Genomic DNA, 115,343 nt, shown 5'->3' with positions numbered 1-115,343 from the left:
AGCTCCGTACACAAATAATGATATGAATAATAACGTTAGACTATTAATATTAGCAGCCAGTATTACGCCAAGTGCACCGACTCCACCTGCTATGAATCCAAAAGATAACCCGTAACGTCTACCATATCGTTGAGAGAGCTGTCCTACTACATATGCTGCAAGTGCTGAACCGAGTGTAAACAGCGCTGCAGGTAACCCCGCAACACTTTCTGTCCCTAACATTTCCTTCGCGAGCAACGCTCCTACGGTAATACCCGCTGCAAGCCCTGCCCCACCGAATATTTGAGACAACATGACGATCAGCAACGAACGCTTATATAACTTTTGCTGTGCCTCCGTTGAATGTACATACTGCTCTACTGTATTTTTATTTTTCATAAAACTTCCTTTCTAGCATATTCCTCATACTATCTTTTACATATAATTATAGTTGTTATCTCGAGAAAATTTAATAATTATTTAATTTACTTCTAGAATTAGCTTAAATTGGTTAATCACCAAAAAGTCGTGGATGACATGCTATTACTTGATTGATTGTAATGCAGGCTGGCGACTCCTGCAGGAATGGGAGACAGTCGAGACCACACACGAAGCGAATGCGAAGGAGGAGGCTCGACGCTCGCCCGCGGAAAGCGTCCAGCCGGAACGGAAATCAACCACAAGTTATGGTGATGAGCCCTTAAATTCACTCGAATTATTTTGCAGGAAATATACAAATTTTTCTTACTCATTCGTCTATTAGTATAGGAGGTGAAAAAATGGATTTTGATCAGCTATATGAAGAACATTTCCAACGTGTTTATCAATACATTTACTATATGGTGTCTGACTCTAGTTCAGGCGAAGATTTTACACAAGAGACATTTCTTCGAGTATATAAGGGCCAAAAGCCACGATAGCTACGTACATAAGCCAAATTGCCTGAAACATGGTATACGATTATTTCCGAAAAAAGCAGTGATTAATTGGCTACCATTTCAAAAAAAACACAAGGGTAAAGCTTTACAAAATGTACCATATGATTGGATTCTTCAATTTGAAAATCGCCGTCTACTATATGAAGCTATGCAAGCACTGAAGCCACCCCATCGTGAAGTACTGATTTATCGAAAAATTGAAGAACTATCCCCAGAAGAAACAAGTGTAATTTTAGGATGTTCCGTTACAAAAGTAGCCAACACACAGCGAAGTGCCTTGAAGACACTCGAAAAAATTCTTGGAGGTAACAAGTATGGATTTACACAATCGATTAAAAGAACGGAACAATCTTCCAGAAGATCATGTGTTAAAAGTATGTATTTACGAAGATATTCATCAAAACAAAAAGGCTAACTTAGTGAAGCGGAAAGAGGCTTTTCCTTTTCCTTTCCTCTTCATCTGCTTATTCTTGCGCCACACGATTCTACGCTGATTTTTCTAAAAAACAAATGTAATATCCAGATCTAGATATACTCATCAAATCTCATAAATAACGGACTAAACGCTTTAATTTATACTTTTCCAACTACATACAGACTTGCAATTTTCATTACAAATTCAAAAATCCCAAACTATTTGAGATGAAAAACTTCTCAAATGTTTGGGATTATCGATTGCAGTTTGTTATTTACCTTTGAAATCCTGGACTAAAGAATTTTTAAATCCGGCAAGTTTTTGCAACAATACGCCGTATGCGTCACGCTCTTTGATGGCTTCTTCAATATCCTTTTTATTTTTTTCGCGATATGTATTAAAAGCGTCCAAATCGAGGATTTCAACATAATCAGAATTTAACGTACCGTCTTTTAACTTTTCCTCGTATAACTTCATCATTCGAGAAATGCCCTCCTCAGACACATGAACAGCCCCACTTGTTATGCCTAAAGCCCTGACAAGAAACATTGCCATATCACCTCTTGCCTTCATTTCCTTAATATTGTTTTGGCAATGCTCATTTACGAGTTTAGCATTAACTTCATCAACCAAATCTAAAAAGCTGTTCTGAAAAATTTGGTTGGTGCTTTGATCGTCTGCCTGTCCGCCAAATATGCCTTTTTCTTTGAAGTCATTATATTTCGTCATAAACTCGTCTAATAATTTGCTGTCAGAATTGCGATCGGAACTATTTTGTAAACTTAACTTTAATCGAGCTAAATCATTCGTAAAATCTTTTAATGTATCGTCTGACACGTTCGGTTTTAAAGGTGAACTGCTAAAAATAACTGCGGCGCTATTTTTTGCACTTTCATTTGTGCTAATAGAGCCTTTATTGATTTTGTTAAACATGCCGATATTGTATGTTTGCATTCCGCTAACAACAGATGAACCATTCAAACCCACTTTCATAGTATCGCCCCTTCATTTACTGTGAATAGCTTTTACGCTTTTAATATATATATCGGTTGAATCCCAAAATTATTTATACTTGTTATTTGTTATAAAAATACCCTATTTTTACCTATAGGTATATATATACTCGGCAAATAAGATTTAGAATGATACTCAGATTACATAATCTATGAAGCTGAGATTATTGAAAGTAAGAACGTATACTTTTCATTCTAGTTATCAAACATCAAATATATAGCAATGTTATTTTTATGATAAACGCGTTTAATTCAGCTGAATTTATATTTTTTCAACTTATAACCGGATTTTTACCCACGAAAAAACCAATCCTTTATATGTACGAACTACATATAAAGGATTGGAGATGTTGTTTTATTAAGTTTGAATTGGACGTGTTGAAGCTTCGTTACTTCATCTCATAGTGAGTTCAGCCAGAATTTGACGCATACTTTATTCGATATTTCCCCATAATTTGACTAAAGAAAGAAGCTAGTACTTGTTGAAATAACATACCGAACACGACCGGCATAACGGTCTTCGCTGGAAAATACGTAGTTGCAATAACGACTCCGACCGCAATATTTCGCATTCCCCCTGTAAATACAAACGTCGTAATGATACTTGTATCTTTCCAAATAAAATGTCCAAGCACTAAACATAGAGCATATCCAGATACTGCAAGGGCAAAAACGACAAGAACTACACCAACAAGCTCCCAAGTAATGTTCTTTACATACGGGGCAATCGCGCTACTATTGATCATCACAATACCAAACAGACTCAGCTTCGAAAAAGGAGCCAATTTCTTGCCGACGCTCTCCTCAATACCCCCTTTTGTCCATTCGTTCAATAAAATGCCTGCAATAGACGGTAAGACAATCATCCATAGCAAATCAAGTATTAGTGCAGTCGTATCCATTTCGATTGTTTGCCCAACTACAACATGCAGTAACGCTGGAATAACAAGTGGTGATAACAACGTATCAATTAGAATGATTGCTAAACATAGCGCGAGGTGACCTCTACAAATGCTCACCCAAATAAAGCTCGTAATCCCTGTTGGCAAAGCAACTGCCAAGACGAATCCTATTGTCAGTAAATCATCATGAAAGATGATCGTTGACACCAAATAAGCCCAAATCGGCATTAAAATATGTAAAAATGCAATTGCGATTAAAATAGTTCCTGGATACTTCTTAATGCTTTTTACCCCTTCGAAGTTCATGCTTAAGCTACCTGAAAACGTCATAAAGGCAAAAATCCACGGAACTAAAAATAAAAGCTGGCCTCCAATATCTTCTAGTAATATACCAATTACTAGACTTAGGGGTGTTAAAATAGGCATCAATTTTTGGAGGTGTTTATTCAAACTGTTCAACACGGTTGTTTCCTTCTTTCTATACAATGACTAAGACTTTAAATTCAATAGATTTTACCCACTTCATTATCCGAACTGTTCCTCACGTCTTAGGAAATTCATAGCCACTATACCTACAAAAGGACCGATGGCGAGGATTAAAAATACCCATTGCCACCCTATCACTGTTACAAAAACAGGTATAATATAAATGGAAATCGTCGTTAATAAAAAACCAATCGCCATTTGAAAAGTGAGCGCCGTGCCCACATATTCTGACTCTGCAAATTCTGTTACCGCAGCAGAAAATTGCCCTGAATCCGCAATGACAGACATACCCCAAATGAGCGAGACAATCACGGTTAACCAAAAATATTCAAAAGTAAAACCTATAATTAAACAACATGCAGCACTAATTGCCATAGCTAGCATGGAAAGCCGTACTTTCCCGATTTTCTCGGCGAAAATACCTCCCACGATACAGCCGATTGCCCCTGCAATACCAATAGTTAAAAAGCTTAACAACGTACTCATTTCTTGTAAGGAGGTTCCTTGTAACGTTGAACGAAAGCTAGCTGTTAAAAAATACGGTAACCACGTCCACATCGCATACAACTCCCACATGTGACCAAAGTATCCGCAATTCACTAACATCACTCGGCGATTTCGAATGACTTTCTTTAACGTATCTCGCGAGATAGCCCCAGCCCTTTTTGGTTGTGCTGGTGCCTCTGGTAGTACCCACTGCATAATCCCAGCTGCAAGTAATGCGAGGACTGAGCTAATAATCATTATGATTTTCCAGTTAACATTCGAAGTAAATAGCACAAGAAGATGAGGTAAAGATGAACCTAATGTAAGTGCAGCAACCAATATGCCCGTACCCAATCCTCGCTTATTTGGGAACCACAGCGATAATAATTTTACCGCTGTTGGATACACACCTGCCATTGTTATTCCTGTCAAAAAACGAAATAGTACTCCATATGTTATGCAAGGACTCAAAATAAATAAACCATTAACAAGGGCCCCAATTATACAGGCAAGGGCAAATAACTTTTTTACATTAAAGCGATCAGCTAGACCCAGGAAAGCACTAATAATAGCGCCAACTATAAAACCAATTTGTACGGCTAGTGTAATCCATGAACCTTCTACAGCAGACATACCCCATTCTTTTTCTAATTGAGGAAGAATTGCTGAAGCACTAAACCACATGCTTAAAGCAAATAATTCGGCAATGGCAATCCACCCTAAAGCGAACCATCTATTCATAGGAGCATTTTTAGAAATTGCATCAGCCATGGATATCACACCTTTCCCATTTCTCTTCCGCTCTATTTTCTTTATATCATTCCAAAAATTATGTACCTATCATTCTATTCAGAAAATTTTACCATATAATCCAAAATGCCAGCGAGAAAAGAATTCTTGAAACAGAGGGAATTAATGTTCTTTAGTTAAAATAGAGGATTATTAAGTTCAACTACTATTTTTAAAGAAGGCGTTTCAGATGAATTGGATTTCATAGCGAAGATGGCATACTTTATAGCAGTTGTGTTAATTAGAAGGACAAGATGTTCCTCTTCATCATTTAGGTTTGAATGAAAAATATGTTAAATTCCAAATTGCTACATTAAGATGATAGTTTATCCGCCTCATTTAATATTTGCAGTTTTTAACAATATCTAGCAAACTAGATATAATTACGCCAGGAAAGGATGGATGTTGATGAAACAATTAGTGAGTATTTTATTGCTGACAGTACTTGTTGTGGCAGGCAGCTATAAGGTAGAGGCTGCTGGCTTTAAAGATGTTTCAAAGGATCATTTTGCCTATGAAGCGGTCATGTGGGCGGAGGAATATGGTATTATCGATGGCTACGCTAATGGCACATTCAAGCCAAACGCAACGATTACCGAGCAACAATTTGCTAAGTTACTTGCTAATTTTTATGAGCTAGAGACACCGTATGGCAAGTTAAAAAAACAGACTACTACTGCGAACTGGTCAGATGAATATTACAATCGCCTTGCAAGCTATGGCGTGCCGTTCAATGGTTATTTTGATAATAATCTTCGAGCAAAAGCGGTAAAACGCGGTGTCGTGGCGCAAGCAATTACCCATTTGGCTGAGGGTAAGCGAGGGTTAAATGACTCAATTCAATTTTTACTCGACTACTTCATTTCAACAGGGCAAAATCCCCAGTATGAAGATCGTGACTTGCAAAAGTTTTTCGGTGTATCGAACAATGTGACACGTGCGCAAGTCGTGACAATGCTGCACCGTATGGATTCGATAAATCTTTATTCTATTTCTAATGACGCTGAAGAAATTCATGAAAATGCAAACAATATTTCTTTAAATACGCGTGCCCAAAATGGACTAAACCAACTTGATAAAAAAATGCAACAAACAACAGCTGAAAAAAGTGCGTGGGCTGCTACGTATAGCTTTTACTACAAATGGGGCAAGGGGGCGACTGAGTATAACCGCCGTGATGCCATCATTTCAAACGCAACAAGCAAAAGCTTCGACATCTCTATGACGACGAATGATGGTCTGGAAGCAGGTAGCGTGGAAGGAACGGCTACCATTACTTCTAGCACAAAGGCCGTTATGTACAAGTCATCCAACGGCAACCGCTGCGTGATGGAGTTCGAACGTCTAAATAACGCTCTCAAAGTAACAGAGGTAGACTGCGGCGCAGAACGTAGTCAAGGTACGAATTTTTCTGGGACGTTAAAAAGACAATGAGTGACGTGGCAATAAAGAGAGTATAGAAAAGAAAAGTGTACGAAATGATATGAGTCCTTCATTTCGCACACTTTTCTGAACGCTTTTCACCATTTAAGGAAAAGCTGCAGACAACCGAAGCATACAGCATTTTCTACCGCTCTCATTCGGATACTCCTCAAAAATTGATATTTTGTATTGATAAAGTATCTTGTCCATAGAAATAACATGAATAAATCGTTCTTAAAGATGTAGGTAAAAGCAAAAAACAACGCTATTTCCCGCGGGAGCAGCATTGATATTGCTAAAAAGATGGTGCTTCTAAAATTTCCGCATAAGGCCTGTCGCTTACAACTACCTACTAGCAAAATTAGACTGGCTTATTTCGCAAAGCAAAACAACTTTATTCTACTAAAAATCTAGTTGATTGGAGTGAAAGGCGGCGACTCCTAGGGGATTGGCGAGCAACTTGAGACCCTGCAGGAGCAGTGTTTATTGCGACGAAGCGGCTCAAGGCTCGCCCCCTGGAACGCGTCCGCCTGTAACGGAAATCAACGGGTTCTTTGAACAAACTCTCATAAAGGTCCACAAAAAATTTATTGATTTAATTGTTTTCAACAATGTGAAAGGCTATAGGAGATTTCCTATAGCCTTTCATTCTTTATATAGAGTATGTTCGATTATTTTTGTGCAATTTCTAAACACCAAGTGAATTCTTCCCAAGCCATATTCCAGCCTTGGTAGTAATCATTCGAATCACCCCAGTGAACTAACAGTCTTGATGGACCGTCATTCGCAGTAATTGAAATGAATAAGTCTGCATCAGCTTTTCTAGACTGCGCTATTACGATACCTTTCTCATCTACTAATTTCTCTTGTGGCAGAATAATTTCTTTCAATGGTCGATTTTTTACCGCTTCGAATAATTCTGCATTAACTACCTTGTAATTCACTTTTTCCACTTTATTTCCAACTTCCCTTTTTAAATTAACCGGTATTTTTAATAACCTCTTAAATACACTTATATATTCTATACTACTTTATATCATTTTCCTAAAAAAATGATATTTTTCGGATTCAACTATTTACCCTAGCTACTCTACTCTTTTAAATATCCACAAAGAAAAACAACCTAAAAGCTACTTTGCTTTCAGGTCGTTTCTCGTTATTATACTTCCACCGAAATATGCTTGAATGTTGACACATCAAATAATCCCGTATCTGTTAGCTTCAAAGCTGGAATAACCGGTAAGGCGACGAACGAGAACGTTAACAAGAAATGGTAATCTAAGGTTGGATTTAACTGATGCAGTGCTAAATGTAGGCTCGCTAATTGCTCTTTTGCAATATCAGCTGTTGCATCTGTCATTAACCCACCAATTGTTAACGGCATTTCCGCTAAAATTGCACCATCTGCTACGATGACAAAACCACCCTGTATTTCTTGAATACGTTCAAGTGCTACTAGCATATCTTCATCGTTTGTACCGACAACGAGTGCATTATGCGAATCATGGGCAACGGTCGTCGCAACGGCACCCTTTTGTAAACCGAAGCCTTTGATAATGCCAAGCCCTGTCGTATGCAGATTGTGATGACGCTCAATCACGGCTAGCTTTAATAGATCTTGCTCAACAGATGGCACAAAGACACCATCTTTCACTGGTACATCTAGTACTAAATGATTCGTAATGAGCTGATTGGGCACTATTTCCATAACATTCGCCTTTGTCCCTTTAGTAAATGGAATGGCTAGCATATCCTTTGTGACATTCGGTAAATGAACCGATTTATGAATATGTGCAGGTACTTCCGTTGCTTTACGAGCTGTCAGCATTTCGCCGTTTTCAGCCACCTTGACCCCATTTTTCCACACCGCTTTGGCACGCATTTCTTTTATATCTTCAACTAACACAAAATCCGCCTTATAGCCAGGTGCTAGAACACCTCGGTCGTATAGTCGATAGCACTCTGCAGCGTTAATCGTTGCTAATTGTATAGCTTGAAGTGGCTCCATTCCCTCTTCAATCGCCATAGCTATATCAAAGTTAATGCTTCCCTCATCCATTAGCTCGTCTACATATTTATCATCCGTACAAAAACCAAAACGGCGTGCATTTGTCGCATTAACCGCTGGCAATAAATCACGCAAATTTTTCGCTGCAGAGCCTTCTCGAATAAGGACGTACATCCCCTGCTCTACACGATCTAATGCTTCTGCGGCTGTCACACATTCATGATCAGTATGAATGCCTGCTGCGCGATAGCCTGTTATTTGTGCACTATTTAACCCTGCACAATGGCCATCTATCACTAAGTTTGCCTGTTGTGCCAGCAAGATTTTCTCTAGCATTCCCGCTTCTCCGTTTAACACCGCCGGAAAATCCATAACCTCAGCTAAGCCCCTTACATCCTCATGTGCAAAAAAAGGTGCCAAGTCTTGTGCCGCAAGCGTTGCCCCTGCATTCTCGAAACTTGTGCCCGGTACACTTGAAGGCAGCATCACAAAAATATCCATGTCTGCTTTTTTGGCATCATCAAGCATAAATTGAATGCCCTCTGCCCCTGCAACATTAGAAATTTCATGTGGGTCGGTAATAACTGTTGTGATTCCATGTGGTAGTAGCACGCGGCTAAATTCAGCGGGGGTTAGCATGGACGATTCAATATGTATATGTCCATCAATGAACCCTGGTACCACGTAACTCCCAGCTGCATCTTCTTCATGTTTTGCTGTGAAACGGTGTTGTGTATCAAGAGCTACAATTTGGCCATTTTTCACGACGATATCCGCCTTTTTCCACGTCAATGTAAAAACATCAGCAACCTGTGCATTGCGTAAAATAAAGTCTGCTTCTAACGCCCCTTGAGATGTCAGTATATTTTGTGTGAGCTGTTGTTGTTTTACTGTCATTCTATGCACTCCCTTTTCATCTTTAAGAATTATCATGCATGAATTACCTACTAGATTCAAGTAATGTAAGGCGATTGAATTTGAATTTGAATTTTATCGGACATATTTTTTCATTTATCATCTGAATCAATTTCATAATTCGTATTTTCATCAATAAGTATGAACAGTGCAAAGATAAAAAATATAATTGCTCCCATCGTTACACTACAGGCGGACGCTTTCCGCTCCACTGAAATGTTTGTGATTTTTCCATGTCTATTTTCTCAAAGATTGTTGCTAAACGAAAGCATCGTATATTTAAAAGAGTATGTTATATTTTGGATTATTGGAAAGGTCTTATGTAAATAGTATAGTTCAGTGTAATTTAACTTGTTTCATAAGAGGTGCTTAGTTTGTTTAAAAAGAAAATAGTGATTGGGCGTTCAGAAGATATTGTCTTGCCAATTATCGAACACTTAAAGAAAAGTAACATTCCGTTTGAAATAGGAATCAAAGACATTTTAAAACACTCTTCTGAAAGATTCCGCTCGAAAAAAAACGATGAAATATACGAAGCGTTTTATACAGTTGAAGTTCTAAAAAAATACACGGAACAAGTTGAAGCTATTATTGCGCAGTATGTATCGCCAGAAGATATGAAGCGTTGGTACAAATTGGCGAAAAAGAAAAGTAGAAAATTAGAGTTGAAGGAAACAAAGCTTTTTTCATTTGTTTCTTTTTTAAACTGTATAGCGTTAAAATTCATCAGCATAGGTAAGATAGATGGAGCAGACATCTTTTCGTATATTGCTTGTGCCGTGTTATTGACATCTGGTGTATTTATGATAACGAAATTTTACAAAGAGATGCAAAAAGAATCAGGCATTTTGAGACAAATCAATACGTTATTGTTAATCATAGGTATTTGGGTGATATTTTATGCCGCTTCTTCTTTTTTATATCTTCTTCGATAATATTCTCAGTAACTTTTTAATAGGGAGAAACAATTTTTTACAAAAACAACCTTTGTTAAAAAAGGATTTACTAAAGACCAAAACAATCTATACGAAAACAACCTTTTCCCAAAAAAATATTTGTGAAATTAATCTCTACTTTCATAAAAAAAACGACCACACACTATGGTCGTTTTTACTTAAGCTATTCTGTTGCAAATTCTAATTCTTTTGGGGGCTCTCCTTTTTTATTCATCAGGCGCATACGAATGGGTTCAATTTTCAGCGTTAACATCTCATCCTTGTTGCCAATAAAAATGCCTGTAAAAAATTCAGCGAGCTTATTTTTTATGCCTTCATCTTCAAATGCTGTTACTTTCCCTTCAATCTCGACAAAAGTATCGCCAAATCCTTTATTTTCGTAGCCGTATAAAATATGTGTATACGGATTTTTTTTCAACTCTTCTACTTTTTCTGAGTGTTTGTTTGTAACCGTGTATAACACAAAGTCTTCGTGTTGGAATGTCATATAGCGAGAATATGGTTTTCCGTTCTCTACTGTAGCCATGGTCCCTACTTTTTCTCTATTCAATACCTCTAATATTTCATCACGTACAGAAGTCATTTTATCCACCCTTTCATGATTCACTGTTATTTTACCCTTTCTGCCATATACTAAACGGTCTTTTCTGAAAAATAAGAAATGATAGTTTTCTGCATTCTACAAAATATGTTGCTATAATATTTTTTTGGACAACATGATTTTACAGAATGAAGGTAGTTAGTATGAAGCAAGCATTTTTGATGAGGTGCCTCTTTTTCTTTGTAGGCATTATTATTTTAGCTTTTGGTATTACATTAACGATTAAAGGTCAAATTTTTGGCGTCGGCTCTTGGGATGTTTTACATATCGGACTTGCCAAATCCATTGGCTTAACAATCGGTACTTGGTCAATTCTTATTGGCTTAGCGATTTTAGCAGTTGATATGATTATGAGAAAGAAATTGCCTCTTCCTGGGACATTTTTAGATATGTTTTTAACGGGGATTTTCATCGATATTTTTAATTATTGGCTACCAGACATTGAGGGCTTTTGGATGCAGTTATTTGCTTATATTACTGGGTTAATTTTACTCGGTTGGGGCTGTGGTATGTATATGGTGGCCAATTTAGGCATTGGCCCACGTGATACATTGATGCTGCTTTTCGTTCAAAAGTTTGGTTGGAGTGTTATGCGTTCACGTACAACAATGGAAGTAACCGTAGCAATTCTCGGATTTTTCCTTGGTGGACCAGTTGGCTTAGGAACCGTTCTGATGGCAATCGGACTTGGGCCAATTGTTCAATATGCTCTTACTGTCAATGATCGATTATTTACAAAATGGACTGGCGTAAAAAGTTCAGTCATATAAGAAAAAGACAATGCACTTACCACGCATTGTCTTTTTTTATTCCAACATTTACTATACAGTTGCATTATTCAGTTCAACTGTATATAATCCAACTATACAGTTAAACTGAATAGAAATGAGTGCGAATATGAAAAAACATAAACTACTACCTTTATCTGAAACCATGCATTATATTTTGCTTGCTTTACGAGAACCACTTCACGGGTATGCCATTATGCAAAAAATTGAAGATATGAGTCATGGTGATGTACGCCTTGCCGCCGGCACATTGTACGGGGCGATTGAAAACCTTTTAAAATATGATTGGATTATGCCCGTCGAGTCCGATGATCCACGTAGAAAAGTCTACAAAACAACAGAGGCTGGTCTTGCCATCCTTTTAAGTGAGCAACAACGCTTGCAGCATATTTTATCTTTATATGAGGGAGATGAAGGAAATGAAAAAATTTAACATCTTTTTTGATATTGAAAAAGAAGAGAAATGGCTTAATTCTATGCTTCAAGAAGGATGGGAATGTAACCGTATTAATCCCTTAGGCTTCTATACGTTTAAGAAAAATTCCGACACCGAGAAAATTATTCGCCTTGACTTTCAAAAAAAACTAAATAAAAAAGCACGCGAAAATTATATACTAATGCATGAAGAGTTTGGTTGGCATGCCATCAATCCCACTTCAATCAACGGCACATACTACTGGTTAAAACCAAAAGATGGGCATGATGAATTATTCTCGGATAACCACTCTCACATCGCCAAATATAAACGATTAATGAAATCGATAGGTTTTTCAGCAATGATGTCTCTAGCCTTTTTAATTATTCTTTATACGTCCTATGATTATCCACTATTTTATGATGTGAAGGGTGCTTATCTCACACCTGGTTTATGGGATAAAGAAGGTACCTCATTTGTTTTTGCTTTCTTATTTGAAACACCATTTGCTCTAATGCGATTCTTAATCCCTTGGCTATTTATATTTATGAGTTTATTCTATGGCCTCACATACTTGCGTTATCGCAAAGCTCTCCAACAACTTTCATAATAAATTTAAAAAAGCCGATGCTTTTTTAAGCATCGGCTCCATACTTGTTATTTATTTTTGACGCTCTTTATTGTATTCCACCCAAAAATCCGCATTTTTAATGCCAAGTTTCTCAGGATCAAACACCGGGTCTTTACCTTCCTTACGTTGTGCTTCATAGTCTTTCAATGCTACCATTGCAGGCTTCACCATCAATAACATACCAAGTATGTTGACCCACACCATTAAACCAAGACCGACATCTCCGAGTGCCCATGCTAAATCTGATGTACGTACCGTACCATAGAAAGATGTTCCAATAACTGCCGCTTTAATAAACCAAGTCGCCGTCACTTCTTTCTTCCCTTTAAATAAGTACGCTACGTTTGTTTCTGCAATATAGTAATATGAAAGAATTGTTGTAAAAGCAAAGAAAAATAAGGCTATCGCTACGAATGCTGAACCAAAGCTTTGGAAATTCGGGAACGCACTGTTCACCGCTACTTGTGTAAATTCAGTGTAGGTAATGCCTGCTACATTTTCTTGCACCACTGCACCAGTTGCACTACCTTCTTGTACGTTGTATGTACCCATGAACAATACCATTAATGCCGTTGCTGAACATACTAGTAATGTATCAATATAAACAGAGAATGATTGTACTAGACCTTGTTTAGCTGGATGAGAAACTTCTGCTGCAGCTGCTGGGTGAGCACCGTTTCCTTGCCCTGCTTCGTTTGAGAAGATGGCACGTTTGACCCCCCATGCAATTGCAGAGCCGACCATCCCACCAAATATCGCATCCGCACCAAATGCACTACGGAAAATAAGACCTAAAACTTCTGGTAACTCTGAAATATTCATTGCGATAATGACCACTGCCATTAATAAATAAGCAATTGCCATAAATGGCACAAGGATTGTTGCTGTTTTTGCAAAACGTTTAACGCCACCCACAATGATAAAGCCTAGAGCCACAACTAAAAATAAGCCGGTAATCCATGGCTCAATTCCAAATGCATTGTCTATCGCACTAGAAATAGCATTTGATTGTACACCTGGAATTAAAAAGGCTGTTGCTAAAATCGCCGCAATAGCGAACAGTATACCAAACCAACGCTTACCTGTTCCTTTTTCAATATAAAAGGCTGGACCCCCGCGGTACACACCATTTTTCTTTTCTTTATAAATTTGAGCGAGTGTTGATTCGACAAATGCTGTTGATGCACCAATAAACGCTGTCACCCACATCCAGAACACTGCACCCGGACCACCAAATGCGATCGCTGATGCTGTTCCGATAATATTTCCTGTCCCAACGCGGCCTGATAACGCCATGGACAGCGCTTCAAATGAAGAAACTCCACTTTCTGATTTTTCTCCTTTTATCATTAACATTACACTATCTTTAATAAGACGCACTTGCACAACACGCGTCATAAAAGTGAAAAGTAAGCCAACTCCAAGGATTCCGTACACTAGCCACGGACCCCATAAAATATCATTCAGTATCTCTACAAATTTGTCCACTGTAAAAACCTTCTTTGTTGTATTTTAATTAATGTATATTACTATAGTTTATCCTCCCCATAAAAACAACACACCTTTGGATTTTTAAATGATAAAAGAAAGTAAAACACACAATAACTCAGCATTTATAGAATAAAAACGCTAATAAAAACACTTATTTAACTTACAATCCCTAACACCAAATACTATTATCACTAACTACACATCACTATCGTACTTTCAAAAAACACACTCTATGTTTTTGTAGGATAAATTTGTTTCCCTTCTAAAAACACATCAAAATGTCCTTTTCAGTAGCACACGGGATTTCAATAAAAAATAACCACTCATTTATGTATAAATGAGTGGTTACATAGTGTTGAAAAAAAATTGTCTTCGGATAAAATGTTGAATTTTAGATAAAATCTCTTCATTGAATCAAATGAAGGGGTTTTTTACGTATGTTGCATATTCCAGAAGAGAGATTAATTAATTCATTATTATTTGTTTCGTAATCATCTTTGTATTTCCTTAGCTCTCTAAAATACTATTCAATTATTGATGATTTCTCTTGATCTTCTTTTAATATTTCTGCATCTGTTTGACGAATAATTTTTTGATCTACTAGACTATCCGTTAACCCTTCAGCCTGATGTTTATTTTGTAATTCAAAATATTTATCCAACACTTGACGAGCAATCGTATTATTATAATAAGTACTAGGGTTTAAATTAGTTGAAGCCCATGGAATCACAACAGCATAAGCTACCTCTGGCTTATCAAATGGCGCAAATCCCACATGAACCAAGTTAATAGTATTTGTATGATATCGATTTTCCTGTGGTCCAAAATAAACTACTTCTGCTGTACCTGTTTTACCAGCTGCTGTATATGGTGTATCAGAAAAATTATAACGGGCTGAACCTCTTGCCCCGTAATATACACGACGGAAACCTTCTTTTACCCGATTAATCTCGGCTTGTGTATTATCAATTTGATTGAGTATTTCCGGTTCAATCTCAGAAATTAAAGGACCTAGCGTTACACCATCTTCTGAAGGTTTACGTATTTGTTTTAAGAACCTCGGTTGTACACGGTAACCATTATTTGCAATAGTTGAAACGTATTGTGCTAGTTGCAGCGGCGTATACGTATCAAACTGACCAATTGTAATATCGAGTACTTTACCTGGCGAATCTGGTTTATTTATTACCCCGGTTGTTTCTCCAGGTAAGTCGATCCCTGTTGGCACACCTAACCCCAACTGTGCATAACCGTTACGTAAACGCTGTAAGGTATCATCCTTTAATAATGAAGCTGTCGCCATATTTGGATAGTATGTTAATCCCCCCATGCTCAAAGCAGTTTTAAACATATAAACGTTAGAGGATTGTTCTAAAGCCATTAAATCATCCATCCAAATTCTACTCCCATGATTAAAAATAGACTTTTTTACCAAACCTCTACCTAATACAATTGGTTCATCAATTTGTTTAGTTCCGATTGAAATTGCTCCTTCACGATAACCTGTTAAGACTGTTGCTCCTTTGACTGTAGATCCCATCTCATATGCAGTCGTAAATGTCCCATAAGAATAATCTGCTAGATACATCTTACCTGCTTCATCATATTCTACCTTTTTACCAACCATCGATAAAATCTCACCAGTATTAGGATTCATCATGATATAGAAAGCACGGTCTAATAAGCTCCCATCACCACTAGACTTCATTTTCAATAAAGCATCCTCCACGATACGTTCTGCCTCTTGTTGCAGTTCAATATCAAGTGTTGTTACTAAGTCTTTTCCAGGTTCTCCTTCATCAGTCATCAATGTTTCGACAACAGTACCTGATCTATCAGTAATGTTTTTCATTACAGACTTCTCACCTTGTAAAATATCCTCGTATTGAGCTTCAAAAAAACTTTCTCCCACACGGTCATTTCGCGAATAATCCCGCGCTAAATAATAGTCCAACTTACTTTTGGGTATTCCTTTACTTGGTGTTGTCGTTCTACCTAAAATACTCAAAGGTACATGGCGCACACGCTTCCAGTCTGTTGTAGTATTTACACCAGACAGCTCTGATAATCGTTCAGAAACTAATGCAAACTCTTTATCAGTTACATTTTCACTTTTTATAATTTGTGGCGATAAAAGATAGCCAGACGTCATTTCACGATAAATCGCTAACACTTCTAAATCTTGTGGCGATAATTGGGCCAATTCTTCTTCCGTAATGCGTTTTAGGATTCGACGATTATACTCTTTATCCACTTCTTTTTCTGACATGTTTTCCTTAGTTAATCGGAATTCATCCATCTCTTCAGTTTTAACTTTCTTCATTGCCGCTTTATTATTTTTTAAAACCCAAAAATCTTGCTTATCACGATATGTCACACGATCAATTGGCATATCAATCAACTTGGCTAGCTGTTCTGCAATAGTTAGTATTTCATTATTTTTTATTTTCGGCATTCTCGTATATGTAATGGCATTTTCAGGTTGATTATCAATTAAGACACGCCCATAACGATCATAAATACGTCCCCTAGGAACACTCGTATTCACTTGTATTTCCTCTGTACTTTTTACCTCGCCAACGTAATAATCTCCCTGAACTATTTGTATATAACCAAGACGGAAAATAAGCAAAGCGAATAAAATAAATATTAATAGAAACAGAATATTCATTCGCAAAGGCAATGTCGTTTGTTGCTTCGCTTTTTCTTTTGAATTTCGTTGACTTAATACTCGTTTACTCAAGCGATTCCCTCTTTCTTTATAAATGTTATAAATATCAATGCATTATCATCTGGAACAAAAGCATCCATTATTTACATCTTCTACGTTTTAGAAATGTGTTTTCATCCTTTTTCCCTAAAGGGTTTTCAACAATTCTGTTTCTCGAAAACTATAAATGCCTAAACGAGTGGTGCATATCTTTAATAAATAAATACACAAATCTATAATTCTCATTTTTATACAATTATATCAATATTTTCATTTATAACATTTTAAAGATAATTAATCTACAATGAGCATATTATTATGTTCATCTCTATCAATACGATATTTTTTGAGCGTGTTTTATCTTCATAATAAATATATTGATTCTTACAAGTAAAACTAGTTACAGGTGTATTAATGATTTTCCGTGATTACATCTGATAGAATTTTTTCCGAGTTTATATATGTGTCATACTGGTCAATTTGATTTTTTATTTAAATCATAAATATGTTGTCCATCAAAAGCGACATTTCTTAGTCTTGGTTATGTAATAATAACTTTAATTTCACCTGTTAACCTATCAACCCTACTTAATCTTATCTTTATTGAAAAAGTAAAGGAGGCTGAGACATAACTAATTTATCTACTATAAAAGTCAGATAATTTTTAAATTAATAAAGCAATATAAACAAAAAACCCGAACTATTACAAAACACTAAATTAGAGTTTCGTAAAATAGCTCGGCTTTTTCATTGATTAAAATCCTTTTGTCCCAGTTTCGTTATTGATTGAAAAAAATACAAATCACCGTTATCCATTTTATCCAATCCCGCTAACCCAAAATTTCCCTCACCATATTTAACTACTCATTTTCACTTAAATGAGTGGCTATTTTTTCTTTTTATAATCTTCCCGCCACCTGTAATGTCATGTAAAGCATTTTTGTAAACTGTCCACGATTTATACTTTGTGCAGGTGCGAGTGTTTCACGATAGTCAAGAGCACCTAATGCATAGAGCGTTCTTGTATGCTGGTATAATTCATCGTCGAAATTCTTGATATCATTGTAAGGTAAAGCGACGATTTCTTCATCAGGTTTGAAGTCAACAGCTTCTAACGTACGACCAAGTATCAAAATGGCTTGTTGGCGTGTTAATTGACCATTCGGATCAAACTCATTATATGATTTCCCTTTCATAACCCCCAGTGAGGTTAAAGCTCCAACATAACCGTTATACCATGACTTTTTCGTATCCATATCCTTAAACTGAGTTGTACTTACTTGTTGGAGACTAAAGGCACGCACTACTAAGGCACATACTTGTGCACGTGTTAACTTGCTATTTACACCAAAAAAATCTGGCGTTTGTCCGTTTATAATGCCACGCTCCGCCAATGTTGTAATATACATTCCATATGACGAATTCGATAAATCCTGAAAATTATTTGCTATTGGATAGACGAATTGTAAATCAGCATTGCCATGAATCGTTGCAATGACACGGTCTCCTTCATCACGATACGCCACTGCTTCCATTGTTTTTTTTGTTACCTGCTTTAAGACACCAGTATGACCATTTTTAAAAATCTCTACTTCTAGTGGCTGTCGATTATTAACAACGCTGGCTTTTACACTGAATATTCCATCTTTTTCAGTTGCAGAAATTGTTGCGCCATACTTAGAATACACAATCATATTGTCAGTTTTCATATGTACATAATTTGTTGGTTCTTGATATGCGTGCGTTTGCATTGGAACACTAATAGATGCGCAAAGTAATACAACCATTGCTGCCATTTGAATTGTTTTTTTCATATCTCCTATCCTTTCATTATGTCTATTACTATCATAATAGATTCAATCATATAAAAATATAGTATTTTTAGCGCAGACCTATCTACTCTCTACACATAATATTCGTTTATAATAGATGCAAGGAGATGGTGTCTATGTGGTCCAAAATTTTAGCTTCACTTGCGGTTCTATTAGGATTCATCACAGGCTGTGCTAATTCGGAACAAGCAGATTTAGAAGTGAAAATCTTTAAAATTGGAAAAGCTGATAGCATTTTAGTGACTGTTCATGATAAACATATGCTTATTGATACGGGAGAAGATGAGGATGTTGTAGAGGTTTTATCTTATTTAAAGGACGCTAATATTACATCACTCGATACATTGATCATCACACATTTCGATAAAGATCATGTTGGCGGTGCCGACCATATTCTTAAACAATTGACAGTAAAGCAAGTCCTCATACCAAACTATAATAGTGATAGTAAGCAAACAGTTGAATTTATGGAGGCCCTAGAGGATACAAGCGTGACAGCAACACGTATAAACGAACCGTTCAATTTTGAATTTGGTGAGACACAAGTTTCTATACTACCTCCTCACCAATCTACGTATGACGGTGATAATGATTATTCCCTTGTCACAAGTGTAATTTACGGTGAAACAAGCTTTTTATTTACTGGGGATGCTGAAGCTACGCGTTTAGCTGAATTATTGGATGACGGCGTCTTAGCGCATACGTTTTTAAAAGTACCTCATCACGGTCGTTTCAATGAACAAACTACAGCGTTTTTCACAGCGGTGAAACCCGAAATTGCTGTTATTACGGCTTCAAACAAAAACCCAGCTGATGAACAAACATTAGATGCTTTACAAGCCATTGATGCAGATGTCTATATTACAAAGGATGGCACGATTACTGTTACTAGTGACGGCCGCACACTATCTGTACAGCAATAATCAAAGCTATCCACCATTTCAGTGAATCTATCCGTTTAAACAGAAAACCCTCGCAGAGTATCATATACTCGCGAGGATTTTTTTGTTTTCTAATAGCATATGTAGTTCATTTAGCTTCTTAATTTCATAGTGCGGCTGAATATCACTTGTGTTGTCAATGTCACGAATATTAAACCAGCATGTATCTATACCTGCTCGTAAGCCACCCTTTATATCAGATGTCAGTGAATCCCCGACAATTAGTGTTTTATTTTTATCCAGTCCATCAATACGTGTAAACACATAGTCGAAAAACTCGATCATCGGCTTTTGATACCCCGTTTGCTCCGAAATAAAAATACCTTTAAAATATTTCGCTAAATCCGCATCGATTAAACGTTTATTTTGCGTTGTCGTCTTACCATTCGACACAACGTATAAATCATAATCTTTTGCTAACTGCGCGATTACATCATAGGCACCTTCGACAAAATAATGGGCCTCCTGCAAATATTTTTGGAATCCTGCTTCAAAATGCTCGCCGTCTATATCTATGCCATATTCTTTAAAAAAATTCGAGAATCTTGTGTTATGAAGTACGTTTTTTGTCACTTCCCCACGTTCAAAGGCACGCCACATCGCTTCATTCAATTCTCTATAACGTACAAGCATAGCTGGTGTTACTGTAATATTTTCTTGTTCGAATAATCGAGTTAATGCCGCATTTTCAGCTAGATCAAAATCTAGTAATGTGTCATCCACATCAAATAATAATGTTTTATATTTACCCAAAATATTTTCCTACTTTCTTTCTTACGTATTTGCCGCCTTGCTATCTCTATCATAGCTTGTTTTTCTGTAAATTACAGTCGAAAAGTGCTTGAAGTTTTACACATCTTACTAGGTTATGACTCCGCACTACTTCCGTGCGGAGTTACTATTTATAAATAGGCGTTTTTGCACTTCTTCTTGCACTTCATTTTTTAGCGCTTTCGTGGAATATTGCAACTCCATATCTTCTCCGCGTGTTGCAATCGTATACGCGCAAAAATATTCATCTTGCATCGTTAAATGCAGTACTTTTAATCCTTTTGCTTTTAATTGGCTATTTAGTATTTTACATTCTCGCTGCAATATTTTTATCTGTTGATCGAACCAAAAGGAAAAAGCATCTGCCATTTTCATCGGCTCGACATATTTCCAATCCTTTACTAACGTGCGATGCATTAAATCCGTCACAATATAACGATGCAATAAATAACGTTCATCAGAGGTTATCACTACTTCTCACCACTTTCATTCTACTTCTACTACATCTAGTATCGTATCCACATCAATACACGTTAATCCCCTATCACCATCTAATTGCAAGCTACGTTTAGAGGTATTCAACGCTGTAATAATACCAGTATGCTACACCTTATACCAAACTTCTTTTCAAGCTCTTTGAAATTGACATTGGATAAATCCCCCACTAAAAAATTGCCCATCTCATTTAACTTTTTTCCATCCGCGCCACAAAGCTTTCATCAACACTTTATACATGAATGGATTCTCGTGGGACAAACTGATGAAATAAACGTGTAATGCCATGGACATTCGTAAGTACAGCCATGTAACTTGCATAATATGACCACATGTCAATACACATAATCGAACGCTCCGGCAAATTTTTCATCATCACCAACACCTCATTCACCATTCTCTACCCTTATTATAGAACACTTGTTCCGTTTTTAGAAGCGAAAAATATTGGTAACGCACCTTTTACTTGATTCATCAACGTAACTTAACATTGATGAAAATACATGTAGAAATATAAAAACAATTGCGAGTGCTGAATTTTCACTGTGAACGCTGAATACTTTTATGACAAGAAATGATGAATCCCTTACTCGTGAAAATATATAGAAAATGAGCATATGATTACCTTATAGACGCATAAAAAATGTTCGCCTAGTACAAAATCAGCCCTTCCAAGGGTTTCATATTTAAAAAAAGCGCTGAATATGAGAGAATAGTATGCTAGAAAGGAAGATGTACGAATTATGACGACGTTACAAAAACTTACGCCTGTCTTTGATCCATGGGAAGCGTATTTAGATGTTGAACAACATGGACAAATGACTCTATCGAATATTGAATTTACAACGACTAACCTTTGCAATATGCGCTGCGCTCACTGTGCAGTCGGCTATACATTGCAAAATAAGGATCCTGAGGCACTGCCTATGGACTTAATCACGAAACGTCTTGATGAAATTCCACACTTGAAAACACTCAGCATTACAGGCGGCGAGCCGATGATGAGCAAAAAATCCGTACAAAATTATGTACTACCTTTATTAAAATACGCACATGCACGTGGCGTACGTACACAAATCAATTCCAACTTAACAATGGAGCCAGAACGCTATTTACTCATTGCACCATATTTAGATGTGCTACATATTTCACATAACTGGGGCACAGTCGATGAATTTGTCGAAACAGGTTTTGCCATGATGGACCGTAAACCAACCTATGAACAACGCGCTGCCCTTTTCCAACGCATGATTGATAACTCTCGTATGTTAGCTGAGCACGGTGTCATGGTATCGGCAGAAACGATGCTCAACAAAAAAACATTGCCTTATTTAGAGCATATCCATAACCAAATCATCAACGACATGAAATGTGCGCGACATGAGGTACATCCAATGTACCCATCAGATTTTGCCTCAAGTTTGACTTCTTTAAGTCTAGAAGAAACACGAGAAGCCATTCATCATCTACTTGATGTACGTGACGAAAACACATGGATGCTCTTTGGTACATTGCCATTCTATCCATGCAGTACAAACGAGGAAGATCAAAAGCTGTTAAAACGACTACGTACGGCGAAAAACGTCACACTGCGAAATGATCCAGATGGTCGCTCTCGCCTTAACATTAATATTTTTACAGGTGACGTCATTGTCACGGACTTTGGTGACACACCAGCACTGGGAAATATTAAGAACGACGAACTCCCAGCAGTTTTCGATAAATGGATGGCTACTGATTTAGCGAAATCACTAAATTGCCACTGTCCAGCCGTTAAATGCTTAGGGCCGAATGTTCTTGTGAAAAATATGTACTATAAAGACGCCGCTTTTGTTAGTGGCTCGGCGAAAATATAAACAACAACCCCCAGCATCCCTTTTCGCTGGGGGTTGTTCATACATATATAAACTTGCTATATGCAAGCTTTAAATTCCCTCTATTTCAATTGGTTTTCTAAAATATTTGATCCATGTACGGCTGGTTTGCGATTTTTCCATGGTAAGGCTTGTTCTAATTGCGCCGCTAATTGAAGTAATGTAGCTTCATCAGCGAATCTACCTGTAAACTGCATGCCAATAGGTAAACCAGCACTACTCATCTTCAATGGTAATGAAATTGAAGGCTGACCCGTTGCGTTAAATAAATTCGTAAATGGCGCATACGTGAAAATTTGTTCAGTCCATTCTCGGGCATTAATAGATGAATTATTGGCATTTAACTCGCCAATTTTTGCTGGTAAAGTTGCCAAAGTTGGCGATAATAAGATGTCGTAATCCGTAAAGAATCCTCCGACTTGTCTTGATACCATTGCATTTGTATTAATCGCCTCTAATAACTCCGAAGCTTTTAATTCCTTCCCATATTGATAGCATTGCCAGATTGCCGCTTCAATATTTTTCTCAGAAGGTGTTTTACCAGTTAAGCTCGCTGCACCTTCAATCATTTTATAAATATTCGCCGTCCATATATTTAACGTTGCATTAGCAAATGGCTCTTGCTCGTATTGCGGTGAAGCCTCTACTACAACATGCCCTAAATCCCGGCATAATTGAACAGTTTCATAGAGTGCTTTTACACACTCCTCATCCACTGGTGCACCTGAATTTGGTTTTGCTGTCCATGCTATTTTCAATGGGCGAACAGGAACATCTAGCACATTTTTATAGGCTATTTCAGGATTTGCAGGCGAGCCGTAGCAACCGATGTCTGGACCACTTACAGCATCTAGTAAATGCGCTGTATCTCTCACCGTCTTTGTCACCGCAAATTCAATTGCAATACCATTTAGCGGTTCGCTATTAAACGGTCCAGCCGGAATACGTCCCCTAGTAGGTTTTAGTCCAACAAGCCCACTACAAGCTGCTGGAATACGAATGGATCCCCCACCATCATTTGCGTGTGCAATAGGCACTATCCCTGCCGCAACCGAAGCCGCGGAGCCACCGCTTGATCCACCAGGGCTATGATTTAAATCCCAAGGGTTTCGAGTTGGTCCATATAATACAGCCTCTGTTGCTGCATTATAACCAAATTCAGGTGTTGTTGTCGTACCAAATGTGACAAAACCTGCTTGTCTAAAACGTTTCATCAGTTCACTGTCAACTGGAAATACCGAATTTTCGGCAACTCTACTGCCCATACTATGCGGTACATTTTTTGCATGTAGAACCAATTCTTTAATTAGGAACGGCACACCTTCAAAAGCGCCACTCGGCAACCCCTGTTTAATTTCCTCCAAAGCAACTTCTTCAAACGTTTTTACAACTGCATTTAACTCTGGATTTAATTCCGTGACCGTTTTGATTGAAAGTTCCAGTAATTCTACTGGTAATACATCCTTATTTTTCACAAGTTCAGCTAAACCCAATCCATCGTAATTTGTAAACTCCCCAAGATTCATCACACATCTCCTCCTTGTTCTTCTCAGTATACAAACAAAGAAAATTAATTCGTATTACCCGAAAGGATAATCTTTAAAGAAAGAGAATATATTCATTAACGAGTATATTTCGACAAGGAGGACTGTTTTTTCGTGAATCTAACTATTCAAGAATCTAAAGAATTATTAAATACAGTTCAATCTTTAGCAAAAATACAAATTAATCAAAATCTAGAAACATATCGCTACGATGTGCTAAACATACTGTATGAAAAATTAGGTTTTAAGTCATCATTATTTTGGTTAGTTGACGATCAAAAGAATCTAGTGAATCCTATTTTATTTAATATAGAAGAATCTTTAATCCGAGAGTATTTCCAGTATTTTCAGAAACATGATCCGTTGCATCCAAAAAACATTAAACATACACAAGCCATACAAAGTATCACAAATAATGTGTCAGAGAAAGAGTATTTAAACTCTGATTATCATAATTTATTCATGAGCAAGTATAATGTAAGAGATGAGATGGCTATATATATCCAAGTCGATAACGTATATGCCGGAGTTATTGGACTACTGCGTGAAAACGATGAATTAAATTTTAATCAAAATGATTATACAAAACTAAATTTCCTTATCCAAATGATAGAAAATGGTTTTATTTTCAATCTACAATCTACAGCACTAGCAAGAAGTCCATTAACTACTCTGACCAATAGAGAAGAAGAAATAGTTATTGAAATTGCAAAAGGGAAAAAAAATTATGAAATTGCTAGGCAGCTGTTCATTAGCGAAAATACTGTAAAAAAGCATTTGCAAAATTTATTCCAAAAATTCGAAGCCCGAAATCGAATAGAATTACTATATAAGATAAGCAATATTAAGAGTTCAATAACCTCTAATTTCTAAAAAGAAAAACAAAATCCATCATAAAAATTGGTATTATTTTAGATGTCAAAACTACTGCTTTAGATGAGTTCAATTTTGTTATTTGTCCCTTTCAACTTAGCGGGGTCGATAAATATTAAAATGATTCTTATAACACTATAAACTATAGCAAAAAATCAAAAAAATATTCCGATAACTCTGCAAATCATGTCAATAAAATCCCTTATGTACGACCTAACAGATCTATAGAACCTCAAACAGGAGCCATGTTCAGCAATAATAACATGGCTCCTGTTTTATTTCCCACAGCACTTCTTGTATTTCTCACCACTACCACAGGGACACGGATCGTTACGTCCTACCGTTCACCATACTGACTGGCATAGCTGAAAGTGGTTGACCACCACTCCCCATCTGAGCAAGTTCATGCGGTGTATGACCACGATTTTCCCTAATACGCGTTGTATTCATAATACCAATCACAACGGGCAAATAACGATTTAATTGCTGCGTATCCTTAAAATCTAATCTAGTTGAGAAACTCTCGATGACGTGATTCAAATTGTTTCCTAATGCTTGAATAGTGGAGACGAGTTCATATATTTCCTGCTCTGCCAAGGAAAAATCACCTTTAAAAAAGTCCTTCGCTAACATATCACGTAATTGCTCTTGTTGTGGTGTACGTTCAATAAAAAATCCATCACAGTAATTGAGCAATTCGTCTTGTGCAGGTACATAATAAGGTTTCCCAAAAGCCTCCGCTGATAGACGTTCAAAATCATCGAAAACCTTAACAGTCTCGTGTACAAAATTATGATATTTTGTATAAACATGCCCTTTTTCTAAATATAGTTTGAAATCTGGTGTATCAAGCAGTGCCGATAATTGATTCGTTGTTAAGCTGGCCCCATTTTGCTCATTATAAATCTCTCTAAATTTTGAAAATGACACAATACCGTATAGACTTACACAAGCAATGATATACTCTGAAATTAGGTCCTTATTCATAATCTTTTCTACATCGATAAAGTCCGTGCCTCGATACTTATCTGAAATAATTTTATAACGCTCGTGATGAATATGTGCCCATTCATTCTTCTTGTAACTCATATGTTTGAGCATTTGATTCGTCCAGTCAATATCAAGCGGCTCATACTTTTGGCTCTCCGCCCACTTATGCATTTCTAAATAATCTGGGTGTGTAGGATCATGATAGATATTTAAAAAATGGGCATAGCCTGGTACACCACCTACATCTTCTGGTGGGGCCGTGCCTTCGCCAGCCAGTAGTGTTGGATAGCCGAAATAATAATCTTCCACCGTTTCCTCAAGCTCAATATGAATACGCCAGCTATCACCAAAATCATATTCATAGTCAAATGCGCCGTACTTTTCTATATAAGCATCAATTTTGAGACTTGCTGGTCGTCGAAGTGTTTTTCCCGCAAATTTTTTATCTGTCGATTCCTCATGAATCCCGTCATTATCAGTAATAAAAACATCCTCTAGTTCAATCGCAAATGAATGAATTGCTATATCCGTCCATTCACTTTGAAAGTTCGTTACACGCTGAATCAGCTCATGTAATCGATTAAATGTCGCGCCGGCCGGTAAAATAACACGTCGCCAGACAGTCGACTCCATGTCTTCAAATGTTAGTTTTAGTATATATGCTTTCATAAGTCACCCTCATTTTCATTTAAAAAATAGTTGCTTAACGTAAGCATAACAGAAGTTTTAAGGTCGTATAGCAAATTCAAGCTTGTATTCGTTATGGTAACGGCGGATTTTCTATTGTTGTATCTAATGACAGTATAGACCTAATCCAATATCTTAATAGAAAACATCAGGCGTGTTGATTAACAAATTTTCACCATTGCTATTAAAGTGGGAAGTTGATTTCCGCGAGCAAAAGGGGTCGCTCCCCTACAATCAATACACCTGTTAAAAATAATTATCAACATACTTTATCCACCACAGTATAGTGATACAGTACGTATTATCAGTAAAAAACTACCAAACGCCGAAGCATTGGGTAGCCATTTATCATAGTAATTCCTTCGCCAGTAGCTTGTAACAATTCAAGCGGCTTTCCTGCGAATAAAGATTGCAGTTCAACATGACTTCATCAAAGCCATATTGCACTTGTTCAGCTTGTAAAAACGATGCGACTTCCTTTGCTGTACCAACAAGATGGGCTTTACGATTATTATCAATCGCCAACTTATCCATTTCTGTTAATGGGTAATCTTTTGCTTCTTCAGGTGAAATCGACTGAATAAGTTGCCCCTTCATGAGCTGTAAACGAGTAATATCAATAGGCTTAGCCAAATACTCCGCTTCTTCTAGTGTCTCCGCGACTGTTGCGGCATATGTCACAAGTATTTGTGGCTTTTCCATATAATAAGAAGGCGTAAAATAAGCTCTATACGCATCAAAAATATCCTTCGACATATTGCCTGTGAAAAACTGTGCATAGGAATAACCGACACCTAACTGCCCTGCCTGCATCGCACTTTGACCACTAGAGCCAAGTAACCATGCCTCGGGAAGCTTGATATTCGTTGGAGAGGCAACGACTTGATCGTATACATATTCACCTGTTTTTTGTTCGTTCATCAGCTTCAAAATAATTTCAAGCTTGTCATACTGCTCGGTCATACGTTGGCGACGCCCCTCGGCCAGTGCATAAATGGCAGGATGATCTCCACCAGGGGCACGTCCTACGCCAAAATCAATACGATCTGGTGCAAGCGCACTTAATGTTTTAAAAACTTCTGCTAGCTTATACGGTGAATAATGCATCATCATCACACCGCCTGTCCCAATACGCAGTCGCTTTGTTTTCGCCGCTAAAAAAGCAGCTGTAATTTCTGGCGCTGAACTAGCAAGAGACTGTGTATTATGGTGCTCCGCTAGCCACATACGATGAAAGCCCAGTTCCTCCCCTATCATCGCTAATTGCTCTGTGCGCTGCATCGCTTCCGCTGCAGTTTGTCCTTTAGGTACAGGGATTTGATCTAAAATACTTAATCTCATGTAAAACACCCTTTCTAGATATGTATATCCTCCCTTCTACTGTAATATAAGAAAACTTTTTTCAAAAGTAAAAGCAACTATTGATAAACTAATTGCCTCGCATGCCATGTGTCATAGACATTACCAATAAGTGTCCACTTCTGTTCAACATCCTGTACGACTTCATTAAATTTCATAGCACCCAATGTAAAAACAGTAGACTCTCCCTCAACGATAAACTGTATAACAGCACGTCCTTTTTCCCCTGAATGTGAAATCCCCCCCGATAATTCCACTACATGCTGACCGGTCTTTGCCTTATAGTAACGCCAATAAGGCTCTGTCAGCGCATGATTAAACGCATCCCGAACAGTTACCTCTGAAAATCCAGTTAAGTGACCACCTTTTACCGTGTCAATATACACGTTGTCGGTAACATCCTTTTTCGCTGTATACACATAGCCTACAAGTACCCCCATAAACACAACGCACATAAATACTCTAAAATGATTTCCTAAACTCAATGTCATCACGTCCCCTTTGCGTAAAAAACACCATTTTCTACATAATATCATTAAAATACATGGATTAAACAGAATATTTTACACCCAAACCAGAAAATAAACGCTTTTATATAATTCGTGTTCTTTCGCTATTTTCGATAAAATAAGGAATAAGAAAGAGAGGCGGCCGATGAACTTACAAAACTTTGACAAATATATTTCTAGTACAATAGTAAAACGCGGAAAAAGCTATTTTAAAAACGGTCATGTGATCGCTTTAATACATCGAACAAGTACAGAATGGCAGGCCGAAGTCACTGGTAGTGATTCATATGACGTAGAGGTTCAACTAGCCGATACTGATGAGATTGTCAGCTCTTCTTGCGATTGTCCATATGACGGACCTTATTGCAAACATGAAGTCGCGGTATTTTATGCGTTACAACAGGAGCCTAAAAAGGAAATGTCCTCTTTACCACTAGAAATCGTATTAAACGAGCAATCAAAAGAAGACTTACTCGCCTTTCTACTAGAGCTTGCACAAAAAAATACCAAACTCCAACAGCAATTGATGCAGCGATTTTTAACAACTCCGAAAAAAATCGATCCTTATACGCAAGCACAAGAAACAATCACCTATTCACTCCAAAAGGTACACCGCAAAGGTTATTTAGCTTGGAATGAAGTACCAGATGCCCTTCATTGTATTGAGCAAGCACTCGATACTGCACATGGTTGTATCACAGAAAAACAGTACGGTACGGCGTATAAGATAGCCATATTGTGCTACGAAAAAACAACAGAGCTTCTGGAGATATCTGAGTATCACGACATGTTAGACGAAATACTCGCCGAAAGCTTAGCATGTTTAGAAATTGCCCTTGTGGATGGATTAAACATATGGTCTCTAGATGAGCAGGGACACTATTTCGAGCATCTAGTGGAAATGTCAAAGCTCCCTATTTTTGAGGATGAAACGGATGCTAAGCTTACACTACTTGAGCAAGCCTTACCTTTTTGTCAGGACCCTATCTTCGCACAGCGCTTACAAGACTATTTAGCAACACTTACACTTAGCGACCATTATCAAAATAAAATTGAAAATTTACAGCTTCAAGCGTTGATGCAGTGGGCAGAAGAAGAGGATATGCTCACTCATTTACAGGCACACCCCGATAATCCTGATATGCGAGAAACCGTTATTTTGCATTATATCGAGCAACAAAATCATGAGCAGGTATTATCACTTTGTGCAGAGGGCGTTGAAATCGATTTTAATGATAGATATCTTCGCCAAAAATGGGAGGAATACGCCTATCAAGCACATAAAGCACTAGGCAACAAGCAAGCGATGCGGGCAATTGCTTTTCCACTTGCCGTAGAGGGCAGTATGGAATTTTATGAAGCGCTCAAAACGCTGTATAGTAACGATGAGTGGCCCGAAATACTCCAAGATTTACTCCTGTCCTTCGACGAAATGCCAAGCTATCCTTTCTGGTATGCAATCAAAATGATTGAAGAACAACAATGGGCAGTACTACTGCGTTATTGCAAAAAACATCCTGAGTTTTTAGAAAACTACGCCAGATATTTAATACAGGATTATCGTGAAGACGTAAAAGCTTTGTTTATGCAAAAACTCACAAAGGAGGCAAGTACCGCTTCTAATCGCGGTCATTATCAGGCACTTCGCAAAACATTACAAAATTTTAAAAACCTTGGTTTCACAGAAGAAGTGGCATCAATTATTACACAATTAAAAAAGCAGTACCCAAAAAGACCTGCTTTACACGATGAACTAGCAAATATCCATTAGTAAAAATCTTACGTAGCCTATTTACAGCCTCTCCTCGTTCCGATACTATCAAATTATTACAACGAGAAAAGAGATGACCTGTTTTGCCATTTGATTTAGATTTAAACATTTTACTTATACTCCTTCTTTTTGGCTTTTTAGCGGCTTTTATTGATTCCGTCGTTGGTGGGGGGGGCTTGATTTCACTCCCAGCTCTTATGTTTGTTGGACTTCCCCCTTCAACGGCCGTAGCCACAAATAAACTAGCCGGTACGATGGGGTCACTAACGAGTACCATCACGTTTTACCGCTCGGGCAAACTAGATATTAAATCCGTCTACAAGCTTTTCCCATTTGTATTCATCGGCTCCATGATTGGCGCCTGGATTGTCCATTTACTAGATCCCAGCGTCCTAAAGCCGTTAATGCTGATCATGTTAGCAGCTGTAGCGGTTTATACGATTCTCAAAAAAGACTGGGGTGGCGTTTCTACCTATAAAAAGCTCACACCCAAACGTTATGTACTGTTTATCGTTGCTATTACGTTAATTGGCTTTTATGACGGCTTTTTAGGTCCTGGAACAGGCTCGTTTTTACTCTTCGCCTTTTTAATGGTCGGCTTTGACTTTTTAAAATCCGCAGGCAATGCCAAGTTTTTAAACTTCGGCAGTAATATTGCTGCTCTTTTGATGTTTATGTACTTAGGGCAAATCAATTATGCTTATGGTCTACCCATGGGACTTGCACAAATTGCTGGAGCCATTGTCGGTTCTAAATTCGCCATTAAACGTGGTAGTAGCTATGTCCGTAAGCTATTTATCGTCGTCACAATTTTATTACTTGTGAAAAATACATATGATTATTTTTCGTGAATTCGTAAATCTTACCTGTTAGTTGGGTAAGATTTTTTTATTGGGATAAACTTTTCCACCCCTTTCGTACGTCTAATAATTGTATACAAAAGAAATTGTTAAAAAGGAGCTTCTTTTAGCATGAAAACCAGAAATGCATTTCAACACGAAGAGGTGTTTGTCCAGTTCATACGTGAAAATAAGGAACGTTTTTATTTGCTAGCTTATAGCTATACGAAAAACGAGCAAGATGCACTCGATGTCGTACAGGACAGCATTCAAAAAGCCATGATTGCGCTCAACAACATCGAAAAAGTCGATTATATGAAAAGTTGGTTTTACAAAATCGTCGTGCGTACGGCCATCGATTTTTTACGCAAGCATAAACGTCTACAAGTCACGGATGATGAAACACTTCATCACTTAACCCCCGCACAAGAGGACAAATACGAAAACGTCGACTTAGAACATGCTTTAGCTGAACTGCCGCAAATGTACCGTGAAATCGTCATTTTGCATTATTTCGAGGATTTAAAACTCGCTGATGTGGCGGACATACTTGGCATTAAGCTTAGCACGACCAAATCGCGCCTTTATAAAGCGTTAAAAATACTTAAAATCCAACTGCAAGATACAGAAGGAGAAATGAAACATGAATGATAAGAAATTAAAGGATTTACAAAAACAATATGATAATACGCCAATACCAAAGGAATTAGACTTTATCGTGGAAAATGCGTTAAAGCAAGGAAAGAAAAAGAAACGTCGCTCACCTCAGTGGCTACTCGGGACAGCAGCTGCGGCAATGCTCTTTACAGCTAGTTTAAATATTAGCCCAGCAATGGCGCGAACACTTGCAGACATCCCTGTTGTTGGAAGCGTCGTAAAAGTGTTAACGTGGACAGAATATGAGGTGTCTGAGGAAACATACGATGCGAATATTAAAGTTCCTGCCATTGAAAATCTAGATAATAAAGAGTTAGCAAATACGTTAAATGAACAGTACCGTGCTGAAGGCAAAGCTCTTTACGAAGAATTTATCGCAGACGTCGGTGATTTAAAAGAGAATGGCGGCGGACATTTAGGTGTCGACAGTGGCTATGAAATCAAAACAGATAACGACCAAATCTTATCAATTGGACGCTACGTGGTAGAGACAGTCGGCTCTTCTTCTACAGTCATGCAATACGACACAATTGATAAGAAAAATGAGATTTTATTGAGCCTTCCAATGCTCTTTAAAGACGACGCCTATATTAACGTTATTAGCGAAAATATCAAAGAACAGATGCGTGCAGAAATGATTGAATCAAATCAAGAAAAAACATACTGGGTCAAAGGTGCAGGTATTGCCGACGAAGATTTATTTTTCGATTTCACAGCCATTGATGCTGAACAAAAGTTCTACATTACCGATAAAGGAAAGCTCGTGATTTCCTTCGACAAATACGAAGTTGCCCCAGGCTATATGGGCGTTGTGGAATTTGAAATCCCAACAGAAGTATTACAAGATGTCCTTGTAAGTAACGAATACATTCATTAAAAAAATGGCACTGTCTCAACTTATATGAGACAGTGCCATTTTTGAATCTTATAGGCCATTCGGAGATTTCATGTATGCCCTACATCCCAACCGACCAATTGCCGTTAATTTTTAACAAAATCTATTTCTTGCTTTTCCCCTTCACTTTTACGAAATTGAATATGATGCAATTTCGCAAATAGTCCATTTTGAGCGACAAGTTCATCATATGTGCCGTCCTCTTCAATGCCGTTCGGTGTAACAACAAGTACCCGGTCAGCATTACGTATTGTTGCTAAACGATGCGCAATAACAAGTGTTGTGCGATTTTCAGCAAGCTCCGTTAATGACTGCTGAATAATCATTTCTGTTTCGGTATCGAGTGCAGATGTAGCCTCGTCCAAAATTAGAATCGGTGGATTTTTTAAAAACATGCGTGCAATGGCTAGTCGTTGCTTTTGCCCGCCCGATAATTTCAAACCACGCTCACCAATTTGTGTCTCATAGCCATCAGGTAGCTCTGCAATAAACGCCTCTAAATGCGCTTTTTTCGCCGCTTCGACAATTTCTTCCTCACTAGCATCTAAACGCCCGTAAGCAATATTTTCGCGAATGGTTCCCGTAAATAAGAAGACATCCTGCTGCACGATTCCAATTTGAGCGCGAAGTGACGCTTGTGTCATATCTCGCACATCGATACCGTCAATTGTAATTGCTCCCCCACTCACATCATAAAATCTAGGAATAAGTGAACAAATAGTCGTCTTCCCTGCGCCAGAAGGTCCAACGAATGCGATTGTTTGCCCTGCACGAACATCTAGTGAAACATCTTTTAAGACATGTTTTGTATCATCATAGCTAAAATCAACGTTCCTAAAGACGATATCCCCACATAAATGTGTGACTGATTTTGCCCCTTCACGATCTTGTACTTCTGGTTCCTGCTCAATCAGTTCACGGAAACGCTTAAAGCCAGCCATTCCTTTTGGATATAGCTCAAGTAGGGCACTAATTTTATCGATAGGCTTAATGAGTACATTCGTATACAACACAAAACTTACTAGCTCTCCATATGACAATTTCCCATTAAAGCTTAACCATGCGCCAACTACAAGCACAACTAGTGTTAATAGACGCGTCATCATATAAATACTCGAATGAGTACCTGCCATTATTTTATAGGCATATAATTTTGCTGTACGGAAATAGCCATTTTGCTCACGGAAACGTTCCATTTCAAACGTTTCATTTGTAAAAGATTGAACAACACGTACACCCGAAACGCTATCTTCCACACGACCGTTTACATCAGCAATTTTGCCGTACATTGTTTTCCAAGCCTTGTTCATTTTCACATTACTAAATGTGACAAGCCATGTTAAAAACGGCACTATGATAGCTGCAATAAGTGCCAGCGTTGGATTTACATTGAACATAATGGCAAATGCCCCGACAAACGTCATAATGGCAATAAACAGATCCTCTGGGCCATGATGCGCAAATTCACCAATATCAAATAAATCATTTGTAATACGACTCATAATATGACCCGTTTTCGTATTATCGAAGAAACGGAACGACTGACGTTGTACGTGATTAAACAACTCCTGCCGCATATCCGTTTCAATATTAATCCCAAGCTTATGTCCCAAATAATTGACAATGAAATTCAATACTGTGCTTAATAAATACACAAATAATAAAAGGACACTAACTTTAACAATCATACCCCACTCACCCGAAGGTAGTAGTTCATCGATAAACCACTGAACAGCTAGCGGGAAAGCTAGCTCTAAAATCGCAACGATAATGGCACTTGAAAAATCAATAGCAAATAATCGTTTATGCGGCTTATAATAAGAAAAAAACTTTTTATACATTTGAGACTCCTTTCTAGTTGAGAGAAAATATCATTTACCATCAATAATACCACTAGTTTGATTGATTCGACTAATTATTTTCCCTATATAATAATTACTTTTTATTTACTTTATACTATACGCATGCTATAATCCTAATAAGTAGAACAGAATATCTTTTGACATTTTTGTCAAGGGGGAGTAGCTAGCAGATGCGATCGATGCATCTGGTTTCACATCCGTCATTACATGGCTTATGCCATCGGGTGTGATAGCAAAACCATGTACGCCACAGTGTACATGGTTTCTGTACCGAAAGCGTAGCGACAGGTACAAAATATTTGTCTAGATAACAGATAAATATTTGCTTAGCAAGACCTTTGCCTATTTATTAGGCATGGGTCTTTTTCTTTTGTCTAAAATAGGGGAAATTGTATTAAAGAGGCATGTTCTTTTTCTACCATTTGTTTAAAGGAGGAAAAAATTTGGAAGCAATATTATTAGAATACGCATGGGTACTTGTCGTATTAATCGTTCTTGAAGGCTTACTAGCAGCAGATAATGCTGTTGTAATGGCTGTTATGGTCAAACATTTACCGAAAGAGCAACAACAAAAAGCATTATTATACGGGTTAGTTGGGGCATTCGTTTTCCGCTTCGCTGCTCTATTCTTAATTACAATACTAGTGAACTTCTGGCAAATCCAAGCAATTGGTGCAGCATACTTATTAATCATGTCAGGTAAGCATTTATACGACACCTTTAAGGGGAATAATGAACCTGATGAAATTAAGGAACCTAAGAAAAAATCTGGTTTCTGGATGACGGTTGTAAAAGTTGAATTGGCCGACATCGCGTTTGCGGTCGATTCCATTTTAGCTGCTGTAGCTATTGCAGTAACACTACCGCATTTAGGTAACTTTGATATCGGTGGCATTAATGCCGGTCAATTCAGTGTTATGTTCTTAGGTGGGCTAATCGGCGTTATTATGATGCGTTTTGCAGCACGTTGGTTCGTAAAAGTTCTAGACAAATTCCCATCACTTGAAACAGCTGCCTTTTTAATCGTTGGCTGGGTTGGAGTAAAACTTGCAGTACTTGCGTTAGCGCATGAAAAACTAGGTATCATTCCACACGATTTCCCACACTCAACATTGTGGAAAACGACTTTCTGGATTGTCTTACTTGCAATTGCTCTTGGTGGCTACTTAATCGGAGTAAAAAATCAAAAGAAACACGCTTAAATATGCATAAAAAAAATCGCCATGACGTAAAGTCTTGGCGATTTTTTTATACTACTTCATTACGTAGCCAATTTAAAAGTACATCATTGAATATGCTAGGTTCTTTTAAAGATATCCCATGCCCTATATCCGGCCACACGATTTTATGGCAATTAGCATTAGACATGACTAAATCATGTGCAGAATTTTTCATAACTCCCCTCTCCCTCTCACCAACTGTCACAAGCATTTTACTTTTGACTTTAGGAAAGGCTTCAGGTATTTTGAAATTCATATTTTCTTGCATTACACGAATGAGGCTCTCTGGAGTCACTGCACAACTTTCTTCATAATAACGATTAAATAAATGTGGTGGGATAAATAGTGTTTTTGCCTGCATTTTTGCAAATGTTTTGTACTTGATGAGCGGGTATGTAAGCTTCACTGTGGATTTAAGAATACTCTTAGGCAGAGCAATTGGTCGCGTAAGAGCACTATTAATCATCGCCTTATCAATAAGTGTAGGTTGCAAACTTAGCATTTCTACTACTATTTGAGCACCTAGTGAAAATCCAACAACATTTATTTTTTGTCCGTTCGCTTTTTCTACGATTAAGTCATTTAATCGTTTTGCACTTTCTCTAATCGAAAATTGACTGCCTCCCTTCTGTATGCCGTGCTCTGGCAAAGTGGGCACTAAGCAATGATAATCCTGAAAGAACTTTATCTGTTCCTCCCACATCCAACCGCCTACTCCGCCTCCATGAATAAATACTAAAAGTGGTGCTTCTAACGCCCCATACTCTTCAAAGTATAAAGTCAAACACAACAACTCCCCTTTCGTATGTTAATTACTATACGAAATAATACTTAAAGAGTTTCACTACTCTGTCGTTTATCACAGTAAACTACAATAATCAGCAAGAAAATACAATTAATCTAGAATCTTTTTACACTCTTATTCGTATACATACTAGGAAGATAATTCACAAGAGAAAGGATTATGCAAATGGCACTTACCAGACGCAATCGAAACCTAAATAGGATTTTAAAACATTTTGCCTTCATGTGGGTATTAACTGTGGTCGGTATGTTTATTGCAACACTGTTACCCCCTTCAATTGTTATGCCATTATCAATTGTTTGTCTAGTACTCCTCATCATTACCTGCTTTGTACGAAGTGTAAAGCTTGCCAATTCCATCATGTACACGATTCCATTTTTAATGGGCATTTTATTATTTTGGATCACGCAATTTTTCATTTGGGAACTAGGGAAAGAGTTAGTTTTACTCGTATTTGGAGCAACTGTTGTTACTTTCATTATACTGGCGCTCATTGGAACGTTAATGAGTGCGGACATATCTAATTGGGGAAGCTATTTATTTACAGTGCTAATTGTTGTCATTGTATTCTCACTTATTTTTACGTTCGTACCCGTAAGCAATATGTTTGCACTCATTTTAGCCGCTATTACCGTTCTACTTTTCAGTGTCTACACCGTGTATGACTTTAACCAAATTCGTCATAATTACGTATCAGATGAGCAGGTTGTTAGAATGGCGTTAAATCTTTATTTAGATTTCATTAATCTATTTACCAATCTATTAGAAGTTATTTGGCGGTTGAAAAATGAATTCACTTAACTTCTCTAACTGAGAAACAATATCAACCTTTTTTGCAATATTTCCTATGAAAAACAGATTTTTTTGTACCACTCCCTCTATTCGCTGTATACTAAAAGAGTAAGTATACGGTATTTATTGTAAAGGGAGGAATACTTTTATGTTATCTGAAAAACTACATGCAGCATTAAACGATCAAATGAATTTCGAGTTTTACTCTGCACATGCTTATCTGGCAATGGCAGCGCATTGCACAGCCGAAGCATATGACGGGTTTGCCAACTTCTTTTTAGTACAGGCTGAAGAAGAGCGTTTCCATGCGATGAAATTTTATAATTTTCTAAGCGACATGGGCTATCGTGCAACAGTTCAAGGCTTTGACAACCCAGGAAATGACTTCGATTCTATTTTAAATACTTTCAAAACAGCACTTTCCCATGAAAAAGAAGTGACGCGCCGTATTTATAATTTATCAGACATCGCGTTAGATGAACGTGAACATGCGACAATGGCCTTTTTAAAATGGTTCATCGATGAGCAAGTGGAAGAAGAAGCCACTTTCGATACATTAATTCACAAAATTGAACGCATCGAAAACGATTCCAATGCAATCTTTATGTTAGATGAACAGCTTGCAAGCCGTTCATTCACTCCTGAATCTGGAGCGTAAAAAATATGACAAGGGCTATCTCAGCATTCACGTTTGAGATAGCCCTTGCTTTTTATTTTAGAGGGATATTAATCGTTTGGATTCCATCTAAAAAGTTTTCATAATGTGAAAAATAAATGCGGACAGGATTCTCGACATCATTAAACTTATAACTAGTTGTCTCCTCGATTTCCCACTCTTCCGGCCCATGTGAACTATTAGTCATTTGGGAATAAACCGTTTGGCCATTAGCATCAATCGCTGTTCCCATCATACCAATCATTTTATTTTTATACGCTGTTGGCGATATTACTGTAAGAAACCCATTTTTCAGTTGTACCTTTAAACCAGGTAACAATGGTTGATATAAAACTCTATTTTTCACAAAATCAACTTCAATAAAGTCCTCTCCCTTTGGCAAGGCTTTCACCTCGCCTACCTGTAATGAGAGCTTTTTCGGCTCTCTAAAATAATTACTTTGCATAAAATAAGTAGCTTCACCATCCATCAAATTCCCTGTTGCTGTTAGGCCATTCGTAATCGTGCTCCATTCTTCGCTATTTTCATCAAGTAAGCGTAAATCATCAAAGCCTAAAATACGCATGTCGTTATCAGGATCAATAGCTATCACAATACCTGTGCGCAGTGGCGAAATTGAAATGGATTTAACAGTAATGTTTTGTCCCTCAAAGCTCATTCCTTCATTGATTTCATAGTTTTTGGTCTTCGCAATTGGTTTCTTCAATGTAAATGGAATCGTAAATTCTGTCTTATTTGCATCTGCCAATTGAATGTGAAATTCAAACTGTGCATCCTGATAATCTATAGGATTCTCGCCAGCAGTAATTTCAATTTTCTCTTCAATTAATTTCGTTTCTTTTTCACGATACCAGCTATACCCTATCCCAACCTCTAATGCTTCTCCATTACGGCGCAGATCCACGTTCTTCGTATCTAACTTCTGTAAATTAAACGGTGCAGATAATGTATACGATAAAATCATTCCCGATTCATCAGCAATTACGCCGTGCAATGTAAATGTTAAACCGTTCTTCGATTGCGTCGTCCCGATTTCTTCGTAATAGTCATTATCGATAATATCTGATACCCCTTTATCGTACGTAATCATATGGACAAGTGGAGCAAAGCCGGGAATTTTAGAAACAGCACTTGCGAATGCGGGGGATACACGAATTGATGTCACAAATACGAGCACAAGTAGTGCCGCAACCACCACACTTTTCCAAGCACGCCTACGTATACGTTTTTCTTGTTGATGACGAAGCAAGCTTTCAGTGCGTGTTGCTGCTAGTCGTTCCTGTGGCACATCGATACTGGCTAACTCCCTTACTAAAGCTTCATAATCCTTATCCTCTAACGGCTTCATCTACAGCTCCCCCTTCTCCGTAAAATATAGTTTGAGTTTCTTTAAGGCCGTATGCAATCTCGATTTCACTGTACCTTCAGGAATATTTTGCAGCGAGGCAATATCTTGATTTTTATAATCTTGAAAGTACTTTAGGAAAATGAGTTCTTGCTGCTCCTTTGTTAGCTTTGCAATAGCATCAGTTATTTCAAAGCGAGTATGATTTGGTGCCTCGCCACTAATTTCTATATCTTTCTGCAAGTCAAAGCGACGATTTTTTTCGCGCATATCATGACAAATATTAAGTAAAATCCGGACAAGCCATGTGCCAAAATAGGCTGGTTCCTTTAGGGTATGTATCTTTTTCAAGCTTCTATATGTCGCCTCCTGCACCGCTTCAATTGCATCATGCTCATTTTTCATATAGGCATAGGCCATGCGATACATCGTCTGTTCATATTGCCTAAGTAACTGCATAAACGCTGATTCGTCCCCAGCTATCGCGCGTTTTACAATTGCCTGTTCATCCATCGCCCTCACTCCTCTCTACTCATTAGACAGTGCTACCTATTAAATAGTTCAATCTTTTTTCGTTATCTTGTCGTTTTATTTTCAAATCTCCCTTTTCAAAGTACAATACAAAAGAAGGAGTGTTTTTTATGAATATTCGTGAACAATTATTCGCCCTACAAGATAGTAAATACCAACAATTTTCGTCAGCTTTAATCCCCAACATTGATGCTAAAACAATCATTGGTGTTCGTGTTCCATTGCTACGACAAATAGCAAAAGAAATCGCTAAAACTGAACCACTTACCTACTTACAAACGGCTCAGGGTACATATTTTGAGGAATTATTGCTGCAAGGTATGGTTATTGGCTATATGAAAGTGTCACCACAAGAAAAGCTACCACTGATTGCGCAGTTTATCCCGAAAATCGATAACTGGTCGGTTTGTGATAGCTTTTGCTCAGGGCTTAAATTTACGAAATCCAATCAAGCACTTGTTTGGGATTTCCTTCAGCCTTACTTTAAATCAAAAGAAGCGTACGACATTCGCTTTGCTGTTGTAATGCTACTAAATTATTATGTCGATGAGCGGTATATTCAAGAAACATTACGACTACTCGACGGGGTTTCCCACGAGGACTACTACGTAAAAATGGCTGTTGCCTGGGCCGTGTCCATTTGCTATATTAAAATGCCGAAAGAGACAATGCCCTATTTGCAAAATAACAACCTTGATTTATTTACGTACAATAAAGCACTGCAAAAAATTACTGAATCATTACGCATCGATGCAGACACGAAAAAAATGATTCGAGCAATGCGACGAAAATAAATTGTTTGAACAACTTTTCCAACAGTTACAATATTTTCGCTGAGATTATTTTAAGTGGCTTACATTTATGTCGGTTAAAAATTGTATATTTTTCTTCAAATTACTAATTTGACATACAACTTATTTATAATTAAGTCGTATGTCAAATACATCATTTTCTGTCATTTTACAAAATATGTATTTTATCTTATGTACTACTTCGCGGTCGCTTTCCCTGGGCTGAGCGCTTATCCCACCGGTTTATGTACCTCACCACTATTCTTTAACTTTTATCAATTCATCTAATCGCGCTAAAATTTCTTCATTTTGTTTTTTTAACTCGTTATTCTGATTCCTTATTACATGCCCATCAAACAACAAAACAATTGCGACTAGCATTAAAAATATTCCCACCTATACTCCACCTCGTTTTCTATTCATTTGTTTGATGCTAAAATATTCGTATCCAGCTTGACACATTCAATCTCCTTTTATCAATATAAAGCGGGTTATTTCAACATTTCCTCTTTTATATTAAGGCTGTTTTCTCAATGATTGTTGCTCTTACTGTCTTGTGAAAAAACAGCTTCGATTTTACATTTTACGGAATAAATACTGCTTTAATTTGAGTATTTCGTGAATCGAATATTCAACAAAAGCGTTTGTTAGTTTAACAAGAATATCTACAAAAACAGCGTTTTTTTTGGATTAATGCAATTTCAAATAAAATAACCCTTTAATTTTAATCAAATAAGGTTTCCTTTTCTGGGGTCCGCAAAAATTCAAAAAGAGTATTAATTTGTGACTTGGTATTTCTATTAGTAGAAAGCTGTGGTAAATTGTGTTCCGAAAAAAATTGAATGTTATTCGTTTCAATACCTATAGTAGCTTCCCCTCCAATAATCTCACACAAAATAAATATCTTATAGTAATGATATGGTTCTGGAGGATGTGTGTGTTTATTTTTATCCAATAAAGCAATTAATCTGATTGGGATTACATCATAACCAGATTCCTCTTTAATTTCCTTTACTACATTCTCTGAAGGGGATAATCCAATATCACAAAACCCACCCGGTAAAGCCCATTTATCATCACTATTTTCTTTTACCATTAAAATTTGTTGGTTTTTAAAAACTACGCCACGAACATCGACTTTAGGAGTTTGGTAACCAGTCTCATTTGTAAATAAGTCCTTAATTTTGTTCATTTCAAGTTCTGTGTACTCCGACATAATCTCCACACTAATCTTACGTAATTCCTCGTAACGCTCGATATCATAGATATCTTTAGAAAAGGTTAATCCTGCCTGAGATATTGATTGAATTCTTTTTGCCCACTCCAACCATTGATTACTCATAAGCCTCCCCCTTTACAGAAACTTTTAAATTCCATTACACTTTTTATGATTGAATCAGGTTGTTCCATAAATGCAGATGTTTGATATTCGGGTAACCATTGTACGCCAATTGTAAAGACATTAGCTTTTACACCGGCAACTATATCAGCATCACTATCTCCAACATAAATCACCTCAGAATTTTCTACATCTAAAAGAGATATTGCTTTTAATAAGCCCTCAGGATCAGGTTTAGGTTTTATAACATCATCACCAGTTATTATGACATCAAACAATCCTTCCATATCTAATGCTTTTAGAGAGATATCTAAGCTTCTTTTTGCCTTTCCCGTAAAAATCCCTATTTTTATTTCTGCTTCTTTCAAGGACATTAATAATTCAAAAATGTCAGGATTGACTTCTACCAAACTTTTATGTGATTCTGAATATTTAGTATAGAAATATTCAATTGCATCTTCCTTATTAGGATTTGAAAGGTTATTTATAATAATACCTGTTTCAGAAGGACCAAACATTTCTTTAATTTCATTTGAAGTAAGATCCTTTTTATCAAATTCTTTAAATACATTTTGAAAAGCATAAAAACAAATCGGTAAAGTATTTGCCAATGTTCCATCAAAATCAAACACTATAGCTTTCATAATTAGCTCCCTTTAGTTAGTATAAAGACCTTAATCTTCACGCTTACATTAATAATCAAAATAATTACCTTCTCCGTTTCTTAAACAATTCTACATTTTTCTATTTAACCCTTCTTCTTCAACTATCCTGCTCCGTTAGCTCAATAAGAAAAGCTGCCATTGATTTCGGCAGCCGGGTCTTAAACTCTTGCCCCTGTTTGTATTATAAGTTCAGCCAGAGAAATCTGGTTGACTATTTTTTATTCAATTTATAGATTGTTAGTAGCCTGGGTAGAACGGATCTGCGTCTGGGACTCGAACCCGTCAACTAATATGTACACCATCTACTTGTTAACATATGATTAGGCTGGTTAGTTGAATAGCAATAATCTTTTAGAAAATAGCCTATATAAAAGAGGTTATCTCATCATTCGTTGAGACAACCTCTTCAGTATTATTTATTATTCGCTTCCGTATTGAACAACAAGTTTTTTCGGAATTTCTGGAATATCATTAGATTTAATATCTAGTTCTGTTAACGCTAGTGCATGTAGCGGATATTTTTCTTCAAAATCAAATGGAATCGCCTTACTTTCTATTTGATTTTTCATATGGCTACGTGCCAACAGACCGTTGTATGATAAATCAATTGCACAAATACTATTGATTGTTTCTTTTAACATCACACGGTCTTTATCGCGTAATGGCAAGTTTTCATCCATTAAAAACGGTTCAATTGCATCGTTTAAATAGCCCTGTGCTTCGATTAAACAAGTAAATTCATTCAGTTTTGAAGCATACGATTTTAATTGAAGCTTTTCTTTAGCTCGTTGATCATTTAGCTCTTGTACTTTTTGTTCCACTTGAGATAAACGATTTTTCGTTAAATTCATTAAATAATTTTGTGTTTCAGAAATGTTTTCCAATAGTACCATCTCATCTACACGTACTTTTTCAAATAATGCAACACAATTCTCTTGCTGATCATTCAGCTTATCAACGCGCTCTTTGAAAAATTCATTTTGTGTGTGATGACCGAAAATGGCTTTAATAAGTCCTTTTCCATGAATTTTTTTATGTTGTACGTCAAGTCGATCATATTCACGAATATATTCACTATGCATGCTTCGATATTCTCGTAGCATTTGCTGATAGGAAATTGCTTTTTCAGAAAAGGCATTAACAATAGGATCCTGTAAAAAATCATATTGTTCAATTGTTTGTAAAAGCTGATAAAGCGTATGCACATTCGTAAAAATTTCTGTTACTTGCTTATACTCATGCTCATACTCCCCAACAATGGCTAAATCTCGTTGATAACGAGAAAACTCATATTGCGAATCACCCGTATATTTTTCAATATTTTCTACAGCAGATTTAAATGGATCACGCTGTGGAATAACTGTTAATTCAAAGCGGAACCGCTCTAACCATTGTAAAAAGCGGATTAAAATTGCAGATGTCTTCTTATCACTTTTCGTTGCTACACGGTTAATTTGTTCGATGAGCTCAGAATATTGACTTTGCTGCCAAAGTGCCTCATTTTCCGTATATTGGGCTTCCAATGCATTTTTCGCAGAAACCGTTACGAAATCACTCACTAAGTGACCAATTCGTCCCTTTTCGGTTGCGATAAAAGCTTCTGGTTCCGTATTTTTCATATCGATAGCATTGACAACACAAAGTGGCTCTTTCCCGTTATTTTTCAACACTTCCATTAACTTAATTTCTGCATCAATCGCCATTGAGCCACTACGTAACACCCAAAAAATTTCGTCGACACGATTAATAAGTGATTCAGAGAAATATGCCTTATCCCCATTACCTGCTTCTAGAGAAACAGAGTCAATAATCGTCACTGATTTTAGTAAATCATGTTTCACATATACTTCTAAATAATCTAAATGTTCACGTAAAATTTGAGAAGCAAATGTATCACCAGTTGTTAGTAACTCAAGCTTACTAATATCAAAAACAGCGATTACGCCGTCTAAAAAATAGGCTTTAATTTTCTCCCGCTCACCATATCGCAAAAAAGTATTAACACCTGTTGGATTACTGTCATTTACAGACAAAAGCGTACGACCTAACAAACCATTTACAAGCGTCGTCTTCCCCACTCGTTCCTTTCCAATAATTAACACCATTGTCTGGTTGTTGGCATCTTGAATAATCCGATCTAAATGCTTAGACGTATCTTTTACATATGTATTTTGTATTATAATGCCGTGCAATTTACGCAAATTGTCGACTAGCTGTGGCAGCACATTATTAGTAGTAGCTACACTTCCAACCAGCTTCTCTTCTAAATTCGTCATACCCAATCCCCCCTCGTATAACTATACTTCTATTATAGATGAGATTCCCCTTTTCCTTACATATAGTATTTACAATATACAACAAAAAAGGACAATTTGCTTATTCGAGATTGTCACAATTAGGATATCTTTCATAATAATTTATTCCGTTTTGTATTTTTATACTAAACACCCGACAATAATGTAATTTTTACCATAAAAATCATAAAAACCTCTCCTTCAATTGAAAGAGAGGTTCATCTATTACCAAATTACTTTTTAATTAGTTCAAGCTCTACTGGAATGCTTGCATCTACAGCTTCATCTTTTAAATATTGGATAGCTGTTTCAATCGCTTTTGAACCGATTTCTTCTGGCTTTTGTGCAACTGTTGCTGCCATAGTACCAGCTTTTACTGCTGCTTGTGCATCATCCGTTGCATCGAAGCCTATCACTTTAATATCTTTACCAGTTGCTGCGATTGCTTCTAATGCACCTAAAGCCATTTCATCGTTATGTGCAAATACACCAACAACATTAGGATTTGCTTGTAAAATATTCTCCATAACTGTTAAGCCTTCTGCTCGGTTGAAGTTTGCTGTTTGTTTTGCGACAACTTTTAATTGCCCTTCGATCGCTTTGTTAAAACCTTCACCACGATCACGCGCAGCAGATGAACCTGGGACACCTTCAAGTTCTACTATTTTTGCGCCTTTACCCACAAGTTCAGTTAAATATTCACCAGCTAATACGCCACCTGCAACATTATTAGATGCAATGTGAGACACAACTTCTCCACCTTCAGAAGTACGATCCACCGTAATAACAGGAATACCAGCTGCATTTGCCGCTTCAACTGCTGATGCTACTGCCGCTGAATCAACTGGGTTGATTAACAGTAAATCTACACCTTGTTGAATTAAATCTTCTACGTCACTAGCTTGTTTCGATGCGTTATCTTGTGCATCTGCTACTGATAACTTTGCACCAAGCTCATCTGCTTTTGTTTGTGCACCTTCGCTTAATGTGACGAAGAACGGGTTATTTAATGTTGAAATTGATAAACCAATTGTAAGGCTATCTTTTGATTTAGCTTTGTCGCCATCTTTTGACGAGCTTCCATTTTCTAATGAACAAGCTGCTAACACAAAAACAAGCGCGAACGCAGCGAATAATAAGTGTAACTTCTTCATGTGTTTACCTCTTTCTTAAACTGTTTTTTTACGGTCGATTAATACCGCAATTAATATTACAGCACCCTTCACAACTTGTTGGAAGAATGAAGATACCCCGATTAAATTCAGTCCATTATTTAGGACACCAATAATGAGCGCACCCACTAACGTACCGAAAATCCAACCGCGCCCACCTGTGAGGCTTGTCCCACCAAGTACGACAGCTGCAATGGCATCAAGTTCATAAGATGTCCCAGCTGTTGGCTGAGCAGAATTTAAGCGTGAAGTTAAAATTAATGCGGATAGTGCCGCTAATGTTCCTGTTAATGAATACACAGCAATTTTTACACGATCTACACTAATACCCGATAAACGAGACGCATCCTCATTGCCACCAACTGCATACACACGACGACCAAATGTTGTTTTGTGTAAGATGAAATATAAAACACCAAAGGCAAGTGCTGTTGTCACAACAGGCACTGGAATGCCAAAGAAATAACCCTTCCCAAGCATTTGGAACGAAATTGAATCACCTAAACCAGAAATAGGGCGTCCTTCTGTATAGACAAGAGTTAGCCCACGATAAATAGTCATTGTTGCTAATGTTGCAATAAACGGTGCCACTTTCCCTTTGGCGATAATGATCCCGTTAATTGCACCTAGAATTGTTCCTAGGATCAACGCAACAAACATTGTTAAAATTGGGTCCATGCCGCTTGCAAGCATACTTGCTGCAACTGCCCCTGTTAGTGCTAATGTTGAGCCGACCGATAAATCAATACCACCCGTTAAAATAATAAATGTCATACCAAAAGCAATAAGTGCACTAATGGATACTTGACGTAGTACGTTCAAAATATTGGAAGCTGTCGCAAAGCTCGGGTTTAAAATCGTTACAATAATAACAATTAGTAACAGTCCTAATAGTGGACCAAGCTTGGATAGCAACGCTTTGGAATTAGATTTGAACACCTTTTTCCCCTCCTGTTGCATAATGCATGATAGTTTCTTGTGTTAGTTCATCTTGTTGTAAAATAGCTGTTTGTTTACCTTCATGCATAACGAGTACGCGGTCTGCCATTCCAATTACTTCTGGTAATTCAGATGAAATCATAATAACGGCTACACCTTGTTCAGCAAGCTCATTAATGATTGTATAAATCTCCTTTTTCGCACCGATATCCACGCCGCGAGTCGGTTCATCTAAAATAAGTATTTCAGGCTCTGTACCTAACCATTTGGCGATAACAACCTTTTGCTGATTCCCACCGCTCAGTGATTTTACAGCTAGATTGGCACTTGAAGTACGTATACGTAATTGCTCAATATAGCCTTGGCAAATATCTTCTTCACGCACTTTATTCACAATGCCTGTTTTTGAGATCTTTTCTAAGTTTGTCAGCATCATATTTTCTTTAATAGAAAAATCCAATACTAAGCCTTCTGATTTTCGATCTTCCGTAACAAATGCAATTTTGTGGTTCATCGCTTGAATCGGATTGGCTATCGACACTTTTTGACCATCTATGACAATTTCACCTGCAGTTTTTTTACGATAACCGAAAATTGCTTGTGCCACTTCAGTACGGCCAGCACCCATCAAACCTGCAATCCCCAGCACTTCACCCTTACGCACTGAGAAATCAATGTTTTGACATACATGGTCGCAGCTTAAATTTTTCACTTCTAGTTTGACTTCACCAATTTTTACATTACGTTCTGGGAAACGCTCGCCAAGCTCACGTCCTACCATCATTTGCACAATCTCATCGAATGTCGTGTCTTTAATAGTACGTACGCCAACGTATTGCCCATCACGTAAAATTGTAATACGGTCACAAATCGCAAAAATCTCTTCCATTCTGTGAGAAATGTAGACGAATGAAATGCCTTTTGCCTTTAGCTCATGAATCGTAGAAAATAACGTTTCGATTTCACGATCTGTAAGTGCCGCAGTCGGTTCATCCATGATGATGTATTTCGCATCACTCGCAATTGCTTTGGCAATTTCAATAATTTGCTGTTTGCCGACAGATAATTCCCCAGCAAGTTGGCGAACATCTAATTCAAGACCGAGTTTTGCTAAAATTCGTGTTGCTTCTTTATTCATTTCTCGTGTTTTTAAAATACCTGTAGGGCCATATGTTTTTTCATTTCCTAAAAACAAATTTTCTGCCACTGTTAAAGCAGGCAAGATATTTAATTCTTGGTGAATCACTGCAATCCCAAGTGCTTCTGCCTCTTTGGGTGAATGGAAAACAACCGGTTGTCCATCTACTTTTACTTCTCCTGTATCACGCGCATAAATACCTGTTAATATCTTCATTAACGTTGATTTACCAGCGCCATTTTCACCCATCAGTGCGTGAATTTCACCGTCTGCAATTGAAAACTGTACATCTTGCAGTACAACATTTCCACTAAATGCTTTCGATATACCAGACATTTCAATCATGACTACGTACCTTCTTCCTAAAAAATGACACCACTTTGTAAAATCACATTTGCGTAAGGCGTTGTTTCACCTGTACGAATGATGACTTTTGCTATTTTTGTTTGTTGTTTAAATTGTTCGTGCGTAATGTAAGCAATTTGTGGTAAGTTCTCCTGTACTGCTTCATTTACAAGTGGGTTACCATCTTTTATTTCTTCTGCTAAATAGGCTTGCTCAACTTTCAAATCATCCAGTACCGTATTTAAAATCGTTAAAAAGCTTGGCTCGCCTAGTTTATAGGCTAGATCGATGCATGTAACACCATCGGGAATTGGTAACCCGCAGTCAGCAATGACAATTTGATCTGTATGACCTAATTTTGCAAAAATACCTGCTAGCTCACGGTTTAATATCCCTTGTTTTTTCATTCCTCAAAGCCCCCTAAACGGGCATATACCGCATTCAATGTTGGCATACCACCTTGAGCACCAAACTTTTCAACAGATAACGAACCAGCTATATTTGCAAAATACACAGCCTCGTCTAGTGATTGTCCTTCAGCTAATGCATGTGCTAACGCCCCGTTAAATGTATCACCTGCTCCTGTTGTATCGACTGCTTTTGTCATATACCCTGGCACATGAATATGATGCTCTCCGTCAAAGAAACGTGCACCATCACTACCTAGCGTTACAATCAATTTATTAGGATACTGTTCTAATACTTGCTCAAAATCTTCGCCAAATAGTAAAGCACATTCTGTTTCATTTGGCGTAATATACGTGATATCGTCCATCCACTTACTATTAAAGTTCGCTGCTGGTGCTGGATTAAAGAGCACCGGCACATTTGCTTCTTTACACATCTTAAGTGCATATTCAGTCGTTTCAATAGGAATTTCTAGCTGCATAATGACCATTTGGCTGTTACTAATAACATCCTTCACTGCGTCGATATGCGCTGGGCTCATCTCGTAATTTGCACCCGGAACGACAATGATACGATTATCATTTTCATGCACTAAAATATTGGCAATGCCCGTCGGAGCACTTGTCGTTTTAACTGCATCCACGTTAATATTTTCATTGTCCAAAATCGTACGCATCGTTTCTCCGAAGCCATCCTCGCCGACACAGCCTACCATTGTAACCTGACTGCCTAAACGAGCTGCTGCAACCGCTTGATTTGCACCTTTGCCCCCAGGAATTGTCTTGAATAATTCACCATGAACCGTTTCTCCCTGCTGTGGGAAAACATTCATTTGCACTGCTAAGTCCATATTTATACTACCAATGACTGTAATCATAATTTTAGTCCTTTCTCGTCGTGCCACGCACGATCAACTCAGCAGATACTGTGACATTTTTCTCTGTTAAAGAAGTGTCTTCAATCATCTTTATGAGCATTCTCGTTGCATAGGCACCCATCTTATAAATATCTTGTGCAACTGTCGTTAAGCCTGGTGACACCATCTTTCCAAGTTGCACACCATCAAAACCGACAATTTGTAAATCATTTGGTACATGTCTGCCCATCGCCTGTGCCACTTTTAGCGCAGCAATGGCTGACGTATCGCTACTCGCAAAAATACCATCAATATCAGGGTAATCTATTAAAATCTTTTCTGCTATTTTTTCAGAGGCTTCAAAAGAAAACGGGCATTCAACAATATGTGTTTGCACATCTTTATCTGCTGTTGCCTCTATAAATCCTTTGACACGATCATCTGCCAGACCTAAGCCAACAGGACCTCGCATACAAACGATGTTTTTCGCTCCGCATGCTAGTAAGTGTGCCGTACCAATCCTCGCTCCTTCTACGTTATCTGTTGTAACAGTAGGAATCGAAAGATTGATTGTACGGTCAAGCGCTACAATAGGCACTGAAACATCCTCATAATGTGGCGCCTTTAGCAAGTTAGTCGTAACAATAAAGCCTGCGACATATTTTTGCGTCAACATATTTATATATAATTCTTCTTTTTCTGCTTTTTCATCTGAATTACAAAGTACAATCGTATAGCCATAAGAAAGCGCAATATCCTCTACTGCTCTTGCTAGCTCTGGAAAGAATGGGTTCGTTATATCAGGTACAATGAGACCAATTAAATTGGTTCGTTTAGTACTAAGGGAACGGGCCACTTGATTTGGACGATAATTAAGTGACGCAATCGCCGCTTCAATACTTTCCTTAGCAGCCTCACTGACATAGCCTTTTTTATTTAAAAATCGTGAAACCGTTGCCACAGACACACTCGCATGCTTTGCAACATCTTTAATATTCGCCATCGCCATCATCCTTTAGGAGGTATAATACGTTGTGTAATCGGTTACACATTCATACATTTAACATTTCTATATGTATTGAGTATAACGTAAATACCAAATAAGTATAACCTAAATGTGTAATCAGTTACACAAATATAAAATAGTCATCCTAATTTGTCAACAGAAAATGATACACAATAGTACTTTTTTGTCCTGTTTTATAACAAAGAACCAAATTCACTAGTAATTACTCCCACTATTACTAAAATCATTAGTGTTAATACAGAAAACAGCTGATTAGAAAGAACTTCCTAATCAGCTGTTATTATCTAAATTAATAAGCTACACGTTGCGCTTCGTATGCAGCGATTTGCTCTTCATATTTAATCGTCAAGGCGATTTCATCCCAACCATTTAATAACGTTTCTTTGTAATAAGGATCGATGCTAAAGTTATATACTATGCCGTCTTCCCCTGTTACTGTTTGATTTCCAAGGTTTACTTCTACACTGTACGGTGCTTTTAAACCTTTTGCCAAAATTTCATCACACTCTGCTTCAGTTAGTTTAATTGGTAAAATCCCATTTTTATAGCAGTTATTGTGGAAGATATCCGCAAATGATGGTGCAATGACAACGTTAAAGCCGTAGTCTAGAATTGCCCAAGGAGCATGCTCACGTGATGAGCCACAACCGAAGTTATCCTGTGCAACTAAAATTTTCGAGTCTTTAAATTCTGGTTTATTTAACACGAAGTCTTTTACTTCATTGCCATCTGCATCAAATCGCCAGTGATAAAATAAAAACTCTCCGAACCCCGTGCGTTCAATACGTTTTAAAAACTCTTTTGAAATAATTTGGTCTGTATCTACATTTTTACGATCCAGTGGCGTAATGATACTGTTTACGATATTAATTGGTTCCATATTCTTTTCATCCTCCCAATGCGAAGAAATTTCTTACACAGTTTCTTTTACGAATTCACGTACATCAACGAAATGTCCTGCAATAGCTGCAGCTGCTGCCATCGGAGGTGATACTAAGTGTGTACGCGCTCCCGTTCCTTGACGACCTTCAAAGTTACGATTTGATGTCGATGCACAGCGTTCGCCTGCAGGTACAACATCGTCGTTCATCGCTAAACACATAGAACAGCCAGTCTCACGCCACTCAAAGCCAGCATCTGTAAAGATTTTGTCTAAACCTTCTTCTTCCGCTAGTTTTTTCGTTGTGTGAGAACCCGGTACTACGATTGCTGTTACGTTGTCATGGACTTTACGTCCTTGAATAACACTTGCAGCTGCACGTAAATCACTTAAACGCGAGTTTGTACAAGAACCAATAAATACATGTTGAATATCGATTGTAGTCAGTGCTTGCCCTTCTTCTAAGCCCATGTAAGATAGTGCTTTTTGAAGTGCCGATTTGTCTGACTCGTCCTCGTAGTCAGCTTGTGTTGGTACGTTTTTTGATATGCCCGAGCCCATCGATGGGTTTGTGCCCCATGTTACAATTGGTTCGATTTCTTCGGCTTGGATGATACGAACTTCATCGTAAGTAGCATCTTCATCAGAAGCGAGACTTAACCAGTACGCAGTAGCTTCTTCAAACTTCTCGCCTTGCGGTGCATAACGACGGCCACGGATATAATCAACTGTGATTTGGTCAGGTGATACTAAGCCTGCTTTTGCTCCGCCTTCAATAGACATATTACAAATTGTCATTCGTTCTTCCATCGAAAGCTTGTGGATTGCCTCTCCAGTGAATTCCACAATATGCCCTGTTCCAACGCCGATACCGAATTTTGAAATAATCGCTAAAATTATATCTTTCGCAGCAACACCAACAGGAAGTTCACCTTCTACACGAATTTCCATTGTTTTAGGTTTGTTTTGCCATAATGTTTGTGTGGACATAACATGTTCTACTTCTGAAGTACCTATTCCGAATGCAATTGCACCAAATGCACCATGTGTAGATGTATGTGAGTCACCACAAACAATTGTTTTACCTGGCTGAGTTAAACCTAGCTCAGGTCCAATAACGTGCACGATCCCTTGATCCGGGTGTCCCATTCCAGCAAGCTCAACACCGAATTCGACAGCATTTTTGGCTAATGTATCGATTTGATTTTTTGCAATAGGATCATTAATTGTCGGTAGGTTTTTTGTTGGTACGTTATGATCCATCGTTGCAAAACTTAAATCTGGTCGACGTAATTTTCTTCCGTTGATACGTAGACCCTCGAAAGCCTGAGGAGATGTTACTTCATGAATTAAATGAAGATCAATATATAACAGGTCCGGTTTGCCCTCTTCCTGATAAACAACGTGTTTATCCCAAATCTTTTCAATTATATTTTTTCCCATTCTCTTCACCTATTTCTTAAATGTATGTTGTCATAATGCTTTCTGATACAAAGCTTGTATCAATTTCATTAATTACTTTGTCTGTCCATTCATTCGTAGTCATCGTACGTGCACCATCACGAGTAAGGTCAGCAGTAAAGTAGCCATCTTCGAATACAGAATTTACGGCACGTTCAATTTCTGCTGCTTCCTCTTTTAAACCAAATGAATATTGTAGCATCATCGCTACAGAAAGAATTGTTGCAGCTGGATTTGCTACGCCTTGACCTGCTAATTCTGGTGCAGAACCATGGACTGGCTCATAAAGGCCAAAATTATCGCCACGAATTGATGCTGATGGTAATACGCCAAGTGATCCTGTAATAACAGATGCTTCATCACTTAGAATATCGCCGAACATATTTTCCGTTACTACAACATCATAGTGCGATGGATTTGTAATTAATTTCATTGCAACCGAGTCAACTAAATTGTGCTCAACTTGCACATCTGGGTAATCTTTTTTCTTCGCTTCTACAACTTCACGCCATAAGCGACTTGTTTCAAGAACGTTTGCTTTATCTACAGAGCATAATTTGCCTCCACGTAAACGTGCTAATTCAAAAGCATTTTCAACGATACGTTCAATTTCTGCAGTTGAGTAAACTGTTGTATCAATTGCGCCGTTTTCAGTACGCATACGTGGTTCCCCGAAGTATACGCCGCCTGTTAATTCACGCACGATCATTAAATCGACGTTTTCGGCTACTTCACGTTTTAATGGTGAAGCATCTAGTAAACTCGGGAACGCCTTTACTGGACGTAAGTTTGCAAATAAATCAAAGTGCTTACGAATACGTAGTAATCCTTTTTCCGGACGTAATTCAGGTGGGTTATTGTCCCATTTCGGACCACCAACAGCACCTAACAGAATGGCGTCACCGCTAGCACACAATTCAATTGTTTCATCAGGGAGTGGATTGTTGTGCTGATCAATAGCAGCACCTCCGATTGTTGCATAACTTAGATGGAATGTATGGTTGAATCGCTTACCAATTACTTGTAATACACGTACAGCAGATGCGACAACTTCCGGCCCAATTCCATCACCAGGAAGTACTGTGATTTTTTTCTCCATTGTAAAACACCTTTCTTTGTATAGCGCATGCGCCTTTTTTCTTATGAATGAACGTGCGCAAAATACGCGCTGTACTTTTATTCAATTACGCCTCAGCGTAATTGCGCCCAGATTTTAATCGAGCTTGCTCGATTAATTCCTCTAAAAATCTGCCGCTGACGCTTTGCTTTCGCGCAAAAAACATCTGTGGCATCCGCCGGAGGCTTTAACCTAATTCATAGGTTAAAATCTCTCACCTGTAACTAGACAGGTGAGAGCAATCAAATCATGTTACATCGTTAATTGTTGTGCACGAAGGCTTGCTTGAATTAAATGACGGTTGATGGCATTTAAATACGCTTTTGCAGAAGCTTCTAACACATCTTGTGACGAGTTACGACCAGTTGTCGAAACACCATCATAGCTAATATTAATAACAGCTTCACCCAGCGCATCACGGCCTTTGCCAACCGATTTCACACGATAGTCAACGACATTAATGTCCCCTGGCACGAGCTGTTCAAGTGTATTAAATATTGCTTCCACAGAACCTGAGCCCGTTGCTACAACATTCTTCACATGACCCTCTGGTGTTACTACTGTAGCTGTCGCTGTAGGAATATTTTCTGTACCGTATTGAACCTGTACCATTTTCAGTTCAAATAACGGAACATCTTCAATTTGTACTTGTTGCTCTGTAAGAAGCGTCATTAAATCTTCTTCAGTAATTTCTTTTTTGCGGTCTGCAAGCATTTTAAATTCAGCAAATGCTTTATTTAGCTTTTCGTCTGATAAATTAAAGCCCATTGTTTCAGCACGATCACGGAATGCAGCACGCCCAGAGTGCTTACCAAGAACTAAAGGCACAACACCTTCACCAATAAGCGCTGGTGAAATAATTTCATACGTTTCAGGATTTTTCAGCACGCCATCTTGATGAATACCAGATTCATGGGCAAATGCATTTTTCCCAACGATTGCTTTATTCGGTTGAATTACAACATTCGTTAATTTACTTACTAATTGAGACGTACGTTTAATTTCATGTAAGTGAATGCCTGTTTCTACTGGATAAATATCTTTACGAATATGTAGTGCAACAGCTATTTCTTCTAGCGCAACGTTACCCGCACGCTCACCTATACCGTTAATTGTTCCTTCTACTTGCGTAGCACCATTTTCGATTGCAGCGATTGTGTTGGCCGTGGCCATTCCTAAATCATCGTGACAGTGTGCAGAGAATTTAACGTTTTCGGCACCTTTCACATTTTCAAGAAGGAATTTGAATAATGCACCGTATTCCTGTGGTGATGCATAACCAACTGTGTCAGGCACGTTGATCGTTGTTGCACCAGCAGCTACAACTTCATTCATAATACGCACTAAAAATTCACGATCAGAACGGAAGGCATCTTCTGCTGACCATTGCACAAGTGGAAAGAATTTTTTTGCATATTTTACCGCTTCAACCGCTTGCTCAACGACTTGCTCAGGCGATTTTTTCAGCTTATATTCCATATGAATTGGAGAAGTCGCTAAGAAAATATGGATATGTGGTTGTTCCGCTACTTTAATAGCTTCCCATGTTGTATCAATGTCTTTTTGCACACAGCGTGCAAGTCCTGTAACGATTGAATTTTTGACAGTACCAGCAATACGGTTGACTGCTTCAAAATCACCAGGTGAAGAAGCAGGAAATCCTGCTTCAATTATTGCAACACCTAGGCGTTCAAGTTGCTTAGCGATTTCAATCTTTTCAGCTGTATTTAAATTAATACCCGCTGATTGTTCGCCGTCGCGTAATGTTGTATCAAAAATATCAATTTTTCGCACTAACGCTCACTTCTCTCACGACTTTTTCTTTACCATCGTTGATGAATGGCATCATCGCACGTAATTTAGCACCAACTTCTTCGATTTGGTGGTTTGCACCAGCTTCTTTGAATTTCGTGTATTCTGGGCGACCATTTTCGTTTTCAGCGATCCAACGACGAGCAAATGTACCGTCTTGAATGTCTGTTAATACCTCTTTCATACGACCTTTAACTGATGCGTCGATGATACGTGGACCTGCAACATAGTCACCCCACTCAGCTGTATCTGATACTGAATAACGCATTGTAGCCATACCGCCTTCAAACATTAAGTCAACGATTAATTTAAGTTCATGTAATGTTTCGAAGTAAGCAAGTTCTGGTTGGTACCCAGCTTCTACTAATGTTTCGAAACCAATTTTCACTAATTCAGTAGCACCACCGCAAAGTACTGCTTGCTCACCGAATAGGTCAGTTTCAGTTTCTTCTTTAAATGTAGTTTCTAGTAAACCACCGCGAGCTGCACCAATACCTTTACCGTAAGCAAGCGCGATGTCTTTTGCTTGACCAGAAGCATCTTGGTGAATTGCGAATAGTCCTGGAACACCAGCACCTTGTTGGAATTGACGACGAACTAAATGCCCTGGGCCTTTAGGTGCTACTAGGAATACATCGACATCAGCTGGTGGTGTGATTTGACCGAAGTGAATATTGAAACCATGAGCAAACATAAGTACTTTACCTGCTTCTAAATAAGGTGCGATTTCTGCTTCATATACTGCTTTTTGACGCTCATCTGGAAGTAAGATTTGGATTACATCTGCTTCTTTCGCTGCTTCTGCAACTGTTTTTACGTCAAGACCGTCAGCTTTAGCTGCATCGAAAGATCCGCCTGGGCGAACGCCTACTACTACGTCGAAACCTGATTCTTTAAGATTTAGTGCGTGAGCGTGACCTTGTGATCCGTAACCGATAATTGCGATTTTCTTTCCTTTTAGTACGTCCTCATTGATGTTTTGTTCATAATACATTGTAGCCATTGTTAATTTCCTCCTAGTATGTGTGGGTTTATTTTTTGTTCAGCTCCAGACGCTTGCATTCTTACTTTAGAACCTGCGCATGAAACCTTTAATTTTATATGCAAACTATTTTAAAATAGAGAGCTGCGTATTTGCGATTTTTTGCGTTTCACGAACAGAAGCTGTAGCACCCGTACGTGTTAGTTCTTTAATGCCATATGGACGAATTAATTCGATAAAGGCATCAATTTTTTCAGGATTACCAACCACTTGATAAGTCACAACATTTTTCGCTGTGTCGATAATTTGTGGGCGGAACGGTTCAACAATTGAATTCATTTCAAGACGAACATTAGGTGGTGAAATGACCTTTACAAGCGCTAACTCACGAAGCACGATTGATTTATCTGTAATATCATTGACTTTTAATACGTCAATTTGCTTCGATAATTGCTTCACTAGTTGTTCAATTTTGCTTTCATCTTCTACGTTAACGACAAATGTCATTTTCGAGGAGTTCGGCTGCTCTGTAAGACCTACTGTGATGGATTCAATATTGAATTGACGCTTCATAAGTAAGCCCGTTACACGATTTAAGACGCCGCTTTGGTTAATCACTGTTACTGTAATTACTCGTTTCAAATCTTTTTCACCCCAATCATTTCGTGTAAGCCTTTGCCTGGTGCAACCATTGGATATACACATTCTAGTTGTTTAACGCGGCAATCAATTAAAACTGGCTCATCTGAAAGAAGTGCCTCACGGAAAATACTTTCCGCTTCATCAATTGTATTAATACGGTAACCTTTGATACCATATGCATCCGCTAATTTCACAAAATCAGGCTGGATCGGCATTAGTGATGACGAATAACGCTCTTCATAGAATGTTTGTTGCCACTGGCGTACCATTCCAAGACAGCTATTATTTAAAATCACGATTTTTACTGGCAAGTTGAATTCTTTTAGTAGTGAAAGTTCTTGTGCAGTCATTTGGAAGCCTGCGTCACCTACTATTGAAACAACTTTTTTGTCTGGCTTCGCAAATTGGGCCCCAATAGCAGCTGGGAAGCCGAAGCCCATCGTACCAAGTCCACCAGACGTTACCCATCCGTGATCGTTATTTAAGCGGTAGTATTGTGCAGCCCACATTTGGTGCTGACCAACGTCAGTTGTAACAATCGCTTCACCTTCAGTAATTCTATGCACAAGTTCCAATGCCTCTTGCGGTAATACTTCTGTATCGCCTGCTTTTTTTGAATACCATAATGGATATTCTTTTGCATGATCTTGTAGATAAGAAAGCCACTCTTCTGTTTGTGGACCTTCAAAATCTTTTTTCAGTAAAGATTTAAGTGCTTCTTTCGCATCCGCTACGATTGGAATATCTGTCGGTACATTTTTTCCAATTTCCGCTGGATCGATATCAATGTGGATTATAGTCGCATTTGGTGCAAAAGTTGCTAAGTTACCCGTTAAACGGTCATCGAAGCGAGCACCGATATTTAATAATAAATCCGCTTTAGTAATGGCCATGTTTGCAGTTACTGTGCCGTGCATACCTGCCATACCTAGGAATAATTCATGTTCACCATGAATTGAACCAAGACCTAATAACGTGTTTATTACTGGAATACGGTATTTTTCAGCAAAAGTTGTTAACTCCTCACGAGCATCTGCAAATAGTACACCTGCCCCAGCAAGGATTACTGGGTTTTTCGCTAACGAAATTGCTTGGATTGCTTTTTGAATTTGTAAATAGTTCGGTTTGTATGTCGGTTGATAGCCCGGTAAGTAAATTTCTTCTGGTGCTTGTGGCGGGTTCTCAGTATCGAAAAGCATCATTGAAACGTTTTTCGGGAAGTCAACAACAACCGGACCTTTACGACCTGTATTCGCAATATGGAATGCCTCTTGAACGATACGCGGGATGTCATTTACATCTTGCACTTGATAGTTGTGCTTGGTAATTGGTGTTGTAATTCCCATGATATCCGCTTCTTGGAAGGCGTCTGTACCGATTACTGAAGTCGCTACTTGACCAGTGAAAATAACAAGTGGAATTGAGTCAATCATTGCATCAGCTATACCTGTTACTAAGTTCGTCGCCCCAGGACCACTTGTTGCAATTACGACACCCGTTTTATTGGATACACGTGCATACCCTTCTGCAGCGTGAATCGCCCCTTGTTCATGTCTTGTTAAAATATGACGAATTGGATTTTTGTACATCGCATCATAAATTTGAAGTACTGCACCACCCGGGTAACCAAAAATAATATCGACACCTTGATCATGCAGCGCCTGTACTAAAACGTCTGCACCATCTTTAGGTTTATAGGTTTGTTCAGCTTGTGCTACAACTAATTCTTCTTTTTCATTTACCGAAATATTCGCACTCATCAAAATACGCCTCCCTCTTGTTAGTTCAAACAGTAAAATACTATTTTAATATCGTGAAAATAATAAAAAGCCTTTTTCTCCGCACGCAAAGAACAACCTTACGTAGGGATGAAAAAGACTTTTCATGGTACCACCCTTGTTTATAGCAAAAAATTGCTACCTCGCGAATAAATGGAAACATTTATGAACCAATACAATGGTGTATCTAATATGGTGTCATAAATCATTTATTCATTAATAACGAGCACTTCGATTATGCCCGGAGCTATCTAATAGCGATTACGCGTTTAATAGCTCACTCCGAGGGGATGTCGGATCTAGTTGTATCGCCGGCTTCCAGCACGACCGGCTCTCTGGTAGATACAAGGCTCTAGAACCTTTAACCTCATCAACGTTTTATAGTATTCTCTTTTTTTGTTAAATCTTCATTACGCCACCAGTAGAGGCGCTTGTTACTAATTTTGAATATCTTGCTAACCAACCACGTTTGATTTTCGGTTCAAATACTGGTAGGTTCGCACGACGTTCAGCTAAAATTTCATCTGAAACTTCTAAGTTAATCGTACGGTTTGGTAGATCAATAGTAATGATGTCACCATTTTCGACCAAAGCGATTGGACCACCTTCCGCAGCTTCTGGTGATATATGACCAATAGAAATACCGCGAGATGCACCTGAGAAACGTCCGTCAGTAATTAACGCAACTTTTGTTCCTAACCCTCTACCTTGGATAGCAGATGTTGGTGCAAGCATTTCAGGCATCCCCGGGCCACCTTTAGGTCCTTCGTAGCGAATGACGACTACATGGCCCTCTTTAACAATACCGTTATCAATATTTTCTTGCGCAGCTTCTTGTGATTCAAAGACGATTGCTTCTCCTTTAAACACCTTAATAGAAGGATCTACTGCACCTACTTTAATAACAGAGCCGTCTGGGGCGATATTACCGAATAATACCGATAAACCACCGACTGGGCTATATGGGTTTTCTTTTGTACGAATTACTTGATCATTTGTAATATGGTAATCCTTCACAAGTTCAGCCATTGTCAAACCTGTAACAGTCGGACGGTCTGCGTGAATTGCGCCAGGAATTTGTGCTAATTCATTAATGATGGCACTTACGCCACCTGCTTTATTAATATCATCCATTGAATAATCAGAAGCTGGCATGATTTTTGCTAAGTATGGCACGCGTTCTGCTACTTTATTAATCTCTTCCATTTTGTAATCAATTTCTGCTTCATGTGCAATAGCTAATGTATGTAATACCGTATTTGTAGATCCACCCATCGCCATATCTAATGCAAATGCATCGTCAATAGCTTCTTTTGTAATGATATCGCGAGGTTTAACGTCTTCTTCTATCATACGGATTAATTGTTTTGCTGCTTCCTTAATGAGCTGATGACGCTCGTCAGAAGTTGCTAAGATTGTACCGTTACCAGGAAGTGCTACCCCTAACATTTCCATTAGGCAGTTCATCGAATTCGCTGTAAACATCCCTGAACATGAACCACATGTTGGACATGCATTGTTTTCAATATCTAATAATTCTTCAGCAGACATATTTCCTGATTTATGAGCACCGACACCCTCAAAAACAGAAGTTAAAGAAAGTTGTTTCCCCGATGCAGAAGTACCTGCCTCCATCGGACCACCAGATACGAAAATTGATGGTACGTTAGTACGAACTGCAGCCATTAACATCCCTGGTGTGATTTTGTCACAGTTTGGAATGTAGAACACACCGTCAAACCAATGTGCATTAATAACTGTTTCTGCGGAATCAGCGATAATTTCACGGCTTGGTAATGAATAACGCATTCCTATATGCCCCATTGCAATACCGTCATCTACACCGATTGTATTGAATTCGAATGGTATCCCACCCGCTTCGATGATTGCTTCTTTGACAATATCTGCAAATGTACGTAAATGAACGTGACCTGGAATAATGTCGATATAAGAGTTACAAACCCCAATAAACGGTTTGCCTAAATCTTTTGCTTTTACTTTGCCAGTTGCATATAAAAGACTTCGATGTGGCGCACGATCTACGCCTACTTTAATCATGTCACTTCTCATTTTTAAACGCCCCTCATTTATTGCTATCAATTGCTATGTTCGTTTCTATATACAAAATGTTCTGTCTTTTTAGATTTTGTGTATAACCTTGTGCACTTTCATGCAATCGGCTGTTGCAACGAACGTACTAAATTGTTGTTATCATAGTACGAAAAACAGGGTCTCGTCAACTGTATTTTTTGAATTGTTTAAACAATTCAAAAACTCAGTATACTTTGAAATCGTTTTCATGCTGAATAAGCATGGGTTTTATCTCGTTTTGTTTAATATTTTTACATTTCAGTTAAATTTAAATTTTTAAAAAATAAACAACACTCCAATAGTGATATATCCATTTATTAGGATTTCAACATAAAAACAGTCTCTTTAAATAGTTTGTCAGAAACACATTATCTGGGTCATATTGTGTGCGTACAGCTAAAAATTCCGCTACATTTGGATATAACTCATGCACGTACTCAGCTGTTAAATGATGTTGTTTTCCCCAATGCGGACGTCCGTTATATTTCTTCATCAAAGTATGTACCCACTTGAAATACGGCTCCTCCGGCATACCTTTATACATATGAAAAGCAATAAACGCTGATTCAGCCCCTTGCGATGGACTTAAATAACCAGCTTCGCCCGCAGTAGTGCGACACTCTAGAGGAAAATGCACATTGAACGCACCGCTAATAAACGTGGCATGTATTTCTTCCATACATGCTTCAAACTGAGCTAATGGAATTGCATACTCACTTTCTTGGAATTTTACACTACGAGGCGACGGATATATTTCATAACTTATGCCGATTTTTTCACCTTCTACGACACTAGCTGCGGATAGCTTACTTATAGCACCACTTAACGAAGGCTTCCATTTACAAAGTTCTGAAACTGCAAAAAAACCACCATTTTCTACTATTTGCAACTTCAGCGTTTCAACCCTCTTACTCCACTCACTTTGATAAACAGGTGCTACAGCATTCATCCGCTTCACTTGAATGAGCTCACTCCCAGGGAAATAAAACCATTCAACATGCCGATGACGACGAATATCTTCTGCAAAAGTTGTCAGTCCTTCCGATAATGCTTCTCGGGTCCCTACATAATGTAAGCTATAAAGTGGTATTACCTTAACTGTCACCTGTACAAGTACGCCCAACATTCCAAGTGATACATGGAGCGCTTCAGATAGCGCATCCTCCCCCCTTGAATGCTCTCTATATTCCCCTGTACCATCCACAAAACCCCAACGCATCACTGTTGAAGATAAAGACCCAAGTGTTACCCCTGTGCCATGCGTCCCTGTCGAAATGGCACCAGCAATTGTTTGCTCTTGAATATCACCCATATTGATGAGTGCAAAGCCGTGATTCGCAAGCAGTGGTCCAATTTCATATAAATAGGTTCCTGCCGATAATGTTGCCTCCTGTTTTTCTTTGTCAATATGAATGAGGCCTCGCATTTCATGTAAAGACAATGCGATATGCTCTGGCATAGCTACCGCACTAAATGAATGCGCGGCACCGGTCACACGGATTGTTTTTTTCTTTTCACGTGCTTGCTTCACAATCGCAGCAACTTCTTCTATAGAACGCGGCAAAGACATCTCACCTGGAAACGAAATCATATTACCAGCCCAATTCGTCCACTTACCGCCATTTTTCCACTTATCTACAGAAAACATTGTCCATTCCCCCTGTATGTTGTGTAAGGTCCTACGTACTTGTCACCTCTAACCGCATGCAATACTTGAAATCTCTCACAAAGTTCACCAGCCTTCGCATGACGGAAGTATAGTGTGTCACCGATACCTACTGCTTTTCCTTTCAATAGTACCGGTGTTTGTACTTCTCCCGCTCCCTCTAAACCAAGAAATGAAAAATGTGAAGGGTCATAAAATACCGGAAGCCTGTCAACTCCTATTGCACCAGAAGCCGTATAGCCTCCACCATGGCAAACGACAACGTTCTCCTCAGGATTTCTTGTCACACGTAGAGCAAATCCGGCCGCCTTGGCTAATTGCAAATGGTTGAACTGATCAAAAAGTGCTGGTGCATAAAATGCTGAACCAACCGTAATTTCAGTCACTTCCTTTTGCTGTGCCGTATACGTCATACTGCCTGAACCACCGCCATTTACAAAACCTAGCTGTGGGAAATACGCTTTTATATGTGCAATAGCAAGTCTTCGAAACTGGGTAACTTGCTTTTTCGCTTGCGTTTGCATCGCTTCAATTATTTTTCCCTTCACAGCATTTACTGGTTTATTCCCTACACCTGCAATTTGTGCTTCGTAGCCCATTGCCCCAACCACTTCAACAAATAACTCTGTTTTCACATATTCTAAAAACGGTGTAAGTTGCTCTAGTGAATGAAGTGAAGAACGTTTCGTCCCAAAATACAACACCTTAAAGTCCGTTGACATATTAACGTCAATACAAATGGGTACTTTCACATTCATCTCTGCCCCAAGCTTCGCTAAAAATGCTACATGTTCTAGCTTATCCACCATAAACGTTACAATTTTACCTTCTTTAATAAATTTGAATAAATGTCGAACAGCCGCCTCTTCCATCACCGGGTATCCAATCAAAACATCATCAAAATGTTGTTCAAGTAAAAATACTGTTTCTGCAGCTGTATATGTCATCCATCCTTGCGTATTTTCAAGGTGTTGTTGTAAGTAGCGTAAAACTTCCACTGAGCGCACTGATTTTGTAGCAATACGTATCTTCTTTTGCTCACAAGCTTGCTGTACAGTCGCAATATTTTTATCGAGTGCATCGAGATCCAACCATGCAAATGGGCGCTCAAGAGTCGCAAACGCGCGTTCAAATCTTTTCGTCATTTTAAAAATCACCCTTTTTCACTGATGCTGTATGTATTTGACATATTATCTGAAAATCCTTTTATATGAATATAAAAAAAGCAACCGTGAGTGACTATGAAACTGTCTTTACGGTTGCTTTTGTATAAGATTAACATTGTACTCACCTTTCTAGTTATTTTTCACGAGATTACGATACAAATAAAAATTCTATAGCTAAGTTCACCATAACTAGCATATGTAGTGCGGCAATGATAAAACCTTGACGATCTAAACGTTTCATAACAGACATATTCATAATTATCACCTCACCTTTTACACATTATACCAGTGGAAAAGTTAATTTGCAAAATAATCTGAATATTACAATAAGTTTATTTTTCTGACAAATCAATCCAGTTATGGCATGATAAAAGTGTATAAATACCTAAAGGAGTGTGGAGCTCATGAAAAAAGCTTTACTTGTAATCGATTATACACATGATTTTGTAGCAACTGACGGAAAATTAACATGTGGAGAACCCGGTCAAGCATTGGATTCACATATCGCAAGGCTTATTGAGCAATTTATTGCTGAAAATGAATTAGTCGTATTCGCCAATGATTTACATGAAGAAAATGATACTTATCACCCTGAAGCAAAACTTTTCCCTCCGCATAATATTCGAGGAACTACTGGACGAGATTTGTATGGTGAAGTAGGCGAAACCTATGCCGTATATAAAGAGAAAGTACTTTGGCTCGATAAAACTCGTTACAGTGCATTTGCCGGGACAAATTTGGGCATCTTATTAAAGGAACGTAACATCGAAGAAATTCATTTGGTTGGTGTTTGTACAGATATATGTATTTTGCACACGGCGGTTGATGCTTACAATCAAGGGATCCCAACAGTTATTCACAAGAACTGTGTTGCAAGTTTTGATGCTGCGGGACATGACTGGGCACTAAGACACTTTGAGCATACATTAGGTGCAAAGGTTATATAAAATAATTATTTCCAAATGAACGTTAATTATTATAATAAAATTTGAAATAACAATTTTAGGTTTAACATCCGCTTCTTAAGGGCATAATTAAGTAATCGTCATTATATCTTACGATTTAAAGGAGATGGATGTTATGTTTAGTTTCATTTGGTATTTAATTATTGGAGGCATTTTAGGTTGGCTTGCGGGTGTTATCCTAGGGAAGGACATCCCGGGTGGCATTATTGGAAACATTATCGCAGGGATTATCGGTTCTTGGATTGGTAGTGCATTTCTTGGTAACTGGGGCTGGCAAGTAAGTGATTTTTACGTATTCCCAGCATTAATTGGTGCGGTTGTGTTAATCTTCATCGTAAGTCTTGTTTTAAAAGCTATGCACAAAACAACTGAATCATGAATAGAAGAGCTATCCGCATGGGTAGCTCTTTATTTTTACATCTATGTATTCTTTACAATCTCTGGTGCAAATTGCATTTTTCTTATTTATCAGCTAACACCGCTTTTTTGAGCTCTGTATTATAATCATTATATAAATTATAAAAATACAGAACATCTTCTACGTACTTATCACTGTGATTATAGTTGAAAACTGCGCGTTTTAAATCGCCACTTGCTGCACCGTATTTGGATAAATAATTCGCTGCACTGTACACAGCATCCTCAATATCATATGGATCCGCTATGCCATCGTCGTTTGCATCAACGCCATAACCACCATATTTTCGTATCGTTGCAGGACTTTTTAATTCAGACGCTGATATTTCCCCTTTACCAAGACCTGAGCAAGTCGGGTGATCCCAACCAACAAATGTACATGGCATAAACTGCATATGTCCTTCTGCTCCGGCTGGTGACACGAGGGATTTCATTGTAGAAAAACGTGTTTCAATGCGATGATGGGCCGCAAGCAATGTCCATGGTACGCCGTATCTTTCCTCTGCAGCTACATATACCTTAATATATTCTTCTGGAATTTCAATATCAAAGTTTTGTTGAATTTCAGCAAATGCTTTCTGTTGTTCTAGCTTTTCAAAAATCGATAATGTTTGAAGCTCTTTCCAAGCAAAAAAAGCGAGCACATACACTGTAATGGATACAGGTATAAGTAAAATTATCATGCCTAGTTTTGTCGCAGGTGAAAGGAGTGGTTTTTTCTGTGTCTTTTTCTTCATATGTCACACCTATATTTTAGTATTTACATTAAATATTAACAAACTTTGAGGTTCTGTGCGGGAATTTTTTAATAACAATGATTCTCCTATGAATATAGTTGAAAAATAGTAAAAAAACATTTAGAATAGAGCGTTGATTGTATACTATTGGATAAATATAGGAGGTTATTTTTTGTGTGGAAGGATTTTAAAGCGTTTGCGATGAAAGGCAATATTGTTGATTTAGCAGTAGCGGTTGTAATCGGTGGCGCATTCGGTAAAATAGTTACATCCTTGGTAGAAAATATTATTATGCCATTTATCGGAGTATTAACAGGTGGCATTAATTTAACAGAAAGTTTTGTTTACGGTTCAGGAGAAGCACAAATTCAATTAGGCGTATTTTTGCAATCCATTATTGATTTTTTAATTATTGCCTTTGCCATTTTCTTGGCATTACGACTCATGACAAAACTTTCTCGTAAAAAAGAAGAAGCAGTTGTAGAAGAACCTGTACCAGCACTTGATGCGAAGGAAGAATTACTCAAAGAAATCCGTGACCTATTAAAAAAAGAACAAGCTTAAAAGAAAAAGCAATTGTACAGTGTGCAATTGCTTTTTCCTTTAAGCTTTTACAATCTATTTAATTTTCAGAAATCATCTTGTTCTTCTTGTACTAACATGGTAAATTGATAACAATTATAGAGAATACTATATATTATGAAGATTGCATAATCTACTTACCCTATAAGAAATCGGCCCAATAATGATACGTGGGTCCGTTCTATATTTTGATGAAGAAAAGAGTGACGAAATGACAAACAACCGAAGTATTGAAACAAAGCTAGTACAACTAGGAAATTTAAGTGACCCATCAACAGGAGCTGTCAATCCACCAATTTATTTATCGACAGCTTATAAACACACTGGTATCGGTGAATCTACTGGTTTCGACTATACTCGTACAAAAAATCCAACACGTGCGATATTAGAGGCTGGAATAGCGGATTTAGAGGGTGGCGACGCGGGCTTTGCCTGTAGTTCAGGCATGGCTGCTATACAGCTTGTGCTGTCACTTTTCAAACCTGGCGAAGAATTAATTGTTCCTGATGATTTATATGGTGGTACATACCGTCTCTTTAATTTCTTTAAAGAAACGTACAACATCAAACCTGTCTACTCAAAATTTGAGTCAGTAGAACAAGTAGAATCATTAATCAATGAAAATACGCGTGCCATTTTCATTGAAACGCCAACAAATCCATTAATGCAAGAATTTGATTTAGCTACATACGCTGAACTTGCACATAAGCATAACGCTTGGCTAATCGTCGATAATACGTTCTATACACCGTACTTCCAACGCCCAATTGAAATAGGTGCGGATATTGTCCTTCACTCTGCTACGAAATATATAGGTGGCCATAATGACGTATTGGCTGGATTAGTGGTTTCAAAAGGCGCCGAACTATCAGAACGTATTGGGTTTATCCATAACGGTAGTGGTATGGTACTTGGCGCAATGGATTCTTGGCTACTCATTCGCGGATTAAAAACGATGCATCTTCGCTTAAAGCAACATGATGCCAATGCCAAAGCAATTGCTGCATACTTAGAACAAGAAGAACTCGTAACAGATGTACTCTATACTGGTCAAGGTGGTATGCTATCATTCCGCTTACAAAAAGCTGAATGGGTGGATGCATTCCTACGCAATATGAAGCTTATTACATTTGCTGAGAGTCTTGGTGGTGTAGAGAGCTTTATCACCTACCCTGCAACGCAAACACATGCGGATATGCCGTATGAAGAACGCGTAGAGCGTGGTGTTTGTGACCGCTTATTACGTTTCTCTGTTGGGATTGAAGAAGCTGAAGATTTAATTGCAGATTTGCAGCAAGTATTTGATACGCTTAGAAAAGAGGCTTAAAAGTTATGACACAACATATTGAAACTGCATTAATTCACGCAGGTGTACGCGATGGCTTTGCCAATAAAAAAGGTGCAGTAAATGTACCTATGTATCTATCATCAACCTTCCACCAAGAAAGCATTGATGAGTTCGGTGAATATGACTATGCACGTTCTGGCAATCCAACACGCGATGCATTAGAAAAAGCAATAGCAGAGCTTGAAGGTGGCGTTCGTGGCCACGCTTTCGCTTCTGGTATTGCCGCAGTAACAGCAACATTAATGCTGTTATCACAAGGTGATCACATTGTCATTACAGAAGACGTTTACGGTGGTACCTATCGCTTCGTAACGAAAGTACTACCACGCTTTGGCATTACTCATACATTTGTTGATTTTACAGATTTAGCAGCAATTGAGGCAGCCATTACTCCTGCAACAAAGCTATTGTTTTTAGAAACACCTTCGAATCCAACGTTAGGTATTACGGATATTCGTGGTGTTGTTGCTCTTGCGAAGCAATATAATTGCCTCACATTTTTAGATAATACGTTTATGACCCCTTTACATCAGCGACCACTTGAACTTGGCGTGGACGTGGTCATTCATAGTGCGACAAAGTTCTTATCAGGCCATTCTGATATAATCGCAGGTCTTACGGTAACAGCTGACGAGCAGCTTGGAAATGACTTATACTTCATCCAAAATTCATTTGGTAACATTTTAGGTGTGCAGGATTCGTTTACATTACTACAAAATATGAAGACGACGGATGTGCGTTTTAGTCGCTCAAGTGAATCAGCACAAAAAATTGCAGAGTTTTTAGATGCCGATCCTTTAGTCGAGCAGGTCTACTATCCAGGTCTTGCATCACATCCTGGCTACGACATTCATCATAGTCAGTGTACAAGTTCAGGTGCGGTATTATCGTTCCGTCTACCAACCTATGAAAAAGCGAAGGCGCTTGTAGAAGCAATGAAAATTCCTGTATTTGCAGTATCTCTTGGCGGTGTAGAATCGATTCTTTCATATCCAGCAAAAATGAGTCACGCCTCAATGGAGCCAGAAGAACGTGCAAAACGCGGGATTACAGAAGGCCTACTACGATTCTCGGTAGGACTAGAGCATGTTGATGATTTAATCGCTGACTTTGCACAGGCACTAGTAATTGCTGCAAAAGCATAAGCACAACATCTACTTATTGCACAAAAAAGGTGCCTCAGATTTCGTTCTGAGACACCTTTTCTTTTGTTCGTTGCTTTACGTCTTGTACTAACTGATAGCCTAAAATACAATAGAATACTAACAAAATACTAAAAAAGCTTGTTGTACTATATGCACCTATTCCCTTTAGCTGTAAATAGAGCAAAATCGTACTCAGTATTCCTGCAAGAATTTTCTGCGCAAATTTCACATGCCATTTGAATCGTTTAAAAATAAGACCTACAATAAATAAGCTGAAAATCATAATTAACATGCTCACATTTATAAATAGTATCTCTTTATATGCTGAGTTATTTTGCTGTGCAAACTGATCCCGCAAAGTTGCCTTAATATATTGTTGTAGTCTTTCTTGCTCGCTACTACTAAGCGTTAGGTTACTAGAATGGATAAGCTGTACGTCTTCCAAGAAAAGAGTCAATGGTTCTGTTTGCATTGCTCGACGTACACCTGTTAAAGGTGTCTCTGCCTCAATTGTATGATAGTGACCAACCTCGGTCTCAACATAATTGCCATGTTGGTCAAACATATCTACTAACACAAAGCGTGTGCTGTTGACCTCGCCACGCACCTCTTTTTCTGTTGTATAAGCGTTGACCTTATGAAAACCGATTACTTGTCCTTTTTCTTTTACTTCTTCCACATAAGCCTCTGTCTTTTCCTGCTCTTCACTACATGCACCCAGTACTAAACTCAGCATACATACTACTAGAACGAATACTTGTTGACTTCGAATACACGCGACCATCAACTAGCTACTTTTCACCTTTGACAATACGCGGTACAAATAATCCCCATGCCCCTTAGCAAGCAATACTTCCCGCGTATCATTTATCCAATAGAGTGAAAATTGTAAGCCACTCTCATTCATACCAGTAGGATCATGTTGCCATGAATCTCGCTGCTCTTGTGTCGTTAAATGGTAAAAATAGCGCTTATGCAGTGCCCCTGAATAATGCTCGAAATAATCCTGAGCGATTAAATCGTGAACAACCAAATCCGTTAGGCCTGTCTCTTCAAACATCTCTCTGGCAATTGCCTCTACTGGCGTCTCGCCTTCTTCAATCGTACCTTTAGGTATTTGAATGCCCGACCCTTCCGTATTTTGCTCAAAAACTAGTACTTGTATTTGTCCCTCATGCCCTCTCGTAATATAGCCATATGCCTTTTCTACAACTTTCATGACATCCTCCCCTTTTGCATTCTATTATGTTACGATAACTAAAAATTCAGAATTGAAGGTGAATATTGTTGACATTAATTATACGTCACATGACGCAAGATGACATCCCTTTCGTGCAAGAAATTTCCAGAACGAGCTGGCATGCTACCTATGAAGGGATTATTCCAAGACCAATTCAAGATAAGTTTTTACAAACTGCCTATAGTAGAAATCGATTAATGCACCGCTTCCAAGATAGTCCATTTTTTGTAGCTGAACATAATGGAACTCTAGTCGGCTTTGCTAATTTTTCGAATGTAAAAGACGAGCTAGCAGAGCTTTTTGCAATTTATTTAATACCCAAGATACAAGGACAAGGTATTGGGACAGCACTTTTGCAACACGGTATGCAAGCTCTACAAGGGGCTAAATCACTCACTGTTTGTGTGGAAAAAGACAATATAACAGGTGTTCATTTTTACAATGCAAAAGGTTTTCAAATTTCGGATGAGTTTGACGATCAATTTGATGGTCATATTTTAAAGACAGTTAGGATGGTGCTTGAATTGCCCCCTGCAGAATAATAATGGAAAACGTGCTACAAATACCAAAAGGCAACTGTAACACGATTCTAACTCTATAAATACTTTCATTAATTTGAAAAGGCATAGTCATTCTTAGCACCTTCATACACTTTGCACTGATTTCTACCACTTTCTTTTGCGACATATAGTGCTTTGTCGGCTTCATCAAGCAACTCCTCGAAAGTTGATAAACGCCCATATTCAGCAATCCCAATACTTACTGTAATATGAATTAGCTTGTCTTTCATTTCATATGGATTTGTTTCAATTTCTCTTCTTATTCTTTCTGCTATTTTCACCGCGCTCTCCAGTGTTGTACTTGGAGCCAGTATAACGAATTCTTCCCCACCATATCTTGTAACAATATCTGTATCTCGTACTGATTTCATCATTATTTCGGCAACATGTTTCAGCACCTCATCACCAATAAGATGGCCATATGTATCATTAACCTTTTTGAAAAAATCGATATCGAGCGCTATACAAGAACAAGGCACACCATTTTTTGTACTTTCATTGAACACTGTCTCACCATACTCTAGAAGGTAGCGGCGATTATAAAGCTTCGTCAATTGGCACGTAATCGACAGCTCCTTCAGTAAAATAGTATCCGCTTTCACTTTAGCACTCATTTGATTGAAGGCTGAACAAAGCTCTTGGAATTCTTTTGCATATGGTGCCATTTGCTCTTCATTAATTTTATAAGCATAATGCCCTTGTTCAATACTTCCCACTCCTTCTAAAAGCTGTTGTACAGGCTCCTCTATTTTCCGAGTAATAGTAAGCATAATTTTAATCGTGAAAAATGATCCTAGCAGTATACAAACAGCTAGCAGTGCAAATCTCTTAACAAAGGGCATATAAGCTTCCCATATATTTATTTCTGAAATGATAAACCATTTTCCTTGGTTAATTAGCTGACTCTTCGCTAAAACCCAATCGCCATTTGCATTCTTATAGCTTACTGGTGATTGTGTTATTCCATCCTTTGCTAACGCTAAAACACGTTCATCAATACTATATTTTTGTGATAAAACATCTTTTTTTTCAGCACCCACTACATTTTGTTTTGTCGAATTGAACTCTGTTAGCAATGTTCCATCCTGATTCACGACATATGCGCGCCCTAAAAAACCAACCCTTGACTCATGAAGTAGATCATCAATCGTATTCAAATTGATTGTTCCCATAACGACACCGTTAAACTGTTTCTTCTCATCAAAAATAGGCGACGCAAAAGCAATAATAGGTTGCTTCGTTACTTTACTAATAAGAATATCCGTGATATGCGGCTCTTTCGTTATTTTGGCTGCTTGGAAATACTCCCTGTCATTGACATCAACGCCAATACCATTTTTACTATATTCAGTGACCGTATCAAATTGCACGATTCCCTCTTTATTGACAAATATTAAATCCGTAAACTCAGTGTTCTCTTTAAACTCTTTAAAGTATGTGATAGACTCTTCATAATTGTAATCTTTGACAACATCCAAACTAGCAATCATATGTATATCCATTGAACGCTCAGTTACCCAACTGTCAAAAAAATAGGCTTGCGCGTCTAAATAATTCGTCATTTCTTCATCTTGATGCTTAATCGTTTGACGATATTCAATATAAAAAGTTGGAATAAAAATAAATAAACTTATAATAACCGTAATAACAATCAGCCATTTACGTAGTTGGCTTTTTATCGTATTTTCGAAATCCCTATTTTTAAAGATTTTCAAAAAATCCCCCCGTAAAAGCAATACTTATATTTTCATACTGGGCTATAATTCCAATAAACACTATCTTTTATTGTACTCTACTTTAGGATCGATATTAGTTGCCCTATTATTACAATTTTGTTAACAAACACACTGAATTTCCATCTCAATTCATTTATGCCTCCCTTCAAAATATCATAACCAACATATAGCCAATATAATAAATGTTTATATTTCTATGTACATATAAGTAATTCCTAATTTAATATTAGAAGGCACTAGTTATTGTGCTACTAGTGCCTTTTTTACTTAGATACTATCTCTAGTGAGGAATTTTTGGAATTGTTTTAAATCATTTGTTAAAAAATCATTGGATAATGCTGTATTGGCTGTTTTGATATTTTCTATAAAGTTAGAAAGGGAGGTTTTATCTAGATTACTAAAATGGTTTGGAATTGTCGTATTTTCAATCATTTTTTTCCACTCACCATAATCGCTGATTTTATCTTGTACTAGATGGTTCTGATTTGTAAAGACATGTTTAACCAAATTATCGTATTCCTTAAAAGCAGCTATAAGGGCGTCATAATCTTTACTTTCAATCGCAGCAAGTCTTTTTGCTCTATTGGCTTCCCATTCATCAGGATATGCTTCTTTTATGATATCACCCATATTAACATTATCATCTGGCGCACTGTTAAGCGGACCTTTCTCAATGGCATAAGTAACTTTCCCACTCTCGTCTTTCACACCATTCACCCCAAATTTTGCAATGGTCGTCATGGCGTCCATATAATCTTTTGCTTGTTGACCCTCCAGATAATTATCCGCAATATAACGTGCTTTTTCTAAGCCAAGTGAAATCATAGCCTGACGTTGTTCTTCAGTCATATCTCCAACATCCCGAAGTAAAAAGTTTTTAGAAATTGTAGTAAAGGTTGCATCACGAACTTGTTGACTTGCTCCTTCTAAACTATCTTGTAATTTACTATTAGTTTGGATATGTGGAATAATTAGTGTACCAACATTGTGATGGATAGCTTCATCGAATTCCGCCTGCTTCTTTGCACGAATGGCAAGTTCCTCCTCACTTTCAACATAGTGAAGTTTGCCTCCATTCTCAAATGTTGATGCTATTTTTTGAGCGATTTCCTCTGGGACTTCTTTAAGTTGAAGTTGCTCGTCAAATAAGTCACGCGCTTCTTGCCCAATTGTTACCGCATCTTTATTTTCCGTAATTGACGATCCATTAATCCCCTTTTCTTGCGACGCTACATTCATTGATTGATTAAGAGTTACTGAGTTAGTTTGTAATGTGACTCTCATAGCATTCAAATCCCCCTTGGATATATGTACTATATATAACATCGGAAGTTTTAACCATTTATTGAACAAAAATGTTTATTTTATACAGAAAAATAGGTACATCATCAAAATTTAGGATTGATAAAAATTTCGAATAAAATCCTGTAAATGTTTTGCCTATCTCCTGTGGTAGAAAGGCTTTAAATCATCAATAAATACTGATAATATCTTGAAAAACCTAAGAAATGAAAAGATTTCTTTACTATGAAAACCGAGCATTCCTTCGCCAAACAGGTTACTATCAATTCTCACCAAATTACTCTTACACAAACTAATAATGCCCATTTAATATATTATCTAAAAAAACAGTTGTTACTAGACACATGTAGATTAAGCTAATTGGATAACAAATGTTTCAATACACAAAAATCCAAATTCTATTTGTTAGAATTTGGATTTCATTTACCTAAATATTCACTTAATTCGTCCCGTTTGTAAATGACAATAAAGTTATTTAATATTGAAAGCTCAAACAAGCATAACCCCGTTCTAATTTAGGACGGCGTTAAAAATATAGTTGTTTAATTTTTGATTTTAGATATTTCACTATCCTAAAAAATATAACAATAAAGTCGTTTGAAAATCTAAGTTTTATTGAACAATCGCGCCCAATTCTTGAAGCCCTATTAGTTTTTAATTGTTTTTAACCTTTTTTTATTCTTTTGGAGATGTAGGGGTTCCAACTTTTCCACGTTGCTCTTCAGCATCTTGTGGAATACCAATATTTTCTGTATCTACTCCACCATTTATCCTTCCAAATTCAGAAGGGTCATAAACGTTGTAAAATGCTGTTATTATAATAAAAACTACTATTGAAGCAAAAAGAAGTCCTATAGTAATAAATAGAGCTAACTTTTTGCCATTCTTCTTTTCATTTACCATATTAAACCTCCAATAAATACATCTTCATACAAAGAACCGAATACATAACAAAAGCCTTTATGTAGTGAGCCATGATCTTTTGGATTTTTTATCGATAATCGTACTATCTCGTTGACTTCATAATATATCTGCTTTGAGTTAAATATCCTCTTCGAATGAGCAAATTATTCGTACACCTGCTATATCACTAATTTTTTCTTTAATTTCTTATATATACCATTATAATTACTTATGTTCAATCTTTTTCGTAATACTTTTAGGAGATTTTATACGAGTTGCAACGTGCTCTATCGGGCTAGATTAATGTATTATATGTTTTTTCTAAAAGAGTCCAATTTTAGTATTACATGCTACATTAACTCCACAATCTGTCAATTTGTAAATTGTTTCTACAACGCATTCCATACACCTTTCCTATACCGAATATTAAGAAATTAAGTTATACTCCTTGTGCCCCGTTAGTGGAAGTAGTATTTTTAAACAACTATATTATTTTTTGAATGACTTTATTGTAAATTAAACAACTTTATTATCTCTGCACACCATTTACACTTTTCAATACGCGCTTTATTTTTTAAAACGATTGCCCATATTGGCATATACTAGGGCTAATATGTGTTAATCAACACGCCTGATATAATTTCATATTTCGGATTGAAAAACTACTAAAACTTCCTACCTTCCGTTTATTGTTCATCCCTTATAAATGCACATATGGCCGGCAGTAGCTCTTCATGCAAAGGAAGTGTTGGATCCGCATATGTCGCTAAGTTTCTTGCGTGGTCTGTTGGCGCAACCTTTAAAATATGATTCATGCCTTCTAGATAAAGTAGTGTCGCATCAGTTTTACCCTTCTTTAAAGCCTCCGCATCTGTAGCTTTAACTTGTAAATCATTTGTTCCTTGAACAATCAATGTACGATTCTCGAGTTTTTGAATAATGCTCACAGGGTTATATTTCAGCCACGAAATCATATATGGTTGTACGGAAGGTCTAAACAGCCCTTGTAACTCAGGTGATACCTTCTCGACAAGTTCCCCTTTTTTTAGTGAAGCTAGCGCGTTCTTTGCTTCAGTTGCTAGCGCTGGTGTTAACTGACCGGCTAACTGTTCAAGTAATAGTTCATCAACCGCTCTACCCGCGCCTGCAAGAGATACAAAGGAATCCACATCTGTTTTTTGCGCTGCTAACATACCAATTAAAGAACCTTCACTATGACCAATGACATGTACGCTTGTAAATGAGTCGTTTGATTGGAGATACTGAATAATTTGAACAGCGTCTTCTACAAACAGTTCAAATGATACGTCCTCTTCCTTCGTGAATAAACCTGTATTATCACCTACTCCACGTTTGTCATAACGAATTGTCGCAATGCCTTCTTTTGCTAACCCTTCTGCTAACATTTTGTAACCGTCATTTTTCCCAGCTATAACTGAGTTGCCATCCTTATCTGTTGGTCCAGAACCTGCAATAATGAGTGCAACTGGCGAAGGTTTTTCCTCAGTAGGCTTTTCTAACGCTACTTTTAGATTCCCATTTTCAACGGGTATGCTAATTGTTTCATAAGTTACAGGCTGTTCCTCATATCTAGTCAAAGTAATTGGGAATGTGCCACCATTTTGTGTGAATGTCGCCTTAATTTGTTCATCCTTTAACTCGCCAGTAATTTTAATAGCAACGGCTTGTATGTCGATTGAAATGTTTACTTTATCGCCATCATACGTAATGCTTTGAAAAGGAAGATTTTTCAAACCTTGTGCTGGCACCGATAGAGTTCCAGCGTCTTTTGTTAACTCCACAATAATTGGCAGTGGTGTATTCGGAATTTCAATATTCCCAGACCACTTCCCTACAAATTCTGTATTCATTTCACTCATTACACTCTTCTCCTCCTTCTTTGTACAAGCAGTTAATAACAACGCAACTATACATAAAAGTAAAAATTTTTTCATAAGTCTCCGTCCTTTACATAAAAATCACTAAAGCTATAGAGAATGCAGTAAGCCATTTATCAAGAAATTTCTTTCATTCATGCTGTATGAATTCGATTGGATGTATGTTAACAATACAATTATTACATTCTAGATAAGAACATCTCCTCCAAACTGAAGTTTTTTGAAACTACAAAAAATCTGTTATATAAATAGTATTACAGATGTTTTATTAAAGTCAAATTTTTCTAGTAATATATAAAATAGCTTTCTCTAAACATTTCCGTTTAAATAAAGTCGTCTCATTCGGATTGTACAATTTGTTAAATAGATACCACTTACACTTCCATTGCCTTTAGATGAAGATTATCGAAACTAGAACCCCTAGCTTTTTTCGAATTTACAACATCTTCGAAGGAGTGTACAATCATATGAAAATATATAGAAAAGTGGTTTTGATTGTATATGATGAAACTTACTAACCTTTTACAAAAAGCGATTAGAAGACATTATTTCTTATCAAAACAAATTTCATGTTATATCGAGATACTTATTCTTTCGGAATAGGTATATTCCTAATAGACAGAGATTGACCATGAGAAGAGAATCTTTCTTGTGGTTTTTTTATTGGCTCACTGCACGTGACACCTACTTACAGGAAGTTAATACTTTCTAAGTAATTTCTTTAAAATACTAATAACATAATGGAGGATTTATTATGAGTGACTATCAATTAATCAGCGACTACAAGGACGTGGCAAAATATAAAGAAAGCTTCAATGAGCTTGCGAAGTATGTATTTGAATTGGATTTTAAGGAGTGGTATGACAAGGGCTATTGGAATGATGACTATATTTGTTATTCATATATAGATGGTGATCAAATCATTGCGAATGCTTCTGTCAATAAGATGATCGTGATCGCTAACGGTAAGGAATATCAGGCAATACAAATAGGAACCGTAATGACGCATCCTGATTACCGTCAACAAGGATTGGCAGCTAAGCTGATGGATCATATCATTGAGAAATATGAAAAGGATTATGACTTTATTTACTTATTTGCCAATGATACTGTGTTGGATTTTTATCCTAAGTTTGGCTTTGAACAGGTTCAAGAAAGTAGTTTCAGATTGAAGGCTTCAGATGTGAAGAAGCAATTAACTAAAAAATCAGCTTTACGCAAATTAGACGTAAACAATCAAGCTGACTTCGAACTGTTGAAGGAGTTCGCGGCAAAAAGAATTCCTGTATCTTCAATATTGGGGGTTAAAAACAATGAACATCTATTAATGTTTTACTTTATCCTCGTATTCAATGATGCGATTTATTATATCGAAGAGGAAGATGTAATAGTTATAATGGAGCAAGAGGAAAATCAACTTCATATTTTCGATATAATCAGCAAGAAAAGTGTTGATATAGATTTCATTTTAAATTACTTTATTTCTGCTAATACAGAAATGATTCATTTCTATTTCACACCTGATTATGATTGCAAAAACCTTCTAACTGAGTTTATAACCGAGAGTGAAGATACATTATTTGTCAGACCGTCATCAAAATTTGGAACAGATCATTTTTTATTTCCATTAACTTCGCATGCATAATATGTAACTAATACGATTCATTCACCTAAGGCGATTAAAAATGAATCAATCCCTACTCTACTATAAAATAAGTAGGGATTGTTTTTCGAAATGTATTTGACTTTTACTTAAAACACTATATTTAAGTATGTGGTACTAGCCCTATCATCCCCACACTTCTTTTAATGTGTTTCTAAACAAATCATCAAGTTTGTTCGTAGGGTCATCAATTTCAACTGTGAGCGTTTTAATATACGCTTCAAGGCGTATCATTTCGCTCTCTACGTACTCATTGATCACTTTAATTCTCGGTTCAATATCTAATTCATCACCTATTATCTTCCGTTCTAAAAGTCTATCGATTTCAGTTCTTAACTCGCCTTCTGGAACCATGATTTGCAATAATTCATGAAAATCGATTGGTGGAACCGTTTTACGCTCTTCAATCCATTTACAGGCCAATACCGGACGAAGAACATAAAAATATTTCTTGATTTTCACTTCTGGACCTCGCAGGTATTCGCGATAATTATTTTTCGCCATATTCAAATAATGATACAAGCTAGCGTTTGGATAGAATACTTCAGACTCTAACGATCTCAAATTATCGATAAATGAATACTGCTGAAAATAAAGTATATTGCTCCTCATCCACTCTAATAGAGGAGGATTGCTTTTTCTAAAGAGTCGCAATGCTTTTGTTATTTCCCAACCGCTTATATCCAACAAATCATTAATTGGCATCTCAATTACATCTCTCTTCGCGCCAATCCCTTGTGGATCAATAGATAGATACCATTGTGGTTGATGAATATAAATAAATCGAACATCATAATCACTGTCTTTTGAAGGAAAGCCCCAAGCCCGACTTCCAGATTCTACAGCGTATAGAATCTTTATTTGATACGCTTCTTCAATTTCTATTAATTTATCTTGAATGATTTCATTCATACAATACACTACCCTTATCCTTTAAATTCTGAATCCCCGTATATCCCTAGAATTAATATTAGAAGAACTCCTATATTACTATACCTTATTTTCTTGAGAGCTTTTAACGATTTCTATCAAAATCAATTAATTCTCCATCTGCATCCCCTAGTGAATTGGCTATCCCCCAGCTTGTTGTCCCAATTGCTTTGAAGCCTGCCTTCTCGAGGGTTAACGCAGAAAATAGATCCCAAGCATTCCCTATAAATTATATTTCCTGTGATGCAAATAGCTGATTGAATTCCTGAACTTTTGTCAGATTAATTCCTCCCTAATGTTCGTTAGTCATCATATTAACTAGGGAAACTGCTTTTAGTCTATTTTAAAAAACAACATATCAGCAAATTAAGACAGGTGAAAAAAGTGCAATACTTTTTTCACCTGTCTTTGATTGTTATTTTTCTTTAACAAAGTTACCCCAGCCTGTTTTTAGAAACACATGATAATGTCCTCGATTTCCAAATTAATTAGGACTAAAGTATATCTATTTTTTATAGTGTTCAACAATTTATTGGTAAATTATTTGGTAACTACTATCCAAAAATATTACAAGGATATTACATCAGAAAAACAAAATTCGTAAATATTCTATATAAAGAATGAATTTTCTACTTAATGATATAAATTTAGTTAATCGTTTCCTCGTTAATAAGTAACAGAAATGAAAAATTACAAGCCCTCATTCTATGATATTCTTACTATAGTCAAAAAAGTACTAGATTTTCAAAAGGAGTTTTTTTTCAATGAAAAAGAGATGGTTACTTCCGATTTTTGCATCTTTCGTAATTTTCACAGGTGTAGGTGTAAATAATGCAGAAGCAGCAACAAGTACAGAATTAACAAATACTGCAAAAGAATATATCGGAACTCCCTATAAATATGGTGGCACAGATATCAATACAGGTATTGATTGCTCAGCCTTTACACAATATATATTTTCAAAGTTTGGAATTTCATTAGATCGCACATCAACAGCTCAATATCAACAAGGTACTTCTGTATCGAAAGATAATTTAAAAGAAGGTGACTTAGTATTTTTTAATACTTCAGGCTCCGGTATTTCTCATGTTGGAATTTACATAGAGAATGGTGAATTTATATCCGCAACAACAAGTTCAGGTGTTAAAATCGCTAAAATAAACGATCCATATTATTGGGGATCTCGTTATGTAGGTGCGAAACGTGTCGCAAACTTCACGGCAGATGAAAAGGAAGAAGTTAAGGATGCAGCAATCGATTTTAGTATTTACGCATCACGTGGAGAAGTAGCTCTTCAACTTGCTGAAGCCTTAGGATTAGATACAAGTAACACGAATTCAAGTTTCCCAGATGTTAAATCTACTTCTAAATATGCTGGTGCTGTAGTAGCCCTAAATAAACTTAATGTTTTTAATGGCGATTCGAATGGGAAATTCAACCCAGGTTCTCCAATAACTCGTGCTCAACTTGCAAAAGTTTTAGTTGAAGCATTTGATTTAAGCCTACAAGGCAATGCAGCAAAATTCACAGATGTTTCTAGCTCTCATTGGGCAAATAATTATGTAGCCATTCTTTCCTCAAATAAAATTACGACAGGAAAAGCAGATGGTACATTTGGTATAAACGACAAAGTAACATTAAAACATTTAAATGTCTTCTTAGATCGTTTGAATAAATAGTTTCATATGAAAAGGGACACCTCTATCACTTAGAAGATGTCCCTTTTTTCTTGTTCTAGTCAAATACTGGGCGTAGTAACGTTACATAGACTTACCCAAATGACCCCTGATTTTTCATACTTCAAATTTAATAATTTTTTGCTCGAAGTTGATTGAAACGTATGAAGCCACATGCATTTCGTTTAATCACTTTTGTTTAGTTACTAATCCCTCGTCCAAAAGCCGCCGTAATAAAAAAACTATTCAGAATTTACACTCACTTACTTTTAATATTCAGGAGTTTATTCCAATAGAACCAGGAGAAAGAAAAAATTCTCTTGAACAACAAGGGAAATGGTTATAACGAATGGCTATGTTCGTAAAGATTATTGTTCAAGCTCATAATAATAGAACACCTCGTAGTTGAAGCACTACTACCATAAATAATTGATACGTTGCACTTCTATATGTCCAAACTATTATAAAGTCCTGTTGCTTTTTTTGTAAAAAAGCAGGGATTATTTTTCGTTATGGATTTGTCTTTATACTCAAAGTACTTCATTAAACCTGAATTATTTCATTTATACATACACTACTTTCCAAAAAAATAAAGTCAATTTATTGAAAGATCATAAACATTAAAAGAGCCCAGAATAAATTCTGAGCTCAATGACACTTATTGCTTCTAGCTGACTAAAACTGTCGGGCTTTCGCTTCGCTTCTCAAGAGTCGGTTATGCAGAGTAATCTCCGTTTCACCATTCACTTGAGATTTTGAATGCTTAATCCTTGTCCAGTTACGGTGGATTTTTCGAGATTTTGGGTCTAAATTCTCAGGCCTACTCATGCTCCATCCTCCTCATCAAATTAGACTTCATAAGTGAAATCTTAATTATTATGACCATACGATACGATTTTATTCGTTCAATATTAAATTGTTAATATAAGTTATTTCGATAACCCTGGAAAATGAATTTTCTTTCTTGTATTTTTACCATGTTAGCGTGAACAAAAGAATGCGATCTCTTTATTTATTTTCACTTAACCAATTAAGTGCATATTGTACATATAATTCTGCTCCGATGCGTAAACCATCTTCATCGATATTAAAGTGACCATTATGATGTGCCCAACGTGTATCTTTTTCCGTATTACCTGATCCGACAAGTGCGAAACAGCCTGGTGCTTCATCTAGATAGAAGCTGAAATCTTCTCCACCCATTGTAGGATCATCAATATGATAAGCATCAGGCCCAAAATGATCTACAGTAAGACGCTCAACAAGTGAGGCACTTTCAATATCATTATTCACCGCTTGTGTACCGTATTCATATACGACCTCTGCAGTACCACCATACATAAGAGCAACTTGATTGGCATAATGACGAATTTGCTCTTCGATATGTAAACGAACCTCTTTATCAAAGCAACGCACTGTTCCTTCTAGGATAGCATCTTCCGCAATAACGTTGAAACGTGTACCGACTTCCATTTTACCAATAGTTAATACAGCTGGACGAAGCGGATTCACTGTACGTGATACGACAGTTTGTACATTTAGGGCAAATGTTGAAGCAATCATGACCGCATCAATTGCATCATGTGGCATGGCAGCATGACCACCGCGCCCTTTAAATGTAACTTTGAAAATATCCGCAGATGCAAATGCGGGTCCTTTATTGCACTGGACTTTTCCTGTATCAATTTGAGACCAAATGTGGATACCAAATACGTTGTCCACATCTCTCATCACTCCTTGTTCTACCATTGCTTTCGCGCCTGAAGCCACTTCTTCTGCAGGTTGGAAAATGAAGCGTACAGTTCCCTCTATGTCGTCTTTGACTTCACTTAATGTTTTTGCCGCAATTAACAGCATGGCAGTATGTGCATCATGACCACAGGCATGCATTTTTCCTTCTGTTTTAGAACGATACGGAATATCTTCACGGATTTCGTATACCGATAATGCATCCATATCTGCACGTAGAGCAACCATTTTACCTGGCTTACCACCTTCTAGTTCGGCAATAATACCTGTTGGCACTGTACGTCTATATGGAATACCAAGTTCGTCTAAATACGTTGCTACATAATTTGTCGTTTCATATTCTTCCCAAGAAAGCTCAGGTTCACTATGTAGCTTTTGACGAATTGCAACTAGCTCATTATTTAAATTAGAAATCATTTCTTTTATGTTTTTCATGTTGAATCTCTCCTTAGTAGTAAATTGCTAGATTATAACCAGTTAACGAAAACGCCTGCTATAATGACCGAAGTGATGGTAACACTAATAAAGCCCCCTACAAGCATCGGTGGTAACATATGGCTTAACAGCATTTCTCGCTCTTTTTCATCTGTTGTCGATGAATTAACAACTTCATTCGTTAAAATATAATCGGCTGGGAAACCATAAAGTGCCGTTAATGATATAGCAAATGCTAAATTTGGACTTACTTTTAAAATTTTGCCTGCAATGAACGAGAATATATACATCCCAATAACCGCTAACAAAATGGACACCACTAATGGCACAATAATGCGCACTAGCATATCTGGTGTAGCACGTTTTAAACCGTCGAATATAAACAGCATCAAGCCCATAATAGCAAAACCGAAGCCATTTGCTTTTTGTAAAGGTTGCTTTTCCAAAAAGCCAACAGTTGATGCGATTACACCAAACACTAAACAAAGTACTAAAGCATTCACTGTCACGATTGGTTCTAATGCAACTGACGTACTGTACGCTAATAAACCAACAAACGCAATACGGAAAAATTTAAAATAATCGGTATTGTACTTTTCTGGCATTCTCGCAAATAATTTTGGCTGCTCAGAAGCTTTCTCAGCTGATTCCTGCTCCTGAACAATGGTATGTAAATTCCCACTTTTATGCTCCTTAAGTAAACGTTTTGCCTCACGCTTCAACATAATTGAGGTAATCGGATAACCGGCAAAGCCTTGAATAACATAAATAACTATAGCGAAAACAGCTAAATCATCTAAGCCAGCTGCTGTAGCACCATCAGACATTACTATTGCAGCAACAACTCCTCCAACTAGTGGCGGAATGGCAACAATCATTGTTTGCAAATCAAAAATCATGGCACCAATAGTAAATAAAATTACGACAATACCTACAATTCCCGAAATGCTAATGACAATACTCTTCCATTGATTTTTTAGTTCTTTCAATGAAAGCAATGTCCCCATATTTGTAATTAAAAAATACATGAACATAGTTGCAACAACAGGATTTATCCCTGCGATACTGACGATATCTTCTGGAAAGAACGTCCAATATCCGATTAAAAATAATATCGCACAAACGAATACAGATGGAATCCAAGCCTTCGTTCTAGTTGCAACAATATCTCCGGTGTAAAGAATGGCAAGTAAAATCGTCAGTGCTAACATTTGAGACATAAAAACACTTCTCCTAACTTATTATTTATTTAATGTCCTTTATCATAATACTTATTATTCTAAAAATTCTATTTTAACAAAATAAAAGAAAAATTCCGTATTTTTAAGTAGATTTGCAACATAACTTTTTTCACAATATAATAAAATTACTTCAAATTAGAAAAATATGTAATAGAAAAACGTTGAAGATAGTTCCTTAAACTCATTTGAGGTTGAACTATTTATTTGTTATGAGACTAAACTTGAATACCCATATTGAAAATTCACCGTATCACGAACGACAAAAAAGCCCAGAATAAATTCTGGGCTCGATGACACTTATTGCTTCTAGCTGACTAAAACTGTCGGGCTTTCGCTTCGCTTCTCAAGAGTCGGTTATGCAGAGTAATCTCCGTTTCACCATTCACTTGAGATTTTGAATGCTTAATCCTTGTCCAGTTACGGTGGATTTTTCGAGATTTTGGGTCTAAATTCTCAGGCCTACTCATGCTCCATCCTCCTCATCAAATTAGACTTCATAAGTGAAATCTTTAATATTATGGCTGCTTCTCGCAATTGTATACATGCTATTTGAAAATCGTTATGATATTTTAGCTGCTTGTCTAAGTTTCTTTTTATCCAGTTTGCCTAAAGATGTATAGGGCATACTAGCAACAAAGACAATATCTTTTGGCATTTGGAACCTCGCCACTCTAGGGTGCAACCATTCTATTAGCGCTTCTTTTGTAAGATGCGCATTTACTGGCTGCACAAACACCTGCAACCTTTGGCCAAATTGTTCATCATGAATACCGATCACTGCGACAGCGTCTACTAAAGGATGATGTATTAGAAGTTGCTCGATTTCAATTGGATAAACGTTTTCACCTGCTGAAACGACCATATCATCGGTTCGACCACGCAAAAAATAATACCCATTTTTATCGATATAACCTAAATCGCCTGTTTCTATCCAGTCATTCTTACTATTTCGCATTGACCACCTGTTCTTTATACAAAATTGACCTACCATTCCATCTTCAACAGGCTCCTTATCTTGATCCAATATCTTCAATTGAACACCCTCAATTTTTCTACCGATAGTACTGGTCGAATATTGCAAGTCCTGAGGTGTGGCAATCATATTCAAACCCGCCTCGGAAGTTCCATAAAGATTGTATATCACCGCTCCTAATTTATGAAAAACCTCTTCGACAAGCTTCGTATTTAACTCTGAACCACCTGATGCAATACATCTCAGTGATGTTAAATCTGAAGCATTTGTTTCTAACATTTTATGTATCATTAACGGCACTACTGTAACGACTTCAATATTGTGTTCACGAATAAGCTGACATGCATCTTTTACATGAAAGTCCTTACGGATAATTACTTTTTTTCCTAATGCAATACATGATACTAAAATAGCTATCCCATATCCATGAAAAATAGGCGTAGCAATATAGGCCGTATGATAATTGAAAAGCTTTAATCTCGTCAGTAACGTTAAGAATGGATTTAAAAAATTAAATAGAGAGGGCTTATGTGCTACTTCTTTCGCTTTTCCAGTAGTACCACTTGTCAGCAGCATTATTTTACCGCTTGAAGATTGCTGTAGTTTGGACTTTTTATCAATAGTACCATGCAGTAAATGGTTAATTGCTGGCAGGTCTTTATGGGTACTCAAAAGCTGCCCTTTCGAATAGCCCGAATCCTCAAGAAGATCACTTAGTTCAAAATCAATTATCAAAAAATCAAAATCATGCTGATTCACTAATTGCTTCAACTGCATTTTGCTCATTTCGGTATTGAGCAAGTATATATCTGGTCCTAATCGAGACGTTGCAAAAATTGCTTTCACCATTGAAGCATGATTTTTGCATAAAAAACCTACCTTCTGTCCTGCTTTTAACTGAAATTTTTCTTTGAAAATAATGGCGAGCTTTTCGCTCTGTGACAGCAATTGCTTATAGCTTACGGTTTCATCTTCATCTACTAACGCAACTTTATCACCATATACTGCGCCAGTAATTTTTAACAAAGTCATCAAATTTATTCCGTTTCTATATATTGAAGCTACGAGTCTATATAACCCTACTGGCGAAAGCAATTTGATATGATATAAAACTTTTATTAGTCTAATTATCATCATTGCCCTTCCCCCTTTTTCTTAAAACCATAGGCATTACTGATTCCCAGATACCTCTAAAGAGCAGTGATGCCCACTGCCCGAAAATCAACCACCATGGCCTATAAATCTTCCTTTTTGTATACATAGATTTACAAATAATTTGAGCCACATGGTTTGGGCACATAGCTGGTATTTTCTCATAGGCGACTGTTGGTGCAATCATTGGCGTTCTCACTAATGGAAGATAAAGAGTCGTTGTTTCTATGCCCATACCATTTAGCTCTGGAGCTGCCGAACGAAGCCAGGTGTCAAACGCCGTCTTTGAAGCCTGATATGCAGCCCAGTGAGGAATTGGTAGTAACAAAGTATTGACTGTCGATATATTGATAATTTGACCTTTATTTTTTTCTAGTAGAGGAATGACGGACAGCAACAATTGAACCGGTGCAAAATAATTGATCGCCATTGTTCTCGTAAAATCATGATAACGATGTAATGAATGCTGGATGGAGCGATTGATCGATATCCCTGCATTACTAACTACGATATCTACGCCTTTTGGTAGTTGTTGAATAAATGTCAGTAACCTCTCTATGTCCTCCGCATTTCTTAAGTCAGCCCTGAGAATACTAACTTTAGCTACTTTCTTTTCGATCTCATTTTTAATAGTTTCAAGCTTTCCCTCTCTTCTAGCCACCAAAATCAAATGCACATTCATTTCAGCCAATAGGTACGCTACTTGCTCTCCTATCCCAGAACTTGCACCCGTTATCAGAATTGTCTTTCCTTCGATTGTGCGTCCGAGCTTCTCTTTATTCAAATTAGTAGGGAAAAATAGTAATCTTTCAAGAAGGTTATATTCATGCATAAATACCAACCCCAATTCCACCATTTATTCTCAAAATATCTTCCTATTATTGTACATGAGGTAGTAAATACCGTATAGGTTCAAATATATCGATCAAACTTATTGTGCGGGGGAATTTTATTGATACACTGAAATTCAACATAAAAAAAGACCCAGAATAATTCTGGGTCCGTGGACACTTATTGGCTACAATTGACTATAACTGGTTCGCTTCAGCTTCAGACCTCAAGCAATAGCTGTACAAAGTAAACTCTGTTTGACCATTACATGTGAGATTTTTTTGAAGCTTACTCCTTATTCAGTTGTGGCGGACTTTCCTGAGATTCTTGGTCTACCGGCTTCGAACTACTCATGATGCATCCTCCTCATCAAATTAGATTAATAAGTGATACCTCTATCATTATGAGCTGTTTACAATAAATCTATACATGTAATGTGAATTTTTATATAGTAAATAAAATATTTTGTTTGCTCATTATATAGCTCAACGTTAATTGAAAATAATGTGTATAAAAAATAATAATTGACCTATACTATTAAAGATTTCACTTCAAATCCATTGTGACTAGGAGGGTTAACCCGATGAGTAAGATTGACCGATAGCTCTGAAGGACCATCAATACTGAATAAAGCTAAAGTACGGTTGTCTTAGGAAATTCTTAAGATCCAATGCGGAAGCGAGGCAGTGTGTCATGGAGGAATTAATGTAAGTGCTAATCAAACCCGGAATATTAATTCCGGGTTTTTTACTTTGGTATTACTCTACATAAACAGGGAATTCAAACAAAAAATAAGTTGAATATTTTTCTCCTAAAGGGAAAAGTTAAAGGATTGAAGTTTATAACTTTTTGCGGTCACTTTTTATATTAAATCACCACTGGTCGAATTACTCCCCCATTAAATTATCTTCCTAATAGAACAACTAGCTATTCGAAAAAAACCTCAAATTTTAACGAAATGCTTTGCTTATTTATGCTTCATTCACAATTCACTATTCTTACACTGTTAGTTCTTTTTCTTGAAACACTTGTTGTGCAATTGTTAATGCATTTTGCACACGTGGGAAGCCTATGTATGGCACTAATTGCAGTAACGCTTCCACAATTTCTTTAGGTGTTAAGCCTACATGCAATCCTCGTGTAATATGTGTTTTTGTTTGTGGTGCTGCGCCTTGTGTGACAACGGCTGTAATAACAACAAGTGCACGACTTTTGTTATCTAGTCCTGGTCGTGAATACACATCACCATAGGCAAATTCCACAATCATTTTGCGTAAATCAGGTGCAATATCGGCTAAAACATCATGCTCCACCATACGCGTTGCCTCTTCTTCTGTCACGTACTGCTTAATCGTCTCAAACCCCTTTGTAAAACGTTCGTTCATAATAAATACCTCCCACTAAATGGTAGCATATTTTCACGTATACAAAAACCCCAATTCCACGTCTCCAGAATTGGGGATTGTCCTTCACATATGTAAGGTGCTCTTTTTCGTTTCACCCTCTGGCTCAACTGAAAAAGGAAAATTGGGTTTCATAGTGCCTCACCGGACAACTTTAATGAATTATCTATGCAAAAGTCACAAGGACATGCACGCAAATTTTAAGCGAGGCAAGCTTTTGCCTTCTCAATTTGGATTTTTACTTGATCAAAGCCAGTGCCACCTAATGAGTGGCGGCGACGAACTGCCGCTTCTGGTGCTAAAACGTCGTAAATATCCGCTTCTAAAAGTTCGCTTTCTTTTTTCATATCTTCAATCGGTAAATCCAGTAAGAAGATTCCTTTTTGAATACAAGTGAAGACAAGTTTACCAGTTACTTCATGTGCCTCACGGAATGGCATACCTTTTGTTGCTAGGTAATCTGCAAGTTCTGTTGCATTTGAGAAATCAGAGTGTACAGCCTGGTGCAGACGCTCTGTGTTGACTGTCATCGTACGTACCATACCTTCAAAGATTTTTAGAGATCCAAGAATTGTATGGACTGTATCGAACATACCCTCTTTGTCTTCTTGCATATCTTTGTTGTATGTTAACGGCGTACCTTTTAAAACGGTTAATAACCCCATTAAGTTACCGTATACGCGACCCGTTTTTCCGCGAATTAATTCTGCCATATCCGGATTTTTCTTTTGTGGCATGATTGACGAACCTGTAGAGAATGCATCATCTAGCTCGATGAATTTAAACTCATCTGTTGACCAAAGAATAATCTCTTCGGCAAAACGAGATAAATGCGCCATCATTAATGATGAATTGCTTAAAAATTCTACGATGAAGTCACGATCACTTACTGCATCCATAGAGTTTGCGTAAACCTCGCTAAAGCCTAATAACTCTGCCGATTTAAGACGATCGATTGGGAAAGTTGTCCCAGCCATCGCACCCGCACCTAAAGGCAAAATATCAATGCGTTTCACAGATTCTGTAAAGCGTTGTTTATCACGCTCAAGCATCCAGAAATACGCCATTAAATGATGCGCAAAAGAAATTGGCTGTGCACGTTGTAAATGCGTATAGCCCGGAGCAATTGTTTCCACATGCTCTTCCGCTTTTTCAAGTAACGTTTTTTGGAACGCCTCGATTAAACCAATTGCTTCTTTAACACGTTTTTTCAAGAAAATATGCATATCCGTCGCCACTTGGTCGTTACGGCTACGACCTGTGTGTAATTTCCCACCAACAGGACCGATCAAATCAATTAGCATTTTTTCTAAGTTTAAGTGAATATCTTCATTCGCTACCGAGAATTCAAGCTCCCCTGCGAATGCTTTTTCTTGTAATTGTGCAAGACCGCCAAGAATCGCTTCGACGTCAGCTGCTGGTAATATACCTGTTGCACCAAGCATTGTAACGTGTGCTACGCTACCTTCTAGGTCTTCCATTACTAGTTGTTGATCGAAGCCGATTGATGCACCGAACTCATCAACCCAAGCTTCTGCTGATTTTTGGAAACGTCCGCCCCAAAGTTTTGTCATCACAGCTCACCTTTTCCTTCATATCTTATGGAAAAGGTGTAGCACAGCGCGAATGCTACACTACACCTTTGTAAATTCAATGTTATTGTTATTTTTTGTTTACAGAAGAGTTTACCACTGTTGGTAAGCCCCATAATTCGATGAAGCCAACTGCTGAAGCATGGTTGAATTGGTCTTCCTTCGAGTAAGTTGCAAGTTTTTCATTATATAGAGAGTTTGGTGATTTACGTCCTTCAACGATCGCATGACCTTTGTAAAGTTTCACACGTACTGTCCCGTTTACGTATTGCTGTGACTCAGCAAGGAATGCTTGTAATGCATCACGTAAAGGTGAGAACCATAAACCATCATAGATTAATTCAGATAATTTTTTCTCAATAACTGGTTTGAAGTGAGCCAGCTCTTTTACAAGTGTTAAGTCTTCCAGCTCTTTGTGAGCTGTTAAAAGAACTTTTGCACCTGGAATTTCGTATACTTCACGAGATTTAATACCAACTAAACGGTTTTCCACGTGGTCGATACGTCCTACACCGTGTGCGCCAGCTACTGCATTTAATTCTTGAATTAAATCAGCAAGTTTCATTTCTTTACCATTTAAAGAAACTGGTTTACCCGCAACGAATTCGATTTCTACATAGTCCGCTTCGTTAGGTGCATTTTCCACTGAAACAGTTAATCCATAAGCTTCTTCTGGTGGAGATACCCAAGGATCTTCCATGATGCCCGCTTCGTTTGCACGGCCCCATAAGTTTTGGTCGATTGAGAATGGTGAATCAAGTGTCGCAGGAATCGGCACATTGTGTTTCATTGCATATTCGATTTCCTCGTCACGGCTCCAGCCCCACTCACGTACAGGTGCTAATACTTCTAAATCTGGGTTCAGTGCTTTAATAGAAACTTCGAAACGAACTTGGTCGTTCCCTTTACCTGTACAACCATGTGCTACAGCATCTGCATTCACTTGGTTTGCAATTTCTACTAATTTTTTTGAAATAAGTGGACGAGAAAGAGCTGATACTAATGGATATTTTTGTTCGTACCAAGTGTGTGCTTGTAATGAGATAAGCGCATAGTTTTCAGCGAATTCATCTTTCGCATCTACCATATATGATTCAACAGCACCTACTTGAAGTGCTTTGTTTTTAATGAAATCAAGGTCTTTCCCTTCACCTACGTCAAGACATACTGCGATTACGTCCCAACCTTGTTCTTTTAACCATGGAATTGCTACTGATGTATCAAGACCACCTGAATATGCTAATACTACTTTTTTATTTGCCATGAAAAACGCGCCTCCAATTGCTCTATTCTATGTATTTTTATACATTGCATTAAAAGTTTATACACGAATAGTATCATGTTATAAAAATAAATACAAGTGCATTTTTATAAAAAGATAGACTTTTGTGATTTATATAAAAAGTCAGACACAACAATGTTTAAAGGCTCAATTAGAATAGTGATTCTTTTCACTCGAGAAAACAATTTCTTCCTAAATCAGGCGATGTATATGATATTAGTAGACTTCAAATTGTACCTGTCGCTTCGCCTTAGTACAAACCCACATTTATCTCACTATTTTATAGAAATGGTGTTTTGTACTGAATGAAAATAAAAAATAGCTGTCCCAAAAGTCATTTGGACAGCTATTTTTTCTATTTCTTATTAAAAAGAGGCTTGCCTAGAAATTCAATCATGGCAGGAGCTATCGCATAAAGCTTACTTGTTAGTCCCATAATTCGCGGCAAATTCACTTCACGCACTGGTCGCGCAATCGTCTTCACAGTTTCTTGCGCTACGTGCTCAGGCGTTAGTAAAAAGCGCCCTAGCGATTCACGGTAGCCACTTTCATCATTCGCCTTATCTAGAAATGGCGTATCAATCGGTCCTGGGTGAATGGCAGTTACTTTGACGTTATAAGGTGCTAGTTCCATGCGTAAGCCGTTTGTAAATCCAACAATAGCATGCTTCGTTGCTGCATAGACACTCGCTTTCGGTGTCGCAACCTTCCCTGCCTGTGAGCCGATAAAAATAAGTTGTCCGTGACCACGCTCCATCATTTGTGCAGCGAAACGTTTTGCCAAATACATCGGTACCGTCACATTTAAATCGACCATTTGTGCAATCGCTTCATCCGAAAGCTCTGGTGCAATACCAAACTTTCCAACGCCAGCAGATAAAATCGCAACATCAAGATCAGGTAACTGTGCACAAACCTGATCAATGGCGTCCAGTGACGTTAAATCAGCTTGTATGACATTTGCCCCAAGTCGTTCTAAAGTCTTAAGTGCCACTCCATTACGTCCGGTTGCATAAACCTGATGCCCCTCGGCGACTAATAATTCGGTAATTTTTAAGCCAACTCCACTCGTCGCACCTGTGACAAATATTGTTTTTTTATTCAACTCCATGTATAAACCTACTTTCGCTTAAACAAATAGACGCCTGCTTCATTTTTCGCCGATGTCACGAAGCCTTTTGCCTCTAAAAAATCTAAATGTCCAAGTGTTTTTGACATCGTCAAACCAAGCTGACGTTGGTAAATTGCTGGGTATAAGCGTCCTGTCAGTTGTACAGCCGTTAATTCTTCATCACCCATTAACTCAAGCACCTTCATTGATTGCTGATGCTGGCGTTCTAAACGCTTCACAATGATTTCATGGATATTTTCTAAGTCTGCACCATGCCCTGTATACATTTTTTTCACCGGCAATTGTTTTAAAATTTCAAGTGATTCATTATATTGCAGCAATGATTTTGTTCTTCCAAGCGTTCGATCTAGTGGTGGCTCAATCAATGGATTTGGTGTGATTTTATCTAATAATAAATCCCCACCAATAACATTATTAGTTTTCTCACTCCAAAAAATGAAGTGACTTTGTGCATGTCCTAGTGTCTCGATGGCCTTTAATCCTGGATGTCCTGGCACCTCATCACCGTCGTATATTATTTGCGTTAGCGGTCTTTCACCGACAAGTTCCAATTCACGACGAACATGTACACTCGTCTGAATAAATTCACGTGGTACACCATGCTCATATAAACGCTCGCTATAAAACTGTTCATGATAACGAAGAAACTCCTCATCGTGACGCAGCCATTTATCATTATATTCATGCCCAATAATTTCTGCATGCGGGAACGCATCCACCCAGCCGGCATGATCAGGGTGATGATGGGTTAACACAACTTGCTCTATATCTTGTAATTGATAGCCCGCTGCACGGATTCCCCACTTTAGCGCATCATAGGCCTCCGTTGTTTTTGGTCCAACATCAAAAATTGTTAGTGCATCCCCTTTTACAATAAATGCATTAACATCTCCTACTGCATAGGGTGTTGGTATTTCGATTTTGTGTACCGACAAAGCTGTATCCCCCTCTTTGCAATTAATGAATATTCATTCATACTATTCTACAGGTTTTTTTCTATTCCGTCACGCTAGTGTTGACAGTCCACAAGTTTATCCCTATAATTTTGAATAATCTAAAATAAAAAAGCTATGACGAAACCAAGTACGTATGTGGTGATGGTGTTTAAAGAGAGTGTTACATTTGCTGCAAGTGACACCACCCACTCCCACTGCCGAACCTACTACTGAGCTGTTATGACAACATAACCTTTTCCCCTTGCGATAAAAGGGTCTTTAAGTTGTGCCAAATGGCAAACAAAGGTGGTACCGCGGAATGCTATAGCGTTTTCGTCCTTAATTTTAAGGGCGGGAGCGCTTTTTTATTTTGAACTGGAGGTTTTTACTTTGAAGAAAATACTATTTATCGGTGCAGGCTCGATGGCCGAGGCACTTATACAGGGCTGGATTAAACAGGAAGTCTTTAAGCCTCAAGAAATATACATCACGAATCGTTCAGACAACGAACGCTTACAATGTTTACACGACACATATGGTGTGTCTATCCTTCAAAACGATGCGACTTTCGCTCAATTAGATGCAATTATTTTAGCGATGAAGCCAAAAGATGCCGTAACAGCTATGCAACTAGTATGTACGAAATTAGCGGATCATACGGCTGTCCTATCTATCTTAGCAGGCATACCAATTGATACAATTACCGAAAACCTTGGTGACCGCCCCGTAGCGCGCGTCATGCCAAATACGTCAGCCACAATTGGTATGTCAGCAAGTGCTATTGCCTTTAATAACGTGGTATCAGTTGAGCAACGCAATACTTTCCTTCAATTATTAGAAGCTGTCGGTTCAGTAATTGAAGTACAAGAAGATCAACTCCACGCAGTCACTGCCCTTTCTGGTAGCGGCCCAGCTTATATTTATTATTTAATGGAAGCATTTGAAAAAGTAGGCACAGAAGTAGGTCTAGATAAAGATACAGTGCGGCTATTAATGACGCAGACTTTAGCAGGTACTGCAGAAATGCTCAAGCAATCGCCTGAAGAGCCAAATGAACTGCGTAAAAAAGTAACGAGTCCTGGTGGCACAACAGAGGCTGGCATTAAGGCGCTCGAACATCATCATTTCAATGATGCCATTAAAGCATGCATTAAAGATGCCGAAGCGCGGTCTCGTGAACTTGCTAAAAGCTAGTGATATGGGCAAGATAGAGTATATCGATATGAATTAGGAGGCAACCCTTTGAGTAAATTATTTGAACCTTATCAACTACAAACAATATCACTAAAAAATCGTATTGCTATGGCGCCCATGTGCATGTATTCTGCAGAAGATGATGGAATGGTGACACCGTTTCACGTTGTACACTACGCGACACGTGCAGCTGGTCAAGTTGGACTTATCATATTAGAAGCAACTGGTGTTTTACCAGAAGGACGAATTTCAAACAAAGACCTTGGCATATGGGATGATGTGCATATCGAGGGCTTAAAACAAGTCGTTGATGGTATGAAAGCATATGGAGCAAAAACAGCTATTCAATTAGCTCACGCCGGTCGAAAAGCAACGGTGGAAGGTGAAATATATGCACCGTCAGCAATTGCTTTTAACGATGCATATAAAACACCGACAGAAATGACGTTAAACGATATTGAAAAAGTCATTGAAGCTTTTAAACAAGCCGCCATTCGTGCTGAAAAAGCAGGATTTGATGCGCTTGAAATTCACGGGGCTCATGGTTATTTAATCAGTGAATTTTTATCGCCAGCAACGAATAAGCGTACAGATGCTTACGGAGGCTCACAAGAAAATCGCTATCGTCTACTTCGCCAAGTAATCGATGCAGTCCGTAGTGTTTGGGACGGCCCATTACTTGTGCGTGTTTCTGCTGAAGATTATGCAGAGAACGGCACAACAATGGATGATTTTATCGTCTTTAGCCGCTGGATGAAGTCTCAGGGTGTCGATTTAATCGATGTTTCTACAGGTGGCGTCGTGCAAGCAAACATTAACGTTTTCCCAGGCTATCAGGTACCACATGCAGAAGCTATAAAACATGGAGCTGGCATTCCAACAAGTGCAGTTGGTCTGATTACAACAGCTATTCAAGCTGAAGAAATTTTGCAGAATAACCGTGCTGATTTGATATTCTTAGGGCGTGTGTTGTTACGCGAGCCCTACTGGCCACTGCATGCAGCGAAAGAATTAGGAGAAGAAGTCACACCACCGACACCTTATGTACGCGGTTGGTAGATTATAGAAATCTCCTTATTCAGGTATTCTATCGGTGATTCCACCGGAAATCGATTAAAAATCATTTCCATATCGTTTTCTTATTTAAAAACAGCTTTTGGCTATTAACCAAAAGCTGTTTTTTTGAATTGTGTGTATTTCCGGCACTTTTAAAAATCATATTCCTCGTCTTTTTTTGCTCGGATAGCTGCAAAAGCATCTACCATTACGACTGTGTCTTCAGCTAATCGTTCTAAGCGGAACAGGACGTCATCATTGATAATTTCTTTGCGTAAAAAGTCTTTTTCTTCTATAAATACATACGTTGGCACGATATGAGCCTTCATATAAGCAAGGATTGGTTTCAATTGCTGTTCGACCATTAAATAGTGCTTTGATGTACCAGCTGTTACAACCGTACTCACAACTTTGTCTCGGAAAGCATTCACAGGTAATAAGTCGAAAATGTTTTTTAATGTCGCTGGAATCGATGCTTGGAACGTAGGTGTACCAATAACAATTGCATCAGCAGCCATAATCGTTTCAGTCACATATTTTGTATCGCCTTCGTATTCAAAGTAATTACGTCCATCACTAAACTCCAATTTATATTCAGCTAAGTCCAGTAATGTCACTTCGTGCTCAGGGTATTTTTGTTGAAGCATTTCAACGACTTTCACCATCGCTGTTTTTGTTTTAGAGCCGACAATTGAGCCAGCTAATGCTACAATTTTCATGTTGTTCGCTCCTTATTTCGCTGTATATTTTTTAATCGCTGGAAGAATGTCATTCCCAATAATTTCTATATTTTTCATAATTTTATCGAATGGTACGCCACCAAAATCAAGTTGGGCCATAAAGCGTTGCATACCGTAAAGTTCAAATTGATAGAGCATTTTTTCAATGATTTGCTCTTTGCTACCAACCATTAGTGCGTCACGTGTATCTGGTGCTTGCGCAAATTGTTGTTTTGGATACCCGCCACCACGAATTGCCTGGAAGCCACCATTAATATGTGGGTACATTCCTTGTAATGCCTCTTGTGCCGTATCTGCTACATAGAAAAGACTTGTTGTCGCGATTGGTAATGTGCTTGGATCAAAGCCACTGCGATCTGCTGCTTCACGATATGCATCCACAGAAGGCTTGAAGTTCACAGCCGGACCCCCTAATGTTGTTAACATCATTGGCATACCCATATAGCCTGCTTTAATAGCACTAGCAGGTGGTCCACCTACTGCTCGCCAAATCGGCAGTGAGCCATTTTTTGGTTGTGGCAAGATTTGCGCATTTTCGAGTGGTGCACGGAATTGCCCTTTCCAAGTCACAAGTTCCTCGTCATTTATCTTTTTCAGTAGCTCTAATTTTTCTTCAAAAATTTCTTCATAATCTTGTAACTCGACGCCAAGTAAGTGATATGCGCCAACACGAGAACCACGACCTGCGACGATTTCAGCTCGACCATTAGAGATTAAATCAATTGTCGCGAAATCCTCATATACACGAACAGGGTCAGATACACTTAGAACCGTTGCAGAACTTGCTATTTTTATTTTCTCAGTTGCTTGTGCAATAGCACCTAATACAACCGTATGCGCCTGCGTTGTAAAGTACGTTTGGTGACTTTCACCAACACCAAATACATCAATGCCAGCTTGTTCAGCTAATTTACTTGCTTCGATTAGCTCATTAATACGTTGTTGTGCGGAAATACGTTCACCTGTTAGTGGGTTTGGGATATGATCCCCTAATGAATAAAGTCCAAATTCAATACCTTTTGATTGATCAATACGATAGTTTTCCATGTTGTTTCGCTCCTTTAATCTAATGGTTCTAAAATTGCTTCAATTTCTGCTCGTCTACCTTCTAAAAATGGTGGTAAATCAAGCCCTTTACCTAAGTCTTCAATCTTTGAATCTACTGTAAAGCCTGGTCCATCTGTCGCCATTTCAAATAAAATGCCGTTACGGTCTCTAAAGTACAGACTTTGGAAATAGTAACGATCGACAACGCCTGAGCTGACTAAACCGCGCTCTTTAATTAATGCGTCCCATTTGTGTAATTCTTCAACAGTATCTACACGCAATGCAAGGTGATGAATACTCCCGCGACCAGGCTTCTCACTTGGTCCTTCCTGCTCTTTCACCACAATCTCACCTAGTGTTTCACCTTCAATTGATTGAAGAATTGCTTCTTTGTCATCTTCAGTAACAACTGTATAATTAAACAGCTCCTTCAATAAATCCACAGTACGGCTTAAATAACGTACTGTTATTTCTACTGTCCCCATACCTAAAATGCGATGCTCTGTCAGAACCTTAGAATCCTCCCATGCCTTCCATCCCGTTGGTGTCTCTTGCCCATTGTGATTTAGTAGCACCATACGTAAGCCTTCATGATCCTCAAAAAACAGTGCCTCTTTGCCTGCATACGTTGTTATCTCGCTATGCTCGACATCTAGTAGTTCAAAACGTTTTTTCCAGTACTCTAAGCTTTCATAGCTAGGTACAAGTAATCCGATGCGTGTAATGGCATTCGTTCCTCGTACTGTACGTCCTGCAACTGGCATTTCAAAAAAAGATAATTCTGTGCCGGCAGCCCCTGTCAAATCTCCATAGAATAAATGATACATAGACGGTGAATCTTGATTAACTGTTTTTTTAACGCGACGTAAGCCAAGGACCTTTGTATAAAAGTCACTATTTCGTTTCCCGTTTTTCGTTAGCATTGATATATGATGATGTCCGCTTAATTTGTTCATTTTAGTTTCCTCCAGATTTTCACTTGACTACGCAAGTGAGAGTGTAAAAAAAATTACGTTGTCGGCAATTTTTTTTCTCGGCTATTTTTTTCTAACTTCGACATTAGTGTATATAGTGTTTTCATTTCTTCTTCAGTTAGAACATCTACAAAAAATGAGGATTGAAAGTGGAGCTGATATGGTGTCGCTGTATCGATCATTTGCTCACCCTTAGCCGTTAGCGAGATCGTTTTTGTTTTCCAATCTTGCTTACGCTCAATCAGTTCTTCTTTTTCAAGACGCGCGAGCATTCGTGACATACCACCCTGTGTGACAGTAACTTTTTCAGCTAGCTCTGATTGTGTTAATGGTGCATATGTCTTAATCTGCATTAGCACATCAAATTGCGCCGTTGTTAAGTCAAAACGCTTTAGAAATTCATTGGATAGCTGATTACTTTGATTGGTAAAGCGCATCATACGCAACCAAGTAAGTGAACCCAGTGTATGTTTTCGCATCGCTTCGTCTCCCTCTCTGTGTTCTGTATTATCACTTTACCACGCAAGTGATAAATACACAAGCATAATATCTCGAATTCGAAATAAATAAATGAAGCGATCCCTAAACCACATACAGTCGACTTTTAGGATCGCCTCAATCGCATGTCACTACTATAGTAGTGACAGTTGGATATTAAAATTCATACTGATACACAATTTTATACAATTCCATTAGTTCTTCTTGCGTTGGCACTTTCGGATTATTCCCTGGACTTCCGCTAGCAATTGCATCAACTGCCATTTTCGGAATTGCTGCATAAAAGGAATTTTTTTCAATACCCCATTGCTGTAAATTTCCGATGTTCATCTTTTTGCACAGTTCCTTTATCGAAGCGATGGCTAAATCAGCAAGCTCCTCTTGCGACAAAGACTCTTCTTCTTTATTAAAGAATTTACCAAGGTCAGCTAATCGATCCACACACGCATCTTTTGAGTATTCTAATACAGCAGGTAAAAGCATCGCATTCGAAATACCATGTGGTACATGGAATAGTGCTCCGATAGGACGAGACATGCCATGTACTAAAGCAACTGAAGCATTAGAAAATGATAGCCCAGCTTGTATGGCGCCAAGTGACATGGCCTCTCGTGCATCAATATCATCACCCTGTTCATAAACCTTCAATATATTATTGACGATTAAATCCATTGCAGATAACGCAAGAAAGTTAGAATAAGGATGTGCTAAACGCGATAAATAACTTTCAATGGCATGACTTAACGCGTCAATACCAGTTGCAGCTGTTATGGATGGTGGTGATGAGATCGTCAATATTGGATCGACAATCGCTACATTGGGCATGAATGCTGGTTGTTTTATCATCATTTTGACATCACTCATCGTACTTGTTATCACGGTTGCATCCGTCGCCTCCGAGCCTGTACCAGCAGTTGTTGGTATCGCAATGTGAGGGATAGCTGTTTGATCTGCCACCTTTTGCATCTTCATATAGTCCCCTATATATCCGCCATTTGTTGCCATCACTGCAATGGCTTTCGCTGTATCGATGCAACTACCGCCACCTAAAGAAATAATAACATTACATTGTTCCGACTGTAGTATGTGCAGCCCTTCCGTCACATACGTATCCACCGGCTCTGACGTTACCCCTATATATGAAACCGCTTCTACCCCTTGCTCTTTGAGAAAAGATATACATTGTTGAACAAAGCCCAAGTTGTCCATAATAGGATCGCTTATAATAAGTGCTTTTGTTCCTAACTTTTGCGCATATACCCCTACTTCTTCAAACGAATTCCGACCATAAATAATGGTCCCAGGCGAGTTTACCGTAAAGACTGTTTTTGTCTGAATCATGTCCCATCCGCTCCTTTTTTTATAAAGAATACAGCTCTATATGATCTGTTAATCGTTATTACTTGGGAATGCAAACGTTGATGTTGTTGACGTACTAGTTGTCATCCAACGTTCAGAAACCGTTTTCGTTTTCGTAAAGAAACGCGCCTGATCTGGTCCAAACATATGCCCTTCACCAAAACGAGAACCCTTAAATCCAGCAAAATTGTGATAACCAACTGGAATCGGAATTGGCACATTTACACCAACCATCCCAACATCGATCTCTGTCGTGAACTTACGAGCTGCAAAACCGTCATTTGTAAAAATAGTTACCCCATTGCCAAGCTCATGGTCATTAATAAGCTGAATCGCTTCATCTAAAGAAGCAACACGGACAACATTACGAACTGGACCGAATACTTCTTGTTCATAAATTTCCATGCCCGGTTTTACATGATCTAATAATGATGGACCTACGAAGAAACCTTTCGATTCTTTTACGATATCTAGTTCACGCCCATCACAAACTACTATTGCACCCTCTGATTCGCCGCGATCAACTGCCGCTAAAATTGCTTCTTTCGATTGTTGAGAAATAACAGGACCAAAATCGGTATCTGCCTCTGTATAAGCACCTACTTTTAACGCTGCAATTTTCACTTTTAAGATGTCGACAAGGCGATCTGCGGTTTCTTGTCCAACTGGCATCAATGTAGAAATCGCCATACAACGTTGCGATGCGGCACCATACGCAGCTCCGATAAATGAATTTGCGACTTGCTCAAGGTCTGCGTCTGGCATCACGACCATGTTATTTTTGCCGCCACCTAGCGCTGTGACACGTTTTCCATACTTTGCACCTGTTTCATAAATGTATTTCGCGACTGGTGTCGATCCTACAAATGAAACGGCTTGTACTTTTGGATTTTCTAAAATCTCATTTACAGCGTCTTTATCACCGTTGACAACTGTCCAAATGCCGTTTGGTAAACCAGCCTTTTTCCATAACTCACTTACATACAAAGCCGTCATTGGCACACGTTCAGATGCTTTTAACACAACAGCATTCCCGACAGTAACAGCCATACTCGTTTGAGCCAATGGCACCATAATCGGGAAATTGAATGGTGAAATAGCCGCTACAACGCCAAGCGGGTATTTCGCAGAATAGGCGTTAATGTCGCCACCTACGTTGACAGAGTATTCCCCCTTCACTAAATGAGGTGCACCAATCGCTAAGTCAACGGATTCAATCCCTCGTGTAATCTCACCTCTTGCATCCTCAACGGTTTTACCACTTTCTGTACAAATAATTTGTATTAGTTCATCCATATTTGCGGTAAGCAGATTGCGGAATTTTATTGCCACTTCCGCACGTTTTGCTACGGATGTATCCCGCCATTTTGGAAATGCAGCATGTGCCTTATCAATTGCCTTGCGTGTCTCCTCTACTGATGCTAACGGTACTTTTGCAATAACCTCTCCTGTTGTTGGGTTGTATACCGAGCCGTAGCGACCGCTTGTCCCTTCGACCATTTCCCCGCCGATGAAATGCGTTAATGTTTGTACTCCATGTGCCGTTGTCATGTGTGTTCCTCCTTGAAATTTCAAATTATTATTTACTTCAATAAGCAGATGACCAATCATTTTCTGTCAAAATCTGCTTCAGGATTAAAGTTAAAGCGGATTAATCCTACCTTCTCATTCAATCCGTTATTTATAGAACATTCGGAAAATAAAAACGAGTGATGCACTAGTCAACTGTATGTTTTTGTCGTAGCATTAATAACGAAATATATTCATTAACCGAAGTCATTGACTACGGTCAATTAAAGCATAATGGAATCCAATATATCTCGTCAATGCATAAATTTTCTTAATAATACGAAAAAAATTACTAAAATTTCTATAGAATACTAAAATTCCGGAGGTCGAATATATGAATTCTTTAACTTCTCGTCAGAAAAAGGCATTAGAAACAAGAGAGAAATTACTAAAAAAATCCTTAGATTTATTTAACGAATACGGATTTGAACATATATCAGTTGAACAAATCACAAAAGCTTGTAATGTGTCAAAAGGAACTTTCTATACGTACTTTCCATCCAAGTACGATGTTATTTTAGAAAAATTTAAAGAGCTGGATAGTTTCTATAGCACTGTGGAAAAAAATATTGACCCCGCTTTACCAGCAAGTGAAAAAATTCTCACACTATACAAGGAGCAAATGCTGTATTTAACAAATGTAGTTGGGAAAGATTTAATGCGTACAGTCTATACTGCCGCGATGACTAACCAAGTTGAACAAGTTCATTATTTAATTAGTCCACAGCGGAAGATATTCCAAATACTTAATACATATATCGAGGAAGGGGTTCGCGACGGGGAGTTTCGAGCGAATTTAGAGTTGACACAAATACAGGCTACTATTCAGCGTTGCATGCGTGCAAATGTGTATGACTGGTTAATTCATCATGAAGAATTTGATTTAGTAGTTGAGATGGATCGATTTACAGTAGTTATGTTAAATGGGATGAAGATGACATCAAGACCATAATATCGAATGTTATTAACACCTAGCAGGCTCTTAACCATTTGTATGAAATCTCCATAATAAAGTCGCAGAAAAACAAGAGATTTTCCTACGACCTTATTTAAAATTATTTTGTTTTATATGCAAGGGTAAGGACTCTTTATTTTCTTGTTTTATAATTTATATTGCAAATTTACTACCATACATCCAAAACCTAATAAGATTATTTCACGTAACTTATTGTGTTTGCACTAGCTGGGATTGAAGATGTATCCTTTACTATTCCTTCATCTGATTTTATAGTTTTATTGATATATAGGATTGCAGGTATTGCAAATAGGATATTAACTAAAATTCCAACTGACGCGGCAATATGGATGCTTGCAAATGAAACTATGACACCATACACAGCTGTTGAAATCGCGATGCCAAATGAAAATCCGAGTGAGCTCGACATTTTATAGATTCCAGATGCTACACCTACCTTATCATCTGCAATATTAACAACGGCTGTATCTGTTGAAGGTGTTGCGTACATTCCGATACCAAGTCCAGCAATTAAGAACCCAATAAATACAACAAGAATATATGCAAGGTCTGGCAAGAATGTCATTGCCGTCATACTAATACCGATTGTTGAAACGAACACGGAAATCAGCATAGGTTTACGGGCGCCCATATTCTGTAACATTTTTTCGCCTACTCGGATCATAACAAGAACGGCAATAACATTCCCAATAGTTAATAATCCTGTTTGAAACGATGTAAAGCCACGAGCTAACTGGACGTAAGTATTGGCAACGACAACTGTTGCTGCAATTCCATTTTGCAAAAAGTTTGAAACAACTGCCCCTGAATATGCCTGTGTTTTAAACAAAGAAAAATCAATAAATTGATTTGTTTTACGACGTTCTACCAAGAAGAATGTAATCATCAATACAAAAGCAATTGCAATTAAACCAACAGTTAATGGGCTTGTCCAACCGAAATCTTGTCCGCGCGTCACAATCATATTAATAGCAAGCATCGTCAGTACGAACAACAAAAATCCTGTGAAGTCGAATTTTTGTTGTGACACTTCTTCTGCTTTACTCTCTGAAATATCCTTTAATAAGTACATTGAGAGAAGTGCAATCGCGATTGAAAAGACAAAAATCCATCTCCATCCGGCATAAGTAGCAATTGCACCACCAACAAGTGCCGTACAGCCACCACCACCCCAAGAACCAAATGACCAATAGCTAAGTGCGCGTTGACGATCTTCACCTTCAAATGAAGATTTAACCAACGCTATGGTTGACGGCATAATACATGCAGCAGAAAGCCCTTGCACAATACGTCCCAAAATAAGAATCGATGCATTTTGAGAAATAATAATAAGCACACAGCCTACGATACTAAAAACCAACCCAAAATAAGTTAATTTTTTCCTTCCTATTTTATCTGAAATTCCTCCAGCCGCAACGATAAAAAGTCCTGAAAATAGTGATGTTAAACTTATTGCAATATTCAATGTTCCTAATGAAACATTTAGATCTTTTTGGACTGCTGGAATAATATTTACCATGGATTGTGCAAATAGCCAAAATGTTAATACAGCTAAAATGATTCCGATAATCATACGATTCGTACCAGTTTTTTTAGCTTGCATCGTTTTTCCCCCTTTTAAAATACCGCGAATAACAGAATTTTCAGACTTTATATAATGAATAAAATTCTTTATTTCGAATCACGTTCTTTTAAAATAAAGCTAATAAAATCAAGCATTATACGAGCACCAACTTGACTTGTAATTCCTGATAAATCATAGGGAGGTGAAACCTCAACTAAGTCAAAGCCAATTACATTTCCACGTTTCGCAATAGCATCAATCATGTCATATACTTCATCGTATAAGAGCCCGCCTGGTGATGGGGTACCAGTTCCAGGTGCAATAGATGGATCCAAACCATCGATATCGATAGTAACATAATAGTTATCTCCTTCTGGAATTGAAGCTATTACTTCCTCGATCCCCATTTTACGAATTTGTCTCGGAGATAGAATTACACTTCCATATTCTTTCGCAGCATCAGCATCTTCTTTTTTACTACTACTAATCCCACGAATACCAAATTGGAACATTTTGTCAACATGATCCATTTCTGATAATCGACGAAGAGAACTACCATGACCAAATCGTTGACCTGAACGATGATCTGCCCAATCCAAATGCGCATCTATTTGAATAACATGGAACTTACCGATGTTATCCAACGCGCGCCCCACTGGAATTGTAATAGAATGGTCGCCACCCATAACAACTGGTATTGCACCTTTTTCAACGATTTTCCGAATTGCTGCTTCTACATTATCAAAGCTTTGTTCCAAATCACCATGCACCATATCTACATCGCCACAGTCATATACTTTATAATTAGGACTTAAATACGTAATACCTTTTTCAATATCATAAGCTCCCTCTAATCCGAAGCTATATAAAGTAGAACCCTCACGGATACCACGTGGTCCCATTCGTGTGCCACCCTTCCATTGTGCCCCCATATCATATGGAACTCCAATTACAGCTACGTCCGCATCTAATTGTTCTAAGTTTGTACAGATTGGATATTTTCCGAATGAACAAATTCCCGTGTAAGGTAGGTTTAAAAATTGTTTTTCATCTGGATTTCTCATTTTGCATACACCCTTTTGTAAATTATTTAAGCACACAAATTGCTTATTAATATTTTTATAGCAATTTGTGTGCCAACTTTAGGGAATATACGGATTTTAATTTTTGATAAGCATTATACTCCTCTAAACAGGCGTAATTCTAAGCATTCAAGTAGAATAATTTTTTCTACAGGTTCTTTACTTTTCAACCTCAATACAAATATTGACTCTAAAACGAATTAAATATAGTCAGCTTTGACTAACCCTCTTCAACTATCTATATAAAACACTGAAAATATACTAAGTAATGATAGGTTTCAAGAGAGTGCAGAAGGACCCCCAATAAGAAGATACTGTATTCACGGAGGTGTAAGAAGGATGGAGTATATTACTCCCTTCTACTCGTTTACGTATTGATTTATTTTTCGATTCGCGGTGGATTGACTTATTCCTAATTTTTTCGCAAGTTTTATACTACTAGGGTATTTTTTATACATCATCTTAATATAATCACCTTCAACTTTTTCTAATAAATCACCAAGTTTGGGTTCCTCATTTGAAGTTACTATATTCTCATCAACTTCTATATCTACAAGATCCTTATTGGAAGTTATTAAGATTCTCTCGATATAATTACGTAGTTCACGAATATTTCCTGGCCACTCTTGCAAATACATCCATGAGATTAAATTGGTCGATAACACTTTTTTCAGATGATGTTTGTTATTCAATTCCTCTGTTATTGCATTGACTAACACTGGTATTTCCTCGCGTCTTTCACGTAAAGGAGGAACTTTAATTTTAATAACGTTAATACGATAATATAAATCTTCACGGAATTTTTTCTCTAAGACGAGTTGGTGCAAATCTTTATTAGTTGCATAAATAATTCTGCATTTTATGTCAATTTGTCCGTTACTACCAACACGTTGAATCGCTCGATTTTGCAGAACTGATAACAATTTCACTTGAAGATTATGTGGTAGTTCGGCAATTTCGTCCAATAGAATCGTACCCTTCCCTGCAGCTTCAAAATACCCAAGTTTCCCTCCTTTTTTTGCACCAGTGAATGCGCCTTCCACGTATCCAAACAGCTCAGATTCAATCAATGCCTCTGGAATTGCACCACAGTTTACTTCAATAAATGGCTCTCTATTTCGATTAGAGAGCATATGAATTTTTCTTGCTATGTAGTTTTTCCCAACACCTGAATCACCTTCCAACAATACTGATACATCTAAATCGCAAACCTTTTCTACTACTGCAAAAACATCACGCATTTTGCCTGATATACTCGATTCAGTTACACTTTGTTCCTTTTTCAGTGCCTCTATTTCTTGTTCATATAATCGAATTTGCGCAGCGACATTTTCATTTGTTCTCTTTAAATAATCCAGCTCTGTAATATCTCTTGAAAAGCTTATTACCCCAACCATTGCACTAAATTCTACAATCGGAAAACCTGTAACAACAAGCTTTCGGCCCATTATGGAGTTTTGAATTACCATTTCTACTTTGCCAGTTTTCAACACTTTACATATAACTGAAGGCGATAAAATCCCTTTCGCTTCAAGGTCAAAAGCATTTTGATGGACAATTTCTTCAGATTTCATTCCAAAAAAGTCTTTCGAATTTTCACTTGCATACAAGATCCTTCCTTCCGTATCAGCGATAAAAATTTCGTCAAATGAATACTTTAACAAATGTTGTAAAAAGACATTACTTCGATGTATCAACTCCAAAGAAATCCCCCCTAGTCAATAATGGGTATAGCATACCCGTTATTGACTGACAATTCAATTAATTTAAAATAAAAATTTACAATTCTAGTTTCAAAGTTCATGAAACCATTATGAACACTAATATTTTTGTAGAAACAAAAGAAGGGAAAAAGATTGAGAGATAACGCTCCGCATGGTTTTGAAATCCCAATTCAAATACTGAAGAGATTAAATTTTGCTCATGTAAAGAAATATAAAAATCATTATATAACATGTTTACAAGAAAACATTCAAGATAAAGTATTTATTGTTATGACTTCGCACCACAATGTAAAACTTAAGAAAGAAGAATTACTTTGGTTAGAGTTACTCATTATATATGTAAATAGCTTTATTGGAAATGCTAAGGTAATTGAAGAGTTATCTAATTAATACAAAATTTCAATAAGTATTGATTCGTCGTTGCAGAAGGAAAGAATAATTTCTAGAAATGGTATTGAAATGTGGGGGATATTTGAAGAACAATGGATTCCTTTAGAAGAATTATATTTTAATTTTTTTTCAATACGTTTGAAACTAGCGATTTACATATTCAGTAATCTTTTAGATTATAGTAAAGCTGTGCTTTAGAGTTTGCAGCCCTGATATTTAGCTTAAGGTTGATATAAAATACAAAAACAGCTCTCAGTGTCACAATGAAAGCTGCTTATCCAAGCATCTCAACGCTCACACTCTTCATGCCACCTTCCGATTGCGAAAACCTGTAGTAGTTATTTTGAGAATGGCTATTACAGGCTACGCGCTTGTGTTCTTCCTGAATATTTCGCACAACATCCACCAGCTATCTCTTACAATAAAAGTAAAAAATCTTTAATGAATCACATGGAACTTATTATTGATAGACACATGCAAGGCGAGCCGTTTCATCATTAACATAACAAACCACCATTCCAAGTTAGATAGATGGTTACTGTATTTCTAAGAGTGAAATTAACCAATTTCAGTACCATTGTTTACTAATTTCAAAGGCAGAAAAGCATATTCTCCCTTTTTAATAATCTCACATTTACGAACAAGAATAGGTTGTTTGAAAATGGGTCCATTAATTACCGAAGTATGGAACTCCCCACCTTCTCCACATGGGTCAATACCACGAGCTTCAAGCTCCTTCACAAATTCATGGGTTAATGTTCGTCCTAAATCGTCTTCCCGCATTCCTAATGATAAATTAACAGTTACTACGATTGTTTTAAATCCTAGATTTATGAACTCCTCGACAGCTTCACGATGGTTCATTTCCCATAATGGAATTCCCAGTTTTAATCCTACATTCTTCGTAACCATTTCATGCCAACAGTCCTGAGCAGGCAAATCTATGTCTCCTGTGACTAATACTTCTGCACCTTGATCTTTAGCTTTTTCTAATAAAGATGTAAATACTTTTTCATAATCTGTCCAACCTGAAACTCCAGTATATACAGGCAAACCAATCGATTTAGCTTGGGCATGTAGGAGTTCTGGAGGCATTCCATGGGATCTAGAACATCCCCCTTCTTCCTCCAGCATTACAATCAAACCCACCGCTTCTCCAACCTTCAATGCTTTATATAAAGCTAAGGCACTATCCTTTCCTCCACTAAAAGAAGCTACAAATCTACGCCCGTAAGCACCATTTTTCCAATCCATTAATTCTGACATTCATTTCTTACCCCTTTATTTCAAAATATCTGCTATTAGCTATTCCATATTTCATTGATTTTATCATGATTGGGCATTACAGATAGGATATTATTGCACATCGGTACAAAAATATTTGAAATCACTTCTACAATAAAAAAATGGATTCTCACTAAAATCTGTACGTGACAGCTCATTCCACTACAGGCGGACGCTTTGCAGGGGGCGAGCCTTGAGCCGCTTCGTCACAAAACACACTGGTCCTGCAGGGTCTCAAGCTGCTCACTAATCCCCTAGGAGTCGCCACCTTTCGTTCCATGTGCTTATTTATAGTAGTGTTTACTCTAAATCAAGCACATATTTTGTGGATGTTCAAAAAAAATAATCAAACATTATTTCAATACGATAACGAAAAACACCCGCAACTGCTAAATGTAAGCTAGCAATTGCGGGTGTTCTATTAAAATATGTTCGCATTAGCAATGTTTCACATATGACCAGCACGAATTTTCTTCACAATACTGTATGTAGTCAACATTGACATCGGAGCAAGAGCAGCAATTGAAATAAGCCAAATTTTCAAGTTTTCTGCAGCCTTTAACCCTTCATAATTTGTTAAAACAAAAATAACAAGTCCACCTAAAAGTAAATAGCTCAGCACGTTTGGAAAAATGACAAGTAAACGCAAAACCGCTGGCGGCAATTTCTGTTGATTCATACAACCACTCCCCTTCTCTCAATTATACGTAAATCAGCTATCAAACGCACTACCTTTCTCAAAAACCTCTAAAACTAATACTAGCCTCCCTAATAGGAGGCTAGTATTCTTATACTTTATATTTGCCAGCAGATTGTTGCAGATTATTAGCTGTTGAATTTAACCTATCAATTACAGCTGTCATTTCATTCATGCTAGTCGCTTGATCTTGCGCTTTTTGCGCTACTGCATCTACGCTTGTAGCCGTCTGTTTCGCAAGTAATGAAACATCTTCCATCGTAGCTGTTACTTCTTCTGTGCTTGCTGCGATTTCTTCTGTTGAACTTGATACTTGGTCAACTTGTTCAGCTAACACTTGAATCCCATTATTAATTCCTTCAAATGCTCGCTGAGCCTCATTGGCAATTGTACGGCCAGCATGTAATACGTTGGCTGTTGAATTGATTGCTTCTACAATTTCAGTAGTTTCCATTTGTACACTGCCAACAACTTGTGAAATGCGCACGGCTGCCATTTTTGATTCTTCCGCTAGTTTTCGTACTTCCTCTGCTACAACAGCAAATCCCTTACCTGCTTCACCAGCACGCGCCGCTTCAATTGAAGCATTCAATGCAAGCAAGTTCGTTTGATCGGAAATGGCTGTAATTACATTCGTAAATTCTCCGATCATTCCTGATAGTTTCACTAACTCTTGTGTACGTACAACAGATATATCTGTTTTTTCATACACATCTATTAATTGTTTATGTAAACGATTCATGATTTTCAAACCGTTGTTAGCATTTTCTTCAGTATCGCGAGAAATAGAAGAGATTTCAGCAATAGACTCAGAAATATGCTGAATACTACGTGCTAATTCTTCCATCGAATGTGCGCTGTCCTCTGTATTTTTCAGTTGCCCAAAAGTTGCCTGCGCAACCTGCTTTGACTCTTCTTGAATAAGATGAGAGGACGCAAGGGTATCATGAGAATTGCTATGAATGATACTCGTGGCATCTTTAATTTGATGCGCTTCCTGTTTCAAATCACGCATAATATGTTGGAAGTTTTCCATCATTGCGTTAAAGGACGTTACGAGCTGACCAATCTCATCTTGAGACGTCACTTCAATACGCTTCGTTAAGTCCGCTTCGCCTTGGCTAATGTCCTCAAGTGAATTTCGCACACTTAAAATACGTGTTACCTGACGTGATATTGAAAAACCTGTTGTAAAGAAAATAATACACACGACCAATAAAGAAGCAATAATCGTACCTGTTAATATATTTGTCAGAACATTATTCGAAACAACCACAGCTAAATACGAACCATCTGATAGCGGTTTCACATATTGCGTAACACGTGTACCCTCATAGCGTCCTGAAAAATCTGCAGCATCCTTTGCCGTAAATTGGTCTTTTGTAAAACCAATCTCCTCTAAATTCTTCTCTGATGTAGCAACAATGGCTTCCCCAGCATCATTAACAACGGCTGCAAATAACACTGTAGATGATAAATGATTTTTTAATTCGTTTATGTAATATTCACTACCAATACTCGTTTCTAAATCAAGTAGCTGTTGACCGTGGCGTGCGACTTGTATGATTTGAGGAGTTGCTGGGTCCCAACTACTAACACCCACAAATTTATAAAATTCACCGTCAACATCACGAGTTTGTGCTTTCTGAACAATTTCCTTTGTACTACCTTCCAAAAGCTGCATATATTCAGCGGCTTGCCCGTTTGGATCAGAGCCAAAATTAAAATCTACCGTTGGTGCAACAGAAGTCACGGCTGTATTCCCTTTATCATCTGTACTCCAAATTTCATCCATACCACCGCGTTCTGCAATTGCTTTTAAATCTTCATATGTAGCGCCTTCATTAATAATATATGAAGCCATCACGGACTCTGCAATCATTTCCTGTTCCATGATTTCTTCAGTTTTCGCCCTAGATTGAATAGCCCCTTCCATTCCCATAGAGATTGAATCAACAAGAGCCTCACCATTACTTTTCACGCTTTTATAGGTTGCTTGAAAGATATACACTGAAAATGCGCCGATAATTAACACAACAATTATCATAATCTCGAGCATCATCTTCCACTTCATTGACTTCACCATAAACCTGTCCCCCTGATGATGTTACATAATTTCAATTTCATCATACAATAACCGTTCAATATATTTAATTATTTTTTCCCAAAAATTAGCTTATTAAATTTATTTTAGATAGGAAAATGTCATTATTTCGTAATAAAATTTCAGAATTTTCTAAAGTAGATAGAAATATATTAATAAATCATGCGATATTACAAGATATTTATTATTTCCACCTGAATTATTCTATATATTTCTTCATTCCTATACGGTTTGTTTGGCCTATTTAGACAAAAAAATAAGCATCTTTTTTAGTGTACATTCACAAAAAAAGATACTTATCTTTATATTTATATAATTAACAGGTTAACTTACCATTATGCCAACTAAATAAAGCATAATCTGATGTTAAATAAGTTTGAGCAAAAATCCCCTGTGCTTCTGCTAAAAACTGCGGGAAGTCACTTGGTAAAAATCGTGCACTTAAATGATTTAAAAGTAAATAACGTGCCTGGGCTCGGCTTGCAACAGTCGCCGCTTCCATATTTGTTGAATGTCCATAATTTGCTGCTAATTCAATTGTAGAACCGTCAAATGTAGCTTCATGTACAACAATATCTGCATCTTTTGCTAAGGCAATCGCTTCTTCACAGTATTTTGTATCTCCTAAAATCGTTAAAGTAAACCCTTTTTGAGGTGGTGCCAATACATCTGTAGCTCGCACTATTACACCGTTATCTAGTTTAATGTCTCGACCGCTTTTTAACTGGCCCAAAAGAGGACCCTTTGGCACACCGAGTGCCTGAGTTTTTTCAAACAGTAACTCTCCTGGCAAATCCTTCTGCTCAATCCGGTAGCCGAAACAAGGTACAACATGACGTAATTCACCTGCTCGTACGACAAACTGTGCATCTTCGTAAATAATGCCCTCACTTACCTCTACAAATTTTAGCGGATACGTCAAATGTGTTTTGGATAAAGCGAGCGTCATCTCAATCCATTGTTGTAATCCAATTGGGCCATAAATCGTTAGCTCCTCATCCCCACCTTGAAAAGAACGTGAGCTAAGGAATCCCGGCAACCCGAAAATATGATCACCATGTAAATGTGTCACAAAAATCTTTGTCACTTTACGAGGCTTTAAAGATGTACGCAATATTTGATGTTGAGTCGCCTCACCACAATCAAACAGCCACATTTCGCCGATTTCATCAAGTAACTTCACCATTAATGCACTTGTGTTTCGTTCCTTAGATGGCATCCCTGCGCCTGTCCCTAAAAAATGTAACTGCATATACTTCACCTCAATTTACTCTGTTTCTTATTTTATAAACCAATTATGATTTAATCAATTTAATAATTCGTATTTCCATCAATAAATATGAACATTGCAAAGATAAAAAATATGATTGTTCACATCGTTACGCTACAGGCGGACGCTTTCCGCGGGCAAGCACCGAGCCGCTTCCCTCGCTACGCTCAGTCCAGGGTCTCGGTTCGCTTGCTTTTCCCGCTGGAGTCGCCGCCTTCCGCTCTACTGAGATGTTCGTAATTTTCCCTAGAAAAACTATTTATGAAATTAACTCGATTAGTAATAAATAGAGTTATTATATCATGACGAATCACTACCAACTACTCATTCGTCTCCTGCATCAAATCTGAAAGTCTCTTTCAAATAAAATAGCTGTATTCCTTTAGGAGGAATACAGCTGTTTTTTTACTAATCATCTAATTAATTGTGTGCTTAGCACTATTTTGGCTCCCAAGAAACAAGGGCTGCATGGAAGTCGTGGCGATAGTAATATCGACCATCTACTTCTTCAATAAAGGGTGCAAGTGCCTCCTCTACATGCGCACGTTGGTAACCTTCAGTTAAGATTTTTTTACTTTGCGTCGTAATGAGTTGCTCATAGGAATTATATTCATATGTACGTTTAAGTTTCACAATATCACACTCCGCATAAATATCCATTTCATAGAGCAAATTTAAAAATTCAATATAGTCTCTACGTGGAAACTTGATATCGTAGCCATACTTTGCATGTAGGACCTCATAGTGTGGTTGAATCGGACCTGTCGTCATCCCTATGATGGCACGCTTTTTCGCAAGTCGGTTCATATGGCGAAGTGCCTCTTTAATATGAATCATACGATAAAAGCAATTTACCCCGATTACAACGTCATGCGCGCCGATAGTATCCTCGCCCAGTTCTTCCCACTTCGCATGGACATAACTCACATGCTCTTGATCACTTAAACAGCTTTCTAAGTATGCAAGCACACTCTCAGAACTATCAACACATGTTAACTTCTTTGCATAATCGGCCAGTGGAAACGTGTAGTTACCCCAGCCTGGTCCAATCTCCAAAACAGATTGTTGCGGTTCAATCTTTTCGCGTATTGCTTCAAAAATACGTGCTGCATATGGATCGGTTTGTCCAATTTTCTTACGTGCGATCGACTGTGCCCAAAACTGCTCTTCTAATGTATCATCTACCATACGCTCCGGCATTTTCCC

104 protein-coding genes and 2 pseudogenes (2 of these 106 cut by a window edge) are annotated in these 115,343 nt (G+C 37.7%); 31 read left to right on the top strand and 75 right to left on the bottom strand.

All coding sequences use genetic code 11. From position 1 onward, the window contains the following. Nucleotides 1-378: the start of an MFS transporter gene (locus AEA09_RS06955; RefSeq protein ID WP_053583147.1), read on the bottom strand. Its footprint begins 897 nt before the window's first position; the window shows 378 of its 1,275 coding nt (coding positions 1-378); the start codon lies at nt 376-378; its stop codon lies beyond the left edge, outside the window. 380 nt (nt 379-758) lie between these two features. Here AEA09_RS06955 and AEA09_RS20050 point away from each other — a divergent pair, with 380 nt between their 5' ends. The 3 genes and pseudogenes from AEA09_RS20050 to AEA09_RS20250 all read left to right on the top strand — a co-directional run bounded on the left by AEA09_RS20050 (nt 759) and on the right by AEA09_RS20250 (nt 1,411). Then, nucleotides 759-899, top strand: a complete 141-nt coding sequence (locus tag AEA09_RS20050; protein WP_162212720.1) for an RNA polymerase sigma factor — start codon at nt 759-761, stop codon at nt 897-899. 166 nt (nt 900-1,065) lie between these two features. Beyond that, nucleotides 1,066-1,143 (top strand): annotated as a pseudogene (locus AEA09_RS20600) (RNA polymerase sigma factor); the annotation flags it as partial. An 88-nt stretch (nt 1,144-1,231) separates the two neighbouring features. Next, a complete protein-coding gene (locus AEA09_RS20250) occupies nt 1,232-1,411 on the top strand; it encodes a hypothetical protein (protein WP_245622804.1) in 180 nt (59 codons plus the stop codon). Between the two features lie 191 nt (nt 1,412-1,602). Here the strand turns inward: AEA09_RS20250 and AEA09_RS06945 are convergent, their stop codons facing one another. From AEA09_RS06945 to AEA09_RS06935, 3 genes are all read right to left on the bottom strand, one after another. Next, a complete protein-coding gene (locus tag AEA09_RS06945; protein WP_053583145.1) occupies nt 1,603-2,325 on the bottom strand; it encodes a hypothetical protein in 723 nt (240 codons plus the stop codon). 430 nt (nt 2,326-2,755) lie between these two features. Next, nucleotides 2,756-3,709: a bile acid:sodium symporter family protein gene (locus AEA09_RS06940; protein WP_053583144.1), complete on the bottom strand. Its 954-nt coding sequence runs from the start codon at nt 3,707-3,709 to the stop codon at nt 2,756-2,758. Nucleotides 3,710-3,772: 63 nt separating this feature from the next. Beyond that, nucleotides 3,773-4,990, bottom strand: a complete 1,218-nt coding sequence (locus tag AEA09_RS06935) for an MFS transporter (protein WP_245622803.1) — start codon at nt 4,988-4,990, stop codon at nt 3,773-3,775. 426 nt (nt 4,991-5,416) lie between these two features. Here AEA09_RS06935 and AEA09_RS06930 point away from each other — a divergent pair, with 426 nt between their 5' ends. Then, nucleotides 5,417-6,442, top strand: coding sequence for an S-layer homology domain-containing protein (locus AEA09_RS06930; protein WP_053583143.1), 1,026 nt, complete (start codon nt 5,417-5,419; stop codon nt 6,440-6,442). A gap of 659 nt (nt 6,443-7,101) precedes the next feature. On the opposite strand, the gene AEA09_RS06925 is transcribed toward AEA09_RS06930, so the two are convergent. Both AEA09_RS06925 and ade read right to left on the bottom strand, forming a co-directional pair. Beyond that, complete coding sequence (locus tag AEA09_RS06925; RefSeq protein WP_053583142.1) at nt 7,102-7,383, bottom strand: hypothetical protein; 282 nt, start codon at nt 7,381-7,383, stop codon at nt 7,102-7,104. 206 nt (nt 7,384-7,589) lie between these two features. Beyond that, nucleotides 7,590-9,335: an adenine deaminase gene (gene ade / locus AEA09_RS06920; RefSeq protein ID WP_053583141.1), complete on the bottom strand. Its 1,746-nt coding sequence runs from the start codon at nt 9,333-9,335 to the stop codon at nt 7,590-7,592. 392 nt (nt 9,336-9,727) lie between these two features. Between ade and AEA09_RS06915 the strand changes: the two genes are divergently transcribed. Beyond that, entirely contained in the window at nt 9,728-10,288 is a 561-nt protein-coding gene (locus AEA09_RS06915) for a hypothetical protein (RefSeq protein WP_053583140.1), read from the top strand. Between the two features lie 184 nt (nt 10,289-10,472). Here AEA09_RS06915 and AEA09_RS06910 read toward each other — a convergent pair whose 3' ends face one another. Then, on the bottom strand, nt 10,473-10,892 hold the full coding sequence (locus tag AEA09_RS06910; protein WP_053583139.1) for a pyridoxamine 5'-phosphate oxidase family protein: 420 nt from the start codon (nt 10,890-10,892) through the stop codon (nt 10,473-10,475). A 161-nt stretch (nt 10,893-11,053) separates the two neighbouring features. Here AEA09_RS06910 and AEA09_RS06905 point away from each other — a divergent pair, with 161 nt between their 5' ends. The 3 genes from AEA09_RS06905 to AEA09_RS06895 all read left to right on the top strand — a co-directional run bounded on the left by AEA09_RS06905 (nt 11,054) and on the right by AEA09_RS06895 (nt 12,723). Further along, nucleotides 11,054-11,680, top strand: a complete 627-nt coding sequence (locus tag AEA09_RS06905; protein WP_053583138.1) for a YczE/YyaS/YitT family protein — start codon at nt 11,054-11,056, stop codon at nt 11,678-11,680. 127 nt (nt 11,681-11,807) lie between these two features. Then, nucleotides 11,808-12,131, top strand: coding sequence for a PadR family transcriptional regulator (locus tag AEA09_RS06900; RefSeq protein ID WP_053583137.1), 324 nt, complete (start codon nt 11,808-11,810; stop codon nt 12,129-12,131). Then, nucleotides 12,118-12,723, top strand: coding sequence for a DUF2812 domain-containing protein (locus AEA09_RS06895; protein ID WP_053583136.1), 606 nt, complete (start codon nt 12,118-12,120; stop codon nt 12,721-12,723). The genes AEA09_RS06900 and AEA09_RS06895 overlap by 14 nt, the downstream gene beginning before the upstream one ends. Nucleotides 12,724-12,774: 51 nt before the next feature. Here the strand turns inward: AEA09_RS06895 and AEA09_RS06890 are convergent, their stop codons facing one another. The 3 genes from AEA09_RS06890 to AEA09_RS06880 form a co-directional block, all read right to left on the bottom strand. Then, nucleotides 12,775-14,232: an alanine/glycine:cation symporter family protein gene (locus AEA09_RS06890; protein ID WP_053583135.1), complete on the bottom strand. Its 1,458-nt coding sequence runs from the start codon at nt 14,230-14,232 to the stop codon at nt 12,775-12,777. A gap of 526 nt (nt 14,233-14,758) precedes the next feature. Continuing rightward, complete coding sequence (locus AEA09_RS06885; protein WP_053583134.1) at nt 14,759-16,978, bottom strand: peptidoglycan D,D-transpeptidase FtsI family protein; 2,220 nt, start codon at nt 16,976-16,978, stop codon at nt 14,759-14,761. Nucleotides 16,979-17,844: 866 nt separating this feature from the next. Further along, nucleotides 17,845-18,759: an S-layer homology domain-containing protein gene (locus tag AEA09_RS06880; RefSeq protein WP_053583133.1), complete on the bottom strand. Its 915-nt coding sequence runs from the start codon at nt 18,757-18,759 to the stop codon at nt 17,845-17,847. 134 nt (nt 18,760-18,893) lie between these two features. On the opposite strand from AEA09_RS06880, the gene AEA09_RS06875 reads away from it, so the two are divergent. Then, complete coding sequence (locus AEA09_RS06875; protein WP_053583132.1) at nt 18,894-19,700, top strand: ComEC/Rec2 family competence protein; 807 nt, start codon at nt 18,894-18,896, stop codon at nt 19,698-19,700. A gap of 60 nt (nt 19,701-19,760) precedes the next feature. Here AEA09_RS06875 and AEA09_RS06870 read toward each other — a convergent pair whose 3' ends face one another. The 3 genes from AEA09_RS06870 to AEA09_RS19860 all read right to left on the bottom strand — a co-directional run bounded on the left by AEA09_RS06870 (nt 19,761) and on the right by AEA09_RS19860 (nt 21,360). After that, a complete protein-coding gene (locus AEA09_RS06870; protein WP_053583131.1) occupies nt 19,761-20,471 on the bottom strand; it encodes a YjjG family noncanonical pyrimidine nucleotidase in 711 nt (236 codons plus the stop codon). A 126-nt stretch (nt 20,472-20,597) separates the two neighbouring features. Beyond that, nucleotides 20,598-20,960 carry a YhjD family protein gene (locus AEA09_RS06865; RefSeq protein WP_053583130.1) on the bottom strand — a complete coding sequence of 121 codons (363 nt, stop codon included), beginning with the start codon at nt 20,958-20,960 and terminating at the stop codon, nt 20,598-20,600. A gap of 256 nt (nt 20,961-21,216) precedes the next feature. Beyond that, nucleotides 21,217-21,360: a hypothetical protein gene (locus AEA09_RS19860; RefSeq protein WP_156312071.1), complete on the bottom strand. Its 144-nt coding sequence runs from the start codon at nt 21,358-21,360 to the stop codon at nt 21,217-21,219. 367 nt (nt 21,361-21,727) lie between these two features. Between AEA09_RS19860 and yfkAB the strand changes: the two genes are divergently transcribed. Beyond that, on the top strand, nt 21,728-22,840 hold the full coding sequence (gene yfkAB / locus AEA09_RS06860) for a radical SAM/CxCxxxxC motif protein YfkAB (RefSeq protein WP_053583129.1): 1,113 nt from the start codon (nt 21,728-21,730) through the stop codon (nt 22,838-22,840). An 80-nt stretch (nt 22,841-22,920) separates the two neighbouring features. On the opposite strand, the gene AEA09_RS06855 is transcribed toward yfkAB, so the two are convergent. Beyond that, nucleotides 22,921-24,384, bottom strand: coding sequence for an amidase (locus AEA09_RS06855; RefSeq protein WP_053583128.1), 1,464 nt, complete (start codon nt 24,382-24,384; stop codon nt 22,921-22,923). Nucleotides 24,385-24,516: 132 nt separating this feature from the next. Here AEA09_RS06855 and AEA09_RS20440 point away from each other — a divergent pair, with 132 nt between their 5' ends. Then, nucleotides 24,517-25,275 carry a response regulator transcription factor gene (locus tag AEA09_RS20440; protein WP_053583127.1) on the top strand — a complete coding sequence of 253 codons (759 nt, stop codon included), beginning with the start codon at nt 24,517-24,519 and terminating at the stop codon, nt 25,273-25,275. A gap of 330 nt (nt 25,276-25,605) precedes the next feature. Here AEA09_RS20440 and AEA09_RS06845 read toward each other — a convergent pair whose 3' ends face one another. The 3 genes from AEA09_RS06845 to AEA09_RS06835 all read right to left on the bottom strand — a co-directional run bounded on the left by AEA09_RS06845 (nt 25,606) and on the right by AEA09_RS06835 (nt 28,802). Beyond that, entirely contained in the window at nt 25,606-26,934 is a 1,329-nt protein-coding gene (locus tag AEA09_RS06845) for a plasmid pRiA4b ORF-3 family protein (RefSeq protein WP_053583126.1), read from the bottom strand. Nucleotides 26,935-27,300: 366 nt separating this feature from the next. Next, nucleotides 27,301-28,293: an LLM class flavin-dependent oxidoreductase gene (locus AEA09_RS06840; protein ID WP_053583125.1), complete on the bottom strand. Its 993-nt coding sequence runs from the start codon at nt 28,291-28,293 to the stop codon at nt 27,301-27,303. Between the two features lie 77 nt (nt 28,294-28,370). Beyond that, entirely contained in the window at nt 28,371-28,802 is a 432-nt protein-coding gene (locus AEA09_RS06835; protein ID WP_245622802.1) for a hypothetical protein, read from the bottom strand. 163 nt (nt 28,803-28,965) lie between these two features. On the opposite strand from AEA09_RS06835, the gene AEA09_RS06830 reads away from it, so the two are divergent. From AEA09_RS06830 to rsiV, 4 genes are all read left to right on the top strand, one after another. Beyond that, the gene (locus tag AEA09_RS06830) at nt 28,966-30,591 is read left to right on the top strand and encodes an SWIM zinc finger family protein (protein ID WP_053583124.1); all 1,626 of its coding nucleotides are present in this window, start codon (nt 28,966-28,968) and stop codon (nt 30,589-30,591) included. An 83-nt stretch (nt 30,592-30,674) separates the two neighbouring features. Then, nucleotides 30,675-31,442, top strand: coding sequence for a TSUP family transporter (locus tag AEA09_RS06825; protein ID WP_053583123.1), 768 nt, complete (start codon nt 30,675-30,677; stop codon nt 31,440-31,442). A gap of 120 nt (nt 31,443-31,562) precedes the next feature. Next, the gene (locus AEA09_RS06820) at nt 31,563-32,081 is read left to right on the top strand and encodes an RNA polymerase sigma factor SigV (RefSeq protein WP_053583122.1); all 519 of its coding nucleotides are present in this window, start codon (nt 31,563-31,565) and stop codon (nt 32,079-32,081) included. Further along, nucleotides 32,074-32,964, top strand: coding sequence for an anti-sigma-V factor RsiV (gene rsiV / locus AEA09_RS06815; protein WP_053583121.1), 891 nt, complete (start codon nt 32,074-32,076; stop codon nt 32,962-32,964). The genes AEA09_RS06820 and rsiV overlap by 8 nt, the downstream gene beginning before the upstream one ends. Before the next feature lie 104 nt (nt 32,965-33,068). Here the strand turns inward: rsiV and AEA09_RS06810 are convergent, their stop codons facing one another. Continuing rightward, nucleotides 33,069-34,823 carry an ABC transporter ATP-binding protein gene (locus AEA09_RS06810; protein WP_053583120.1) on the bottom strand — a complete coding sequence of 585 codons (1,755 nt, stop codon included), beginning with the start codon at nt 34,821-34,823 and terminating at the stop codon, nt 33,069-33,071. 464 nt (nt 34,824-35,287) lie between these two features. Between AEA09_RS06810 and AEA09_RS06805 the strand changes: the two genes are divergently transcribed. Further along, nucleotides 35,288-36,046: a TerC family protein gene (locus tag AEA09_RS06805; protein ID WP_053583119.1), complete on the top strand. Its 759-nt coding sequence runs from the start codon at nt 35,288-35,290 to the stop codon at nt 36,044-36,046. A gap of 46 nt (nt 36,047-36,092) precedes the next feature. On the opposite strand, the gene AEA09_RS06800 is transcribed toward AEA09_RS06805, so the two are convergent. Further along, nucleotides 36,093-36,848, bottom strand: coding sequence for an alpha/beta fold hydrolase (locus AEA09_RS06800; protein WP_053583118.1), 756 nt, complete (start codon nt 36,846-36,848; stop codon nt 36,093-36,095). Between the two features lie 180 nt (nt 36,849-37,028). Here AEA09_RS06800 and AEA09_RS06795 point away from each other — a divergent pair, with 180 nt between their 5' ends. Both AEA09_RS06795 and AEA09_RS06790 read left to right on the top strand, forming a co-directional pair. Next, a complete protein-coding gene (locus AEA09_RS06795) occupies nt 37,029-37,670 on the top strand; it encodes a Bax inhibitor-1/YccA family protein (protein WP_053583117.1) in 642 nt (213 codons plus the stop codon). A gap of 139 nt (nt 37,671-37,809) precedes the next feature. After that, a complete protein-coding gene (locus AEA09_RS06790; RefSeq protein WP_053583116.1) occupies nt 37,810-38,319 on the top strand; it encodes a ferritin in 510 nt (169 codons plus the stop codon). A 52-nt stretch (nt 38,320-38,371) separates the two neighbouring features. On the opposite strand, the gene AEA09_RS06785 is transcribed toward AEA09_RS06790, so the two are convergent. Both AEA09_RS06785 and AEA09_RS06780 read right to left on the bottom strand, forming a co-directional pair. Next, entirely contained in the window at nt 38,372-39,685 is a 1,314-nt protein-coding gene (locus AEA09_RS06785; protein ID WP_053583115.1) for a DUF4179 domain-containing protein, read from the bottom strand. After that, a complete protein-coding gene (locus AEA09_RS06780; protein WP_053583114.1) occupies nt 39,686-40,195 on the bottom strand; it encodes a sigma-70 family RNA polymerase sigma factor in 510 nt (169 codons plus the stop codon). 128 nt (nt 40,196-40,323) lie between these two features. On the opposite strand from AEA09_RS06780, the gene AEA09_RS06775 reads away from it, so the two are divergent. Further along, on the top strand, nt 40,324-41,007 hold the full coding sequence (locus AEA09_RS06775; RefSeq protein WP_053583113.1) for a DNA alkylation repair protein: 684 nt from the start codon (nt 40,324-40,326) through the stop codon (nt 41,005-41,007). A 255-nt stretch (nt 41,008-41,262) separates the two neighbouring features. Here AEA09_RS06775 and AEA09_RS19850 read toward each other — a convergent pair whose 3' ends face one another. From AEA09_RS19850 to AEA09_RS06680, 20 genes are all read right to left on the bottom strand, one after another. Beyond that, entirely contained in the window at nt 41,263-41,400 is a 138-nt protein-coding gene (locus AEA09_RS19850) for a hypothetical protein (RefSeq protein WP_156312069.1), read from the bottom strand. A gap of 328 nt (nt 41,401-41,728) precedes the next feature. Beyond that, complete coding sequence (locus AEA09_RS06770) at nt 41,729-42,346, bottom strand: NUDIX hydrolase (RefSeq protein WP_053583112.1); 618 nt, start codon at nt 42,344-42,346, stop codon at nt 41,729-41,731. Continuing rightward, on the bottom strand, nt 42,343-42,990 hold the full coding sequence (locus AEA09_RS06765) for an HAD family hydrolase (RefSeq protein WP_053583111.1): 648 nt from the start codon (nt 42,988-42,990) through the stop codon (nt 42,343-42,345). The genes AEA09_RS06770 and AEA09_RS06765 overlap by 4 nt, the downstream gene beginning before the upstream one ends. Nucleotides 42,991-43,427: 437 nt before the next feature. Further along, entirely contained in the window at nt 43,428-45,284 is a 1,857-nt protein-coding gene (locus AEA09_RS06760; protein WP_053583110.1) for a dynamin family protein, read from the bottom strand. Between the two features lie 251 nt (nt 45,285-45,535). Then, nucleotides 45,536-46,456, bottom strand: a complete 921-nt coding sequence (gene rbsB / locus AEA09_RS06755) for a ribose ABC transporter substrate-binding protein RbsB (RefSeq protein WP_053583109.1) — start codon at nt 46,454-46,456, stop codon at nt 45,536-45,538. 15 nt (nt 46,457-46,471) lie between these two features. Next, nucleotides 46,472-47,413, bottom strand: a complete 942-nt coding sequence (rbsC, locus tag AEA09_RS06750) for a ribose ABC transporter permease (protein WP_053583108.1) — start codon at nt 47,411-47,413, stop codon at nt 46,472-46,474. Then, on the bottom strand, nt 47,400-48,896 hold the full coding sequence (locus AEA09_RS06745; protein WP_053583107.1) for a sugar ABC transporter ATP-binding protein: 1,497 nt from the start codon (nt 48,894-48,896) through the stop codon (nt 47,400-47,402). Before AEA09_RS06745 ends, rbsC begins: the two co-directional genes overlap by 14 nt. A 17-nt stretch (nt 48,897-48,913) precedes the next feature. Continuing rightward, nucleotides 48,914-49,303 carry a D-ribose pyranase gene (rbsD, locus tag AEA09_RS06740; protein ID WP_053583106.1) on the bottom strand — a complete coding sequence of 130 codons (390 nt, stop codon included), beginning with the start codon at nt 49,301-49,303 and terminating at the stop codon, nt 48,914-48,916. Continuing rightward, complete coding sequence (rbsK, locus tag AEA09_RS06735) at nt 49,300-50,181, bottom strand: ribokinase (RefSeq protein WP_053583105.1); 882 nt, start codon at nt 50,179-50,181, stop codon at nt 49,300-49,302. The genes rbsD and rbsK overlap by 4 nt, the downstream gene beginning before the upstream one ends. Before the next feature lie 4 nt (nt 50,182-50,185). Further along, on the bottom strand, nt 50,186-51,163 hold the full coding sequence (locus AEA09_RS06730) for a LacI family DNA-binding transcriptional regulator (protein WP_053583104.1): 978 nt from the start codon (nt 51,161-51,163) through the stop codon (nt 50,186-50,188). A 313-nt stretch (nt 51,164-51,476) separates the two neighbouring features. Beyond that, the gene (gene leuD, locus AEA09_RS06725; protein WP_053583103.1) at nt 51,477-52,067 is read right to left on the bottom strand and encodes a 3-isopropylmalate dehydratase small subunit; all 591 of its coding nucleotides are present in this window, start codon (nt 52,065-52,067) and stop codon (nt 51,477-51,479) included. A 33-nt stretch (nt 52,068-52,100) separates the two neighbouring features. Continuing rightward, complete coding sequence (gene leuC / locus AEA09_RS06720; RefSeq protein WP_053583102.1) at nt 52,101-53,510, bottom strand: 3-isopropylmalate dehydratase large subunit; 1,410 nt, start codon at nt 53,508-53,510, stop codon at nt 52,101-52,103. Between the two features lie 16 nt (nt 53,511-53,526). Continuing rightward, entirely contained in the window at nt 53,527-54,627 is a 1,101-nt protein-coding gene (leuB, locus tag AEA09_RS06715) for a 3-isopropylmalate dehydrogenase (RefSeq protein ID WP_053583101.1), read from the bottom strand. 270 nt (nt 54,628-54,897) lie between these two features. After that, a complete protein-coding gene (locus AEA09_RS06710; RefSeq protein ID WP_053583100.1) occupies nt 54,898-56,439 on the bottom strand; it encodes a 2-isopropylmalate synthase in 1,542 nt (513 codons plus the stop codon). Beyond that, on the bottom strand, nt 56,426-57,460 hold the full coding sequence (gene ilvC, locus AEA09_RS06705; RefSeq protein WP_053583099.1) for a ketol-acid reductoisomerase: 1,035 nt from the start codon (nt 57,458-57,460) through the stop codon (nt 56,426-56,428). Before ilvC ends, AEA09_RS06710 begins: the two co-directional genes overlap by 14 nt. Before the next feature lie 105 nt (nt 57,461-57,565). Continuing rightward, nucleotides 57,566-58,081 carry an acetolactate synthase small subunit gene (gene ilvN / locus AEA09_RS06700; RefSeq protein ID WP_053583098.1) on the bottom strand — a complete coding sequence of 172 codons (516 nt, stop codon included), beginning with the start codon at nt 58,079-58,081 and terminating at the stop codon, nt 57,566-57,568. Then, nucleotides 58,078-59,841 (bottom strand): biosynthetic-type acetolactate synthase large subunit, encoded by a 1,764-nt coding sequence (ilvB, locus tag AEA09_RS06695; RefSeq protein WP_053583097.1) that lies wholly within the window; start codon nt 59,839-59,841, stop codon nt 58,078-58,080. The genes ilvN and ilvB overlap by 4 nt, the downstream gene beginning before the upstream one ends. 417 nt (nt 59,842-60,258) lie before the next feature. After that, complete coding sequence (gene ilvD, locus AEA09_RS06690; protein WP_053583096.1) at nt 60,259-61,929, bottom strand: dihydroxy-acid dehydratase; 1,671 nt, start codon at nt 61,927-61,929, stop codon at nt 60,259-60,261. Nucleotides 61,930-62,275: 346 nt separating this feature from the next. Continuing rightward, a complete protein-coding gene (locus AEA09_RS06685; RefSeq protein ID WP_053583095.1) occupies nt 62,276-63,598 on the bottom strand; it encodes a D-arabinono-1,4-lactone oxidase in 1,323 nt (440 codons plus the stop codon). Next, nucleotides 63,586-64,761 (bottom strand): amino acid deaminase/aldolase, encoded by a 1,176-nt coding sequence (locus AEA09_RS06680; RefSeq protein ID WP_053583094.1) that lies wholly within the window; start codon nt 64,759-64,761, stop codon nt 63,586-63,588. Before AEA09_RS06680 ends, AEA09_RS06685 begins: the two co-directional genes overlap by 13 nt. A 425-nt stretch (nt 64,762-65,186) precedes the next feature. On the opposite strand from AEA09_RS06680, the gene AEA09_RS06675 reads away from it, so the two are divergent. Then, nucleotides 65,187-65,729 carry a cysteine hydrolase family protein gene (locus AEA09_RS06675; RefSeq protein WP_053583093.1) on the top strand — a complete coding sequence of 181 codons (543 nt, stop codon included), beginning with the start codon at nt 65,187-65,189 and terminating at the stop codon, nt 65,727-65,729. Between the two features lie 133 nt (nt 65,730-65,862). After that, nucleotides 65,863-66,126 carry a GlsB/YeaQ/YmgE family stress response membrane protein gene (locus AEA09_RS06670; RefSeq protein WP_053583092.1) on the top strand — a complete coding sequence of 88 codons (264 nt, stop codon included), beginning with the start codon at nt 65,863-65,865 and terminating at the stop codon, nt 66,124-66,126. Between the two features lie 82 nt (nt 66,127-66,208). On the opposite strand, the gene AEA09_RS06665 is transcribed toward AEA09_RS06670, so the two are convergent. After that, complete coding sequence (locus AEA09_RS06665; protein ID WP_053583091.1) at nt 66,209-66,901, bottom strand: lytic transglycosylase domain-containing protein; 693 nt, start codon at nt 66,899-66,901, stop codon at nt 66,209-66,211. Nucleotides 66,902-67,075: 174 nt separating this feature from the next. On the opposite strand from AEA09_RS06665, the gene mscL reads away from it, so the two are divergent. The 3 genes from mscL (at nt 67,076) to AEA09_RS06650 (ending at nt 69,976) form a co-directional block, all read left to right on the top strand. Next, nucleotides 67,076-67,465 (top strand): large conductance mechanosensitive channel protein MscL, encoded by a 390-nt coding sequence (mscL, locus tag AEA09_RS06660; RefSeq protein WP_053583090.1) that lies wholly within the window; start codon nt 67,076-67,078, stop codon nt 67,463-67,465. 229 nt (nt 67,466-67,694) lie between these two features. Beyond that, nucleotides 67,695-68,810, top strand: coding sequence for a methionine biosynthesis PLP-dependent protein (locus tag AEA09_RS06655; RefSeq protein WP_053583089.1), 1,116 nt, complete (start codon nt 67,695-67,697; stop codon nt 68,808-68,810). A 5-nt stretch (nt 68,811-68,815) separates the two neighbouring features. Continuing rightward, nucleotides 68,816-69,976: an aminotransferase class I/II-fold pyridoxal phosphate-dependent enzyme gene (locus AEA09_RS06650; protein WP_053583088.1), complete on the top strand. Its 1,161-nt coding sequence runs from the start codon at nt 68,816-68,818 to the stop codon at nt 69,974-69,976. A 34-nt stretch (nt 69,977-70,010) separates the two neighbouring features. On the opposite strand, the gene AEA09_RS06645 is transcribed toward AEA09_RS06650, so the two are convergent. Together AEA09_RS06645 and AEA09_RS06640 are read right to left on the bottom strand one after the other, a co-directional pair. Then, nucleotides 70,011-70,763 (bottom strand): hypothetical protein, encoded by a 753-nt coding sequence (locus tag AEA09_RS06645; RefSeq protein ID WP_053583087.1) that lies wholly within the window; start codon nt 70,761-70,763, stop codon nt 70,011-70,013. Continuing rightward, nucleotides 70,764-71,195 (bottom strand): NUDIX hydrolase, encoded by a 432-nt coding sequence (locus AEA09_RS06640; protein WP_053583086.1) that lies wholly within the window; start codon nt 71,193-71,195, stop codon nt 70,764-70,766. Nucleotides 71,196-71,263: 68 nt separating this feature from the next. Here AEA09_RS06640 and AEA09_RS06635 point away from each other — a divergent pair, with 68 nt between their 5' ends. Next, entirely contained in the window at nt 71,264-71,758 is a 495-nt protein-coding gene (locus AEA09_RS06635; RefSeq protein ID WP_245622801.1) for a GNAT family N-acetyltransferase, read from the top strand. Between the two features lie 68 nt (nt 71,759-71,826). Here the strand turns inward: AEA09_RS06635 and AEA09_RS06630 are convergent, their stop codons facing one another. The 4 genes from AEA09_RS06630 to AEA09_RS06615 form a co-directional block, all read right to left on the bottom strand. Continuing rightward, entirely contained in the window at nt 71,827-73,491 is a 1,665-nt protein-coding gene (locus tag AEA09_RS06630) for a sensor domain-containing diguanylate cyclase (protein WP_053583085.1), read from the bottom strand. 288 nt (nt 73,492-73,779) lie between these two features. Further along, complete coding sequence (locus AEA09_RS06625) at nt 73,780-74,796, bottom strand: hypothetical protein (RefSeq protein WP_053583084.1); 1,017 nt, start codon at nt 74,794-74,796, stop codon at nt 73,780-73,782. Nucleotides 74,797-75,489: 693 nt separating this feature from the next. After that, complete coding sequence (locus AEA09_RS06620; protein WP_053583083.1) at nt 75,490-75,717, bottom strand: hypothetical protein; 228 nt, start codon at nt 75,715-75,717, stop codon at nt 75,490-75,492. Between the two features lie 686 nt (nt 75,718-76,403). Next, nucleotides 76,404-77,597: an alpha/beta hydrolase gene (locus AEA09_RS06615; RefSeq protein ID WP_245622800.1), complete on the bottom strand. Its 1,194-nt coding sequence runs from the start codon at nt 77,595-77,597 to the stop codon at nt 76,404-76,406. Nucleotides 77,598-78,369: 772 nt separating this feature from the next. Here AEA09_RS06615 and AEA09_RS06610 point away from each other — a divergent pair. Next, on the top strand, nt 78,370-79,260 hold the full coding sequence (locus AEA09_RS06610) for a GNAT family N-acetyltransferase (RefSeq protein WP_053583082.1): 891 nt from the start codon (nt 78,370-78,372) through the stop codon (nt 79,258-79,260). Nucleotides 79,261-79,404: 144 nt separating this feature from the next. Here AEA09_RS06610 and AEA09_RS06605 read toward each other — a convergent pair whose 3' ends face one another. Both AEA09_RS06605 and AEA09_RS19505 read right to left on the bottom strand, forming a co-directional pair. Next, nucleotides 79,405-80,190 (bottom strand): nucleotidyltransferase domain-containing protein, encoded by a 786-nt coding sequence (locus AEA09_RS06605; RefSeq protein ID WP_053583081.1) that lies wholly within the window; start codon nt 80,188-80,190, stop codon nt 79,405-79,407. Nucleotides 80,191-80,299: 109 nt separating this feature from the next. After that, nucleotides 80,300-80,434: pseudogene (locus AEA09_RS19505) on the bottom strand (isocitrate lyase/phosphoenolpyruvate mutase family protein); the annotation flags it as partial. Between the two features lie 538 nt (nt 80,435-80,972). On the opposite strand from AEA09_RS19505, the gene AEA09_RS06600 reads away from it, so the two are divergent. Then, nucleotides 80,973-81,887, top strand: coding sequence for a C40 family peptidase (locus AEA09_RS06600; RefSeq protein WP_053583080.1), 915 nt, complete (start codon nt 80,973-80,975; stop codon nt 81,885-81,887). A gap of 672 nt (nt 81,888-82,559) precedes the next feature. On the opposite strand, the gene AEA09_RS19500 is transcribed toward AEA09_RS06600, so the two are convergent. From AEA09_RS19500 to AEA09_RS06555, 11 genes are all read right to left on the bottom strand, one after another. Beyond that, nucleotides 82,560-82,712: a YpzG family protein gene (locus tag AEA09_RS19500; protein WP_082332577.1), complete on the bottom strand. Its 153-nt coding sequence runs from the start codon at nt 82,710-82,712 to the stop codon at nt 82,560-82,562. Between the two features lie 180 nt (nt 82,713-82,892). Beyond that, entirely contained in the window at nt 82,893-84,068 is a 1,176-nt protein-coding gene (locus AEA09_RS06595; RefSeq protein ID WP_053583079.1) for an amidohydrolase, read from the bottom strand. A gap of 32 nt (nt 84,069-84,100) precedes the next feature. Beyond that, a complete protein-coding gene (locus tag AEA09_RS06590; RefSeq protein WP_053583078.1) occupies nt 84,101-85,288 on the bottom strand; it encodes a hypothetical protein in 1,188 nt (395 codons plus the stop codon). A 335-nt stretch (nt 85,289-85,623) separates the two neighbouring features. After that, nucleotides 85,624-85,776: a YpzG family protein gene (locus AEA09_RS19495; RefSeq protein WP_082332577.1), complete on the bottom strand. Its 153-nt coding sequence runs from the start codon at nt 85,774-85,776 to the stop codon at nt 85,624-85,626. Nucleotides 85,777-85,868: 92 nt separating this feature from the next. Next, nucleotides 85,869-87,419 carry an AMP-binding protein gene (locus tag AEA09_RS06585; RefSeq protein WP_211263233.1) on the bottom strand — a complete coding sequence of 517 codons (1,551 nt, stop codon included), beginning with the start codon at nt 87,417-87,419 and terminating at the stop codon, nt 85,869-85,871. Next, on the bottom strand, nt 87,406-88,266 hold the full coding sequence (locus tag AEA09_RS06580; RefSeq protein ID WP_053583077.1) for an SDR family NAD(P)-dependent oxidoreductase: 861 nt from the start codon (nt 88,264-88,266) through the stop codon (nt 87,406-87,408). The genes AEA09_RS06585 and AEA09_RS06580 overlap by 14 nt, the downstream gene beginning before the upstream one ends. Before the next feature lie 997 nt (nt 88,267-89,263). Next, nucleotides 89,264-89,650, bottom strand: a complete 387-nt coding sequence (locus AEA09_RS06575) for a carboxymuconolactone decarboxylase family protein (RefSeq protein WP_053583076.1) — start codon at nt 89,648-89,650, stop codon at nt 89,264-89,266. 218 nt (nt 89,651-89,868) lie between these two features. Then, nucleotides 89,869-91,242, bottom strand: a complete 1,374-nt coding sequence (gene argH, locus AEA09_RS06570; protein ID WP_053583075.1) for an argininosuccinate lyase — start codon at nt 91,240-91,242, stop codon at nt 89,869-89,871. Nucleotides 91,243-91,330: 88 nt separating this feature from the next. After that, complete coding sequence (locus AEA09_RS06565; RefSeq protein ID WP_053583074.1) at nt 91,331-92,524, bottom strand: argininosuccinate synthase; 1,194 nt, start codon at nt 92,522-92,524, stop codon at nt 91,331-91,333. A 373-nt stretch (nt 92,525-92,897) separates the two neighbouring features. Then, the gene (locus AEA09_RS06560) at nt 92,898-93,653 is read right to left on the bottom strand and encodes an SDR family NAD(P)-dependent oxidoreductase (RefSeq protein WP_053583073.1); all 756 of its coding nucleotides are present in this window, start codon (nt 93,651-93,653) and stop codon (nt 92,898-92,900) included. A gap of 8 nt (nt 93,654-93,661) precedes the next feature. Further along, the gene (locus AEA09_RS06555; protein WP_053583072.1) at nt 93,662-94,609 is read right to left on the bottom strand and encodes an MBL fold metallo-hydrolase; all 948 of its coding nucleotides are present in this window, start codon (nt 94,607-94,609) and stop codon (nt 93,662-93,664) included. A 390-nt stretch (nt 94,610-94,999) separates the two neighbouring features. Here AEA09_RS06555 and proC point away from each other — a divergent pair, with 390 nt between their 5' ends. Further along, on the top strand, nt 95,000-95,803 hold the full coding sequence (gene proC / locus AEA09_RS06550) for a pyrroline-5-carboxylate reductase (RefSeq protein WP_053583071.1): 804 nt from the start codon (nt 95,000-95,002) through the stop codon (nt 95,801-95,803). A 48-nt stretch (nt 95,804-95,851) separates the two neighbouring features. Then, nucleotides 95,852-96,862 (top strand): NADPH dehydrogenase NamA, encoded by a 1,011-nt coding sequence (gene namA / locus AEA09_RS06545; RefSeq protein WP_053583070.1) that lies wholly within the window; start codon nt 95,852-95,854, stop codon nt 96,860-96,862. 149 nt (nt 96,863-97,011) lie between these two features. Here the strand turns inward: namA and AEA09_RS06540 are convergent, their stop codons facing one another. The 6 genes from AEA09_RS06540 to AEA09_RS06515 form a co-directional block, all read right to left on the bottom strand. Continuing rightward, nucleotides 97,012-97,578, bottom strand: coding sequence for an NADPH-dependent FMN reductase (locus AEA09_RS06540; protein WP_053583069.1), 567 nt, complete (start codon nt 97,576-97,578; stop codon nt 97,012-97,014). Between the two features lie 12 nt (nt 97,579-97,590). Next, nucleotides 97,591-98,646, bottom strand: coding sequence for an LLM class flavin-dependent oxidoreductase (locus tag AEA09_RS06535; RefSeq protein ID WP_053583068.1), 1,056 nt, complete (start codon nt 98,644-98,646; stop codon nt 97,591-97,593). Between the two features lie 14 nt (nt 98,647-98,660). Further along, nucleotides 98,661-99,602: a ring-cleaving dioxygenase gene (locus AEA09_RS06530; protein WP_053583067.1), complete on the bottom strand. Its 942-nt coding sequence runs from the start codon at nt 99,600-99,602 to the stop codon at nt 98,661-98,663. Nucleotides 99,603-99,655: 53 nt separating this feature from the next. Beyond that, on the bottom strand, nt 99,656-100,099 hold the full coding sequence (locus AEA09_RS06525; protein WP_053583066.1) for a MarR family winged helix-turn-helix transcriptional regulator: 444 nt from the start codon (nt 100,097-100,099) through the stop codon (nt 99,656-99,658). A gap of 175 nt (nt 100,100-100,274) precedes the next feature. Then, nucleotides 100,275-101,459 (bottom strand): iron-containing alcohol dehydrogenase, encoded by a 1,185-nt coding sequence (locus AEA09_RS06520; RefSeq protein ID WP_082332576.1) that lies wholly within the window; start codon nt 101,457-101,459, stop codon nt 100,275-100,277. A gap of 48 nt (nt 101,460-101,507) precedes the next feature. Then, nucleotides 101,508-103,028: a CoA-acylating methylmalonate-semialdehyde dehydrogenase gene (locus AEA09_RS06515; protein WP_053583065.1), complete on the bottom strand. Its 1,521-nt coding sequence runs from the start codon at nt 103,026-103,028 to the stop codon at nt 101,508-101,510. Nucleotides 103,029-103,380: 352 nt separating this feature from the next. Here AEA09_RS06515 and AEA09_RS06510 point away from each other — a divergent pair, with 352 nt between their 5' ends. Next, nucleotides 103,381-103,998, top strand: a complete 618-nt coding sequence (locus AEA09_RS06510; protein ID WP_053583064.1) for a TetR/AcrR family transcriptional regulator — start codon at nt 103,381-103,383, stop codon at nt 103,996-103,998. Nucleotides 103,999-104,197: 199 nt separating this feature from the next. Here AEA09_RS06510 and AEA09_RS06505 read toward each other — a convergent pair whose 3' ends face one another. The 3 genes from AEA09_RS06505 to AEA09_RS06495 form a co-directional block, all read right to left on the bottom strand. Further along, on the bottom strand, nt 104,198-105,625 hold the full coding sequence (locus tag AEA09_RS06505; protein WP_053583063.1) for an MFS transporter: 1,428 nt from the start codon (nt 105,623-105,625) through the stop codon (nt 104,198-104,200). 68 nt (nt 105,626-105,693) lie between these two features. Beyond that, complete coding sequence (gene speB, locus AEA09_RS06500) at nt 105,694-106,650, bottom strand: agmatinase (protein ID WP_053583062.1); 957 nt, start codon at nt 106,648-106,650, stop codon at nt 105,694-105,696. A 377-nt stretch (nt 106,651-107,027) separates the two neighbouring features. After that, the gene (locus AEA09_RS06495) at nt 107,028-108,371 is read right to left on the bottom strand and encodes a sigma-54 interaction domain-containing protein (RefSeq protein ID WP_245622799.1); all 1,344 of its coding nucleotides are present in this window, start codon (nt 108,369-108,371) and stop codon (nt 107,028-107,030) included. A 153-nt stretch (nt 108,372-108,524) separates the two neighbouring features. Here AEA09_RS06495 and AEA09_RS06490 point away from each other — a divergent pair, with 153 nt between their 5' ends. Beyond that, a complete protein-coding gene (locus AEA09_RS06490; RefSeq protein ID WP_053583061.1) occupies nt 108,525-108,782 on the top strand; it encodes a hypothetical protein in 258 nt (85 codons plus the stop codon). Between the two features lie 558 nt (nt 108,783-109,340). Here AEA09_RS06490 and AEA09_RS06485 read toward each other — a convergent pair. From AEA09_RS06485 to AEA09_RS06465, 5 genes are all read right to left on the bottom strand, one after another. Beyond that, complete coding sequence (locus AEA09_RS06485) at nt 109,341-110,048, bottom strand: Dph6-related ATP pyrophosphatase (protein WP_053583060.1); 708 nt, start codon at nt 110,046-110,048, stop codon at nt 109,341-109,343. Nucleotides 110,049-110,514: 466 nt separating this feature from the next. Further along, nucleotides 110,515-110,745, bottom strand: coding sequence for a hypothetical protein (locus tag AEA09_RS06480; RefSeq protein WP_053583059.1), 231 nt, complete (start codon nt 110,743-110,745; stop codon nt 110,515-110,517). A gap of 109 nt (nt 110,746-110,854) precedes the next feature. Beyond that, entirely contained in the window at nt 110,855-112,849 is a 1,995-nt protein-coding gene (locus AEA09_RS06475; protein WP_053583058.1) for a methyl-accepting chemotaxis protein, read from the bottom strand. 334 nt (nt 112,850-113,183) lie between these two features. Continuing rightward, nucleotides 113,184-114,119: a ribonuclease Z gene (gene rnz, locus AEA09_RS06470; RefSeq protein WP_053583057.1), complete on the bottom strand. Its 936-nt coding sequence runs from the start codon at nt 114,117-114,119 to the stop codon at nt 113,184-113,186. A gap of 456 nt (nt 114,120-114,575) precedes the next feature. Then, nucleotides 114,576-115,343 carry the 3' portion of a class I SAM-dependent methyltransferase gene (locus AEA09_RS06465; protein ID WP_053583056.1) on the bottom strand. The gene runs 69 nt beyond the window's last position, so only the last 768 of its 837 coding nucleotides appear in the window; its start codon lies off the right edge, out of view — the gene reads right to left on this strand; it ends in the stop codon at nt 114,576-114,578.

The sequence above is a fragment of the Lysinibacillus contaminans genome, from assembly GCF_001278945.1.
Taxonomy (GTDB): Bacteria; Bacillota; Bacilli; order Bacillales_A; family Planococcaceae; genus Lysinibacillus; species Lysinibacillus contaminans.
The sequence above is the reverse complement of the archived record's forward strand: the minus strand, read 5'-3'. Positions and strand labels throughout refer to the sequence as shown.

Coding starts and splice junctions, on each gene's coding strand:
- AEA09_RS06875 (WP_053583132.1), top strand. CDS start 18,894: ATGTGGTCCAAAATTTTAGCTTCACTTGCGGTTCTATTAGGATTCATC.
- yfkAB (WP_053583129.1), top strand. CDS start 21,728: ATGACGACGTTACAAAAACTTACGCCTGTCTTTGATCCATGGGAAGCG.
- AEA09_RS06565 (WP_053583074.1), bottom strand. CDS start 92,524: ATGGCAAATAAAAAAGTAGTATTAGCATATTCAGGTGGTCTTGATACA.
- AEA09_RS06900 (WP_053583137.1), top strand. CDS start 11,808: ATGAAAAAACATAAACTACTACCTTTATCTGAAACCATGCATTATATT.
- AEA09_RS06675 (WP_053583093.1), top strand. CDS start 65,187: ATGAAAAAAGCTTTACTTGTAATCGATTATACACATGATTTTGTAGCA.
- AEA09_RS06730 (WP_053583104.1), bottom strand. CDS start 51,163: ATGGCGAATATTAAAGATGTTGCAAAGCATGCGAGTGTGTCTGTGGCA.
- AEA09_RS06880 (WP_053583133.1), bottom strand. CDS start 18,759: ATGAAAAAAACAATTCAAATGGCAGCAATGGTTGTATTACTTTGCGCA.
- AEA09_RS06785 (WP_053583115.1), bottom strand. CDS start 39,685: ATGAAGCCGTTAGAGGATAAGGATTATGAAGCTTTAGTAAGGGAGTTA.
- AEA09_RS06590 (WP_053583078.1), bottom strand. CDS start 85,288: ATGTCTCAAATGTTAGCACTGACGATTTTACTTGCCATTCTTTACACC.
- AEA09_RS06680 (WP_053583094.1), bottom strand. CDS start 64,761: ATGACGAAAAGATTTGAACGCGCGTTTGCGACTCTTGAGCGCCCATTT.
- AEA09_RS06625 (WP_053583084.1), bottom strand. CDS start 74,796: ATGAGAGTCACATTACAAACTAACTCAGTAACTCTTAATCAATCAATG.
- AEA09_RS20250 (WP_245622804.1), top strand. CDS start 1,232: ATGGATTTACACAATCGATTAAAAGAACGGAACAATCTTCCAGAAGAT.
- AEA09_RS06505 (WP_053583063.1), bottom strand. CDS start 105,625: ATGCAAGCTAAAAAAACTGGTACGAATCGTATGATTATCGGAATCATT.
- AEA09_RS06515 (WP_053583065.1), bottom strand. CDS start 103,028: ATGACAACGGCACATGGAGTACAAACATTAACGCATTTCATCGGCGGG.
- AEA09_RS06855 (WP_053583128.1), bottom strand. CDS start 24,384: ATGAATCTTGGGGAGTTTACAAATTACGATGGATTGGGTTTAGCTGAA.
- AEA09_RS06795 (WP_053583117.1), top strand. CDS start 37,029: ATGCAAATGGCACTTACCAGACGCAATCGAAACCTAAATAGGATTTTA.
- leuB (WP_053583101.1), bottom strand. CDS start 54,627: ATGGAGAAAAAAATCACAGTACTTCCTGGTGATGGAATTGGGCCGGAA.
- AEA09_RS19495 (WP_082332577.1), bottom strand. CDS start 85,776: ATGAGTAGGCCTGAGAATTTAGACCCAAAATCTCGAAAAATCCACCGT.
- ade (WP_053583141.1), bottom strand. CDS start 9,335: ATGACAGTAAAACAACAACAGCTCACACAAAATATACTGACATCTCAA.
- AEA09_RS06585 (WP_211263233.1), bottom strand. CDS start 87,419: ATGATGATAATTAGACTAATAAAAGTTTTATATCATATCAAATTGCTT.
- AEA09_RS06760 (WP_053583110.1), bottom strand. CDS start 45,284: ATGACGAATTTAGAAGAGAAGCTGGTTGGAAGTGTAGCTACTACTAAT.
- rsiV (WP_053583121.1), top strand. CDS start 32,074: ATGAATGATAAGAAATTAAAGGATTTACAAAAACAATATGATAATACG.
- AEA09_RS06620 (WP_053583083.1), bottom strand. CDS start 75,717: ATGGTAAATGAAAAGAAGAATGGCAAAAAGTTAGCTCTATTTATTACT.
- AEA09_RS06910 (WP_053583139.1), bottom strand. CDS start 10,892: ATGACTTCTGTACGTGATGAAATATTAGAGGTATTGAATAGAGAAAAA.
- AEA09_RS06820 (WP_053583122.1), top strand. CDS start 31,563: ATGAAAACCAGAAATGCATTTCAACACGAAGAGGTGTTTGTCCAGTTC.
- AEA09_RS06595 (WP_053583079.1), bottom strand. CDS start 84,068: ATGAAAAACATAAAAGAAATGATTTCTAATTTAAATAATGAGCTAGTT.
- AEA09_RS06480 (WP_053583059.1), bottom strand. CDS start 110,745: ATGAATCAACAGAAATTGCCGCCAGCGGTTTTGCGTTTACTTGTCATT.
- AEA09_RS06685 (WP_053583095.1), bottom strand. CDS start 63,598: ATGTTTTCTGTAGATAAGTGGAAAAATGGCGGTAAGTGGACGAATTGG.
- rbsK (WP_053583105.1), bottom strand. CDS start 50,181: ATGATTACAGTCATTGGTAGTATAAATATGGACTTAGCAGTGCAAATG.
- AEA09_RS06930 (WP_053583143.1), top strand. CDS start 5,417: ATGAAACAATTAGTGAGTATTTTATTGCTGACAGTACTTGTTGTGGCA.
- AEA09_RS06665 (WP_053583091.1), bottom strand. CDS start 66,901: ATGAAGAAAAAGACACAGAAAAAACCACTCCTTTCACCTGCGACAAAA.
- AEA09_RS06600 (WP_053583080.1), top strand. CDS start 80,973: ATGAAAAAGAGATGGTTACTTCCGATTTTTGCATCTTTCGTAATTTTC.
- AEA09_RS06835 (WP_245622802.1), bottom strand. CDS start 28,802: ATGACATTGAGTTTAGGAAATCATTTTAGAGTATTTATGTGCGTTGTG.
- AEA09_RS19500 (WP_082332577.1), bottom strand. CDS start 82,712: ATGAGTAGGCCTGAGAATTTAGACCCAAAATCTCGAAAAATCCACCGT.
- AEA09_RS06520 (WP_082332576.1), bottom strand. CDS start 101,459: ATGATTCAGACAAAAACAGTCTTTACGGTAAACTCGCCTGGGACCATT.
- AEA09_RS06535 (WP_053583068.1), bottom strand. CDS start 98,646: ATGGAAAACTATCGTATTGATCAATCAAAAGGTATTGAATTTGGACTT.
- AEA09_RS06540 (WP_053583069.1), bottom strand. CDS start 97,578: ATGAAAATTGTAGCATTAGCTGGCTCAATTGTCGGCTCTAAAACAAAA.
- rbsB (WP_053583109.1), bottom strand. CDS start 46,456: ATGAAGAAGTTACACTTATTATTCGCTGCGTTCGCGCTTGTTTTTGTG.
- AEA09_RS06475 (WP_053583058.1), bottom strand. CDS start 112,849: ATGGTGAAGTCAATGAAGTGGAAGATGATGCTCGAGATTATGATAATT.
- AEA09_RS06830 (WP_053583124.1), top strand. CDS start 28,966: ATGAACTTACAAAACTTTGACAAATATATTTCTAGTACAATAGTAAAA.
- AEA09_RS06650 (WP_053583088.1), top strand. CDS start 68,816: ATGACACAACATATTGAAACTGCATTAATTCACGCAGGTGTACGCGAT.
- AEA09_RS06575 (WP_053583076.1), bottom strand. CDS start 89,650: ATGAACGAACGTTTTACAAAGGGGTTTGAGACGATTAAGCAGTACGTG.
- ilvC (WP_053583099.1), bottom strand. CDS start 57,460: ATGGCTACAATGTATTATGAACAAAACATCAATGAGGACGTACTAAAA.
- AEA09_RS06610 (WP_053583082.1), top strand. CDS start 78,370: ATGAGTGACTATCAATTAATCAGCGACTACAAGGACGTGGCAAAATAT.
- AEA09_RS06790 (WP_053583116.1), top strand. CDS start 37,810: ATGTTATCTGAAAAACTACATGCAGCATTAAACGATCAAATGAATTTC.
- AEA09_RS06845 (WP_053583126.1), bottom strand. CDS start 26,934: ATGAAAGCATATATACTAAAACTAACATTTGAAGACATGGAGTCGACT.
- ilvD (WP_053583096.1), bottom strand. CDS start 61,929: ATGAGAAGTGACATGATTAAAGTAGGCGTAGATCGTGCGCCACATCGA.
- AEA09_RS06655 (WP_053583089.1), top strand. CDS start 67,695: ATGACAAACAACCGAAGTATTGAAACAAAGCTAGTACAACTAGGAAAT.
- AEA09_RS06615 (WP_245622800.1), bottom strand. CDS start 77,597: ATGAGTGAAATGAATACAGAATTTGTAGGGAAGTGGTCTGGGAATATT.
- leuD (WP_053583103.1), bottom strand. CDS start 52,067: ATGGAACCAATTAATATCGTAAACAGTATCATTACGCCACTGGATCGT.
- AEA09_RS06745 (WP_053583107.1), bottom strand. CDS start 48,896: ATGATTGAAATGTCTGGTATATCGAAAGCATTTAGTGGAAATGTTGTA.
- AEA09_RS06510 (WP_053583064.1), top strand. CDS start 103,381: ATGAATTCTTTAACTTCTCGTCAGAAAAAGGCATTAGAAACAAGAGAG.
- AEA09_RS06640 (WP_053583086.1), bottom strand. CDS start 71,195: ATGAAAGTTGTAGAAAAGGCATATGGCTATATTACGAGAGGGCATGAG.
- AEA09_RS06605 (WP_053583081.1), bottom strand. CDS start 80,190: ATGAATGAAATCATTCAAGATAAATTAATAGAAATTGAAGAAGCGTAT.
- AEA09_RS06780 (WP_053583114.1), bottom strand. CDS start 40,195: ATGGATGAACAGGCAATTGTAAAACGCGCGATAGCTGGGGACGAATCA.
- AEA09_RS06840 (WP_053583125.1), bottom strand. CDS start 28,293: ATGAGATTAAGTATTTTAGATCAAATCCCTGTACCTAAAGGACAAACT.
- AEA09_RS06485 (WP_053583060.1), bottom strand. CDS start 110,048: ATGTCAGAATTAATGGATTGGAAAAATGGTGCTTACGGGCGTAGATTT.
- AEA09_RS06905 (WP_053583138.1), top strand. CDS start 11,054: ATGAAGCAAGCATTTTTGATGAGGTGCCTCTTTTTCTTTGTAGGCATT.
- rbsD (WP_053583106.1), bottom strand. CDS start 49,303: ATGAAAAAACAAGGGATATTAAACCGTGAGCTAGCAGGTATTTTTGCA.
- AEA09_RS06580 (WP_053583077.1), bottom strand. CDS start 88,266: ATGCATGAATATAACCTTCTTGAAAGATTACTATTTTTCCCTACTAAT.
- AEA09_RS19860 (WP_156312071.1), bottom strand. CDS start 21,360: ATGATGAAAAATTTGCCGGAGCGTTCGATTATGTGTATTGACATGTGG.
- AEA09_RS06530 (WP_053583067.1), bottom strand. CDS start 99,602: ATGAACAAATTAAGCGGACATCATCATATATCAATGCTAACGAAAAAC.
- rnz (WP_053583057.1), bottom strand. CDS start 114,119: ATGCAGTTACATTTTTTAGGGACAGGCGCAGGGATGCCATCTAAGGAA.
- AEA09_RS06945 (WP_053583145.1), bottom strand. CDS start 2,325: ATGAAAGTGGGTTTGAATGGTTCATCTGTTGTTAGCGGAATGCAAACA.
- AEA09_RS20050 (WP_162212720.1), top strand. CDS start 759: ATGGATTTTGATCAGCTATATGAAGAACATTTCCAACGTGTTTATCAA.
- AEA09_RS06670 (WP_053583092.1), top strand. CDS start 65,863: ATGTTTAGTTTCATTTGGTATTTAATTATTGGAGGCATTTTAGGTTGG.
- leuC (WP_053583102.1), bottom strand. CDS start 53,510: ATGGGAAAAAATATAATTGAAAAGATTTGGGATAAACACGTTGTTTAT.
- speB (WP_053583062.1), bottom strand. CDS start 106,650: ATGAGAAATCCAGATGAAAAACAATTTTTAAACCTACCTTACACGGGA.
- AEA09_RS06775 (WP_053583113.1), top strand. CDS start 40,324: ATGAATATTCGTGAACAATTATTCGCCCTACAAGATAGTAAATACCAA.
- argH (WP_053583075.1), bottom strand. CDS start 91,242: ATGACAAAACTTTGGGGCGGACGTTTCCAAAAATCAGCAGAAGCTTGG.
- ilvB (WP_053583097.1), bottom strand. CDS start 59,841: ATGAGTGCGAATATTTCGGTAAATGAAAAAGAAGAATTAGTTGTAGCA.
- AEA09_RS06895 (WP_053583136.1), top strand. CDS start 12,118: ATGAAAAAATTTAACATCTTTTTTGATATTGAAAAAGAAGAGAAATGG.
- AEA09_RS06560 (WP_053583073.1), bottom strand. CDS start 93,653: ATGGAGTTGAATAAAAAAACAATATTTGTCACAGGTGCGACGAGTGGA.
- AEA09_RS06525 (WP_053583066.1), bottom strand. CDS start 100,099: ATGCGAAAACATACACTGGGTTCACTTACTTGGTTGCGTATGATGCGC.
- AEA09_RS06935 (WP_245622803.1), bottom strand. CDS start 4,990: ATGGCTGATGCAATTTCTAAAAATGCTCCTATGAATAGATGGTTCGCT.
- AEA09_RS06810 (WP_053583120.1), bottom strand. CDS start 34,823: ATGTATAAAAAGTTTTTTTCTTATTATAAGCCGCATAAACGATTATTT.
- AEA09_RS06770 (WP_053583112.1), bottom strand. CDS start 42,346: ATGAGTAATCAATGGTTGGAGTGGGCAAAAAGAATTCAATCAATATCT.